The organism is Myxococcales bacterium (assembly GCA_016703425.1).
In the GTDB taxonomy this organism is placed as follows: Bacteria; Myxococcota_A; Polyangia; order Polyangiales; family Polyangiaceae; genus JADJCA01.
Genome location: JADJCA010000023.1, coordinates 1 through 106862, shown reverse-complemented (window position 1 = coordinate 106862; position 106862 = coordinate 1). Strand labels below are relative to the sequence as shown.

Sequence of the window (106862 nt, the reverse complement as noted above, 5' to 3'; positions counted from 1 at the left end):
GATCGCGACATCGAACGCACGCCGGACCAGCGCTCCTTTGCTGAGGGTCCAGGGGCGGCGTCAGCACAGGATCTGCCCAGGAAAGGCACGGCCGTGGCGGTGAACGCGCGAAGCGTATCGACGCACTGCTCGCGCAGAGGTGTTGGTGCCTCGCCGGAGAGGGCGAGCGCCGCGGAGCCGTTTGAGCTCGAGGCCACCGCCAAGATGATTTGGAGCCCCGACGCCGCGACGCGGCGAACTCCGGCGCGCCTCGCGTCGATGTGAGAGGCGAACGAGCAACGCCTCGCGTGCTCCCTTCCGCGTCCACAACGCCCTGGAGCGTGCGGCCGCGGATGGAAGGGACCTCCTCGTCGCCCAGGGAGCGTGCCCTCGACGCGCGCACCACATCACCGCCATCACGCACGCAGAGACGAGGCTCAAGGCGTGGAGCGCGGGTACGAAGAGGGTCGTTGCGGCCCTCGACGGCGTCGAGAAGTGCGTCGTCCCCCGAACCTCGCGTCGAGGCTCGGCCTCGAGGTGCGGCGCCACGGTGGCGAGCGCGCACGCGGCGGCCTTCTGCTCCCGATGCGGCTGGCTTGGATCTCGGAGCGCGCCGACTAGAAACGCAACGTCCGCCACGAGAGCGTCGGCCGGGCGAAGCTCATCCTCTGACCAGAGCCCGTCGACGATCAGCGCATCGGGAATCTTTGCCTCATCGTCGCTAAGGGCGCGATCGCGAATGGTCTGGTGCAGTCGCCGGAGGAAGGACACGCCGAGGTTCGATAGGACGCGGCGTTTCTCGCGGCCGGGGACGAGCGCCACGGCAGGTCAAGATGCCGTAGGCCGCGCTAACCTCGCGAACGGCTCGGCGACGCGACCCGCTGTTGACGGCCCCGCGTCGGTGGCGTGATTCTCAAGCGTGCCCACGGTTTGCACGCTCCGTTACGACCGACTTCGCGAGCTCTGGCCTGACGTCGACCCCCACGACGTGTGCAGGGTGCTGGCTCATCTCGACGCCGTCGGTGGCGTCGACACGAAGGCGCGCGTCGATGAGGCACTCTCGCGCCCGGGGCGCGAGGCCGCGAGCCTTGATGGCACCCTAGCATCCGCCTTGAACACGATCGAACGCGCAGAGAAGATCAGCGTCCTTCACGCCCTCGATGCCTTGATCCGCGCCGGTGGGGACCCGAGCGCCGCGCTCGTGGCGCTGGCCGCGACGCTGGACGATAGCCGAACGGTCCAAGCAGCCAGCGCGGCACTGCACCGCGCCGCCTCGCGGGCTATCCGCTCGCGCCGATCCGCCAAGCTCTCTCGAAGGCTGCGGCTCACCACCGCTCCGTTCGCGACGTGGAGCGGCTCGATGCACTGCAGCGACGGGGCCAACACGTCGATCTTCGCCGCCTCAGCGCTGTCTACGAGCAGCAGCGGCCCATCGGAAACCTTCGTGGCGCTTTGGGCCTCCTAGAAGACTCCTTGCTCTCGGACGTGGATGCCGAGCTCTCCGAGGCAAGGCGCGCGCTAGCGGAGGCGGAGCGCGCGGGGTCAGACGTCTACCGCGTTTGGGTCTCGTTCCTGCCCATCATGACGCGCCAGCTGGGTGCGGCCGACCACGAACGTCGCGAGCGTGCTGCAGCGGCGCTGGCGCACGTGAAGTTTGCCGTCGGTCGGTCCCCCGAGCGGAGCGAGCGGGAGAAGAGCAGCCGCTCCCACCGGGCCGCAGCCACCGGAGAACCTACGCCTCCTCCGACACGCCGCTCGAGGCGGACGAAAGACCCACTGCCCGAATTGCGGTGCCTCGAGGCCTTCAGTGATCTACGAGTCGCTGCGATCGGGGCAACACGTGGGACGACACCACGGTCGAGCGCGTGCGGCTCGTGCCAGCTCTACCTCCTCGAACACTTCGGGATCTGCGGCGCGACACTCCCTTGCGCGCCGCGAATCGTCGCGCTATTCACTGAACCGCATGGTTCAGTATTCGAGTCCCCGCCTCGATGCCTCGTTCGCCGCCCTCTCGGACGCGACGCGACGCGGCGTTCTGGAGCAGCTCGGCCGTGGCGATGCGTCGATCACGGCCCTCGCCGACAGGTTCCACATGACCCTCACGGGCATGAAGAAGCACGTCGGCGTCTTGGAGCAGGCCGGCCTCGTCACCACCGAGAAGGTCGGACGCATCCGGACATGCAAGCTCGGCGCGCGCCACCTGGCGGACGAGATGGCGTGGATGGAGAGATACCGTCAGCTGTGGGCCGCACGATTCGACGACTTGGACAACGTTCTCGAGGAACTGCAGGAGAGAGAAGATCAATGGACGCACAGAACGAGAGTGAGCCGATGAAGAACCCCACGACGGTGGAACGAAAGTCCGATCGTGAGCTCGTCGCCACGCGGACCTTCGACGCGCCGCGGCGAATCGTGTTCGACGCCTGGACCAAGGCCGAGCTCTTCAAGCGATGGTGGGTGCCCAAGTCGTGCCCCATCGTTCTCCTCGCTTGCGACATGGACGCGCGCGTGGGCGGCAAGTACCGCTTGGTGTTCGGCCACGGCGACTCACCGCCGATGGAAGTTTTTGGTCGGTACCTCGAGGTGACGCCGCCCGCACGCCTCTCGTGGACGAACGAGGAAGCCGGCGACGGCGGCGCCGTCACCACGATCACCTTCGAGGAGAACGACGGCAGGACGCTGCTCGTCATGCACGATCTCTATCCCTCGAAGGAAGCGCTCGACGAAGCCATCGCCTCCGGCAGCACGAGCGGCACCGGCGAGACGTTCGAGCAGCTGCACGAGGTCCTCGGCATGTTCACCGAACGCGGTACCTCGACCCATCGATTCTGATGGGTCGATTGCGGCAAATGAGAACGAACCCCCACCGGAGCGACCGGGGCCTTTCGCGCTCGACGAGCCGTCAAGCGTAACGTGGCCGGAGGTCCCAGCGTCGCCGCCCATCATCGCGACTGAGCGAGCGCCAGCGCGTCGGCACCCGCCGGGAATCGAAGTTGCCCGGTCGTGTCGTTGGCAGCGCGCCACACGACCTCGGCCACGTCGGACTCCTTCGTCACCGACGTCGTCTTCGCAAAGGCCTCGAAGATCGGCTTCGCAAAGGGCAGGTAGGCGTCTGGGATCAGTCCTTCCATGCGCCGTCCGCCGTTGCTCGTGAAGCTTGTCGTCGGGCCGTAACCCGGCTCGACCAGCTTCGCGCGAATGTTGAAGGCCTCGAGCTCGAACGCGAGCGATCCCGTGAACCCTTCGATGGCCGCCTTGCTCGCAGTGTACGCCGCTGCCAACGGCATCCGCGCCAGCGTCACGCTCGAGGTCACGTTCACCACCACGCCCGACTGACGCGCGCGAAACGCCGGCAGCACCGCTTGCGTCATCGCCATCACGCCGAAGGTGTTTGTCTCGAACACCTCGCGCACGGTGGTCATGGGCGTGGCCTCGAAGGCGCCGACGACGCCGATACCAGCGTTGTTGACGAGCACGTCAATGGGGCCCGCCGAGTCGAGCGCGGCCGCGATGCTCTCGGGCTTCGTCACGTCGAGCGCCAGCACGCGCAGCCGCTCAGACCGCGGCAGAATGCCCTCGCGGGGCGTTCGCATCGTGGCGATTACGTTCCAGCCCTGAGCGTGGAAGTGGCGGGCGGTCTCGAGGCCATACCCAGAGGAGCAACCAGTCACGAGCGCTGTTTTCATGCTCTTGACGGTAGTGTCCGCACACTGGACTATCTACCGTTTCTAGTCCACTTTTCCTTTGCGAGCGTCCAAACATGAACGATCCGCTCTCTGAAGTCATCGCGCTGCTGCAGCCACGCACCGTCTTCTCGAAGCGCATCAGCGGCGCGGGCCTTTGGGGTGTGCGCTACTCGGAGTTCGGCCAGCCGAGCTTCTGCGCCGTTCTCGAAGGGAGCTGCCGCCTCGCCGTCGACGGGCACCAGGCGCTCACGCTCGAGGCCGGCGACTTCAGTGCTGCCAGCGACTCCGGGCTTCACCATGTCGAGCTTCGAGCAGGTGCAGCCCAAGCTCGTCGACCCGAAGATGATGGCCAAGCATGCGGGTGAGGTCCGCCACGGCACGCGCGGTGGGCGCCCCGACGTCCGGCTCCTTGGTGGCTACTTCGACTTCGACTCGCCGGACGCGTCGTTGCTGGTGTCGCTGCTGCCGGCGGTGGTGCACGTGCGCGGCGCCCCGCGGCTCTCGCTCCTCGTGCGGCTCGTTGGTGAGGAGTCGCTCGAACGGAGATCAGGCCGCAACCTCGTGCTCACGCGTCTCGTAGAGGTGCTGCTCATCGAAGCGCTGCGATCGCCGTCGGGTGACGACACGCCGCCGGGGCTGCTGCGCGGGCTGCCGGACGCGCGACTCGCGCCGGCGATGCGACAGATGCACGCCAAGGTCGCGCGGCCGTGGACGATGGCCGAGCTTGCGAAGACGGCGGCGCTCTCCCGTTCGGCGTTCTTTGAGCGCTTCACGCGAACCGTGGGGCTGCCGCCGATGGAGTATCTGCTCGCGTGGCGCATGGCGCTCGCGAAGGATCTCTTGCGCCGCCACGACCTCGGGCTCGCCGAGGTCGCCGAACGGGTCGGTTACGCCTCAGCGAGCACGTTCAGCACCGCGTTCAGCCGGCACGTAGGGCAGCCGCCGGGAGTCGATTTGCAAGAGAGAGCGCGCCGACACGACAGATACTCACCGCGCGATGAGGCCCCCTGAGGGCTCCGCGAAGCCCCTCCGGCATCGGCCTCCGCGGGAGCGTGGAAGCGTGACAGCACCGGCACGACCGACCGCGGCGCTAGTAGAGACCGGAGAACCCCAGCGCGACCTGCAGCGTCCGGCCGGTCATGAACAAATGATGAGCGAGCCCGGCGTCCAGAGGGCGGCGCGCATGTCGTGGACTTGCCCCGTGAAGTAGGCGGCGAAGTGCAGAAGCCGCGTCACCACGTAGCCGTAGAGAAGAGCGCGCGCGAGCAGCAAGGACGGGTCCGTCAGGATGAAGAGGAAGCCCGCGGCGAGGAAGAAGGGAATGTTCTCCAGATCGTTCAGGTGGATGCGGCGCGTCCGTTCGACGGCCTCGTTGGGCTCCAACTGCTTCGGATCGGGGTTGGGATTGAGCGGCGTCTTCTTGATGTCCTCGGGCGCTCGGTAGCCACCTTGGCCTGCATCATGCGAACAACCGTCAACCACGACATGCTCGCTGCTTTGAGCACCATGATCGCCGCCGCGACGGCGTAAGTGGCGAAGAGCGGGTTCTGTAGGCTTAGCCTGTCCATGGATCCTCCCCCTCAGGCGTGGCCGAGCTTCGCTTCGTAGGCGTCCGCGAGACGCAAGAGCGCGTCCGTGCAGCGGGTCTGCGTGGACGAGCCGTGCATCACCGCCAGCGTCCGGGGTTCGAGCGTCGCCAGGCGGCGGATCGTCGGCGCGGTCACGATCGAGAGGGCCGTCGCGCCGAAGATCTCTTCCCCGGCGAGCGCGGGGCCGACGATGTCGTCGGTCGTGAGCGGGGGGCCGTCTCCCGTGTGGGTGAAGAGATCGCCGCAGAAGAGCGTTTTCGTCGTCTCCTCGAACAGCACCCGCGCCTCCCAGTTGTGCGGAACGTGAGGCGTGTCGATGTGGCGCACCCGCTTGCCGCCGAGATCGATGATCTCGCCGTCTGCGAGCTTCCGCGGGGGCCGATCGCAGAGGTCGTCGAGCGAGACCATGCAAACCGAGAGCGCCGTGCGCGACCTCGGCGCGACTTGCGACCGCGAGCAGCTCATTCATCGCCCCGCACCATCGGACTCGACGTGACCGAATGCGATCCAGCGGAGGCTCGAGAGTGGAGCGACGCGCGCAATGGCCTCCGACACGAGCGGGAACATCCGCCGCGGCCCCGTGTGAAAGAGGAGCGGCTCGTCGGCCTTGATGAGGAACTGGTTGAAGGTGAAGCCGCCCGGCGCCGCGGCGGGGACACACGTGGAAAACCGGTAGATGCCGTCGGCGATCCGTGGGTGAGCGTTTTCATGGGCTTCTGTTCCTTCTGGGCGGGGCGCCGAGCGATGTCGCTCGGGCTCGTTCAAGATCGATAGCACCGAAAATGTGACCGATGGTCCAATAATTCGACCGATGGTCAATTTGTAGATACGCGGATAGAATTGCCGCGTGCCGTCGCCGAAGAAGCCAACCAAGTCGCCCCCCAAGAAACGCCGCAAGGCCGCTCATGCCGACGAGGTGCCGCCGCGCATCGCGCGGCGTGAGCGGCGCAGGGAACGCTCCCGCGAAGAGATCGTCGAAGCCGCCCGGCGCGTGCTCCTTCGCGACGGCATCGCCGCCACCACGCTCGACGCCGTCGCCAAGGAGGTCGGGCTGACGAAGGCTGCGCTCTACTACTACTACCCGTCGAAGGACGCGCTCCTCTTCGAGATCATCTTCGGCGTCCTCGAGGCCCAATCGCGCGGTCCACGACGCGGTCCTCGAGGCCAAGAGCGGCGGCGATGCCCTGCGCGCCATCGTCCGCGAGACGGTGCACATCTATGCCTCGCGCATGGACGACTTCCGCCTCGCGTTCCTTCACGGTCAGGTCGCGAGACCGGGCTCCGTGAGCCTCGGCGCCGAACAGTTCGCGCGGCTCCGCCCGCTCAACGACCTCACCTACGCCGGCGCCGCGAAGAGGCTCTCCGAAGACTGGAAGCACGGGCGTGGCCGGGCGAACGTCGAGCCCCGTCTCATGGCCTTCCTCGCCAACATCGCGGCCATCGGCGCCCTCACGCTGAAGGGGATCGTCGAGAGCGTCGGTGATCCGCTGCTGTACTCGGACGAACAGTTGATCGAGGGCCTCGCGCGGATCTTCGGGGCCGCGGCCGCTCCTTGAGCGGAAGCACGCCGACCTTCGCGTCCACACCGTCTACACGTGGGTGGCTTCGGAAGGAGCCTCCGTGACGCCGTTCGTCGCATCGACGCGGGAAAAGACAGTTCGGGGCGTCGCACGGTCGCCACGCCTGTGCTGCCACCCGTGGCGATAGGCGTCGCCGACGTGCATCGTCCCGTGGATAGAGACGCTGGCCTCTGCCTCGGCGAGCGCTGCGTTGCGGCACGCAACCTTCTGATGACAAGCGAGAGCTGCTAACCTCGCGCTCTTGGGTGCGGAACAAGCGGTCCATGATGCTCGCGCTTCGCCGCGGGGAGCGCCGCCAGCGCATGTCGGGCGCTGCTCAACTTTGGCGACCGCGATGATGGAGCGAGGTCTCCCGATGAAGTGCGCGACGCCAGCACTCCCGAGGCGGGCGCCGAGGAGGCGTCGGGCGGCGGCGCTGATGGAGGCGCTGCTGACGCGGCGATCGACGCAGACCGCGCCGATGACGCCACCGATGCGAGCTACCGCGCCACCGTCCCTTGCCGACAACCCGATCGCGTATTTCCCCTTCGACGATTCGTTCGTCGACGTGGTTTCAAAACAGAAGCGTCGCAGACTTCGGGCACCGTCTCGCTCGTCGCCGGTGCCGTCGCCAAGGCGGTCGCGCGGGACCCGGGATACCTGACCTTTGCTAGCCCCATCAGAGCTCTTCGACCGCAAGCCCTTCAGCGTCGAGTTTTGGATCCGCCCCATGACCACCGGGCTGCTCTTCGACCGGCGCTCGAAGGCCCAAACCGGGTTCTTCAACGGTTACGATTGCGCCCTCCGCGACAAACTGAACGGCGTCGGCTTCGACCTCTGGTATCCGCCGGACAGCGCCGACGCGGTGACCTCTGAAAGCCGTCGGCGCCGAGGGATACGTGGCGTTCGGCACGGGAAAGCTCACTCCTGACGCTGGCACAAATGCCTTCGTTCACGTCGTCTTCACCTACGCCGGTGGCGCCGACGGCGGGTTTGCCGCGGCCCCTGTTCCGTGGGTCAACGGCGTCCTCTACCTATTTCGTCATACCCGGCGGTGACAAGCGTCCAGCTCTACGATGGGGCCCCCTCGTGCCGCGCCTCTCGGTGACTCGGGGCACGCTTGCGCAACCATCGTTACCCCTGCTGATCGGAAGGATGCAGATGCGGACCTCGACGAGCTGGCGTTCTACGACCAGGTGCTGCCCCAAGCGCGCATCCAAGAGCACTACAAGCGGGGCCGCTGACTCTGGACGCCGTTTGACGATGTCACGCAGACGAGGCAGTTGAGACCGGTACCGCCACCGCCACACCACCGAAGCCATCATCGTCGAAGCCCCCAAACGGATCGTTGCCGCGGAAGTCGAGCTCGAAGTCGTAGCGGCCGAAGTCGCCCACGCTGCTCTCGACGTCCCCGATGCCCTTGACGCAACCCCGTCGTACATCGCGTCCGCCTCGCTACCAGCCCAGCGAATGACCATGCGCGGCGGATCTTGACCAAACTCCCAGTGCGAGATGGCCTGCGCAATCTGACCGACCTCACCGCTACAAGCGTGGGTCAGCTCCCAAGGCCTCCCCGCAGCCTCGCTGCGACGGCATCGTCAACGTCGGTTCTATCTTCTCTTTCTTCTTTTTTTCTGTCCGAATCGGCCGCCCGAGATCGTCGGTGGGGGGTCGAACGGGGACGCCTCGTCGCCCGGCCGACGTCACCTCAAAGGAGAAATCATGACCAAGTACTTGTTCTTGTACCGCAATCCTCCCGGTCCCGAGCGCCAGCCGTCGCCCGCCGAAATGCAGGAGATGTTCAAGCAATGGGGCGCGTGGAAGGAGAAGTTCAAGGCCCACGTGATCGACATGGGCGACGGCCTCAAGCCAGGCGGGAAGCTGCTCGCCGGCGGCAAGGTGACCGACGGTCCGTTTACCGAGGGCAAGGAAATCATCGGTGGATTTTCGATCGTTCAAGCGGAAACCTACGAGCAGGCTCTGGAAGTGGCCCGCGAATGTCCGATCGTGTTCATGCCAAACGCCGTGATCGAGATTCGCGAGATGATGGGCTTCTGACGCCGCCGGGAAACGATCGTGGGCCGCCGGAGGTTCGTGCGGCCCACGATCTCGTAGAAGGATTCTTTCGCCACGAGGCGGGTCGACTGATCGCGACCCTAGGCCGTCGCTACGGCTCGCACGGAATCGAGCTGGTGGAAGACGCGGTGCAGAGCGCGCTCGAGCGCGCGCTCGGCACTTGGGCGCGTCGCGGGCTGCCCGACAACCCGGCCGCCTGGCTCACCCGCGTCGCCACCCACCAGGTCATCGACCGACTGCGCAAGCTAGGGCGAGAGGTCGACGCCGACCTCGACCGGCTGGAGGCTGTGTCCGGCGCGGAAGGTCCGAGCGCTGATCCCGACGTCGCCGACGAGGTCGCGCTCCTGTTCGCCTGCGCAGATGAAGCGCTGCCGGAGCGAACGCGGCTGGTGCTCTGCCTGAAGCTCGTGTGCGGGTTCAGTACGCGCGAGATCGCGACGCGCCTGTTCACGAGCGACGCGAACGTACAAAAAATGGTCGAACGTGGGCGGCTTTGCCTCCGCGAGGCGTGGAGCGATGGCGGACTCCCACCGCTCGCGCGCGACGATCTCGAGCGCCGCCTGGGCATCGTGCAGCAGGTCCTGTATCTGCAGTTCAACGAAGGCTACGCATCGTGCCGGGAGAGCGAGCCGCTGCGCCCCGAGCTCTGCGACGACGCGATCCGCCTCTGCCAGCTGCTGCTCGCGCACGACGCGCTCGCGCGACCATCCACTTGGGCGTTGCTCGCCCTCATGCACTTTCACCGCGGCCGACTCGGCGCACGCCTCGACGGCGGCGGCGGCATTCTTCTCTTGCACGAACAGGACCGAAGTCTCTGGGACCGGCACCAGTTCGCGCTCGCGCTCGAGTGCATCGCGCGCGCGATGAGCGAATCGGAGTTCTCCACGTACCACGGAGAGGCCCTGATCCTCGCCGAGCACTGCTTGGCTCCGTCGTATGCGGAGACCCGTTGGGCCGAGATCGTGGACTTGTACGAGCTCCTCGAGCGGCTCTCGCCTTCGCCGTACTACGTTCTCCAGCGTGCCATCGCCCTCGCCGAGTGGCGCGGGCCTGAACACGGCCTCGCGCTGCTCCGGCAGGAACGTCCTCCTTCGTGGCTCGCGGGCCACTACCTGTGGCGCGCCACGATGGGCGAGCTCTTGCGCCGGACTTCGGACTTCGAGGGCGCCGTCTTCCACCTGTGCTCCGCGCTCGAGATCACGCCGACGCGCGCGGAGCGGGCGGTCTTCGAGCGCTACCTGGAGCGCGCGAAGGCCCACGACCCAGGCCCTGACGTCCGGTCGCGGTAAACACCGTCTGCCGTCTGCGCCGTGGTGTGCCACCGCCGTGCCACGCCCCGCTCGACGGAGCGCTGAAATCCCGCACAATTCGCGGCCTCCTATCAGGCACGCACCTCGCACGGTGGTGGCCATGAAGCGTGGGCGTGCCTGGGTTGGCGGGTGCGTCACGTGCGATCACGGCCACGGTGGCTTCAACTCCGCGGGGCCCGTCCCCGTCCACAGCCGGGGCCGATATGGCCAGCCGTTCACTCTGGGGCCGTGGCCGACGCACAACCGCTACACGGCGCGCTGGTACGAATGCGGCGTGTCGATCCCGTGAAGGGGTCAGCTGCCTCGCCGTTGACGGGCGCTCACGCCGAGCCGAGACCGCTCATGGGGGCACCGGGCCGGGGCCCCCCCCCCCGCTTGCCGGGCCCCCTCCGGGCTGCCGCCCGGGCGGCCCCGGGCGGCCCGGGCGGCGGCCCGCCCGGGGGGCCGGCGGCGCCGTCCCGCCCGCTCTTTCCCCCCCCTGGGCCGGGGGGAGGAGTGGGGGGCCGGCCGGGGCGCGCCGGGGCCGGGGCGGCTGACCGGCAGCGTCGGTCGTCGGCCTCTTGAAGCGAGAGCGCGGCGAAGTGTTCGCGCTAGGGAGCCAGTCCGTCGCGTCCAGTGAAATTTCGACCCGCATCCTGGATCGACCACCCCCTTCCGCTGGTGCGGGACGGCCGCGAATTCGGCCCTGTTACGCTTGTTGTGCAAGGGGCCCACACGTGGATTGCACGCGCCCAAGGGGCCTCGGCGCGGCACGACTGCTGCAGCGTGGCTCGGCATGCGCCATCGAGTGCTTTCCTTGCTCCTCTCCAGCGCCCTCGTTGCGTTGGTCGCCTGTTCCCCTTCCATCGAGAAGCCCGAATACGACGGCTGCAGCGGGAAGAAGAAAGCCGCGTGTGCCGCGGCGAGCGCCTCCGGCTCCGACGACGGAGGAACGACGCTCTACGCAGCGCCCGTTCCGGACGCGGCGCGCATCGTCGTCGACGCCGGGAGTGACGCTTCACTCCGCAAGCCCGACGGTGGCCGGCCGAGCCTTCCGCCCCCCAACTTTGCGTGCCGCGATCTCTCGCGCTGCTGCCGAGCCATCCGGAGCTCTATCGAGCGCGCCGCGTGCATCGCTGTCGTCTACAAGGCCAAGCCGAGCGTGTGCTCCACGGCGCTCATCGGCTACCAGCTCTTTGGCTGCGGTCACCAACCCTTCGACATCGGCGGAATCCTGCCGGGCGGATTCGGCAGCGGTTACGACAACGACGGCGACGGCACCCCGGACTTCGTCGACGACAACACTCCGCCGCCCTACACATTGGACGACTACTGCGCCGAGTACCCCGAGGAGTGCCCCGCGGCCGGTGCTGCGACCTACGACACGGGTTGGACCGACCCGGGCGCTCCCCCGCCCATCGACGATCCGAGCTATCTGGACTTCGGCCCGCCCGTCGATCCGAACGCGAACCCCGATCCCTCGAGCTTTCCCGACCTCGGCTCGGGCGGCGGCTCGTACGATCCGTTCGGAACGCCCGACCCGGGGTCCGGCGGCGGTTCGTACGATCCCTTCGGAACGCCTACCCCTGATCCTGGGTCCGGTAGCGACGGCGACAGCGGCGACTTCGGCGACTGGTGGTGGTGACCCGCCGTCGAGTGCGGAGCGTTCGTTCGCGGCAAAGTGCGACGCCGCATGCGACCGTTGACGTGGGAGCGGCCGCGCGATGCGCGCGACGCGAAACATCGAGAGGGTGAGCGCATCATCGACGAAGCATGCGGCGTCACGTCGACTGCCCCCCCTACGCGAGCGCATCGACGTTCCTCGTTCGGCTGCCGCGCCGCCAAGGAGCAGCTAGAGTCGACCGATGCGTTCTTCCCTTTGGCTCATCCTTCCGCTACTCGCTCCCGCCGCGTCCGCTGCCGTTGCGTGCACGTCGAGCGATCCGCCCGCGCAATTGCCAGCAGCGGACGCCTCGATCGGGGACGTTTCGACCGCGGAAGGCTCGGTCCCCGACGGGATGTCGCCTCCAAGCGGGAGTGATTCGGGGCCATCGGATGGTGGAGCCAGCTTGACGGACGGGCCATCCGACGACGGGGGGCAGGACTTCTGCAAGAGCGCGGCGGCCGCCGGCGCCGCGTTCTGCGCAGACTTCGAGCAGTCCACGGCCGTCGATGATGGCTGGAACGACCTAACGACGGCCGGCGGCGCAACGATGACGCTCGAGACGACCATCGCCAAGCAGAAGAAGTCTGCGCTCGCCAGGTTCATCAGCGGCGACGGCGGCAGCGCGAACGGCGTGGCAGCCTTCTCCACCGTCGTGAACGCGGCCGGAACCAAGAGCAAGATGGCCATCGAGTTCGACGCCCGCGTCTCGTTTCCAAACGGGCCGCCTTCGACCAACACGCTCTTTCTCACCATCGCGCTGCGCACAGGCACCGGACCGAGCGGACACTACTTCATCGACATCGAGCGGGGCTCGGGGGGCTGGGAGCTCCTCGCGACGGGGACGTCGGGAGAACCCTTCCCCGCCGTCGGTGAAGATTTCTGGCACCACTTCCGCCTCAGCTACGACGGAAGCGGCGCCCAAGGCGAGATCAACCTCTTCATCGACAACCTCGGCGTCGCATCCATCTTGCGCACCAAGGGGCCGCCGCCGGGCGGCGCGCCCGCGACGTTCGACAACGTCCTCATCGAGCATCTCGGACTCGAGGCCGACAAGTCGACGTCCTTCTACATCGACAACGTCGTCGTTACGTATCCCTAACGGCGCCGCGAAGCGGCCCGCCGGATCGCGCGATCAGGCGGTCGAGGCGCGCGACCAGATCGCCTTCGGTGCGGTCGTCGTTCTTGCGCTTCGTCTCGAGCACCGAAGTGTCGAGCTGGGCTTTCAAAGGCTTGGAAGACAGCGGCACCGCCTGAAGCCGAAACGGCTCGGGTCGAAGCGGAGTTCATCGCGGGCCTTTCCGCGAGCTTTCGCCGCGTGCTCGCGGAGCGCGGCTCCTACGCTCCGGTGCGTTCGCGATGGCTGCAACCGGGCCAGCAGCACGGCCTCCGCATGCCTTCCTCTAGCTCCTCCTGGGTTCGTCGAATGCGGCGCTCGCGGGTCTTGGCTTGCTTTGCATCCTCGACCCAACAGATGAACTCGTTGCGGGCGAGAGGCGTGATGTCGTTCCAGGCAGCGAGCGCGGCGGGATTCGCGACGAGCGCCTTGCGCAGGTCGTCGGGGAGCTTGTGCACGACCCCACCGGGCACTCGTTGGCGGCTCACGAGACACGTATCTAGCACGTGGCGACGCTCGCACGCGATCGGGCCCGCGGCCTCCTCCGGGGCGGTCACGGCGGAGCCCCGTTCCGCAGCACCTCGGACTGGAGCCCCTCGAGGTGGCGACCGAAGCGCCGCATCACCAAGAGGTGCACGAGCGCCTGCGTCATGACGTAGATGAACCAGGGCAGTCGAGGCACAAAATCGTGGATAGCGGCGAGAACGAACTTGCCGTCGAGAACGCTGCGAAACTCGAGACGAGGCCGTGTTCCGTCGACGACGCGCGCGAGGGCTCCTCCGGTCACGTAGAAGAGCTGGCGGTCGTCGGCGCTCCGATCCGACGCGAACAGCAGCACGAGGAGTGGTTGCTCGATGGGCCAGAGGAAGAAGCGGCAGGTTCCGGAGGGGTCGACATCCACGCGCAAGAAGGGAGCCATGAACTGGGGAAGCCAACGCGTGTATTCGCTTGCGACCCACCGGGCGCTGCGGCCGGCGGGAAGCGGCAGCCTCTGCACCGACCGAACCCGTGACACCGCGGCGCGACGCGTCGACCTTGGCTTCGGCGTGCTCGCGCGAGCCGCTTCGATTGCCTTCTCGTCGGCGACCGCAAGCTCGATGGCGGCGCGAAGCGACATCGCCTCGACTCCGGCCATCGACTGCAGGACGAGGCCATCGCGGGCCACGAGGTCGTGGCGAAGGCTATCCATGAGCGGCCGCACAAGCTCTCGCGGCGCACCGGTGATCACGCTTACCCAGAGCAGCGAGAGCCTCGCCGTTCGCACCGGAAGCGTCAGCACGCGCGTCCGTTTGCCGAGGACGGAGCCTACGACCCGCAGGGTCTCCGCGTAAGAGACGACGTCGGGGCACCCCACGTCGTAGGCGCGACCCGCGAGCTCAGGGTGCTCGAGCGCGTATCGCAAGAGCGGCACGACGTCCGCGAGCGCGATGGATTGCGAAATGGAGCGCGTCCACGAGGGGCCCACCATGAACGGCAACCTTCCCACGAGGCGCGTCATCATCTCGAACGACGAGCCCCCTGCCCCCACCACGAGTCCAGCGCGTAGCGTGGTCACGGGGACGCCGTGAGCACCAAGGGTGCGCTCGACCTCGCGCCGACTCTGCAGGTGACGTGAGAGGTCTCCCTCGTCAGCCCCTGGGAGCAGACCGCCGAGGTAGGTGATGTGAGCGACGCCGTTCGCGTTGGCGGCGCGCGCGAAGTTGTCGGCGCAGATGAGGTCCATGTCGTCGAAGCGACCTTGCGTCAGGCGGGCCGAAGGCATCATGGAGTGAACCAGATAGAACGCGGCGTCCGCGCCCGCGAGCGCTCGTTCGGCGTCGCGCAAGTTGAAGAGATCGCAGGCGCGCGTCTCTACCCCATCGCTCCGCGGTGCGGACGGCAACGTTCTGGTCAGCGCGACGATGTCGTAGTCGACTCGCAGGGCCTCGATGAGCGCGCGGCCCACGAAGCCCGTCGCACCAGCGATGGCGAGCCGCTTCCTCGTACCCGTTGGCTCTTCGCTCATCGCATCGGCCCGGGGCCTGCGCGCTGGACCAAAGCGGGGCTCACCCGACGATCCTGCAGCGCATCTCGCGCAAGATGCCTCGAAGCTTCGTCGCTTGCTTCACGACCTCCGTCTTGCGTGTCTCGCTGTCGTCGAGCTCGGCGAGAGTCTCGAGGAGCGGCGTCTCGGCGAGTTCGAGCAACCCGAGGCTCCCGAGGTGCCGAATGTCCGGGGAGAGCCTCCCGATCGAGGTCCAGTTCAGCTTCAGGGCGCGGAGCCTCTTCAGTCGGTAGAGCTCCGGCGGCACCGACGTGAGGTCGCTCCATGAGAAGTTCAGCATCACCGCGTTCGTGAGCCGTCCAATGCTGGCAGGCAGCGTCTTTCGCTGGAGCGCGATGAGATGGATGCCTTCGAAGCGATTGAGCCGCTCGAAGTCCGGCGCGCCGAGGCGAGCGAGGGGGTTGTACCCGAGGTTGATCTCTCGATACGGAATCGGAGACCTCACCGAGCCGATGTTCGTTGGCTCGACGTGGACGACCTCGATCTCTTGGGGGATCCGCGTCAGCTCTTGCCGGCTAAGGTCCAACACCGGATACCGTTCGCGGTTCTCCGGACGGACGAACTGGGTAAGGAGCTGCACCCTCGCGTCCCGAGTGAACGCGAACTTCTCAAGGAGCGCGCCGAGCGGCGGCGCCCACACACCCGTCAGCGCGTAAAGCGAGGCCGCGAAGGGCGAGACCCCGTCCGTGACGAGGGCGTCGATGAGCGTGAGCATGCGCGCGCTGATCTCCGGCGGAGCCTTGACCGCGTCGCTCTTTCGCACGCCGAGCGCATCAAGGGCGGTGAGCCGCTGCGTGACCTTGCGCGCGGCATCGGGAAAGAACTTCGCACGGACTTGGCGCTTGTTCAGCGGCTTGGCGAAAGGCGGAGGCACGGGGAGCATCCTACGCGTTCGCCGAGCTGGAGAGGTGCCCCGTGGCCCCATCGGCGCCGCCGACTGAAGTACCATCGCCGCCCATGCCGTCCACCATCGCCGCGTACAACAACGCCCAGCCGGCCAATGAGAAGAAGACCTGCGCTGCGCTCGCGAAGCTCCTCGACAAGGGGCTTCCGAAGGCCGAGAAGAAGATCTGGCACGCCCACCCGGTGTGGTTCGACGACGGCAATCCGCTCGTTGGCTACGCGGTGCGCAAGGCGGGCGTGCAGCTCCTCTTCTGGAGCGGTCGGTCCTTCGACGAGCCCGACCTTCTGCCCGAAGGGACGTTCAAGGCCGCGCACGTCCTCTATACGAGCGCCGACGACATCCAGGTCACCAAGCTTGCACGCTGGCTGCGCAAGGCGAAGAAGATTCAGTGGGACTACAAGAACATCGTCAAGCGACGAGGCGTCCTCGTGAAGCTTGGTGAGTGGTAGCCACTCTGCTGCGGGGCGCGATGGACCTGCGCCTGTGACGGAGCTACGGTCCGAGCGTGCGCAGGATGCTGCGAATCGGTGGGCGCCTGACCCTTGCGTTGGCGGTGGCCCTCACCCTGCTCGTGACGGCGTTCACGCTCGCCTATTGGGAGCCAGACCGGAGCGTCGTCCAGCTCACAGCGCGGTGGGCGGCCCCGCCGTCGACGTTCATTGACGTTGCGGGGCTCCCCGTTCACCTGCGCGATCAAGGCCCGACCGGCGGCGCCATCGATGCCGAGCCCATCGTTCTCCTTCACGGAACGTCGGCGAGCCTCCACACCTGGGACGGCTGGGCGCCGTCACTCGCGCGCACCAGGCGGGTCATTCGGATGGATCTCCCGGGCTTCGGGCTCACGGGGCCGACACCGACTCACGACTACTCGCTCGACGGCTACACGCGGTTCGTCATCGCCGTACTGGACGCGCTCTCGGTTCGGCGCTGCGTGCTCGCCGGCAACTCGCTGGGTGGTGCCGTCGCCATCAGCGTCGCGCGGCAAGCGCCGGCGCGCGTGAGCAAGCTCGTGTTGGTCGACTCGGGTGGTTACGCGCCGCGGGCGACGTCGATGCCCATCGGCTTCCGCATCGCGCAGACCCCGGGACTGAACAAGCTCATGCTGTTCACGCTGCCGCGCTCCGTCGTGGCGTCGAGCCTTCGCGACGTGTACGGAGACCCGAGCCGCGTGACACCGGAGCTCATCGACCGGTACTTCGAGCTCACCTTGCGGGCGGGCAATCGGGCTGCGGTCACGGAGCGACTTCGAACTCGAGACTTCGGCGCGCTCGAGGCCGAGATCCCCAAACTCACGCAGCCGACGCTGATCCTCTGGGGAGGCCGCGATCGGTTGATCCTTCCCGAGAACGCTGCGCGCTTTCAGCGCGAAATTCGTGGGAGCGAGCTCGTCGTCTTCGACGACCTCGGTCACGTCCCGCACGAAGAGAGTCCGGAGCGGTCCGTCGCACCGGTGGCAGCGTTCGTCTCGCGCTGACGAAAGGCCGTTGAGGAAAGGCCGTCACGACGCGGGAATCGTGAATCGCAGCGCAGCGCCGCGCGGCTCGTGGCTCTCTGCCCAGAGCGTACCGCCGTGCGCCTCGACGATGCACTTGGAGATGTAGAGACCGAGCCCCAGGCCACGGCCGTCCTTCGTGACCTGCTGAAAGCGTTCGAAGATGGTCGTGCGGCGAGCCGCAGGAATGCCGGGGCCCGTGTCGGTCACCGAGAAGCGCGCGTCGGCTCCGACGCGCGCGAGCGAGAGTGTGACCTTGCCGCCTGGCTCGGTGAACTTGAAGGAGTTGCTGAGGAGGTTCGCTAGCACCTGCAGGAGCCGATCGTGATCGAACGCGAGCACGATTGAGGTCGCCGGGGGCTCCAGCGTCAACGTGAGACCCTTGGCAGCAAAGGAAGGGAGGAACGCCGCCATCGCCTCCTTCACGAGGTCCGCGGCCTCGTGCGGTTCCGGGACGACACGCAGCGCTCCGGACTCGAGACTCACCACGTCGAGCAAATCGCCCACGAGCCGGTTCATGCGCGCCGTGGAGCGCTGAATGCGCTCTGCGTGGCGTGCGCCCTCGGCATCGACGCCACCGTCAGGTCGCGCCCGGCAGCGCGTCGCGATCGTCGCCGCGCTCATGGCGATCGTGCCGAGCATGTTCCGGAGGTCGTGGCTCACCATGGCCAAGAACTCGTCGCGGGTAGCGACGGTCTCGTCCGCTCGTGCCCGCTCGACGAGGAGCCCGTCGTCGGTGGCTTCGCGCTCCAGCAAGAGCAGCGCCGAGAGGGCACGTTGCCGCTCCCCGCGCTCGGCCCGTAGGCGCTCGTCGGCGACGTCCTGTTCAAGAGCCACGGTCTTGTCCTCGGCCCTGCGCTCGCGCTCAACCCCAAGGGCGACACCGCCAGCGACGCCAGCGACCGCCATGTTCCGGTCGTCTCGGTCGCGCGCCTCGGAGAGCGTCGCTTCGGCTCGCTCGCGCGCGACTTCGACGACGCGGTCGGCGTCGGCATCGACGTCGCTCCGTGCCTTTGCGAGCTCGGTGTCAGCCTTCTCTCGCTCCGCCTGAAGGCTCGCATCCGTCTCGTCGCGCTCGTTGCGGGGCTTGGCGTCGGGCAGGTCCATGGGCCGCTCAACGTGCGCATCAACGCGCCGAGGCGCTCGCTGCGCGGTCAACTGTGACAGAGAGATGACCGTCGTTGACTGCGAGGCAGCCAAAACGAGCGATGCCGTGTGTTCGCCGCCTACCGCCGCAGCAGTCGGAAGGCGATATCGCGGGTGCGGCACGACTTGGCGCACGCGATCCACAGCAGCATCATGGGCTCGAGGAGTCGCGCGTTCTTGAGGGGCCCCGCGTCGACGGCGTCGAAGCCTACATCTTCGACGAGCTGCTTCACCACGCTCTTTCCGGCTTCGTCATCGCCGCAGAAGAAGTTCGTCGCGCGCACGTCGCCGTAGCCCGGCCGGGCGAGGTTCTCCGCGCCTTGAGCGTTGAACGACTTGAACACGTGGGCTCTCGGCAGCCTCTTCTGAAGCTCCTCCGCGGCCGAGCATCGCGACCTTCATGCGTCCCCCCTGAGACTGTGAACCCGCCGATTCATCGCCCCACCGTTTCAATGATCAGGTTTGCCGTCTCCCCGCCCGAGAAGTTCTGCTGTCCCGTGATCAGGTTGCCGTCGCGAATCGCGAACGGCCGCCACAGGCCCGCCTGCACGTAGTTGGCGCCCAGCTTCTTGAGTTCGTCCTCGATGCGCCACGGCATGAGGTGCTTGTCCCTCGAGAGCGCGCCCATGCCCCACACGGCGTTGTCCGCGAAGTCCTCCTCGGCGTTGGCGAAACCGGTGACGGTCTTGCCCTTCGCGAGGTACTCGCCGTTCGACAGCTTGGCGTACTTGAGGACCGCGACGCCGTGGCACAGCGCGCTCGCGATCTTGCCGGCCTCGTAGAACTCGACGAACTTCTTGTGGAGCTCGGTCGCCTTGTCGAACGAGAACATCGGCGCCTGTCCACCTGCGACGACGAGCGCATCAAACCGGGCGACGCTGATCTCCGACGCGGGCTTCGTCCTCTCGATGAGGGCCGCGAGGCTTGGCGTTGAGAGGAAACCCATGCTGATGAGATCGCTCGCCGAGTAGCCGCTGGCATCGCGCGGGTCGCTCATTCCGTCAGCCTCGCACTTGCCACCGGCAGGACTGAAGACCTCCACCTCGTAGCCCGCATCGTGGAACGCGAGGTACGGATGGGTGAGCTCGGACCACCAAAAGCCAACGGGCCAACCTGTCGTGGTCGACGTCGTCGGGTTGGCGATCACGATGGCCACGCGCTTGGGCTTGCTCTTGTTGACGGTGTTCGGATCTCTGAGGCTCATGGTGCGCTCCGTTGCGACGCGGAATGCGTCTCTCGGGATACGACTATTGAGCGCCCGAGAGGCACGGACAACAGAACCTCATGAAAGTCATCGTTTCGCCGCGTGCAACTACGACTTGAGCGTTCTCCGCTGCCGCTTTCGCCGCTGGCCGGACGTTGCGCCAATGTCGAGTCGAGTCCGGGGCTCGTCGTGGTGGTCGCCGGCCGTCTCGCGCGCGGCCCGCGCGAACACCTCGCGCAGGAAGCGATGTCCGGCGTCACCGTCGAACCGCGGATGCCACACCAGGCTGAGGGCGTACGGCCGAAGCTTGAGCGGCGCTTCAAGCACCTTCAGGCCAAAGCCGGGCGCGAGCCTTGCCGCGATGCGTTCGGAGATCGTCACGACGTAGTCGGTCTCCATGGCGAGCTGAAGAGCCGTCACGAAGTAGGGTACGGCGCGAACGACTCTCCGGTAGAGGCCCCTCTCCCGGAGAACGTCGTCGATGTAGCCGCCCGGCTTTCCCCTCGGTGCGACCTGGACATGAGAGAGCCGCACGAACTGCTCAAGGGAGAGGCGCCTCGCCGCGAGCGGATGGCCCTTCCGGACTGCGCAAACGAAGCGATCCGTGAGGAGCTGCCGGCTTCGCATCTCTTGTGGCAGTTCGCCGTAGATGCCCACCGCGAGGTCCGACCCGCCGTCCCGGAGCTGGGCCGCGTCGTCAGGCGTGTTCGGGACAAACCGTAGGCACAAGAGCGGTGCCTCCTCGCGCAGGATCCGGTCGACCGCGAGCCCGAGCACCGTGAGCACGTAGTCCGTGGCATGCACGACGAACGTTCGAGACAGTTCGCGCGCGACGAAAGGCCCCTCCGCCTCGAGGGTGAGGCGCGCCTCACGAACCACCGCGTGAACGCGCGGCTTTAGCGCCTCGGCACGGGGGGTGAGGACCATGCCGCGCCCCGAGCGTACGAGCACCGGATCGCCGATGCGCTCTCGGATACGCGCGAGGGCGTGGCTCATGGCGGGCGTCGACAAGCCCACTCGCCGGGCCGCACCGGTGACGCTGCCCTCTTGCAGGAGGGCGTCGAGGTTCACGAGGAGGTTCAGGTCTGATGGTTCCACTCGGTGCAACTATGTTGCGGCGCAGTTGCACCGGTCAAGGTTGTCTGAGGCCCGGCGAGCGCCGGAATTGACGCGGTCGGCCCCGCGCTATAGTCGGGGGATGCCCCGCATCGCCGTCGTGCAGAGCCCGCCCGTTCTCCTCGACAAGCGCGCCTCCATGGCGCGCGCGGCGGCTCTCGTCGACGAAGCCGCACGCGGCGGCGCGCGCTTCGTCGCGTTCCCCGAGACGTTCCTTCCCGGCTACCCCACGTGGATCTGGCGCCTGCGACCCGGTCGCGACATGACCCTCATCGGCGAGATCCACACCGAGCTGCTCGAGAACGCGATCGACCTCGCCCGCGACGACCTCGCGCCGCTCCGTGAGGCAGCGCGGCGCAACGACACGACCGTGCTCTGCGGGATCAACGAGCTCGACGGTGAGTTCAGCCGCGGCACCCTCTACAACACCGTCGTGCTCATCGGCGCCGACGGAGAGGTGAAGAACCGCCACCGTAAGCTGATGCCGACCAACCCTGAGCGAATGGTCTGGGGCACAGGCGACGCGCAGGGCCTGCGCGCGATCGAGACACCGATCGGGCGCGTCGGCGCGCTCATCTGCTGGGAGAACTTCATGCCGCTCGCGCGGTACGCGCTCTACGCAGACGGAATGGAGATCTTGTTCGCCCCCACGTGGGACAGCGGTGACGGCTGGATCGGAACGATGCAGCACATCGCCCGCGAGGGGCGCTGCTTCGTCGTCGGATGCGGCACCGCGCTCGAGGCGAGCGATATCCCCGCCGACTTCCCGGGGCGCTCCGAGCTTTTCCCGGACCCGAACGAGTGGGTGAACGACGGCGACTCCGTCGTTGTGGCGCCCGGTGGAAAGCTCATCGCCGGACCGATGCGCCGCGAGAAGGGCCTCCTCTTCGCGGACATCGATCGCGCCGCCGTGGCGCCCGCACGTCGGGTTCTCGACGTCACCGGTCACTACGCTCGCGCGGACGTGTTCCAGCTTCACGTCCGACGCTCGGCCATGCCACCCGTCGTCGACACTTGAAGCGCGGCGCGTCGGGCCACGCCAGGAGCGCCTTCCTCACCCCGCAGCCCCACCCCAGACGCTCGGTTGAGCGGACGTCGGCGCCTACGTGCCGCCTCGCCGTCGTCGCCTCGCGGCCGCGCCGCCACTGCTCCCGTGCAGACACGCGGCGCCTATCACGAAGCCTAGGTTGTAGGTCCACCCGCTATTGCGCACCTCGTAGACCGCAACGGAAGGGTCGAACAGCGAGACCACGAACGTTATCCAGATGATCACGCCGTGCCAGAGCCCAAGGAAGAAGCCGGCGGGCGGACCATTCGTCGCGGTATGCACGAGCGGGTTGGGTCCAGGCGCGCAGCCGAGGAGCAGAGCGCCAAGGAGAACGCTCCCGACGGCGCCTTTGAGGGAGTACCGCATCGTGACGGGCGCGTTGCTAGCCGCGTGCCAGGCCTGTAGGACCAAGCGCGCCGAGTCTTCGTGTCACGGCCACGCAGCTCTCGCAGCGAAGCGCAGCGTCTGCGTTCGCGACGGCGGCCATCGTAGCGCCGGCGAAGTGCTCGACGACGCGAGACTCGGCGCCGTCCGCGGCGCTCAAGAGGTACGTCGCCGATCGCTTGGCGCTGTACGCTTGCGCGCCGAGCATCATGACCCCGTTCGGGTCGAGAAATCGGGTCGAGAAAGGGGGTGCCGCCGAACAGCAACCCGGGGCCGTCCCCCAATGTCCGAACGATGGATCCCGGAACAGGACGTCGCCCTGTAGTCTTTGCTGCAAGATGCACATCGGCACCGTCTCAACGAAACTGACGCACACTCGAACCATCCCGCTTCTCGTGTGCCTCCTTGGCTGCAGTGGTGAAGGCGACGCCAACAACAAGCTCTCGCTCGCGTGGAAGTTCGGGAGCGGCGATTGCGCCTCGAACAAGGTCGAGAAGGTGAAGGTCACCGTAACTCCGCCGGGCGGAGCATCGGCCGCCAGTGAGTTCGCCTGCGCGGCCGGGGCCGGCGACCTCGGCGACATCACGACGGGCAGCTATGGGATCAAGGCTGAGGGGCTCGACGGCGCGGGAACGCCCCGCTTCGAGGCCTCGATGACCGCGTCGTTCCCTGACGGGAAGGTGAGCGGCCCGCTCGATCTCACATTGCGGCCCAAGGCATCGAACGTGAACGTCACGTGGAACGGCTGCCCCCCGGGAGTCGTTCAGCCTTACTTCGTCGCCCTCTATCGACCGCCGACGTCGGGGACCGCGCTCACGAACAAGGTGAAGGAAGTCCAAGAGTCGTGTCAGGCGAAGCGAGCGACGCTCGAGAGCATCGCGCCCGGCGACTACGTCGTCGAGGTCAACAGTCGAGCGGTGACTCCCGCCGTGCGAGGGACGAAGCCCGTGACCGTCGTGGCGGGTCAGGACGTCGAAGTGGCCTTGTCGGTTCCGTAAGCGGGAGGCGCGTTGCGGAAAGATCCTCGACGGTGGCCGTGCTCCTAGTCGGCGACGCGCGTGACCAGGAGAGGCGGAACGGACGCATCGCCCTCCACGCGGGGCGCGCCCGAGCCCGCGCCAGCAGACGAGCCACCAGACGAGCCACCAGACGAGCCACCAGACGCGCCACCAGACCGCAGTTCGTGGCGGTGGGCCTTCCACCAGTCGGCGGCGCGCGCGTTCGTCCACCGACCCGCCATGACGCAGGCCTGAAGGCGTTCGCGCAAGACGTGCGCTGAAGCGGGCCGATCTTCCGGTCGCTTCGCCAAGCACGCGAGGAGCACGGCCTCAAGATCGACCGACACGGGCTTGCCGAGCCGCGCCGACGGGGCGTCGGGTACCGAATGCAGGTGATGCGCGCAAACCTCAAGGATCGAGCGTCCGCCGAAGACGTGCGTGCCCGTGAGCAGCCAATAGCCGACAGCGCCGACGGAGTAGATGTCCGTCCTCGCGTCGACCGTGACTGGCGCCGTGACGCTCTCAGGCGCGATGTAGAGTGGCGTCCCGGTGATCGCGTTCGTCATCGTAAGCGCCGGCTCCGACGCGGCCACGTCGGACGCCTTGTAGCCGACATCTTTCACGAGACCGAAGTCGACGACCTTGACCAAGTCCGAGATGCCGCCGCGATCGACGACGAGGATGTTGCCAGGCTTGATGTCGCGATGAATGAGCCCAGCGTCGTGCGCCTCGGCGAGCGATCCCGCAACCTGCTCGAGCAAGTGAATGACGCGCTCCTCCGGCAGGGGACCTGCCACTTCGACGAGCTCGTCGAGCGCTGCGCCCTCGAGGAGCTCCATCGCGTAGTAGAAGACGCCGTCGGTCGTGCGTCCGTAGTCGAAGACGGTCACGGTGTTGGGATGCGTGAGCATCGCGGTGCGCCGCACCTCGCGCTCGAAGCGCGTGAGCGCGTCTTTGCCGGCACGGTCGGGCGAGAGGAGTTTGATGGCGGTGGGGCGACGCAGCATCGCGTGGGACGCGCGGTAGACCACGCCCATCCCGCCTTCGCCGAGCCTCTTCTCGAGCGTGTATTGTCCGAGCCGCTGGACGTCTTTCACCGCCTTGCGGAGGCCATGAACGAGCTGCGAGAAGGCCACGGCGATCGCCGCGGCGATGCCCCAAATGACGAACGAAACGAACGTCGCGATGAAGGCGATGTCGCCGACCTGGCCTTTGGGCCAGATGGCCGCGGGCGGATCGTGGAGCGCGGGATCCCACGAACGGAACGCGACGAAGATGCAGCCGAGCAGCGGCACCGTCATGAGCGCGGCGACGATCAGGGTGTGCCGTGCCGTCGACGGGACGTAGACGGCGTAGACGAGGAGGATGTACGTGAGGCCCGTGCGCACGATCATGTCGGGCGACGCCGTGAGGTCTAAGACGAGCGCCATCGATGAGAACGCGGTCGTGCCGACGAACAGCGCCGAGAATTCGACGACGCGAACGAATCGTCGGGAGCGCGGCGCGCCGCGTAAGAGGAGCCACATCGCAGCGAACGCAACGATGACGACGAGGAGTGGGACGCTGGCGCGACTGAAAGGGGCGCGCCCCACGAAAAGCGCTGTGGCGGTGATCACCGCGACATATCCGAGGTTCACGAAGGAGAGGTCGCGACCGAAGCGGGCGAGCCGGGCTTGCCGCAGCTCTTGGTCGACTGCGCCTCCGGTGGAATCCAAGGACCAGTCATACACGTGCCTCGCGCGCGGCGTACGGCTCGTTCCCCGGCCCTACCAATCGGCCTTACCAAAACGCTCGAGGACGCAAACGACGCGCCTCCCGCGGTGCGTCGCCGCCTTGACCGCTGGCCGCGAGGTGTCGCCCGCGCTAAGCCTCCTCGGCGCGGCCTGTGGTCGGCGCCCGGAGTACCGATGCACGCTTGCACCGTCGTCTGCCTCGTTCGCCTGGTTCGCGCCATGCCCGTCCTTGGCCTCGCCGCGTTCGCGACCGCGTCGTGCGGCGCCATCGCCGAATCCGCCCCCACCGGTAGCGACGCAGGCGCTCCTGGCGTGTCCGCCCCCGTGGTCGCCGCGCCCGACGCGTCGACGACGCGGGAAGCCGGCGTTCCACCTTCGGGGCTCTGCACGGGCACGGCGCCGCGCCTCTTCGTCAACGGCGACGAGGTGCCGGTCCTCGAAGCGCGCGGCAAGGCCATCGCCATGAACTGCTGCGACGCAGGCGAGCTCATCATCGTCGCGGGGACCTTCGCCGCGCCCGTCTTCTTTTGGTGGCGCGTCGCCGCGACAACCGGCGGCCACATCGACTTCAACGGCGGCGCGATGCCCGGCGCAGAGCTCGCCATCGGGTGCGATCCGCTCTCCTCCGATTGTGAGAAGCTCGGCGCCGAGCGCTTTGCGTCCGGGTTCAAGGGCACCATCGATTTCTCGGCAACGCCAACCGGTCAAACCGCGAGCTACTGCGTCAGCGTGACCGAAGCGCCTGGAGCGCCGAACACGCGCTTTCACTCCATGACGATTTACGCGCCTAAGGTCGACGCGACCTTCTGACGCAAGCGGCGCGAAAGCGACGGCGAACGTCTCAGCCGGCGCGCTTGAGCGTTTGGTTTCGGAGCACGGAATGAAGTCCTCGGGGCGCTTTCGCGAGCTTCGAGATCTCGGGCTCAAGCCCACGGCGGGCGCACTTGTCGCCGCCGGCCGGCGTCAGGGCTGGTCTGCTCGCGAGACGCGTAGCCCGAGGTGGCGGCGTTACGGGCCGCGCAGTGACTCGAGGACGTCGTACGCGTCGATGATGCCCGGGGCCGCCCGGTAGTTGTAACAGTTGATGTTGTACGCGCTGTACTTGACCTCACCGCCCGCGCCGAACGTCGTCATGAAGTGCTCGCGCCCGTCATAGCCTCCGCACGGCGGGTTTGGGGTGTAGGTGATCGCTTGGAGAGCCTGCTCCACGCGAATCGCCTCACCGTCGTCGAGGACGCGCTCCACCGTCGGGTAGTCCTGGCTAGGCCCGCTCGGCTTCTGACCGCCCGCGAAGGCGCAGCCCGGCCACTTCATCGTCTGGGTCGCACGTTCGTAGTCCACGGACCGGTATTGGCTGTCGCATCCGGACGGCGCTCCGAGGCGCACGCGCGCGAGCGTCACGCGAAGGACCGCCGCATCAACGGCGAGCGGCACCGACGGCGGCCGCCCGGGCATGGCGTCCGGGGCCACGCTCGGTCCGCCCCCAGGTGACACGCCGGGTGACGCGCCGGGGGTTCCCCCGCCGCCTGCCGGCGCAGCCGTGCGAGTGGCGTCCGACTCTGGCTCGCTGATCGCGCCACCACACGCCGCAAGGCTGATCGAGCCGATCGATAGAAGCGCCACGAGAAGGAAATCGCTGTGCGGTCGCATGCGCTTGCCGCTGCAAGGGACAGACCGCTCAAGAAACCCCGCGAGAGTAGCGCGAAGGAGCGACGGTCCTCTGGCCGCCGGCCATGGCGTGGCACACGTTGCTACATCTGCGATGACGTTGGCGGCGATGTGACGCGCCCGACCGAACTTGGGGACTCAGTGCTTGTCGTCGAAGGCGATGCCTTTTTGGACCTGCTCGATGGCGTCTTTGGTATGGCCGAGAGCCTTCACGCGGTGCCCGCCCTTGTCGTGACTCGCCTTCTCGAGTTGCTCTTTCGCCACCTTGAGCGCCGAGAGTGCGGCTTGCATGTGGGGCTGCGGCTCGGCTTGTGCCAGGCTGACGTGACCGAAACCGATGGTTGTCGCGAGTGCGCCCGCAAGGGCAACGGTGCTGAGCTTCCAGACGTTCATGAGGCCTCCGAGGCGAAGAGAGACGGATTAGCGAGCAAGACTATTCGCAGCGCCCTGGCCGCGCGCGCCCTTGGTTCACTTGCGGGCGTCGATCGGTCGCAGCTCGTAGGTCGACATGCGCCGGCAAGCCCTTCGAGTTCGTGCGCGTCGCTGCGCTCACTTCCTCTTCGACCGCGGCTCCGCTTTGGACGCCTTCCGCACTGCGGCGGCCGCGTCGACCGCGAGCCCGCCCGCCGATGGCGAGCCAGCGTCCGCCGGCGCGTGAGCCTGCGGCGGGCCGACCTCCGCCGACGCCGCGAGTGGCGCTTGTGCACGGGCCTCCGCGGAAGCGTCGGAGGCCGCGGCCGCCGGGGCTCTCGCGAGCACCTGGCCGGGAGCGGCGAGGAGCGCCGCCGAGGCCGTTCCTTGCTGCGGTCGCGTGAACACGAGCGCCACGCCGGCGAGGACCGCGAGCGCGACAACCGCCATCGCGGCCACCGCGCGTCGGCGCGTCGGACCCGGGACGACGAGCACCTCCGCAAGGGTCGCTTGCTCCGATCGCGGCAGCTCGACGGAGATGTCGAGGCTGCTCTTTCCCGCGGGACGCCCAGCGCGAGCGGCGTCGCCGGGTACCGATGAACGAGACGTCGGCGACGGCTCCCGCTGAGACGGAGGGGAAAGCGGCAAGAACGGGCCCGAGGACGGCGTCGACGCGGCGATGGCCTCGATGTGCTTCGCGATCCCTGCGTGCTTCGCCGCGCCAAATGCCTCGAGCCGCTGCACGAGCTCGAGGATGGTCCCGAAGCGCTCTTGCGGCTCCTTCTGGAGGCACTTGTCGATGATGCGGGCCAAGACGTGCGTCACGTCCGGTCGCTTCGATCGAACCGAGGGCGCTGGCTCCTTCAGCACGAGCGCGCAGACCTCAGCGACCGACGGAGCTTCGAAGGGCGGCGCGCCCGTGAGAAGCTCATACAGCGTGGCGCCGAGGGCCCAGATGTCCGCGCGGGCATCGACGTCTTTCGCGGAGCGCATCTGCTCCGGCGCCATGTACGCGGGGGAGCCGAAGATGTCTTGCGTGCGCGTGATGCTCGCGTCGAGCGGCCCGGCCTTCGCGAGACCGAAGTCGAGCACCTTGAGGATCGTTACGCCGCCGACCTTGCGGGCCAGAAACATGTTCTTGGGCTTGATGTCTCGGTGGACGATGCCGTTGGCGTGAGCCTCGGCGAGCGCCTCGCAGGCGGCGAGGATGTAGCCGACCGCTTCCTCGATGGGCAGCGGTCCCCGAGCCTTGAGCTCCTCTTCGAGGTCGCGACCTTCGAGGTAGTCCATCACCGCGTAGGGCGCGCCGCTCGCGAGCAAGCCGAAGTCCGTCACCCGCGCGACGTGCTCCGTTTGGAGCCGCGCGACCAGCTGGGCCTCGCGACGAAAGCGTTCGATCTGAAAGGCCGAGCGGTGCTCGCCCAGCACCTTGACGGCCACCCGATGCCCAAGCTCCAGATGGACTGCCGCGAGGACGACGCCCACGCCGCCTTCGCCAACCACGCTTTCGATGCAATAGCGCCCGGCGATCACCTCGCCGGGCGCGGGAACCGAGCTGTCTCCCATGCGAACCCAAAATGTTAGCGATCCGCCGGCAGGGCGCCCAACACGAAGATGGCATTCTTCCGATGGCCAGCACGGTGACCACGTCCTCGTCGCAATCCGCATTTCGAGAACGAGGCCGTGCGACTTGGCGACTCGGAGTCGAAGAGCCGACGCCCAACGCGGCTCGCCCACGTGACTTTCCCCAAAAAGTCGCCGGCGAGCCGGCGAGTGCGAATCTTGCAACGTGGTGCGCTACCCCACAGCAAGGACGCCATCATGAAAGCACTCGTCTACGGCGGACCGGGCCAACGCGCCCTCGAAGACAAACCGAAGCCGACGATCCAAAAGCCGACGGATGCCGTGGTCCACGTGAAGAAGACGACGATCTGCGGAACGGACCTCCACATCTTGAAGGGCGACGTCCCGAGCGTTGCGAAGGGACGCACGCTCGGCCATGAAGGGGTCGGCGTCGTGGACCAGATCGGCGAGAGCGTCTCGAGCTTCAAGGTGGGCGACCGCGTCATCATTTCGTGCATCAGCGCCTGCGGCAAGTGCGCCAACTGCAAGAGGGCGATGTACTCGCACTGCCTGAGCGGCGGAGGCTGGATCCTCGGAAACGAGATCGACGGCACGCAGGCCGAGTACGTGCGCATCCCATTTGCCGACGGAAGCCTCCACACCATTCCCGACGGAGCCGACGAGGAAGCGCTCGTCATGCTCAGCGACATCCTGCCGACGGCCTTCGAGTGTGGCGTCATGAACGGGCGCGTGAAGCCGGGCGACACAGTGGCCATCGTCGGCGCGGGTCCCATCGGCATGTCGGCCATTCTGACGGCGAGGTTCTATTCGCCCGCGGAGATCATCGTGGTCGACACCGACAATAGCCGCCTCGAGATCGCGAAGGCGCTCGGCGCGACGAGCGTCATCAACAACAGCGATAGGCAAGCGCTGATGAAGATCATGGCGCTGACGTCGGGCCGCGGGGTCGACGTCGCGATCGAGGCGGTCGGCGTGGTCGCAACGTTCGACCTCTGTCAGCGCGCGGTTACGGCCGGCGGCCACATCGCGAACATTGGAGTTCATGGCAAGCCGGTGCAGCTCGAACTTGACCGCCTCTGGTCGCACAACGTGACGTTGACGACCGGCCTCGTCGATACGAAGGCGATCCCGATGCTCCTTCGGACCGTGCTCTCGGGCAAGATCGACCCGAGGAAGCTCATCACGCACCGCTTCGCCCTCGCCGACGCGATGAAGGCGTACGACACGTTCGGCGATGCGATGCAGCAGCGAGCCATGAAGGTCGTCATCACCAACTGACGGCGCCGCCCCCTTGAGCGTCTCAGCTGGGCCTTCGCCGTAGCTGCGCGCATCACTCCCGCGCTCCCGCGCGGCGCAGAATCTTCTAGAGTGTCGCCGAGTTGCAAAAAGATCGACCCCCGTGTCGATAGGGCCCCGGCTCGTCCGTCGCGTCTTCAGACGTGACCGGCAATCGCCGGCCCAGCGAGGAGTCCGACATGCGCTTTCTGATCATGCACAAGAACGATCCGCGAACCGAAGCCGGCGAGCCGCCCCCGAAGGAGGTCGTCATGAAGATGGGCGCGTTCATCGGTGAGTATGCAAAGTCGGGACGCTTCAGGGATGGAGCCGGGCTCCGCGGCAGCGACACGCGCACGCGTCTCGTGTTTCGCGACGGCCGCTGCACGGTGAAGCACGGTCCTTACCGAGGCGAGCACGAGCTGCCTCACGCGCTTTGGCTGCTGAAGGTGCGCACGCGCGAAGAGGCCATCGGCTGGGCCGAGCGCTACGGCAAGATCCTCGGCGACGGCGAGATCGAGCTGGGCAAAGTCAGCGAGCCTTGGGACATCGGCCTCGCGCCACCGCCCGAGAACCCGCCGCTTCAACTCCTGCTCATCGAAAAGGCCGATGCGACTACCGAGGCAGGCCCGCGCAGCCCGAAGCAAAAGGCTGAGCTCACGCGCCTCGCGACGGAGATGACCAAAGCCGGGGTCTTGCTTCGCACGCTCGAGCTAAAGCCCAGCGCCACAGCCAAGCGACTCGTGTTCACCAACAACGATCTGCGGGTGCTCGATGGCCCGTTCACCGAGTCGAAGGAGCTCCTCGGGGGCTTCGCGGTGCTGGAGCTGATCGACACCGACGAAGCGATCGCCATGTGCCGCCCTTACGCAGAGATCCTGGGCGGCACGCTCGAGATCGACGTTCGTCAGGTGGACCAAGACGACAACGACTGAGTCGTCGCTGCCCGCCGTGACGCAGGGAGTAAAGCGCGTTCACCCGGTTCGTTCGGGTAGAAGCGGCCGACCAAGACGTAATGCACGGCGACGCAGGCTGCCGGGTCAGGCGTCTTGGGAGGTAGTGATGCGAAAGCTCGACGTGGGTATTGGCGCGCTCTTGGTTCTCGTGGCTGCTGCGTGCAGCAGCGGTGGCGGGAGCACCGGCTCGGGTGGCTCAGGCCTTGGGGGTTCAAACGGGAACTGCGGCTCGTCGAGCGACAAGACCACGGGTTCGACGACCGACGGGACCGGCAAGACCGGTGATCCGAAGAAGCCGACCGGGTCGGGCACCGGCGGAGGCACGGGTGGCGGCACGGGCGGTGATCTCGATCCGTTGGCCGACAAGCCATGCACGGAGTCGTCTAGCACCGGTTCGTCGAGCTCTTCGAGTTCCTCTAGCTCGTCGAGCTCGTCGTCGGCCGACAAGCCGAAGGGCAACACGAAGTTCGGAGACAACTGCACCGCGTCGAGCGAATGCGCCGACGGCAAGTGCGTCCAGTTCAAGGGCAACGACGGGCAGACGCACGGATTCTGTTCGCGTCAGTGCACGAAGTCCGCCGATTGCCCCGAGAGCGGATGGGAGTGCAACCTCGCGCCCTACACGGCCTGCGTGCCGGCGAAGTAGAACCCGGCGCCGGCGAAGCGGCACCTCCGCCCGTCACTGGCACTTGTCGCGAACTGCGGAGAGTGCGAGAGGCTGCCCATGTCTCCTCCTGCGTCGCTGCGCGCGTGGTTCGTGGTGCACTTCATGGCGGATGTCGTCTTCGCTGCGCCGCTCTTCCTGGCGCCTCGCTCGTTCCTCGGCCTGCTCGGATGGGCCTCCGTCGACCCTGTCGCGACGAGGCTCGTCGCGGCGGCGCTTTTTGGAATTGGGATCCAGTCACTCCTCGGGAGAAACGAAGGCGCTGAAGCCTTCCGCGCGATGCTGAACGTGAAGATCATTTGGTCGGCGACGGCCACGCTCGGGCTGGTGTGGTCGGCGCTCGATGGCGGTCCGCCGTTCGCCTGGGCCTTCGTCGCGGTCTTCGCGACGTTCAACGCCGTGTGGACCTACTACCGCGTTCGCCTCGGCAGCGCGGCCTCCTCGGCACCGGCCCAGCTTGCGAGGGTCCAATGAGCCTCTCTCATCGCCTCCGCGCGTCGTTCACGTCGCTCGGGTTCCTCACGCAACGGGAAGCGCTGGTCGGAGCCCTGTGCACGTTGTTACTGGCGTGCTCGACCGCGCCCAGCACGACCGGCACGCCTGCCTCGTCGCTTGATGCCGCGGCCGCGGACGACGCAGCCTCCGACGATGCCGGCACGGCGGACGCGGCGCCCAAAACGGCCTTCGGCTCGCCGTGCAAGGTTGGCGACGACACGAGCTGCGGCGCGGGCCTCTTCTGCCTCGCAGGTCCAGCCGGAGGAAAGACCGGGTTCTGCACCAAGAGCTGCCCGAAGACCTCGAGCGCGGCCTGCGCCGACGCACCTCCAGGCACCAGTGCCTTTTGCCTGGTCACCGACGCCAACGCAGCGGGCGACAAGGGCTGCGCCTTCTTGTGCAAGAAGGCCGCGGCAACGTTCACGTGCCCGGGCGCGCTCAAGTGCCAGACCACGGACGAGCCGGCCGGCAGCGGCCAGTTTCTCTGTCTTCCCTAAGATCACTTCGGTCGCGCCGGATCAAGGTTACCGACGGCGTTCGAGGATCAACGTGGCGATCGGCAGGAGCATGATGACCGGAAATACGTAGAAGCGTGGGTCGGAGAGCTCGAGGCCGCGCGGGCGATACACCCCGCCTTCGACCGCGCATGCCACGCCGTAGACGACCAGCATCGCGAGCCCGCAACGTTGCCACCGCTGAAGGTCCACGCCGGGGCATGGCGGAGACGGCCGCGGACGAAGGGCGATGGCGCGCGGGTCGACATCCCACAAGAGCATTCCAACCAAGGCGAACCAAATCAGCGTGATCACGATCGCGGTGGGAGTGACGCCCGTGCTCCAGCAAAGCGCCATGATCGCCGTCGCGATGGGAAGCGCGAGCACGACACCAGCGAAGGCGAAGCGCTGCGTCACGAGGAGAGCGGCTGCGACGAGCTGCAAGACGCCGACGAATCGATAGAACGCGCCGGTTGCGTAGAACGCGTGCAGAAACTCGTGGAAGGCGCCACCGTTCGCGGGGTCGGTGAAGCGTTGACCGAGCACCTTCTTGAGGCCCGCCGGCACGAAGGCGAAGCCGACGACGAGCCGAAGGACAATGATCGCCGTCGTTGGCCCCGCGGCGGAGCGCGCGCGGCGCAGCCAACTTTCAAGCGCGACGAGCATCGAGACGGCAGGTTACGCGCTCGCCGCGAGCGGAGCGAACTCAGCTCCGCTCGGGTCACGGCCCGACGTAGCGTGCGCGCCGCCAAGGGACGGCTCTCATGGTCGAGAGGGCCTTTGCCGAGTGGCCGATGCCGTGCGTTAGATCTGCTGGTATAGGGGCGAGAGGCCGCAGTGGCGGGAATGCGCCACGACGCGCCCGTCGTTGACGTTGCGAGGAGCCATGATGATGGAAGCCACAGTGAAGGTCGTCGCGGTCGCTTTGCTATGCGCGCTCGGCTGTTCGAAGACGGAGGCGCCCCCTGGCGGGACGCCATCTTCGGCGGTGGCGGCGCCGGCGCCGGCGACGTCGGGCGCAAAGCCAGCGGTGGTCAGCGCGATGCGCGTACTCCCAGCGGCGGACATGCCGAGCGGCGTGGTCGCCGCGGGCAAGATCGACAAGATCGTCGCTTGGAGCGACAAAAACGGTGAGAACCTCGCCGTCTTCTCCCGAACCGAGCGCGCGAAGAAGGCCGCGAACGGCGAGACGAGCGGAAGCCTGGAGGCTCTTCACGTCGTCGCCGGGAGCCCGCCCAAGGTTTTGCGTCAGGTGAAGGACCGCGTCGACAACTGCGAGAACGAGCTGGTCGTCGAGTGGAGAGACGCGGCTCTGGCGGTCACCGACCTAGACAAGGACGGCATTGGCGAGCTGACGTTTGCGTACGCGCTCAACTGCGCGAGCGACATCACTCCCGCGACGCTCAAGCTCCTCACGGTGGAGGACGGTCAGAAGTACATCTTGCGGGGCTCGACGTTCCGCGCGGCGGAAGGGATCCAGGAATCGATGGGGGGCGAGTTCGTCGTCGACGCATCCTTCAAGAAGGCGCCGCCCGAGTTCTTGGAGAATGCGAAGAAGGTCTGGGCGAAGGTTCGACCGCATACGGCAGAAGACGCGGCGAAGGCCAAGCGGCCCGGTGCCTCCAAGAAGGCGGCGAGCGCGTGCGTTCGGCTCGCGTGGGAGGAGGTCCCCAAGACGGACCCCCAAGCGCCGATCAAGGGAGTGAGCGGCCGCGTGGCCAGCGGCGAGGGAGCCGACTTCCAGGGCAAGATGGAGAAGTTTCTCACGCTGGAGCTCGACAAGCCCCTCTGCGACTTTGGTGGGCAATCTGTCTCCGAGATCCAGCTAGCGCCCCAGTCGATGACAGAAGCGGAAAAGAAGAAGCTTCGGACGTTCGTCGGCAAGCGCGTGACGATCTCCGGGTCGGGTTCGGAGGCGGCGACGGTCCACGACCATCGACCGATCAAGGTCTGGGTCGAGACCATCACCGCGCTTTGAGCTCACGCCGCGTGCCCGCGCGGCTACCTCTTCGTCATCAAGAAGAACACCGCCGCGCCGAGCGCGAGCACGACGGCGACAAGGACCGCCATGGTGCGCCAGCCCCTGTCCATCGCCCGCGGTGTCACGTCGCCTTCGGGGCTGGCATCGTCACGTGTGTCGATGCGAGGCTCCGCGGCACGCGACTTCTTCGCGGCGGCTTTGACCTCCGCGTCGCTCTGCGTCGGCTTCTTTGAGGGCGCCATCCCATTCGCTCGAGCCGGCTCCGCTTCAGGCGACTTTCCCTTCCGCTTCTTCGGCTTCTGCTTCTGCTGCGAGGCTGTGGCCCGCGCCTTCTGTCGCTCGCTGCGGCGCTCGGCCTTCCGCTTGCGCGCGGCCGCCTTCTCCGCCGCGCTCTTTCGACGCTCGCGCACGACAGGCGAGCGCGGCTCCGATTGCGATTCGGACGGCGCCGCCTGCTCGTCGTCGTCTTTCCGCGTCGTCGTCGTCATCGTCTGCGTCCCAACCCGCATCGAGGGCGCTCATGTCGGGCTCACTCGACGCAGGCGCCCGAATCGCAGGAGCGGCAGGTGGGGGTGCCACAGCAGGCGTAGGCGCTGGCGCAGCAACCGGTTGCGGCGCGGCCGCAACCGGCGGCGTAGCGGCGACCGCGGGTGCGGCTACCACCGGCGGCTTCACGGCGACCGCAGGTGCGGCCACCGCCGGCGGCTTCACGGCGACCGCGGGTGCGGGTGCGGCCACCGCCGGCGGCTTCAGGGCCGCAGGCCCCCGCGGCTTCACGGCGACCGCGGGTGCGGGTGCGGCCACGACCGGGGGCGCGACGACGACCGCGGGTGCGGGCGCGGCCGCCACCGTTGGTGCAACGACCGCGGCGGCAGGCGCAACGGTGATCGGCTTGCTCTCTAGTGGCTTGGCAGGGAGCGGCGCAGGCGCCGTCGCAGCAGCGGGCGCGGCAGGTGCGGGCGCGACGACGGGGATCGGCGCCGCGACGGGGGTCGGCGCGGCGGCCACTGCTGATGTGGCTGGCGCTGGTGTGGCCGGCCGTGGTGCGGGCGCGGCCGCAGGTGGCGCGGCCGACTTCGCAACGGGCTTCGCGACCGCGGGCGCGGGCGCGGGCGGCGCAGATGGCACCGGGCGCGGAGCCGCTCCGCCGAAGAGCGCGGCCAATCGCGCCGCGCCCTCAGCGCCACCACGCGGAGGCATCGGACGAGGCGCCGCCGGGCGGGGCGCCGCTGCCGGTGCGACCGCTGGCGCTGCGGGAGCTGTTGCCGGGCGCGCCTCGCTGGCCGCAGGCGACTTGGGCGCAAGGCCAGGCCGACGGGACGACGCGGGCGCGGGCTTCTCCACGAACAGCGACTCGATGTGTTTCGCTAGCGCGTCGACGGGCTCTTCATCAGGCGGATCGCCCATCGCTATGACGTAGAGGCTTTTTGAGCTGCGGTGAAGAAAAGCGACTGTCTTGGCCCGCGTCCTGGCAGATCGTCTCAGCGGCGGACGGGCTCTCTCGTTGGCTCTAGGGCTGATTCAGGCGAACGAGGGGGCGGCCGTCGTCGGGAGGGCAAGGCGTAAACGACTCGGTGTCTCCAACGGGGAGCTTCGCGCGACCTTGCCGCCACTCGGCCTTCGCGGCCTCGATGCGCTCGAGCGACGAGTGCAGGTAGTTCCACCAGAGGTACCGCGGTCCGACGCCCGCGCCGCCGAACGCCAAGAGGCGCGCGGCCCTCGTCTGAGTCAGGGGGAGCGCGCGAACCGACACCTCGCCCGCTCCGAGGACAGCGACCTGCCCCGCGCGTAGGCGCGAGGCGCCGATCTCGACTTCGCCTTCGAGCACGTAGAGAGCGCGCTCCGGAACCTCGGGCACTGACCATAACGCGCCGAGCTCGAGCGCAACGTCAGCGAGGAGGATCGGCGTGGTCGGCATCCCGTCCGCGGAGGTCGGCGCTCCTGGGGGAGCCTCAAGGAGCCAGCACGCGCTCGCCCCCTCCCCTTTCGAGGTCGCCAGCTCTTCGCGGGCTCGGAAAAAGAAGCTGGGCTCGATGTCTTCAGAACCATCGGGGAGGGCGAACAGGATCTGGAACATCTCGAAGCGGCCACCGTGCAACCGGATGCGCTCAAAACGCTCCGAGTGCGCCACGCCAAGGCCCGAGACCGTTCCGCCCACGCCGCCGGCGCCGAGCTCGCGGCGGTTGCCGAGTGAGTCACGGTGCGTGATGGCGCCTTCGATGACGTACGAAATGGCCGTCAGCCCGATGTGCGGATGCGGCCGAACGTCCGCGTCGACGGGCAATGCGCCGGGAGCGAGCGTCGGCATCTTGATGTGCGCGACCATCGCAAACGGTCCAACGGTACGCGGCGCACCGTCGGAATCGAGCGGAGCCACCAGGATGTTTGAGCCGCCCGGCGGGCCGGGAAGCGTCTTCGCGTCGACGACGGTGACCACGAGTTCAGCGTACCTGACGTTCAAGGTCGCCTCGCCCGATTGATTCGCCTTCCGCGTGACCGGCGAGAGTCCGAGGGAGCTCCACGAGAGAGAGGGCGTCGGCGCAGTCGCTCGAACGGGTGCCCGCGTGCCACGTCAGCGCAGCTCACCGCCCTAACCTCAAGACGGCGTGGGCGACGAGGATGAAGCCCTCGCGCTTTACGTCGAGAAGGTCGGCTTCAAGGTGCACACCAACGTGAAGAACGGCGACTACCGCTGGCTGACGGTGCAACACCCGGAGCAGCCGTCGTTCCAGCTCGGACTGTTCGCACCGGGACCGCCGACGCTCGGCGGGGACAGCCTGTCGCTACGCGAGATCGTCGCCAGCGCCAGCGGCCCCCCAAACCCGGGGGGCGAGAAAGAATTCCCCCCCCCCCCCCCCCCACCCCCCCCGGGGGAAAACCACAAACCCGCCCCCCCCCCCCGGCCCCCCCCCCCCCCCCCCCCCCCCCCCCCACCCCCCCCAAAACCGCGCGCCGCTGAAGCTCCTCAGCCATCGCGGCCGCTACTGCGAGACCGACGGGGTTGGCACTCCTTGGCTGGTGGGGAGCAAGGTCCTTGAGCATCGCCCCGCGCGACGCAAGTCGCGGGCCACGTAGCGACCGCGCGCGGCTCCGGCAACGCGCGGGTCTCGCCGTCGCGCAGCCAACGAACTCACGCAGCGGCTGCGTGACGACGCTGAGCCTTCGCAGCGCGAGGGCGCTACGGCGCGACGGCCACAATCCTACCGTTGGCCGCCCGCGATGCGTTCAGCGCACGCCACGATGGCGCTGCCATCCCGCCCCTTGCAGAGGCTGCGCGCTGCCTCGACACACTGGGAGAAAGGCGGCGAAGGCGACTCAAGCCCACCAAGAGCGCAGCCCCGGCCGAGGAGCGCATCGCGCGCGCCTTCGATGTTCTCGCGATGGCTGTTGGCCTGGCAGGCGGCGAGGCCCTGCAGTGATGAGAGCGCCAGACACACAACGAGGCTGGACCGTGCGCTACCGCGGGCGCTCATTCCGCTGACTTCGCGGCGACCGGATAGACGAACCTAGCGTCAAGCCAGCCCGCTGGGCACGTCGTGCGTTGGACGTAGAAGAGCGTGCGCGCGACGCCGCCTTCCGTCTTCGTCTTGACGTCGGTCAGCTTGAGCGAAGCGTTGCCTCCCGGGATCTCGCAGCCGCTTTCCATCGTCGACATGACCAAGCTGCCGGGCTTCGTTTGGGCAACACCCGGCACGTCGAACGTCCCGTTTGGTGTCGTCGTGACCTTTGTCTGCTCGCTGCACGCGAGGAACAACGCTCCGCGAACGCCAAGTGGACCAGGGACGAAGGCAGGTCGAGCATGAGCGCGATGCTGCACGCTCGGCGTGGCGCCCGTCAACACGCAGCGCCTCGTCGAGCCAGCTCCCTCATCTGCGCGCGAGGTCGAAGCGATCAAGGTTCATCACCTTGCTCCAAGCCGCGACGAAGTCCCGGATGAGCATGGGCTGCGCGTCGTCGGTCGCATACACCTCGGCAATGGCGCGGAGCTGCGAGTTCGAACCGAAGACGAGGTCCACGACGGTAGCGGTCCACTTGGTCGCGCCGGTCGCCCGATCGCGACCCTCGAGCACGCCTTCGGTGGCGGACTTCTGCCACGTCGTGTTCATGTCGAGGAGGTTCTTGAAGAAGTCGTTCGTTAGGGTTTCGGGTCGCTGGGTGAAGACGCCGTGTGGCGCCTTCGCGGCGTTCGCGTTGAGGGCGCGCATGCCGCCAACGAGCACCGTCATCTCGGGAGCGGTCAGGGCGAGCAAGCTCGCTCGCTCCACAAGTAGCTCCGCCGCTGCGCCCTCGTGCCCCTTCCGAAGGTAGTTGCGGAACCCGTCGGCCGTCGGCTCGAGCACGGCGAACGACGTCGCATCGGTCTCCTCCGCCGACGCATCCATGCGCCCCGGCGAAAATGGCACCGACACGTCGTGCCCAGCCTTCTTGGCGGCCGCCTCGACGGCGGCAGCGCCGCCGAGGACGATGAGATCCGCGAGCGAGACCTTCTTCGTGCCGGTCTGCGCGGCGTTGAAGTCCTTCTGGATCGACTCGAGCACCGAGAGCACCTTGGCGAGCTCGGAGGGCTCGTTGACCTCCCAATCCTTCTGCGGCGCGAGACGAATGCGCGCGCCGTTGGCGCCGCCGCGCTTGTCGCTGCCACGGAAGGTCGCCGCCGACGCCCAGGCCGTCGTGACCAGTTGAGCGATGGAGAGGCCCGAAGCGAGGACCTTGCCCTTCAACTCGGCGACGTCCGCGTCGTCAATCAACGCGTGATCGACCGCGGGAATCGGGTCCTGCCAGATGAGGCTCTCTTTGGGGACGAGCTTGCCCAGATACCGGGTGCTGGGCCCCATGTCGCGGTGCGTGAGCTTGTACCAGGCCCTCGCAAAGGCGTCGGCGAAGGCCTGCGGGTTCTCGTGGAAGCGCTTTGCGATCTTCGCGTAGCTCGGGTCCACCTTCAGCGAGAGATCGGTCGTGAGCATCATGGGCGCGTGGCGCTTCGACGGATCATGGGCATCCGGCACGGTTCCCTTGGCCGACGCCTCCTTCGGCGTCCACTGGTGCGCCCCCGCGGGACTCTTCGTGAGCTCCCATTCGTAACCGAACAGGTTGTCGAAGAAGTTGTTGTCCCACTTCACCGGGTCCTTGGTCCACGCGCCCTCCAAGCCGCTCGTGATGGTGTCGATGCCCTTGCCGCTGCGGAAGGAGTTCTTCCAGCCGAAGCCCTGCTCTTCGACGCTGGCCCCTTCGGGCTCGGGCCCCACGTACTTGGCGGGCTCGGCAGCGCCATGAGCCTTGCCGAACGTGTGCCCGCCGGCGATGAGCGCCACCGTCTCTTCGTCGTTCATCGCCATGCGCGCGAACGTCTCGCGAATGTCGCGCGCCGCGGCGAGCGGATCGGGCTTGCCGTTCGGGCCCTCGGGGTTCACGTAGATGAGGCCCATCTGAACGGCGCCGAGCGGATTTTCTAGCTCACGGTCGCCGCTGTAGCGCTCGTCTCCGAGCCACGTGCGCTCGGGCCCCCAGTAGGTGTCCTCTTCTGGCTCCCAAACGTCTTCGCGGCCCCCGGCGAAGCCGAAGGTCTGAAGGCCCATGGTCTCCAGCGCGACGTTGCCCGCAAGGACCATCAGGTCGGCCCACGAGAGCTTCTGGCCGTACTTCTGCTTGCGCGGCCAGAGCAAGCGGCGCGCCTTGTCGAGGTTCGCGTTGTCGGGCCAGCTGTTGAGCGGCGCGAAGCGTTGCAGGCCGGAGCCCGCACCGCCGCGGCCGTCGGCGATTCGGTAGGTGCCTGCGCTGTGCCAGGCCATGCGAATGAAGAAGGGCCCGTAGTGCCCGTAGTCCGCGGGCCACCAGGTCTGCGAGGTGGTCATCAGGGCGCGGAGATCCTCGATGACGGCATCCAGATCGAGGCTCTTGAACGCCTCGCGGTAGCTGAACGCGTCGCCCAGCGGATTGGACCGGGGCTCGTGCTGATGCAGGTTCTTGAGGTTGAGTTGCTTGGGCCACCAACCTGCGTTGGCCGTGGCCGCGGCCGCCGTGTGCTTGGAAGCTGCGAAAGGGCACTTGGGTTCGGTGGACAAGGTTCTCTCCGTGGTCGGGTTGAGATGAGTGGAGTGGCTGGACTGGCTGGACTGGGCAGAACGAGCGCTCTGGAGTCGCCAGGATGCGGCGGGCGCGCCAATCACTCCAGTCGTTTCTTTTTCCCAATTTGATAGCTGGTAGCTATCAATCGCGCACCGCCATCGGAGGCGACGACATCCGGCACGGGCGCAAGACGCGCGGCACCGGCTGCCCAAACGGTTGTCCATCGGGAGCGCCCCCCTTAGGCTAGGCCCTCCTGGTCGAGGCAGCGGCGAGGCAGGCGGGAAGCGAGCCACCCATGAAGTCAGGCGGATGTTTGTGCGGGGCGGTGCGGTATGAGCTGCGCGGAGCGTCGACCAGCGTGACGTATTGCCACTGCGCGATGTGCCGGCGGTGGCACGGGCATGTCGGCGCCTACGCGGCCGTCGACCGCACGGACCTCGTGATCGTCCAACCGCTCTCGCTCAAGTGGCACGCGTCGTCGCCCAACGTGCGGCGCGGGTTCTGCGCCGAGTGCGGCTCCAGCCTCTTCTTCGACGACGCGACCGATGGCAAGGTCGGCTTCTGCGCCGGCACGCTCGACGAGCCCACTGACCTCCGGTCGAAGGCCCACATCTTCGTCGCGAGCAAGGGCGACTACTACGAGCTTGGCGACGACGGGCTCCTCCGGCTCGACGGCTCACCCTAAACGGCAGGGGCGTCGCGAAGTCGATCGAGCTCGAAGACATCGTGCTCGGCGTCGTCAGTAGCCCGAGCGAGTCCATCGAGCGGCGCGACGGAGTCGAACCAGTCTCCGTGCCGACGGAGGCAACGGTCAACGGCGTACCCTTTCTCACGGCCGTGCGCACGCCGCGATGTTTGCCGACATGCCCGGCATCAGCGCTCCCCCCCTTAAGCGGACCGCGTCCGTACTGATTTCGCACCGTCGGAACTGGTGTACTCTCCGCCGGTGCTCGTTGAAGACGAGCGGGGGGGGGTCGAATGTTCATCGGTGGTGCGTCCCTGCGGGGGCGCAGGTTGGCGTGTGCCCGTGACACGGCGCATGACGTAGCCGGAGTCAGGTTGTGACCGGCCTCTCGCCGGTCCCCTTGGACTTCCGCGCCATCTTCGAGGCGACGCCTGGGCTGTATCTCGTGTTGGCGCCCGATCTGACCATCGTCGCGGCGAGCAACCGCTACCTCGAAGCCACGATGACGACCCGCGAGGGCATCGTGGGGCGTGGGATCTTCGACGTCTTCCCCGACAACCCGAACGATCCCGCCTCCCAAGGCGTCGCCAACCTTCGCGCGTCCCTGGTGCGCGTCCTCGCGACCCGTCGCCCCGACGCGATGGTGCTGCAGAAGTACGACGTCCGGCGCCCCGACGGCGGCCCCTTCGAGGAGCGGTATTGGAGCCCGATCAACAGCCCCGTCCTTGGTGAGAGCGGCGAGGTCACTCACATCATCCATCGCGTCGAGGACGTCACCGAGTACGTGCGCTTGAAGCTTCGAACCGACGAGCTGTCCGCCGTGGCCACCGACGATCGCCTGTCGCTCGAGGAAAAGGGCGCGGAGATCTTCCGTCGCGTGCAGGAGGTGCGCGAGTCGAACCGACAACTGCGCGAGGTCCAGGACCGACTCGAATCGAGCCTCGGCGAACGCACGGAAGCGCTTCGTCGAAGCGAGACCCGCCTTGCGAAGCTCAGCGCCTCGGGCGTCATCGGCATCGTGATCGGCGACGTGCATCGACAAGAAATACGCGAGGCCAACGACGAGTACCTGCGCATCCTCGGCTATTCGCGCGCCGAAATGGAGGCGGGCCTCATCGATGTCTCGAAGCTGACGCCACCAGAGTGGGCAGAAAGCGACGTGGCGGCACGGGAGCAACTGAAGACGGAGGGGCTCGCGCGCCCTTGGGAGAAGGAGTTCTTCCGAAAGGATGGAACCCGCGTGCCTGTGTTGGTCGCAGTGACACTCGCCGATCCGCCGCACTGCATCGCCGTCGTGGCCGATCTAACGGAGCGCAAGGCCGCCGAGGCGGCGCTTCGAAGAGCCGAGGAGCAGCGGCGCACGGACGCCGTCTTCCGCGGGCTGCTCGAGGCGGCCCCCGACGCGATGGTCGTCGTTGACGCCGCCGGTCGCATCGTGGTGACGAACGCGCAGACGGAGCGGTTGTTCGGCTACACAGCCGCCGAGCTCGTTGGCGAGAGCGTGGACGTGCTTGTGCCTGATGGCGACCGGCCGAAGCACGCTACGCACCGAAGGACCTTCACCTCACGCCCCCGGGCCCGCGCGATGGGCGCGTACCTCGATCTCCACGCGAGGCGAAAAGACGGCTCCGCGTTTCCCGTCGAGATCAGCTTGAGCCCGCTCGAGACGCCGGACGGACTGCTTACGTCGGCCGCGATCCGCGACGTCACGGAGCGACGACGCGTCGACACCGCCCTAAGGCGCGCGCACGAAGATCTCGAGCAGCGCGTGGCCGAGCGCACGGCCCAGCTCTCCAGGTCCCTGGAGAATTTGCGCGCCAGCGAGTCTCGCTTCCAAAGGCTCTCCAGCTCGGGGATCGTCGGCATCGTCGTCATTGACGTGATCGGAAACGTTCACGACGCCAACGACGCGTCGCTGGCGATGTTCGGCTACTCGCGCGAAGAGATGAGTCGCGTGAGCTGGTTGAGCCTGATCCCCCCGGCCTCGCGCACGCAGGGGGCCCAAACGGTGGAACAGCTCCTGAGCGACGGCGTGTCCCGTCCGCGCGAGACGGAGCTCTTTCGCAAAGACGGGAGCCGCCTCCCCGTTCTCCTCGGCGCTGCGATGCTGGAGCCACCGCTCTGCATCGTCTTCGTCGCCGACCTGACGGAGCGCAAGAGTGCGGAAGAAGCGTTGCAGCGCGCCGAGGCTCAGCTTCGCCAAGCCCAGAAGATGGAGGCCGTAGGGCGCCTCGCCGGGGGCGTGGCTCACGACTTCAACAACTTACTCTCCGTCGTTCTGAGCTACAGCGCGATGATCGCGGCGACGCTCCCCGTGGCCGATCCCATCCGCGAAGACGTGCTGGAGATCGAGAAGGCGGGCAAGCGCGCTACGGAGCTGACTCGGCAACTGCTCATGTTCAGTCGCCACGAGGTCGCGGAGCCACGGGTCATCGACCTGAACGACTTGCTCGAGAACATGGACAAGATGCTCCAGCGAATCCTCGGCGAAGACGTGGATCTCGTCTCGCTTCGCGCCGAGTCGCTCGGGCGGATCCGCGTCGACCCCGGCCACATGGAGCAGGTGATCATGAACCTCGTGATCAACTCGCGGGACGCCATGCCCACCGGCGGCAAGCTCACCATCGAGACGAAGAACGTCGTGCTCAACGAAGCGCACGCCGAAGAGCACCTCGGCGTTCGCCCTGGTCCGTACGTCATGCTCGCCGTGACCGACACGGGAATGGGCATGGACCAGGCCACTCAACTTCGCATGTTCGAACCCTTCTTCACGACCAAGGAGACCGGCAAAGGAACGGGCCTCGGCTTGTCGACGGTTTTTGGCATCGTTCAACGATGCGGCGGGAGCATCTGGGTCTACAGCGAGCCGGGCAATGGAACGACCTTCAAGGTCTACATTCCGCTCATCGATGCCGACGCCGACGTCGTCGCGCCTTCGCTAGCGCCGGCTACGCTCGCGGGCACCGAAACGATCCTGCTCGTCGAAGACGAAGACCAGATTCGCGCTGTCGCGCGCGGTATTCTGCGCAAACACGGCTACAAGGTCATCGAAGCGCGGGACGCGGACGAGGCGCTCCGTCTCTGCGAGAGCCACCCGGGCACCATTCACCTCTTGGTGACCGACGTGGTGATGCCGCACATGGGCGGACCGGAGCTGGCGAAGCGCGTGGCGCAAGCGCGGCCGGACGTCAAAGTGCTGTGCATGTCGGGGTACACGGACGACGCGCTCATTCGCCACGGCGCCATCGACGCGGGCATCGCGTACCTGCAGAAGCCGATCACGCCCGACAGGCTGGCGCAGAAGGTCCGGGCGGTGCTTGATGCCCGCTGAGCGACGAAGGCGCATGTGAGCAGGCGGCAAGGGTGGGTGTCCGTGGACCACTTGATACGTCGCGCGTAGGCTACCGCGATGGCTCCCCAACAAGTGCACGGCAAGTTCAAGTTGTTCGTCGGTCCCGTCGCAGCGGATGGTTCCATCGGCACCATCGCAGACGACCTGGCGGCGTTCGTTAAGACCACAGGCGTCGCGGCGAAGAGCATCGGCGTCGAGTACCTTGAGAGCGCTCGCAAGCTCATCGTCTCCCTCGGCTATCGGGACGACGAACCTTCCTACGGTGTGCGCGTGTCGACTGTCTCTCTGGGCAAGCTCGGCGCCCTTGAGACCGGCGACGTCGCTCGCCTTGAGGCCGCCATGCTCAAGGCGACGGCCACGCAGGCGGGCATCATCTGCCACGAGCTCTTCGTCACAGAGAGCGGCGACTGCCAGATGGTCTTGATGAGCCGCGCCTAGGGCCGGGCAATCCCTCGCGATAACCTTGCATCGATGTGCGGCCCCGCACGTCGTTCAACTGTGCGGTTCTTGGCGAGCGCGCTCGTGTTGCTTGGCGGGTGCGGCGCATCCATTCCGGGAGCGTTGGGCCCCGCGGACCGCATAGCGCTCTCCGCGAACGTGTGCACCTACGGCGGCTTGCGCCCCGTCGCTTTCGTCGGCGAGCGTCCTTCGGCCCTCGTCCTCGCCGACGTCGACGTCGACGGCCGCGTCGACGCGGTTGTGGCCCGTCGATGCCCACGCCATCGCGGTGGCGCGCGGTCGCGGCGATGGGACCTTCACGGACGGTGCGTCCATTCGCGTGGAGGGGTTACCAGTCGCCCTCGCCACCGGTGACATCAACGGCGATCGCGTCCCCGATGTCGCCGTCCTCGAAGGGGCTGCCGCGCGTCTCGGTCTTCGCGAGTGGGCCCGGCGGCTTGCGCCTCGTCGGCGGGGCGACGCTCCTGGGTCCCCCGCCCCCGAGGCACGCGCTCGCCGTCGGCGACCTCGACGGCGACGGCTTGGCCGACGTCGTCGTCGGCGACGCGAACGCGCGCGTCGTCGCGGTGCTCCGCGCAATCGGAGGTGGAGCCCTCGCGCCGCCGCGCGCCGTTTTCGTCGGACCCGACGTTCCGAGGGCCATCACGCTTGGCGACTACAACGGCGATCGCACGCTCGATATTGCCGTCGCATTCAACCAAGAGGTCACCATCCTCTCCGGCGATGGCCGCGGCGCCTTCACCCCAACAACGCGGCACCGCACGTTCGAACCGCTGGCACTCGCGTCCTTTCCCGCGGCTGGTCGGCACGGGCTCGTCATCTCGCAAGACGGCGGTGACCTTCGAATCGTCGGCCTCGGAACGTTCGCCGGGGTCGCAAGAGAGGTGACGGCCGGTGGCGCTCCGCTTCACTCCTCGTCGCCGACATCGACGGCGACGGCGCGGGCGATCTGCTCGAGGCCTCACCCGCCGGACAGGAGCTCGCGGTGGTGCGGGTCGATCCGAGCAAGCTCGCGCCGCCGCCCGCCGTCGTTCCACGCGCGGGCAAGCGGCCTGACCTGGACGCCCCCGGGACTTCGCTCAGCACATCGAGCCCTCCCGAGGTCCCGATCGCGCGCGACGAGGTCCGACTCGGCGCCGGCGAGGTTCCCATCGCGGTAGCCGCCGCGGATCTCAACGCCGACGGCGCCGTCGACGCCGTGACCGTTGACCGCGACGGCATGCTGGGTGCCACGATGAACGCGAACTTGCTCCGGCGCGACGGGCCCGCCGCCCTGCCGCGGACCGTTCCCATTGCCCGATACGCGCAAGGCGCGTTCGTGGCCGACGTCGACGGCGACGCCGACCCCGACGTCGTCGTGCTCTCCACCAACACGCCCGGGGAGCAGATCAGCGCGCTGCTACGCCGCGGTGAAGGCCTCATGCCCGTACGCACTCCCGTCCGGGGTCGCCACGTCGCATTCTCCGTCTTCGACGCCGACGGCGACGGACGGCAAGACTTTGTGTCGCTCCTGCGCGGGAAGACCGACTCGCTCGTCTTGCATCGCGGCAGCGGAGACGGCCGCTTCGACGCCGCCGGTGTCACGTTTTCCCTGGGGACGAGCGCATGGATTGCGAAATACGCCGACCTCGACGGCGACGGCGCCATCGACGCTGTATTCGGAACGCAGAGCGGCGACGTCTTCATGATGAAGAACCTGCGCTCCGCGTTCGCCGCACCACTTCGGCTCGGTCATGCGGGCCATGAGATCGAGTCGATTGCCATCGACGACCTTGACGGTGATCGACGTCCCGACGTGGTTGCTACGGGACCCGATGCGTCGCGAACTGGGCGAGCGGCGATCTTTTGGGCCGGACTGCCCGGTACCCCGACACTCGTTCCCGCCCCGAAGTCCGTCACCACGGGCCACCTGGGCCGCCGGCCGTTCGTCGATCTCGTCGCGACGAGCGGATCGCCGTCCATCGTGCGCAACGAAGGCGGTCGCGTATTGCGCCCCGTTGACGACGCCGCCGCCTGGTCCGTGCCCGACGGCCTCGCGGTCGACGATGCCGACGGCGACGGGAGCGGCGACGTGCTCTTCGGCAAGGCCGGCGATCTTCTCGTACGAAGAGGCCGGGACGACGGGAGCCTCGAGCCGGCGCTGCGCTATCGCGTTCTTCCAACGCTCGACGTTGACTACCGCCCCTTCGTCATGACGACGACAACAGGAACCCAGCTCAGCGCCATCCACGTCCTCCGCGGCGCCCGAGGACAGGCGCCGGCGCTGGTGATCACCTCGAACGCGAGCGTCTCGATCCTGCCGCGGGCGTGCTGGCGCGTCGGCCCATGAGGCGCGCGCGCCTTGCATCACGGGCTGTGGCGTTCGGCTCCGTTGGGCTCGCCTTGTGCGGGGTCGCGTGCGGGGCGCGTGCCCCGGCGAGGCCCCAAGCGGCGCCTGTCGACCTCGACGCCGAGTCCCGCTTCATCGCACGCGTCGCCGGCTGCGCCCACCGCTCGGCGAAGTGGGTCGACGCGACACTGCGCAGCGATCCGTTGGTCGAGGGACGTTGGCCTCGCCTCCTCGCGTGCGCGAGCGCGCCTACGTGCACGGCACTCGCCAAGTGTGCGGGGATCGACGGCGCGGACAGCGCACAACGCGTTTGCGACGCGCCACTACTGGCGTCGCCTTCGCCGCTCGACGCCGACAGCAAGGCTGCGAGCGAGGCCCTCGCGCAGTGCCGCGGTGAGGGCCCCGCCTGCGGATGGTCCGTGCGCGGCGCATTCACCCGAGACGGTGACGCGATTCAGTGCGACGGCGACGCCCTCGTATCGTGCGTCGGTGGCCGGCTCCATCACACCGACTGCTCGCGCCTCGTGCCCGGCAGCCGCTGCCGCGCCGCCGGTGATGCGAACCGGCCCCGGTTCGCGTGCCTGCGTGCGCTGGAGTGTGATCCAGAGGATAAATCGGGGACCGTTTGCGATGGCAAAGTCGCGGTCTTCTGCAACGCGGGACGCGTGGTCCGCGTGGACTGCACCGCTATCGGATTTCTCGCTTGCTTTGGGCGGGGCTGCACGCTCGAGCGCGACCGGGGGCTGGGGGAGCGTTAGCCGTTCAGACGGAGCGACGCCGCGCTACTTCGTGGCGCTCCACACGCTCGAGCCGTCGGCCCAGAAGACGCGCCCCTCATCCACCGTGAGCGCGTGCGGCGTGCCGCTGTAGATCTCGCTGGCGGCGCCGCCGGCGAGGGCCACGCGCATCATGCCGCGCGACGCGCCAAAGAAGACCGACTGGCCGTCGACGCCAACGCCGCCGCTGCCGAGGAGCGTCAACTCCGAGGCCAGCTCTTTCACATCGGCGCCGCTCACGGCGACAGACCACACGCGGCGGTTCGCCTTCCAGTAGAGCCGCCCGTCCCACATCACGAGGCCGTCGGGCGACTTCTGGTTCCCCGCCACGACGGCGACGGCGCCGCCGTCCTTGGGCACCTTCTTAATGGCGCCGGTGCCGAGCGTGGAGTCGCCCTGCTCGACGAAGTAGACGAAGGCGTTGTCGTGCACCACGCCGTGCGGCCTCGTCAGGCCTTCGGCGAGGACCACCGTTTGGCCGCGCCCTCGCGCCACGGCGACAACCTTGCCGCCTTCGTGGTCGGTGACGTAGATCGTCTCCGCGGCGAGCGAGAGCGACGATGGAGTCTTCAAGCCGTCGCCGAAGAGGCTCATGTTGCCGCCGACGTGCCACTCCCCGTTGGAGGCCAACGAGAGGCTCACAAGCTTGCCGAGCTGATAGGCCGTCGTGATGAGCTCGTCGCCGTCGATGGCGATTCCGCAGAGGGCGTTGCTGGCGAGCGGCGTCTTGGTCGACGAAACCTCGAGCCTGGGGGCGCCCTTCACGCTTCCGACCACGAGGCCGTCCGCGTTCTGCCAGTAAACGTGCTCGCGGTCGGTCGCGAAACACCGCGCCGATTGCGCCGTCGCGAGCTCGACGGGGTTCTTGGTCGCCTGCAGCCCACCGAGGCCACCGTCACCGGCCGATGTGCCGATCTGACCGAGACCACCGAGACCGTCGCCGCAGGTCGCGCCGGGCGCGACACACATGTTGCGAGAGGCGCAGCAGCTCCAGCCTTCCGCACAGGGGCAAGGGCGGTCGTCGAGCGAGACCTCACCGGCGCACGCCGAAGCGAGGCTAAGGACGCCGACGACGACCGCGAAGGTAGCGAAGGAAGATGTTCTCATGACCTTCGAACGAACGAGCCCCGGCCCATGGACGAAAGGTTTCTCACGAGGCCTCAAAATCGGTCACCGATGCTGAGAAGAGCGCCGCCGGGAAGGGCGCGCGCCTCGATGCGCTCGACGGGCCGCTCCTTGGGCCAAAAGAGGAGCAGCGCGCCGGTCACGAGTGCAGCGCCGCCGCCCACGTAGCTGACCGTCGCCCACGTGTTGCGCGACGCGATCCGCTCGTTGGCAGCGCTCACCTCGACGTGCGACGCGTCGGGGGGAACCTGTCGCGCGAGCGACGCGGCTGACACTGAAAAGCCCACGCCCATGGTCGCGGCGACCGCACCAACCCCCATCACCCCCAAGCCGACTGCGCGACGCGCCCCTAGGCCCGCGTCGGGCGCGGCCGGCATCGCGGGGACGGAGCGCTCGCGGTATGCCGCCACGACGCTCGTATCGAAGGGCAACGCGAAGAGCTTGCTGAAAGACTCGTGGGCCGCACCTCGCGCCGCGACGCGCCCGTCCTCCGCGGTGAGGTCGTCCACCGTGAGGACCGGCAGGTCGGCCGGCAGGAGCATCTCCTTGTCGTCGCCGGCGCGGCGCAAGAAGGCCGGCTGGGTCGGCGCCGGCCGGACGATGACCATCGTCTGGTTCGGTGCGTTGTGCATGTCCATCAGTCGCACGCCGCGAGCGTCCTCGAGCGTGTAGTGGCCGGCGTGTTTCCCGCCGATCTCCAGGCGTCGCGCGCTGGCCCTGCGCAAGTCGAGGAGCGCGTCGCCGCCGCGCGGAGCGCGCGAGTGGACCTCGGGGCGATACCGCTCGTTGGGAACCGACTCGTTGGCCCGCGCCACGAAGGCTGCGATCTCGCGGTACGTGACGATCCCGTCGCGATCGGCGTCAGCGGCGCCGTAGAGGCCCGAGCGGACCTCGTGGCTAAAGACGCCCGCCTGGAAGGCCTCCCACTCGTGGCTCTCTTTCGCCGATGAGCTCGAGAGCAAGAGGCCCACGCGCGGGTCGGCGGAGAGCTCGGCGGCCGCCGGCAGCGCGTCGACGGCGCGGCGCGTGCCTCCAGGACCGCGGCTGTAGGCGACGAAATAGGAGGCGCAGGCGTCGGCGATGAGGTGGATGCGCGTCGCTGGGAGCGCTGCGAAGGTGCGCGCCAAGTCGCTGCCGGTGATCCGCGCGTCTTCGAGCGAGAGGTATCCCTGCCCGTCCTTCACGTTGCCGTGGCCGGCGTAGACGACGTAGACGGTCGTCTCGACGTTGCGAGCCGCCGCTTGAGCCACGTCGCGCGTGAGCTGCGCGACGGCGGCGTCATAAGGAGCGCGCTTCGGCTCCTGCGCCTCGGCGGCAGCCTGCGGATGAAGGGCGCGCGTGTTGTCGTCGAGGCGCGCGAGCAGGTACGTCCGTGCGCCGAGGAGACGAAAGAGATCGAGGTACCGGGCCGCGTCGTCGTCGGCGTATTTGAGCGGCGCGAGGTCCGCGTCGACGGAGCGGTTGGCGCCGATCACGAGCGCGAAGGTCGCGTGAGCGCGCGCTTCGGCAGCGGCCGCCGGAGCCGGCGACGCGATGACGTGGAAGGCGGCGAGCGTCAGGGCGAAACGGAGCGTCTTCATGGCGTGACCGAGAGCGAAACCACGTAGTCCGTAGCACCGCTCAGCCGGAGCGCACCGAGCGGCGCGGTCCGACCCGCCAGGGCGCCCTCGATCTCCTTGACGGTCATGGCACGTTCCGAGAAAAGCCCGTGAAGCTCCAGCCGCTGACCGTCGAGGGTATGGCGCACGGCTTCCCGCAGCTCTTGCCGCTCGCTGCCGGCGAGCGCTGGCGCTGGGATCGACTCGGGGTTGGCCTTCGGGTCGGTCCACGCGGGATGGAACCAAAAGACGTGGCCGTGTTCGTCGACGCCAAACACCGCCAGGTGGGGCTTGCCCGGCTGGCCGACGTAGGCAAAGGCAAGCTCGTCGCTCGCGCGCATCGCGTCCTCCGTGCGCACTGGCTCGTGCCCGGGGCGGGCGCGAAAGACCTCGAGGTGTGGCCTCATCGCGGCGTCGTGCGTAAGCGCGCCGCGGGCCGTAAATTCGCTGTCGCGACCGGCTGGCCGCGCGATAAAGAGCGCCACGGCGGCGGCGGCCGCGAGGCCCGTGGCCAAGAAGGCGACGACGCGGCGTCTTGGCTCCGCTTCGGCGGGCTGCGGAGCCGAGACCTTCGGCTCGACGAGGCCCAATGCGCGCCCAATGCGCGCTTCTGGCGATAGGGCGGCCGGGTCGAGTTTCGCGAGGAGAGCTCGCCGCTCGTAACGGCGACGACATCGCTCGCAGTCGGCGAGATGCCGGCGCAGCTCCGTCTCCTTTTCAGTCGTGATCGTGCCACCGAAGTGCGCGTCGACGACCGTCTCCATGATGCACTTCGTCATGGCTCATCTCCGAGCAGGAAGTCCTCGAGCATGCGGCGAATCACCTGCTCCTGATAAGCGAGCGTCGAGCGCTGCATCGCCAGCTTGGCGGCGGCGTCGCGTTGCGAGAACTGCTGGATGAAGCGAAGCTCAAAGAGGGTGCGGTACTTCTCGGGCAACACCGAGCTCACGAATCGTTCCACGAGCTGAGACGCCTCGGCGCCCTCCGCGTCGCGCGCCGGCGTGGCGATCGACGCTTCGTCCAGCCGCGCGCCGGCTTCTTCTAGGTCCACCTCTTTGCGACGCCGCCGAAAGAGATCGATGGCGGCGCGCTGCGCGACGACAGAGAGCCAACCGCCGAGGTTGCCTCCTTTGAAGGTCGCCCGCATACCGTCGTCGGTCAGGAGGCGAAGAAAGACGTCGTGGGTAACTGTCTCCGCGTCGACCGTCGGCAGCACCCGAGTCGCCGCCGCGAGCACTGCACCCACGTGCTCTCGGTAACAGCCCTCAAGCGTGGCCCGCTCGCCGGCGTGAAACGCGGCGAGCCACGGCGCACCACGCGCCTCTGACGATGGGTGACTGGGGTTCATCCAAGCAACGGACAGGACAAAGCACGGGCCCCGGCGACCCACCTCGGGCCTCCCTCTGCGCCCACGCAGGGTAACGAACGAGCGGGGACGAATGGACGAAACGTCGCGTCGACATCGCTTGCGACGATCTCCCGCCCTGACGGGTGATGCGGGCCCGACGCTCGGGTCGCCCGCCAAAGCGGCGAACAACTCTTGCCCGATCAGCTCAGCTTCGCTTGGTTGAGTCGAAAAATACCTTGAGGGCGCGGGGCGACACGTTGAAGCGAGCGTGGTGGTTCGATGCCTCACCGGCGTGGCCACGATGGCTCCGTCGTTCGATGCGAACGGCCAGCGAGGGCGACGCAATCTTCAAGCCTTACGCGCCACGACCTCATCGCGACGTCCTGGCGCGAGCGTTGCTGCTAGGGACCCAACAACACCGCTTCCGAGGAGCACACCATGCAGCTCGCACCGCTCTCACGTCTCTCTCAGTTCGCTAAAATCGCGCCCCGCCTCGTCGCTGGCTTGAGCATCGTCGGCCTCGTCGGCTGCGCGAGCGCATCAACCGAGTTGAGCGAAACGGCGAGCGGTGAGCTCCGCAACGGAGCGCAGACGGGCCGCACCTTTACCCTCGACGCGCCGTGGACCTGCTCGGTGCAGGACATGACCACACTGGCGTTTTCACCCGCGCCGTCGCAGGGCCACGTGAAGCTCGCGATCCATTTCGAGGGTGATCCCACCGTCTCGAGCCAGGTCGACGCCATCGTCGCGAGCCGCTCACCGAATGAGTACCGCAAGCACGGCAAGGTGCAGGCCGGCCGGGTCACCGTCGAGGTCAAGCGTGACTCGATCGACGGAGAGCGCCGCACGCTGACCTCCGACCTAGTCGTCGACAATCTTGAAGGCGGCGTCAACGCAGACAAGGAGGGACCGGAGGCCCCTTACCGCCTGCGTTATGAAGTGAACAGCGACCTGCCGGCCCGCCCGGCGGCTTCATCGCCCGCGACCGATGCGTTCACGGAGGAGTTCTGGTTCACGCTGTACAACCTCGGCAAGGCCGGCAAGTCCTTCACGCTCGCTGCGAGCGCGATGCGCGAGCTCGACGACGGGGCGAAGCGCTTCTATTGCACCGCGCGCGTGACGTTCGCCGATCCGGTGACCGGCCAGACGCCTTGAGCGTGGGCGGCGCTCGCGATGAGTCAAACTCGCGAGGGCGGGAACCTTGCAGTGAGGCGGTCACGGATAAGGGCATCCGCGCGTCGTCGTTGCAGTCGAGCGCCAAAGGTAATGCCAGCGCACGCTTGAGTTCGCGTGATCCTTGCTCTCGACAGGCTTTCTACGCTCCCGTGGGGAGGCTCTCGCCCTGAAGCGAAGCGCTACCTTACAATCGAGACCCCGGCGAAGCGCCACTTGTCGGACGCGGCCTGGCGCACGCGCTCGACGACGGAATCGGGGAGCTCGTCGCTCGTGACCGTTCCGTCACGGTTCTTATCCCACCGAACATCGTTCGATAGCTCAACCGCCAGGGGGCGCCATGTCGAGCGTGGCATAAACCTCCGACATTCCTCCGCGCGGCGCCGGCACACCGTTCGCTTGGACGGCGGCGCCGGTGAGCCCGTGAAGGACCAGGTCGAAGCGACGCTCGACACGCAGCGATTCGCCCGCGGCCGACGGCACGCGGTAGAGGACTGCCACCACATGCAGGCTGCCAACAGAGCCGACGCCTTCCGGCATGAGGAGGTCTCGCTCCGCGGGATCGATGCCGTCGGTCGCCCAGGCGTTCACGTTCTGAGGGTTGCTGTACCCGGCAAGCACGCCGCACGTCTCGTCGGTGAGGCTGCGATGCTCAAACACGTACGGCTGAAGCAAGCTGACGAGAGTCACCGAGGGCTTAGGCCGGTCCACGTAGTAGAGCGAGTGGCAGCTCAGGGTGTCGCCGTTCACGATCACGTTGAGCTTCTCGAAGGCGAGCACACGGGCGTCGTCGAGCGATTGTCTCAACGGGGCCGCGCTTAGGCGTACGTAGATGGCGCCGCGCTCGATCGATTCGTCCGACGGCAAACACGCCGTGGCGGCGGTCATGACGAACGCACAGACCGGCGTGAACTGGAGCCAACGGCGCATCACGCTCACATCCCCCCTTCGATGCCGACGCTCGGGAGTGTGAGCGGCCCGATGTTGCGCGCCTTGCAACCTGCGTCGTCGCACCGGAGCGCCACCGTTTCGCGACTGGCCGTGACGTTCAAGCCTTCTGCGACGAGCCCCACATAACCGGCCTTTCCCCACTTCCATCGCTTGGCGAGCCGCACGTCGAGCCTCATGAAGGCGGGCAGCCGGTCTGTCGAACCGCTCTCCGGATCGCGGAGGAGCCCCGAGTAGACGAGCGAGCGCGCTCCGGCGGTCCAGCCGCGACCGAGATCAAAGAGCAGCGCCACGTTGACGACATGCCTTCGGTCGTAGCTGCTTAGCCGCCGTGACTCGCGCTCTCCGTCCCGCGTGGAGCGCGACAGGGTGTACGAGACCTGCGCGCCAAAGCGGCCCTTGAGCGCGCGGCGAAGCGAGAGTTCGAGGCCGTCGGCGGCGCCGCGGAGCGGCGGGCTGCGCTTCAGGGGAAAGTCGTTCTGCAAGAGAACGAAGTCACTGACGTTGCTGAAGACGCCGCGAAACACCGTGGCGGTCCCGACGAGGTCGTGCGAGCCGGTGACTTCGCCCGTCACGCTCGACTGCAGCGACTCCTGGAGCCCGCCAGCCAACGCGGGGATGGAGACGGCCGGGACCGGAAGCGAATACGCCGGAGCCTGGTGCGCGAGCCCGTGCGACGTGAGCAGGCGAACACGCGACGCGGGAGCGAGGACGAGTGACATCCGTGGATCGACCGCCGGCAAGGTGCGGCCCTCCGACGAGTAGACGGCGGTGCGGACGCCGCTCGTGAGCTCAAGCGTGGGCGGCGTTACTCGCGACTCGCGCGGTCCGCGCGTGGTGAGCGGCCGCCACGTCAGCGAGCCGTAGCTCCCTGCGACCGTGTCGGTGTGTGCCCCGAAGAGACGGGCCGTCTCCTCGTAGTCCGCTCGCGTGAGCGAGTGCACCGACGGCAGGTCCGCGTCGAAAGAGTCGATGCGAGCGTCGGCGCCAACCTCCATCTCCCACCGCGGCCCGAAGGGCTGCACGAGAGCGGTTCGCGCCGCGATCGACTGGTCGCTCGCGAACCGGTGCCCGGCGAGCCGTGAGCGGTCGTACCCCCAGGTCACCGCCGTGCGGAGCGCGCCTTCCCCCGTGAGTGAGCGCTGCCACTTCAGGTCGACGCGGTAGACCTCGGAGCCGAAGAGGACCTGCCGTTGACCACTCTCCACGTCGCGTTGGCCGGCAAAGTCGTAAGCCCCGAGCGAGAAGATGGAAATGCGATCGCGAGGCCCGACGTCGTAGCTGACGCGAGCGGCGAAGTCTCGATAGTCGATGGTGTAGTCGGGCGCGAAGACGCCGAGCAGAAGGCCCGCATACGAGAGCGTCGTCCCAACAGCCGCGTGACCCTTTCCGTTCGCGAACGGAGCGGCCACAAACGCGGAAGAGTCGATGACACGGATGCGTCCTTCCCACGCGAGCTCCTCGGTCGGCGGATTGGTCGTCGCGACAACGAAGGCGCCCGTGAAACGCCCATAACGCGCGTGGCCGCCGGCGGACTCCAGCCCGACGGTGCGCACAAAGCCGGGGTGGATGATCGACGGACCGAGCCCCACGTGAAAGAGGTACGGGAGCGGCAGGTCGTCAAGGTAGTAGCCCGTCGCGCTCGGCGGAGCGCCCCGCGTGTAGAAGTAGGGCAGGCCCGAGAGCGTCGGAAGAACGCCGGGAAGGACGTCGATGGCGCGCAGCGGGTCGCCCATCGCGCCAGGCATCTGCCGAATGTCGGCACGGCCGAGGTTCACCGACGCGGGGGGCGCGACCCGTGTGCCTCGCACCACGATCTCCTCGAGCGGCTGCGGCGGAAGCGGATGCGACGAACTCGGGGGGCCGGGCGACATCGGCGGCGGCGCGAAGTCGATGGCGATGCGCACCGTGGCGGCGATGGCCTTCGCGCCGCGGCGCGCCGGCTCGAACTGCCATCGCAAGGCGGCTCCGCGCGCTGCCTCAAGGAAGGCCGCGTGCCCATCGAGGGCGCGAACCTCGCGGACGGAGCCGTCCGGGGCAACGACCACGGTAATGACGACGGTCACCGCCTCCGTTCGCTCGGGCGGGTAGGCCGGCGGCGAGCCCGCGACGAGCCGCGGCGGAACGAGAGGCTCCTCCGGCGGCGCGGCCTCGGCCGCGGCCGCGGGGACGGCCGCCGGCGTTTGCGCGCGCGCCGGCGGAGCGCCGAGCGGCAGGCCGGCGACGAGAGCGACCACGCTCACAAATGTTCGATGAGAAGCCAAGCGACGACCGGCGAGTCCGCCATCGTGGCGCCGCGGAGCCGATCCGCAAACGGAATCTTACGCCGCGGGGTGCCCCGTCCTTGTGTCAGCGCCCCCGGAAGCGCGCCTCCACGGTCCCCAAGGGACCCTGGCATCGCGAAGTCACGCAGGACAGCCTCGTCTCGTGCGCCCACCACCGTCGTCGTTCCCGAATTGACACCCTCACGCCGATCCACCGCGGCTTCTTCGCGCTCGCGCTCTTGCGCAAGGCGACGTCGCGGAAGCGTCCGCCCATTTCATGGCGGTCGTTGAGCGCCAGGTCGCAGCCAGCCTGAAGCTCAAGCCTACGACCGACCCCGCGGCGGAGCGGCAAGCGCGCCTCGCGGCGGTTCGCACCAAGGTCGACGCGTACGCCGACCTCCACGACCTCCACGACCTCCGCGCCGACGCGGCTCGCCTGCCGGCAGCGCTGACGTAGAGACCAGCGGCAGTCTCGTGGTGCCTGCTTGAGCCGCGCCAGCCGAACGCGCGGCTTCGCGCTCCGCTCGCCCTGGAAACAGAGCGCACCGCCCGCGACCACGTCCGTCGACAGGCACTCGACGCCGCCGGAACGCAGCTTGCCATCGGCCGACCTAAGTCGCGGCCAGCGGGCGGTCGCCCCGAAGTGGCAAGCGCTCAGCGCGGCATGCAGCCGCCGGTGTACCGCTCGCGGCGGTAGCACGTCCCGCCACAGGCAGCGGTGCAGGTCGTGTTGACGCTGTAGTAGCCTCCGGTCCGCTGGCAGTACCACATAATGGGGCACACGGCGGTCGGCTCCACGGTCGCGGATTCCAGCGTCGGAACGCTCTCGTCGACATTTTCTGAGTCCGGCGGCGGGTCCCCCGAACAGGCGACGGCGCCGAGGGCCAAGACGGATGCGAGCAGAAGCGTGAGTCGGTTCATTGCGGAGTTCCTTGGCGGTCGACCGCTCCCTGCGGCGCCGCACATGGATTTGTCCGGCGCGGCGGAGGTTGATCGCCCTCCCCAAAGAATTCTCGTTCGGGTTGGCGTCTCTCTACACCCTGCATCGCTCACGAAGGATCGACGACGCGCCCCGCGAAGAGCGCCGCGCCGGAGGTCTTGTCGACGATGAAGAACATGAAGGGGTGATCGGCCTTGAAGGCGAGCGCCTTCGGCGGCATGCCGCCGCCTTCCGCCATCACGACCGCTGTCGCCGCGGCCGCCTCGGTGCCCTTCTCGTCAACCTTCACGAAGGCCTTGTGGAAGACCTCCGAGATGTAGAGTCGATTTTTGGCGTTGGGCGGCACGCCGATGCCCGTGAAGTCGGCTCGTTCGGCGTCGAACGCGAGCGGCATGCCGAGCCGCTTGAGCTCCTCGGAGAGCAAGACCGGCGCCGCCGGCTCAACCTTGAACTTCGGGAGGGCGACGTCGACCTCTTGCGGTGCCGCGCTGGCGAGCGCCTTCTGCCACTCGTCGAGCTTCGCCCCCGCGAGCTTACCCTCGAGCGCGGCGAGCCCGTCGACGGCGTCCGGCAAAGCGAGAATCATCGCGGCTTCGCCGCCCTTGTACGCGAGCTTGAGCACCTTCGCGCCATCGACCGACACGATGGCGCTCGTGAGGCGCTGGTGCATCATCGGCACCGCCTTGTCGGTGGTCCCAAACGCCTTGAAGGGCCGCGGCGCTGTCGACTCCTTCTTGAACGGCGACTGCCACTCGGCGAGGAAGTAGAGCGCGTTCACGAGGACCATGCGCGTCGAGCCGTTGATGGCCGGCGGAGGCAGGAGATCGCTGATGCGGCGGGCGGTCACCTCGGCAACCCACCCGTTGATGTGCACGCGAGCTGCATCGGACGAGCCGACGAAATCGACCGGTTCAAGCGGTGCGCCGAAGGCGGCCCGCGTCTTTTCGAGAAACGGCTTCTCGAACGCGAAGCTCTTCTCGCCAAACAGTCGGTTGGCGACGTTCAGCGTGAGCGAGCGGCCCGGCGACTCGAGGGCCCGGAGCAGCGCGCCAACGAGCACTCCGTCGTCGCCCGTGAGACGAAGCACCTGCCCCATCTCTTTCGCCGTCTCGCCCTTCGCGCCACCGAGCGTCATGGCCAACGCGGCTTCGACGCTCGTGGGAGAAAAGGCGAGGTTGCCGGGTCGCTTCGCGAGCCCGCCATAGAGGCTTGCGCCGAAGGCGTTGATGCTCGCGCCGGCACGCGTGACCTCGCTCTTGTCGGGCATGGCGATCTTCTCCTTGGGTGGGGCCGGGCTGGGCCCCGTCGACGGCGCGCTCGGTCCCGCCTTCGAAGTGAGCACGTCGCAGCCGCCGGTGAGCGCGGCGAGAGCGAGACCCAATGCGGCGGTGGCAAGCGTGAGGCAGCAGCGGTGCGTCATGGAGCTCGTGGGTAGAAGAACGCGCCCCTGCGGCGCGCGATTCCACCGTATCCGAGCGCGCCCGCACTCGCGATGATCCTGAGCGGCGCGAGGCGCCGAGACACCCTATAGTGCGCGCGCCATGCGCAAGCTCTCCGCCCTCCCCGCCCTCGTTCTGTCGCTCGTTCCCGTTCTCGCGGCTTGTGCCGCGGCGCCGAGTGCGCCGTCTGAAGCGCCAGCCGCTGCAGCCACGGCGGCGTCACCTAAGCCTGCCTCAACAACCGCTCCCACCTCGGCGCCTCGCGCCGTGGGAAAGGACAACATGTTGCTCAACGCTTGGACCGGCCCGCACGGCGGCGTCCCCCCGTTCGACACGGTCAAGGTCGCGCACCTCGCGCCAGCGCTCGACGCCGCCATGAACGAGATGCGCCGCGACATCTCGGCCATCACGGACAACGCCGCGCCGGCCTCCTTCGAGAACACCCTCGTCGCCTTCGAAGACGCGGGGCGCGCTTTTGATCGTGTCATGACGCTCTACGGAATCTGGTCGTCGGCGATGGCCGACGCAGCGTTTCAAGCCATCGAACGCGAGATGGCCCCCAAGCTCGCGGCCTTCACCGACGAGATCACGCAGAACGAAAAGCTCTTCGCGCGCATCGAAGCGGTCTACAACGCTCCCGAGAAGGCGAAGCTCACGCCGGAGCAGCAGCGCCTGACGTGGAAGCGCTACACGAACTTCGTCCGCGCCGGCGCGAAGCTCGACCTCGCGGCGAAGACGCGCGTGCGCGCCATCAACGGACGCCTGGCGTCGCTCTACACAGACTTCAGCCAAAAGGTCCTTGCCGACGAAGAAGGCTTCATCACCTGGCTCGAGAGCGAGGCCGACCTCGCAGGCCTCTCGCCTTCGGTACGCGCCGGCGCTGCCGCCGCGGCCGAAGCGCGCAGTCAGAAGGGCAAGTGGGCCATCACCAATACGCGCTCGTCGGTCGAGCCGTTCCTCACGACATCGACACGCGGCGAGCTCCGCGAGAAGGTTTGGAAGAACTTCATCAAGCGCGGCGACAACGGCGACGCCCACGACACGAAGAAGAACATCGCCGAGATCCTGAAGCTCCGCGCGGAGCGGGCCAAGCTCCTCGGCTACAAGACGCACGCCCACTGGCGCCTCGAAAACACGATGGCGGCGACGCCGGAGCGCGCCATGGCCCTGATGCAAGACGTGTGGCCCGCGGCCACGGGCCGCGTGCGCGAAGAGGTCGCGGCGATGCAGGCCATCGCCGACAAGGAGGGCTTGAAGCGCAAGATCGCCCCCTGGGACTACCGCTTCTACGCGGAGAAGGTGCGCAAAGCGAAGTACGCCCTCGATGGCGACGAGGTGAAGGCGTACCTGCAGATGGACAAGCTCCGCGAAGGCATGTTCTGGGTCGCCGGCGAGCTCTTCGGCATCGTCTTTTCGCCGATCAGTGACGTGCCGGTGTACCACCCCGACGTGCGCGTCTGGGAGGTGAAGACGCGCGCCGGCAAACACGTCGGCCTTTGGTATTTCGACCCCTACGCGCGTCCCGGCAAGAAATCCGGCGCGTGGATGAACGCCTACCGCGCGCAAGAGCGGATGAAGGGCGACGTCACCACCATCGTGAGCAACAACGCAAACTTCGTGAAGGGCAAGCCCGGCGAACCGGTGCTCGTGAGCTGGGACGACGCGCAGACGCTCTTCCACGAGTTCGGCCACGCCGTGCACGGGCTCATGTCAAACGTCACCTATCCGTCGCTCGCCGGCACGCGCGTCGCGCGCGACTACGTCGAGTTTCCTTCGCAGCTCCTCGAGCACTGGCTCTCGACGCCCGAGGTGCTCTCGAAGTTCGCGCTGCACCATGAGACGGGCAAGGCCATGCCCAAGGAGCTCTCCGCCAAGCTCGAGAGGAGCAAGACGTTCAACCAGGGCTTTTCCACCGTCGAATACCTGAGCGCGGCGCTCATCGACATGAAGCTCCACCTCGAAGGCGACAGGGACGTCGACGCCGACGCCTTCGAGAAGAAGACCCTCACCGAGCTCGGCATGCCCAAGGAGATCGTGATGCGTCACAGGACGCCGCAGTTCAACCACGTCTTCGCCGGCGACAGCTACTCGGCGGGCTACTACAGCTACCTCTGGTCGGACGCGATCACGGCCGACGCCTTTGAGGCTTTCACGGAAGGCAAAGGTCCCTACGACGCTGCCGTCGCGGAGCGACTCGTCAAGCACGTGCTCTCGGTCGGCGACACGGTCGATCCTGCAGTAGGGTACCGCTCGTTTCGCGGGCGCGACGTCGACACCAAGGCGCTCATGCGCAAGCGCGGCTTCGCCAAGGCGGCCGCGCCCCCGAAGAAGAACTAGGCGCGCGTTCGTTCGCCGTTGGCCTCGTTGGCGTCGCCGGCCCGTTACCCTCGGGTCACGTCTGACGCCGCCGAGCGTTACGCGGTGCGCTCAAGGACTGGAGTTTTACGTACCGGATCCCACGTCCCCCCGAACGCGATCGATAGAAGCCCTCCGCGGGACACAGGCGCGCTCGCCGGCGCGCGAAATTTCGGGCCCCTGCCGCGGCACATCACGTGCACCCGCGGACGCCATGATCCGAGCCATGGTCTTTACGGTTGCCCTCGGGGCGTTCGCGTGTGCCCCGGCGTCCTCGAGCGACGACGAAAACGCGCAGGGGGCCCTAACGGGCGAGAGCGCCGCGACCGCAAAGGTTCGCTTCGGGACCTTCGAATACCGGTACCCGGGTCGCGACGGCCTCGTGAAGCGCCTCGTCTTGAAGGAAGGCGCTGAAGGCGCCGTAGGCACCTTCGAGCGCACCGAGTGGAAGAAGGAAGGGCGCCGCCTCGCGACGCGAAAGACCACCGGCACGTTCACGACCTCCACCAAGCCGATGCCCGAGTTCACGCGCACGCTCCTCCACTTCAAGACCGGCGACGGCCAGGTGGAGACCTATCGCTACCGGAACGACGACGACGGCAGACTCCAGCTCCAGATCGATCGCGAAGGAGCGCCGCGCACGGAGGTTCGCCTGGTGGAGGCCGCGGACGGCACGAAGGCCCTCGTCGGAGACTGCAAGGCGACGGCGGTCGACGACATGACGATCTTCGAGGAGAGCTTCTCGGTGGATGAGTACCCCTCCGTCGATTTCTATCGTGCACCCGACAACGGCTTCATGGAGTTGTGGATTGGTTCGTCAGCCTTCAGCACGAAGGACGGCGACGCCGTCACCATCACGCCATCGGCCGAGGGCCTCGACGCCCGCGTCGTGCGCGACGGCGACCTCACGCACGTCGTGCGCGTTCGTGGAACGACCGGTGAGGTGGTCTCGACGGAGAATGGGCAGGAGATTCACGTCGCGACGCTCCGCTGCAAGGCGCGCTGAGCGGCCAGCCGATCTCCCGCGAGGCTCGCACGCCTTCGCCGGCCTTCGCTCAGCGCCGAAAGACGCCCGGAAACGGCTTGAGGATGATGACGCAGTCTTTCGAGTCTGCCGTGGCGCAGCACTCGAGGCCACTCACGGTCCCCGGAACCGTCGTGCCGTCGGGGTTTGTCCGCACGGTGCACGAGTCGCCGTCGGCGCTGAGACCGCCAGAGGCCCGAAGCGCGGACTTCGCCTGCCCAATCTCAGCGCCCTCGCTCTCGTGCGCCGCGCCCTCAGTGGGCGAGTCTTCTGACGGGCTTTCGGCGGAGCCGGCGCAGCCGGCGCCGAGGGTCAACAGCAGGGCAATGAGGGAGGCGGAGGAGACGCGGATGGTCGACATTTGAGGGAGTCCTTTCAGGTGGTGAGCCCTCCTACGCAACCGCAATGCCACCGGGCGGCAGGGCGCGCGCCTGCGGATTTCAGTGAACCTCCCAGGGTCGCGCGCGGGCTGTGTGCGCGCGCGCGCGGGCTGGGGAGAGTCGCCGGCTCGCGGGTGCGGGCGCTCCCTCGACGGGGCAGGCTGAATTGGCCCTCCAACAGGGCCACTGCGGGTCATCCGCGGGGGCAAAACGGCCCGCGACACGGGAGCGGGGAAGCCAGTCGCCTCTCGCGCCGTAAGCGCCGACATGAAGGTTCCGCCGCTGCTGCTTGTCTCGTCGTTCGCGCTCGGCACCGTGGCTTGTTCCGCCGATGCGGGGGACGAGGGCGGCACGACGGAGGACGAGTACCGGGTCAAGCCTGGCGGGACCGACACGACCCCGGGCAAATTGATCATCACATCGCCGGTGGACCTTAAGGGCTACGACAACGCGCGGGTCACCCTGCCGTGGGAGCAGGGGCGCGGCGAGGTTTCGATGCCGATGGTCTTGAATCAGTCCTTCGCGACGAAGGAAGGCATCGTGCGCCTGGAGCTCACCAACCGATGGGGCAACGTCGCCGCCGGCCCGCTGGTGAAAGCGGGAACGACGGTCACCTTCGCGCTCGGCGCCGTCAAGGTTGGCGCCGCACCGGACTTCTCAAAGGTCGCGTGGGGCACCGAGGTGGGCGTTTGGAATCCCGCTTGGGCGGGTGGCTCGACGTTCCGCGACAAGCTCGAGTGGAAGTTCCCGACGCCGCTGCCGTCGGGTCGCCTCTATCCCCAAAACGAGCTCGGGGTAACCATCCCGACGGTCCCCGGCACGTATCACCTGACCTACGGCGTCTTCGACGGACAAGACGTCGTGGTGAGCGGCGGCCAAGTCACCGACGTTCGGCTGGGCGCTCCCGCGCAGCGTCGCCTGGGTGTGCTCCGCGCTCCCGTGCGTGAGCTTCCCGAATGCCCCGTCGTGGTCCGAGACTCGAGCTCGCCCTACGTCCAATACTCCGGCGGGCTCTCCGGCTCTGGCTGGGTCACGATCAAGGGGCTATCGCAGGGCGGACGCCAAGTCACCGGTCAGCAACTCATGCGACTCGCGTCCGGGGAAGAAAAGCTCTTCGGCGAGTACGTGGGCGATCCGTCGATCTCGCTGACGAAGACGGCCTACACCTTCTTCCTACCGAACGGCCTCACCGTGCCGGTCGCCATCGCCGCCAAGCCCGGCGACGCACCGGCCGTCACGACCTGGGGACGCCTCGACGTCGACGACGTCGACGTCACGACGGATGACGGCTCGACACGCAAGGTTCGCGGCACGTGGAGCCTCACGAAGACTGACGGCACTCCGATCGTGAGCTGGCCCACGACGGCGGGCCAATTCAAGGTGCCTGGCTGCTCGACGGGCACGGGGATCGACCTGCCCTTTGGCCAGTACAAGCTGTTCGTGCGCTACACGCGCCAAGGCTTCACGCAACCCGCCACCGAGACCTACGCCATCGACCTCAAGCCGTGACTGGCTCTCGGACACGCGATGCGATCTCCAATAGAGAGGCGACGCGCGCCCGGCACCCGGGCGTGACTCGACGCGGCGCGCAAATCTTGGCGGAGCCGGTCCGGTAAGCGGCGGCACCGGTCGTGCATGGCTGGGGCCACCGTCTTCCTTGGAGGCCCCCAATGAACGTCCGCATTGCCTTGCTCGCTGGTCTTGCGTCCTTTGCCGTCGCATGTTCCGGAAACGCCCCGACGGAGCAGGAGGAAGAGACCGACGAGGGCGCGCTTGTCGCCGGCGAGGTCGAATCGAAGCGCTACGCCTCTGACGTGACCTCTGTGGACTCCACGGTGTCTGGCGTCGACGTTTGGGACTACAGCCTGGTGAACAAGGACGGCGCGTCGTACTTCGTCGCGTCCGGCTACCGACTGGCGTCCGGCAAGACTCGCGTGCCGGCGCTCGACATCGTGAGCACCGGTAGCAACGTCTGGTTCCGCTCGCCGAAGGCCAACGAGCCCGTCGTCCTCACGCCGGAGCGCCTGGCCGCTATGACCACCGACTTCGCGGCGCTCCACGCTAGGGTGGAACGCTCGGTGTCGACCGGTACGCAGTCCCTTCGGCCGCTGAGCGCGACGGGGAAGGATTGTGCGAAGTCCCTCGGCATCACCCTCATAGCCGGAACGGTTGCAGCGCTCACGGCTGCCGCCGCCTCGGGTCTCGCCGCCCTGCCGGCGTGCGCCGTCAGCCAAGTCTTGACGCTGGGCGCTTCCTCTCTCGTTTGCGTTCCCCTCGCGGCCGTTACCGGCATAACCGCCGTCGCGGCCATCAGCCTGACGTCGATGGCCACCTGGGGCACGGGAATGGTCTGCGCCGAGGCGGCCGGGTCGGCCCTCAGTCGCTGACAGATGCGTGCGCACGCACTCTGAGCCGGGGCGCGGCTCAGCCCCGCCTCAACTCAGCCGCTCGTTCGCTCGACAGCCGAAGTCGTAGGGAGAGGCGCTTCTTCGTGTGCCGCACCGACACCGACCCGTCGGCCAGCCCTTGCACGCGACAATATGCACTGATATGCATATGCACACTGATGCACCCCGACCCCTTTGAGGTTTTGGCAGACCCCACGCGGCGCAGCGTCGTCGAGGCGCTCCGCGGCGGCGAACGAACCGTGAACGACATCGTCCGCGCCCTCTCGATCCACCAGTCAGGGGTCTCGCGCCACCTGCGCATCCTTCACGAGGCGGGCTTCGTCAGCGTGCGGCCCGAGGGCCCCTATCGGTACTACACGTTGCGTGCCGAGCCCTTCCGCGAGCTCGACGCTTGGCTCGCCGGCTACCGCACGTTGTGGGAAGCCCGGCTCGATCGATTCGCGGCAGCCCTCGCTCAGAAGCAGAAGGCCCGCATGGCCGCCAAAGCCAAAGACACGGAAGACAACGCCAAGGAGAAGAAGCGATGACGAGGACCATCCAACTCGAACGCACCTACGACGCCTCGATGGACGACGTGTGGGACCTGTGGACCACGAAGGACGGCATCGAGTCGTGGTGGGGGCCCGATGGCTTTCGCGTCGACGTCATCGAGCTCGACCTGCGGGCCGGCGGGCAGCTCCACTACGCCATGACGGCGGTAGGCGCCCCGCAGATCGCGTTCATGAAGCAAGCGGGCATGCCGCTCGTCACCAAGACGCGCATCTCGTACACGGAGGTCACCCGCCACAAGCGCCTCGCGTACATGAACCACGTCGACTTCGTCCCCAACCAAGCGCCCTACGAAAACGCGATGAGCGTCGACTTCGGGCCGGCTCCGAGCGGGGTTCGCATCGTCCTCACACTCTCCGCGATGCACGACGACGATTGGACGGGCCGCATGGTTGCGGGCTGGGAGAGCGAGCTCGGCAAGCTCGAGCGCCTCGTCGCCACGCGCCGGGGAGCAGCTCACAAGGGCGGTTGAACGGTGCGGGGTCGCGGGGCACCTGCCCCGACCCCCGCGCACGGGGCGCGCCGCGAGCGCGCATTTGCGATGGCTTCGTGCGAGCCGTCGACGGCACATCGACTACGCTGCCACGATGATACGTGCGTCCCTCGGTGCCTCGCTCCTCGTGCTACTCCCGGTCGCGTGCAGCAGCAGCGAGGCCTCCTCCGCGAACGCCCCCTCCCCCGACGGTGGCGCGCTGGAAGCCGACGCCTCTGGAGACGCTTCGCTTCCGATCGCGGCGCCCGCGTTCAAGAGCGGCAGTCGGCTCAAGCTCCTCGTGCGGCGCGCCGGTGACGCGTTCCAGGTCACGGGCCTCAAGGACGCGCAGCGCGACGAGTTCTGCAACGTGCGCAAGGCGACCGACGGCGAGATGCGGTGCCTCCCGACCAACACGACGCAGGAGATCGTGTTCACCGACGCGTCATGCAAGTCGCCGGTCGCGCGCACGCAGTACATCCCGCCCAAGTGCAACCTCGGAGCGCTTGCGCCCTCGATCGTGTCGACCGTCGCCCTCCGCGCCGACCCCGGCAGCGACGTGTGTGGGACCAGGGCCACGACCGTCTTCGCGGTCGGCTCGCCCATCGCCACACCGGCTTCGGTCTTCTTCCTCTCGGAGGAGGGCGTGTGCACGGCCGTTGCCCCCGGCAGCGGAACCTTCTCAGCCCTCGGCGCCGAGATCCCACCAGCATCGTTCGTGAAGGTGACGACGGCGGACGAAGCGCGCGGGACAGAGCTCAAGGCGCGCTTCGTGGTGAGCGACGATGGGCTACGCCAACTTCAGTCGGTACGCGACAACAAGCACGACGTCGCCTGCCGCCCCGATCGGACTGCCTCGGGGACGCGTTGCTTGCCCACCGAGCGCGCCGACGTGTTGCCCAACATCTTCGCCGACGCCACATGCACCACCAACGCCGCCGTGACGTTCGCTTGCACGGCAAAATACGTGGCCGCGAGGAAGCTGCGCGACACGTGCGATCTCCAGGGTGAGACCTCCCTCTTCACCGTCGGAGCGGTCGTCGCGAGCCCGTTCAGCGGTGGCGGCGGCAGCGCGTGCACAGCCTACGCGTCCCCGACGCCCGTCGTGGGCATCGGCGCGCCGGTCTCGGAGCAGGAATTCCCGAGCGTGGACCGTGTGCTCGCAGGAACCGGCCCCGTGCGCACCGTCGAGTGGCAGAGCGGCGGGCAGACCGTCGCGCGAGACGAGTCGTTCGTCACCGCAGAGGGTGAGCTGTGCTTTCCGCAGCTGCTCGGGGGCTCGGCGCGTTGCGCGCCGCCCACGCGGCTATTCCTCGATGACACGGGGCGGGCGGGCGATGCCTTCGCCGACGCCGCCTGTACCGTGCGGCTGGCCACGGCGGAGGCGTGCGAGACGCTCGCGTTCATCACCATGGCGTCAGGCGTGGAGTGCAGTGGGACGCGGGTCTTTGCGCGCGGCGCAAAACATACGGGGCCCATCTACACCCTCGACGCCGGCAAGGCCTGCGTCGGTGCAGCTGCCGAGGCGACCAAGGCCTACTACGCCCTCGGTGCGGAGCTACCGGCGTCGACCTTTGCTGAAGTCACCAGCGGCGAGCTGTAGCCCACGGCCCCTTCGAACAAGGCACGACCCCGTTCGCTGCGCCTCCGGAGACCCGGCGTGGAACTTGTGGGTCAGTCTGGAACAGCGGCACCTCACCGCTCGGAACGAAACGTCGCCTCGAGCGCTTCAAACTCCTCCGGATCGAGCCATACGCCTCGACACTCGGCGCACACGTCGACGAAGACGAGCGTCGCCGTGCGCCACTCGCGCTCGTTCATTTCGCCATCGCACGCGGGGCACCGGATGGCAGCGCGCGATGGCCTCGTGGGCGCAAATGCGCGCCGCACCATCTCGCCGTCGGGAACGCGCACGCGCGCCAGGTCCCGCGCATGGCTCTCCACGAGTTCGAGGCTCCCGTGCGGCGCAAAGACCGCGAAGCAGCTCTTGCAGCGGTGGAGCGTGGCGCCCGAGGCGTGGCGCTCGTCCAGGAGGGCCACCGGCTGGCTCGGCGCTTCACGGTAGGCCGAAGAGAGCGTTCGATGACGGCAGCGCGGGCAATTCATGAAGGCCGATGGTCCCACGAAAACGCGACACGCGACGCGCTCACCGATGAAGCTGGTATGCGAAGAACAGGTACGTGAGCGCGAGATACGCCGGAAGGGTCACGAGTGATAGCCTGCGCAGGCCGGCCCGCCAGCAAGCCACCGCGAAGGGGACGAGTGGCAGCGCCATGAGACACGGCTCGACCCAGATCATGCGGTCGAAAGCCCAAGCCATCGAGCGCGCGTGGACGTAGCCGAGCGGTGCCATGACAAGGGCCGCGACGAGCATGGCCTTCCGACCTCCGCGGTCCCAGATGGCGAACAGCACCGGCAGCGACGCGACGAAGAGTGCGACGACGTCAGGGACCCAGCGCGACATCACGTGCGCCGCAACGATGGCGCCGAGATAGAGCGCCACAAAGAGTCGTCGGTGCTCTTTGGCCACGAGCAGTAGACCTAGGCCGAGGAACCCAAAGAAGTACGCGACGAGCGCCGGTAGCGCGAGGTACACGAGGATCAAGGCCCCCTGCCCGCTCGCGTAGGCCGCGCCAACCCATGAAGTGATGGCGCAGCATGTGAGCAGAGCGAGGAAGACGCGTCCCATCGGCGAAGGGTACCTCACCCCTCCTCCGTTGGCGCCTCAGCGCGCCCTCAGCATTCCGCTGACGCCTCGCAGCGCGAACGACGGCTCCGCTCGCGCGACGCGCGCCACTACCTCTGGCGTCGACGTGGGCCACCTGGCGGGCGCGCGCGGGAGCTTCGCGAAGGCATCGATGGAATACGAGCCCCAGCCGGTGGAAAATGCATAGGGCGCGCCCGCGACGAACCGCGCGTACGCGGAGAGGGCGCCGGCCCGATCGTAGTGAGGCCGGAGCTCGACGAATTGCGCCGCGATCGCATCGCTCTCGCCGCCCCACTCGGCCCGCAGACCTTGAAGCGATCGCTCGGCTTCCGGCCGCGAGGCATCGAGGTCGCCCGGGGCGAGCTCCGCGACCGGCTCAACGTCCACGGCGAGGCCCGGCCGCGACAGATCGAAGACGTGCGCCGACTGCCCCCCGCTGCCATGGGCGCCGCATCCGTAGCTCCACGAAAACGTCGTCATGAACGCGTGCGCGCCCAAGGTGGCCTCGAGCGACGCGGAAAATGCGAAGTCGTTGGTCGCGTCGCCCGGGGCGAAGTCCGCCACGACGATGCGCTCCCCCGTCGTCACGTCGACGAAGCTCGCGCGATCAACGACGCGCATGGGCTCGGCAGCAAGGTCTTTGCGCTCGCGCTCCGACTCCTCCACGAGCGCCTTTGCGATGTCTCGTTCGACGGTCACATCGTCGTCTACGAAGGTGGCGCAGGGCACGCGACCCACGGCGACTTCCTCGACGTCGAACCGCACCACGCGCCCGCCCACGACGAAATGCGGGCGAGATGCGCGGCCGAGCACGTTGCCTTCGGCGTCGAAGGCCAACGTCAGGTAGCGTTTAGGCTCTCGGGTTGGGTCGTCGGGCGCGTCGCTGGCGCCGCGCGCGTCGTGAAGGCCCCAGGCGAGGTAGGCGCTGCGCGCGAGCGTTTCCGCGTCGAGCGTGGTCGGTGGCTCGGCGTCGGGGCGCGCGTCGGTGTTCACCGAATAGCGCGCGAGCGAGGGGGCGCTCCCCTCGTTGTGCGGTCCCGCGTCGGCGACCTCCACAAGCGCGGGCTCTGGCGCCGCACCGCGCGAGGGATAGGTGTCGGTGTCCGCCGACGCGCAGGACACGAGCAGGAGCGTCAGAAACGGTAACTTCCGCATGCAGCACGTCGTTCAAGGCCCGTGCCGACGACGTTCGCGCCGATTTCGCCGCGCGTTCAAGGCGACCGGTGGCCCCCAGGCCACGTCCGCGGCCCTTGGGACACGCCTACTGCCGCACGAACACGAACGGGATCTGGACCTGCTTCACCTCGCCGGGCGCCGGGAACGACCAGTTGCGGAGCTGCTGCTCGATGCACTTCGCAACCACCGGCTCGTCGCCCGTCGACGTCACGCTCTGCACGGCGCCCGAGGGCGCGATGGTCAGCATCGCCGTCACCTTTGTCGTGGAGGCGGTGCTCGCGCTCCGCTCAAGGCAAGTGCGCTTGACGCCAGCCTTGCGGCTGTTCACGACGCGCTCGATGGACGCTTGATCGAACCCGCCACCACCAGCCGACGGTCCCGCGGGGCCGCCCGGCCCGGGGCCCGCGAGGCCCATCGGCAGCGGCACCATCTGGTTTTGCGCGGGTCCCTTCGACGAGAGATCGGCGGTCGCCTTCTGCGCGCTGCCGAGGTTGGTCGCGGTCGCCACCTTCTTGAGCGTCGCCTCGACGTTGGCTCCGAACGACGCGCGCTCGTCGGCCATCTTCTTCTGCAGATCGTGCAGCAGGCCTGCCGTTGCCGCCGCTTCCATGCCGTTCTCCTCGGCCAGGCGCTTCAAAACCTTCACCTCCGCGAGGGCCGCCGCCAGCGCGTCGGCCGCCTTCTGCGCTTGAACGGCGCGTTCGCTGCTCTCCTTCGCATAGACGAGCGAGCCGCCCACGACGAGCGCGACCACGAGGAAAATCAGGCCGCGAAACGCGTAGACGAGCTTTCGCTCCTCGCGGTAGCTCTTCATCAAGAAATCGCGCGCCGCGCCGCTGAGGGACAACGTCGCGCGCCGCCACAACTCGATGGCGGCCGCGAGGCGGCTCTTGCGCCACAGCTCGGCGACGTCCTTGGAGACGTTCCAGCGTGCCGCGTCGCGCTCGAGTTGCGCCACGAGCATCCGATCGTCACGAGCGTCGGTGATCCAGCCGCGAAGCAGCCCCCATTCTTGCAGCAGCGAGTCGTGCACGAGCGTGAGCCCTGCCCTCTCCTCGATGACGAGTCGCGCGTTCATGAGCGCGCGAACCGCCTCCTTGGCGGCGTCGCCGAAGCGCTTCTCGAGTTCATCGCGCCCCACGTGCGCGCGCGTCCCCTCGGGTGTCGTCATGGCCAACAGGAGCTCGCGCATCTTGTCTTGCGGCATTTTGATGGACGTCAGCGTCGTCGCCGCGTGGTGCTCGAGGGCGCCGCGCATGCCGTCCTTCGCGCTGAAGGCGGCGCGCGTGACGGTCTTCTTCTTCTCGTCGCGGGCGGCCCAAAGGCGGGCCAGACCGAACTGCGCGAGCGGCATAGCGGCCTCCCGATTCGCGAGGTCGGCGAGGATCTCGCGACGCAGGTCGTCGTCTTCGAAGCGGTAGCCATACGCCTCGAGCGATTGGTCGAGCACCTCTTCCCACCCGGCGTTCGAGAGGGGGAGCCAGCGGCTGAATGCCGCGCGAGAGGGCGCGCGCGAAATGGGATCGACGGCGAGCGTGGTGTCGAGCAAGTCCCGACGGGCCACGACAATGACACGCACGCCCACGTGCCCCTCGCCGAGCCGCGACAACAGTTCGAGGGCGCGAAGTCGCGCCTTGTCGCGCTTCGCATCATGGAGCGTCACGATCTCCTCGAGCTGATCCACCAAGAGCACGATGCCCTCGCCCTTCGCGTCGACATCGGCCGCGAGCTGCTCCGCGATGGCCTCGGGGTGCTCCGCGAGCTCTTCGCCGAGAACCTTCGAGAGCGACTCGGTGAGCGTCGCCATGAGATCGGGCCCCGGCGTCACGACGACGCTTCGGTACTTGGTGGGCCACCCTTCGAGGGCGCCCTCTTCGATAGCCGGCACGACGCCCGCGCGCGTGAGGCTGCTCTTGCCCGTCCCCGACATGCCAACGATGCCCACGAGGCCGCGCGTCCGCGAAAGCTCGAGCACGCCGGCCATCTCGGCGGCGCGCCCGAAGAAGACGTCCCGATCGGTGGCCTCGTACCGGTCAAGCCCAGGAAACGGCCCCCTGCCCTCCGGCGGCAGCGCGCGCTCGCGCCCCGCGAGGGCGCTGCGAATGCGCTCGAAGCTGCGGCGCACCGCGTCGGCCGAGCGGGGCCGCGCCTCGCGCGTCGGTGCCACCAGCGAGTCGATGAGCTTGGCCAATTCCGCCGGCACAAAGGGCGCGACGTCGGCGAGCGGCGTGGCGGGTCCGTCTCCGACAATGACCTTCGCGTCAACGCCGCTGTCCCCCTTGTGCTTCGACGCCGCCACCGCGGGGACGTCGCCGGCGAGGCATTGGTAGAGCGTGGCGCCAAGGGAGTAGAGGTCGCTCGACGCCGTGGGCAGCGACATCGTCTGCACGCAGACCGGGTCTACGTAACCGATGGTCCCCGCGATGGGCGAGCCTCCATCGCTTTCTTCGCCGATGAGCGTCGACGCCTTGCGACCGATGGTCTCGGCCGGGAGGTCCTGCTCGAGGCGCGCCCGCCGCTCTTCGTTCTTTTCGGTGTTCGTCCTGAGCGACGCAGCGATGCCGAAGTTGATGAGCTTATGCGTCCCGCCGCTGAACATGATGTTCGACGGCTTCACGTTGCAATGAACGACCTCGGCCGCGTGCGCCGCAGCCAACGCCGACGAGATGTTGATGCCTATTTCGACGGCCAGCGCCACCCTGCGGGCATCGCCGCGCGGCAGGTCCTCGAGCTGCCTGTCCACGCTTATGCCTTCCGCGAACTCCATGACGAGGCCCATGAGGCCGCGCTTCGGGTCCGTCGCGAGCGTGTGGAAGCGAATGACGTTGGGGTGCTGCACGCGGCAGAGCGAGCGGGCTTCGTCGATGACGCGGGCCTGCCACCCCTCGGCCGCCTTCGCCTTGCCGATGTCGAAGACCTTGACGGCGACTTCTCGGAGGTTGAGCCCCGCGTGCTCCTCGACGGCCTTGAAGACCGGCGCCGAGCCCGCCTTGTCGAGCGGCTCCTTGCACAGGTACGGCCCAAGGCGGCGCGCTGCGTCGGGAGCGGCGAGAAATTCGCGGATTGCGGGGCTAAAAGAGGCGGACATCGCGCGACGCTACGTGACCGAGCGGGAGCTGTCCACGGCGGGTCACGCGGGGCGCCGAACGGGAAGATCGCTCGCTGCGGGGCCAGCTCCGCCGGCCGCGCGGGGAGCGGGCACACCCTGGCACACGGGCGGGTCCGAAATCCCCGCGAGGAGCGTTGGCATCGGCGGGCCCGGATGTTGCTCGCCGCCGCGCATGACGCACCGCCCCGTGGACCTTGCATCGCTCCTCCTCCGCATCGCCAGCACGACCGCGATGGTCCCGCTCTTGGGTTTGGCCTGTGGCGGAAGCGTGCAGCTCGATGATGTCGCTCCTGGCGGCGGCAGCGACGGCGGGACGTCGTCCGCGGACGACACGACAACGCGAACGGACGCAGGACGCACCATGCGGGACGGCGGTCGCGAGGCGTCGACGCCAAAACCACCCGTGACGGATCCGCCAGACGTGCCCATCATCAACGTCGACGCGGGCCCCATCGACTTCTCCAGTTGCGGTGAGCAAGGCAAGCGCCCCTCCGCGAGCACCTGCGACTACTACGAGCGTCAGGTACCGTGCGAGATTGCAGGCGACTTGCCAACGGGATCACTGAGCCCGCAGCAATGCGCCACCTACTGCGACGCACCGCCCAACCAGGCGGCCTATTGCTTCGTATCCGGCTCCGGCGTTGCCCGGCTGCTTTGCAACGCTTGTCCCGGAGGCCGTCGGCCCGCCGTCTACGCGCCGGGCGCTCTCGACGACGTCACGACGCTCGAGGGCGCCTTCTTCGCGCGGCTCGCCGAGCTGGAGGCCGTATCCATCGAAGCCTTTCGCGGCCTCGCCGACGAGCTAATCGCGCACGGCGCCGGAAGCGATCTCCTCTCGCGCGTCGAAGCGGCGCGCTCCGACGAAGTCCGGCACGCAGCGCTCGTCGGCGAATTGGCTCACGAGGCCGGCTGCGAGGTTCCCGGGGGGCATCACGCAAGCCCCGAAGTGCCGCGCGAGCTCGCCGTCATCGCGCTGGAGAATGCCGTCGAGGGGTGCGTCCGCGAGACCTACGGCGCGCTCGTGGCGATGTTCATCGCAAGGCGAGCGACGGCGCCGCGCGTGCGAGAGATCTTCTCGGGCATCGCCCGAGACGAAGCCAACCACGCGGCCCTCTCTTGGGATCTCCACCGCTGGCTCGACGCGCGACTCGATGCGTCCTCGCAAGCCGCCGTGCGGGCGGCGATGCTAGAGGCCGCCCGCGAGCTCCGGCGCGAGGTCGCCCTCGGGACGTCACCGCGCTCGCTGGGGGTACCCGGCGGCCAAGAAGCCGAACGACTCGTCGACGAGCTCGCGCGCGAGCTGTGGGCGGCGTAGGTCGGCACCGGACCGACGGCGCGGCGGAGGTGAAGCGCTACGCGAGCCCGACGTAGATGTTCTGAACGTCGTCGTCTTCGTCGAGGCCTTCCAAGAACGCTTCGACCTCGGCGCGTTTGGCGTCGTCGACGGCGACGGGGTTCTTTGCCTTCCAAATGAGCTGCGCCGAGGTGACGGTCCACTTCCGATCGGCGAGCGCCTTGCTCACGAGATCGACGTCACCGGGCTCAGTAAAGAATCGCGTCGTGCCGTCGTCGTCGCTCTCGAGATCTTGCGCGCCGCTCTCGATGGCCGCCTCTTCGGCGTCGACACCGACGGCCGGCGGCGTCGCCTCCACTTGCCCTACGCGGTTGAAATCCCACGACACGGAGCCCGACGCGCCGAGCTGGCCCTTCCGGAAGAGGACGCGCACGTTCGCGGAGGTGCGGTTGCGGTTGTCGGTAAGGCACTCGACGATGACCGGCACCTGATTGGGCGCGAAACCTTCGTACGTCACCGTCTCGTATTGAACCGGCTCATCGGTGAGCCCGGCGCCCTTCTTGATGGCGCGCTCGAGCGTGTCTTTCGTCATCGACGCCTTCTTCGCGGCCTCAACGGCCATGCGAAGGCGCGCGTTGGAGTTCGGGTCCGCGCCGCCGCGCGCCGCCACCATGATCTCCTTGGCGAGCTTCGAGAACATACGGCCCTTCGCGTTGGCCGAAGCCTCGCGGTTCTTTTGCTTCCACTGTGCGCCCATGGCGAAAGCCCATAACCCAGCGGCGGCCAGCGGTCACGGGCCCTTCGCCGAGAGACGGTCTCGTACGATGGCGAGGTTCTGAAGCGCGGCCCCGTAGCCGGGGTTCACGGCAAGCTCAGCCAGGAGCGCCGCCTCCGCCCGCGCCCAGTCACCGCGACGCATGTGAACGACCGCGATGTTGTTGCGAACGATGGGCTCGCGGGGGTCGATGGCAAGCGCCGTCGCGTAGTCGCCCATCGCCGCGTCGAGGTCGCCGCGCAGTTGGCGCGCTTGCCCCAAGGTAAAGCGCGCCAACGCGGACCGCGGCGCGGCCGCCACGGCGGCTTTCCCGAACGACAAGGGATCGCGGTAGGCGCTCGCACCGCCAAACGTCAGCGCCGCGAGCGCCGCCGCCGTCACACACGCAAACGCTAGGAAGAGCGCGCGTTCGATGCGCGCGTGGTCGAGCAACTCCGCAACGACGAGGAGCGCGCCTGCGGTGGGCAAGTACAGTCGGTTCTCGAGGGCGAGCGAGCCGCCCACGAAGAGCGTCGGAACGAGGGGAAGAACGTAGAGCGCGCCGCCGAAGATGAGCACCGCCGTCCGCGGTTTGCCGCCGCGGCGAACGACGAGGGCGATAAGGCTAGCGGCGAGCGCAAGCGAGAGCGCGCCGGGCCACAAGGTCGTGTCTTCGAGCGTGGCGATGGGGGCGAGGTTCACGGGAAAAAGCAGCTTGCCCGCGCTAGCCACGAGCAAAGGCGCGCGACGGAGCGCCGCGGCGACGTCGAGCGGTGGCGGCCCAGCTCCCGGCAGTGCCCGAGTTCGCGCGGCGAAGAAGAGCGCGATAACCGACGCCCACCCGATCGAGTGCGCCGCGACGCGCCAGCATCGTTGACGTGCGCTGGACTCATCTTGTGGGACGCAGCGGCCCCACGCCAAACAGAGGAGCGGCACGACCACCGCCGTCTCCTTCGTGAACATCGCGAGCGCGAAGGTCACGATGTGCAGCGCACGCCACCGGACCGCGCGGGCGCCGACACGGGCTTCGCCATAGGCCAGGACGGAAGCGAGCGAGAACACCGCCAAGAGCGAGTCGTTGCGACCGGGAATCCACGCCACCGCCGGCACGACCACGGGGTGGACAGCGAAGAGCACGGACGCGACCGTCGCGACGGCACCGCTCAGCTTTGCACGACAGAAGAGGACCCAGACGAGCCACGACGCGCCGAGGTGAAGGAGGACGTTCGTCGCGTGATAGCCACCGGCGGCCGCCCCAAAGAGACGCGCGTCGAGCGCATAGGACAGCGTCACGACGGGCCGGACGTAGGTGTGGGCCGCTTCGGCGGCGTGAAAGTAGCTCCGCGCGAAGGCGCGCCACAACACGCCGGCGCTCGTCAGAAACGCTTGGTCGTTGGCAATGAGCGTGAGGTCATCGAGCGAAGTGAAGCCGAAGCCGACATACCGTCCGTGCACGAGGAGCACGATCACCGGCAGCAGCAAGCGGCGCGCGATGCGCATCATCCAGCGCGGGAGGTCGCCTTCTTCTTGGGCTTCGCGCCAGCGGCCTTGGACTTCGGCGCCTTCGGTGACGCTTTCTCCGCGCTTCCCTTGGCCTTCGTCGCCGCCGACGGAGCCTTCTTCGAGGCGGCCTTCACTTTGGGCGCTTTGGGCGCGGCTGCCTTCTTTACCGCGGGCGCTTTCTTCAGGGCGCTCTTCTTCGCCGAGACCTTCTTCACCGCGGGCGCTTTCCTTAGGGCGTTCTTCTCGGCGCTCTTCTCGCCGACCACGAGCGCGGGCATCGACGGGGCCGAGGCCGCTGCCGGCGGCGCGACGCTCGATGGCACGGCGGGCACGCCGATGGCGTCCTCGATGGCGCGGCGCGTACGACCGTCCTTCATCTCGACCTTGCGGTACGCGATCAAGGCCACCTGCCGCGTGGTGCCGGCTTCGAAGACGATGCCCGCGTCGTCGGCAAAGAGGAGCACGTCAAAGAGCGGGGTGTTGCGCTTCGCGTCGGCGTCGGCGAGCACGCGGCGCTCGAGCGTCCCCGCGAAGGAGCCTTCGAGCTCACCGTCGAGGCGGTCTTCCGGCGCTAGGTCCTGTCCGTCCCAGCTCTTGCCCGCGAGGCGCAGTTGCTCCTCGGCGATGGGCCCGAGGTCGAGCACGTCGGCGTCGGTGGCCACGGAAACGGCGGTGAGGCGAAGCGGCCTGAGCGGGAGCCCCTGCGCGCGCCGCTCGCGATTGTCCATGGCGTCGAGGTTCGGGACCGGCCCCAGCCATGCGCCGAGCTCGCTTTGGACGAGCTCCTCCGAGAGCGCGTCCAGCTCCGCGAAGGCACCGAAGATCTCTGTGACGTCGACCTTGCCGGTGTTGAAGGGAGCCACGATCGCTTGCGGGCGCTTTGCCGTGGTCACGGTGTCTCTGGACATGGGTTGCGGGTCTCGGGTCGGCCAAAGCGTGACGCCGCACGATCGCGGGACCACTCCGAAGCTGACGCTCGCCGTCCTACCACACGCCTGGCGCGTGCGCGATCGACGGGGATGTCTATCGCGCGAGGGCGCCCCACCGGCGCCTCACCGCCGCTTGCTGCGCGGGCCTTCGATGAGCTGCTCGGTGCCCGTCTCGACGTACGCGCCGTCCCGGAAGGAGTAGCGGACGCGCTTGCGATCGCCGTGGTAGAGCCACGTGTCGACGGCGATGTCGCGCTTCGTCTCGCCCTTCTCCGACGCCTTCTCCGACACGTAGAGGAAGGCGAAACGACCGGCGAGCGGAACGCGAGCGACGACGGCGTGGCAGCGCCCGCGCGCCGCGTAGAAGACGAGCTCTCGTCCCTCGGGAACCACGAGCTCGTCTGCGCCGTCGCCGTCGATGTCATGGGGGCGCGCCGTAGAGCGCTCCGGTGCGGCGACGCAGTCGGCTCCCGTTCCGGGTTCCGTTCCGCCCTCCGTTCCGGCTTCCCTTCCCGCTTGCCCCACCGCCGACGCTTGCGCCGCGATCGCGCCGGCACCGGCATCTTGCGCGATGCTGGGAGCCATCGGTGGCTTGCTCGGCTCCTCTAGCGCGGGCGGCGGGGAGCGTCCGCATGAGGCGATGAGCGCGCCTAGCGCGCAGGCCCGCGCGAGGACCTCGCCAGCCCTCACCCGCGGCTCACGCGAAGCGCGCGGCCCGACGGGAGCCGCGGGCGCGAGGTGGGCCTCAGCCGCCGCTCGTCGCGTCGTGGGGGCCGTCGCTCGCGGCGTCGGTGCCGCCGTCGCCGGCCGGACTCGCGCAGAAGAAGTCGACGTAGGTGCGGATGATGACGCCAAAGTCTGTGGTGTTTGGATAACACGCCGCGCCCGGGCCCGTACCCTTGCGGAAGTCGTCCGCGCAGCTCGTCGCCGACGAGAAGCTGCCGCAAACGTCCGTCCAGGCGTCGTCGAGGCACTTCGTGTAGGCCTTGAACTGGGCGTCGTTGCCCGCGGCGACGGGGCACACCTTCTCACAGGCCGCGCGCTGACACTGCTCAGCCGCCTGGATCTTGGCGCCGCACCCGGCTGTCGACTTGTCGCCCGTCAGATGGGCGACGCAGCCGCCGTAGTTCACGTTCGTCGATCCCGCCGTTGCCACGGTGGCTCCACCCGCGCAGGCGATGCAGTCGGCATTCGCCGGAGCCGCGTTGAAGGCGTCGCACTTGGCTTGATCGTAGCCAGCATGCCCGTAGGAGCACTCCGAGAAGGCTGCGGCTTGCGATGGCGAGCACCGTCCCGCGCGCATCGGCGCCGGGGGCTGCCAATTCGGCTCGAAGGCGCTGACGTCTTGCGGCTCGCACGTCACCGCCGCATCGACGGCCCCTGCCGCATCGGGCGTCGTCGTGACCTTTCGATCGGCGGCCGTCGCCTCGACGTTGCCCGCGTCGGAAGGCGCCGTCGCCTCGTCGTCGCTCGAGCATCCGTAGGAAAGCGCGAGGGAGAGCGAGAGCGTGCCGAAGGAAGCGAGAAGTACTTTGGGGGAGCGGTGCATCGGCGCTGTCGATAGCCGAAGTTCAGGCCCAAAAAAAGCGCGCGCGCAGCGGCGGAACGGATTCGACCGCCACCGGGCAGACTCGATGGCGTTTATCGAGGCGACGAGGCTCGCCTAGAGTCCTGAGTCAGAAGTTCGCTCGCCGAATGTCGCGCCCCCTCGTCGAGCGAGGGGCGCGAATTCGTCGGCCAAAGTCACGGGTGTACTCGGCTCCTGTCCTGCGACGTTGGTCCCCGATTCACCACCGGCTGGCAGTCCGAGGACTCTGCCGGCCGCGAGGCCGAGCCGCTGGACGCGGACCGGAGGGGTCGCCTGGACGCCTCGGTCCATCGGCGAGCTTGTTGAGCGCGCTTGACGGCCGAGATCGCGCTGGAGGCGCTCGGGCGGGGTGCCAGCTCGAGCGCCGGACCAACCCTTGGTCGCGCGCTTCCAGCAACATCGCCTCAGAGACGGCGTCGCATGCGCCGCTGGCGACGAAGGTTGGCTCTGTCGGCCGCGAGGGCGCGGACGTCGTTCAGTGAACGGTCTCGCGCGAGCTCGAAAGTCGAGCGCGTCCACGTCGTCTGGAGCGAACGTCGGCCGTCGGAGAAGAACACGCGCCAGTGGCGCTCCAAGCCTGTGGTGCCTCGGCGAGGCGCCCGTGGAGATCGGGCGTCGGACGGGCTATCGAGCCCCCCCTTTCCTTCCGCCCTCCCCGTGGTCGATCGAGCACGGAGACTGCGGGATCGCTCGGGTGGCCCAGCTCTGCCCGTTGCAAGTCTGGGTGCCGACCTGCGGGAGAAAACGGAGAGCCCATGAGTCCGGCAGCGGAGTCGTCGGGCCGTTGGCACCGATGAGGACCGTGGGTGTCTGCTGCGGAACGTGAAGCGGACTGGCCGTATGCGCGTGGGTCGCGCCGTTGAAGGTGCCGGTGATGCCATCTTGGCCACCGAGCGACGGAGCGCCCGGCGTAGAGGCGACGGCGCCGTCGGGCGCGGTGACGCTGGTACCGGAGTCCGAACCGGCGGCGCCCCCTTCCCCGTTCGCCACTACGCCACCGTCTGCCGTCGTCGTCCCCCCATCCGCGGTGGCGGGACTGCCATCGGTGCCGCTGCTACTGCACGCTGCGAGGGATGCGCCCAACGAGAGGGATGCGAGAACGAACGTCGACGCGAGGAGGGAGCGGGGAACTGCGGCGGAACGAAGGAGGCCCATGGGAGCCATGTCAGACGATTCCGTGGGCTGGCACAAGCGCTAGCCCTTGCGAGCGCATGGACATGCGGCGCGGCTGGCGGCGGTGATAGTTTTCGGCCATGGGGAAAGCTGCCCTTATCCTCGCGGCCATCGTCTTGACCGCGTCTGCGTGCAAGAAGCCCAACGCCAACGACTGGGCGCTCGAGCGCTACGGCAACGTGGGCGAAACGTTGCGTCACGACACCGAGAACATGTTCGCGCTCGCCGAAGGCGTCGCGGGCGGCCTCAACCCGTCCGCCACGGCGGCGCTGCCCCGCCCCTACCTCGTGTTCAAAGTCGCCTACGGTCCCGACACCAACCGACTCGACTTCCACCGCATCAACAAGGCGCTCGACCCCTCACCCCCCATCGCCAGCGTGCGGAGCGTGGCCGTTGTCCGATACGTCACAGACTTCACCTACCAGGGCACGGTCCGCGTGCGCGGCGGCGGTCACGTGGTGCAGGGAACCTACAAGGACATGATGCTCGTCACCTTGATCGATCGAGAGACCAAGGCGGCGCGCAAAATCGCCGTGACAGGCCAGGAGGACGCCGACCTGACGGCGGCCCTCGAAGGTTTGCCATCGGCCCCGTGAGGCGGCCAGGGCGGCCGCGAGTCGACCAAAGCCGCGGGAAAGCGCGTCCTGAACCCCTCGTTCGCCCGCGCTTTTCCCTTGAGTCTCCAGAATGACGGCCAAATCGGCGGCTTTTGCCCTCCGCGGCTCAAACGTTGGGATCGCTACAAAATCGCCGGCCGACGTGGTAACTGCCGGTACGCATTTTCTGGCACTTGCAGACCCCCTCCCCTTCGAGAAGAGAGAGAGAATCCCGTGGCCGCTCGCATCCCCCTAGACCGCATCCGTAACATCGGCATCTCGGCTCACATCGACTCCGGCAAGACGACGCTCACCGAGCGCATCCTGTTCTACACGGGTCGAATCCACAAGATCCACGAGGTGCGCGGCAAGGACGGCGTCGGCGCCAAGATGGACTCGATGGATCTCGAGCGCGAGAAGGGCATCACGATCCAGTCGGCCGCGACCTACTGCGTGTGGAACGGCTCGCAGGATCAAATCCAGCCCCACAACATCAACATCATCGACACGCCAGGCCACGTCGACTTCACCATCGAGGTCGAGCGCGCCCTCCGCGTCCTAGACGGCGCCATCCTCGTGCTCGACTCCGGCAAGGGCGTGCAGAGTCAGTCGATCACCGTCGACAAGCAGATGAAGCGGTACCACGTCCCGCGCATCGCCTTCGTCAACAAGATGGACAACCCCGGCGCCAACTACGAGCGCGTCGCGGAGATGCTCAAAGAGAAGCTCAATCACCACCCGGTGACCATCCAGGTGCCCATCGGCGCCGAAGCCGACTTCAAGGGCATCATCGACCCGATCATCGGCAAGGCCTTCTTCTTCGAAGGGAACGACGGCGAAGTTATCCGCGAGGTCGACGTCCCCGAGGAGTTCGCCGCCGCCACCAAGGCCGCTCGCGAGAAGATCATCCAAGACGTCGCCGACGTCGACGACATCCTCGCCGAGAAGTTCATCAACGAAGAACCCATCTCCGTCGAAGAGCTCCGCGCCGCCATTCGCCGCGCCACGCTCGCCCTCAAGATGACGCCCGTCATGTGCGGGTCGGCCATCAAGAACAAGGGCGTCCAGCTCTTGCTCGACGACGTCGTGCACTACCTCCCGAATCCGACAGAGATTAAGAACGAGGCCCACAACCAGGACAAGGGCGAAGAGAAGGTCGTCGTCGACTCCGATCCGACGAAGCCCTTCGTCGGTCTCGCGTTCAAGCTCCAGCAAGACAAGTACGGCCAGCTCACCTACTTCCGCGTCTACCAAGGCACGGTCTCGGCCGGCGACACGATCTTCAACGTCTCAAACGAGATGCGAAAGGTCCGCGTTCCCCGCATGTTCCGCATGCACTCGGAAGATCGCGAAGAGATTCCGTCGGCGGAAGCCGGCGACATCGTCGCCTTCTACGGCGTCGAGGCGAGCTCCGGCGAAACCTTCACCGACGGCAAGGTCAACGTGACCCTCACGTCGATGCACGTGCCGGCGGCCGTCATCTCGCTCGCGGTCGCGCCGAAGGATCGCTCGACGGAGGTCAACTTCTCCAAGGCGCTCAACCGCTTCACGAAGGAAGACCCGACCTTCCGCGTCCACCAAGACGAAGAGTCGCAGCAGACGATCATCAGCGGCATGGGCGAGCTCCACCTCGACATCTACATGGAGCGCATGCGCCGCGAGTACAACTGCGACGTCATCGCGGGCAAGCCGCAGGTCGCGTACCGCGAGACGATCACGCGCCGCGCCGAGATCAACTACACGCACAAGAAGCAGACCGGCGGCTCCGGGCAGTACGCCAAGGTCATGGGGTACATCGAGCCGCTCCCGGCCGACGCCGTGGAGAGCTACGAGTTCGTCGACGACGTCACCGGCGGCTCCATCCCGCGCGAGTTCATCAGCTCCTGCGACAAGGGCTTCAAGGAAGGCGTCCGCAAGGGCACGATGATCGGCTTCCCCGTCGTCGGCATTCGCTGCGCCGTGAACGACGGCGCGTCGCACGCCGTCGACTCGTCCGAAATGGCCTTCAAGACGGCGGCCCTCATGGGCTTCCGCGAGGCCTATCAAGCGGCGGCGCCCACGATCCTCGAGCCCATCATGAAGGTCGAGATCGACGCACCGACGGAGTTCCAAGGCTCCGTCGTCGGTCAGGTCAACCAGCGGCGCGGCGTCATTCTCGAGACCGTCGCTGGCGACAGCGTCAGCATCACCTGCGAAGTCCCGCTGAACGCCATGTTCGGCTACTCGACGGACCTCCGCTCGGCGACGCAAGGCAAGGGGACCTTCACCATGGAGTTTGCTCGCTACGCCATCGTGCCGAAGCAAGAGCAAGAAGAGATGACGAAGAAGTACCGCGAGAAGCTCGCGCTCGAAGCCAAGAAGTAGGCCGCTCGGCTTGCTTGCGCGCCGGAAGGCCGAGTCCTCGCGGGCTCGGCCTTCTGTCTTTGTGGGTCCAAGCGAGGCGCGACTCGGCGCGTGCGGAACGAGGTGGCGCGCTCCACCCCCTTCGGCGATGCTCCAGCGCATGGGGCGTGCATGGTGCGCATGGTGAAGGGAGCGTCGCTCGTCATCACGGCTGCGCTGTTCTTGGTGAGCTGCCGACGTGACTCCGCGACGGCGCCTGCGAGTCGCGACGCCGGCGTCCCCGCAGAGGTCCGAACAGCTGACGGCCGCATCGTAGGTCCCGCGCTCGGCGCCGGCTGGACATGGGCTGCGAATCGCAAGGCCGAGGGCGGCATCGCCATGCAAGAGCTCAAGTGGCAGCGCGCCACCGCAAACGGCTCGGTCGTCCTCTACGCGAAGGAGTACACGGCCGAGGGCGAGACGCTCGAGTCGCTCAAGCGCCGCGACTGGCGCGCCACCTATGGCGCGACGTTCAAGGCGATTCGCACGCTCGAGACCCGCTCGGCGGTCCTGAGAAATGAGCTCGCCCTTGAGGTGACCGTGGAGGGGGATGACCCGAACGGCCGCGCGCTCATGATCCATGAGCTCTACGCCCCGGTGCGGGGGCGCCTGCTCATCGTCACCGATGCGGGGCCCACGAACGAGCTTCAGGGGCGCGCTCAAGAGGTCGCCGCGTGGCGAGGTGCCGTGCGCTTCGCGGTCATGCGCTGAGGTCGCCACCCACGACAAGGCCCAGTTCCCTAAAACGGGCGAGGGCGGAACTTGCGCGTTCGCCCAGCGGCCCCGCAAGGAGCGCCGCGAGCGCGGCATCGCTCGAGTCCACCGCTTGAAGGACGCGCAACCCGGTGGCGGAGAGGCGGAGCGTGCGCCGAACACCGTCGGTGGAGCGCCAGATGGCGATCACCGTCGCGTGGGCGGCGGGCGCGACCGTCGTCGGATCTTCGGCGCGGCGCACCGCCGAGACGTCGCTTCCGTATCGACGCAGACCGAAGGGGGTAACGAGCCGAAGCGCTCCGCGCGCTTGCGCCGGCAGCACGGCGGGCGCTGGCGCGGCGCCAATGCGGCGCTCCGCGAGCTCGAGATCCGCCAGGTCGACCACCCAGGTCGGCAGCGTGAGGGCTTCGCAGTTCGCGCGAAGGATGTCGACGAGCCCCGACGCGGCGAATCGTGTCTCCACCGGCGGCCGCTCGCGGCCGACGCGGGCGACGAGCTGGGTCCACGCGTCTTCGCCCAAACGACCGACGACAACCTTGTGGGTCGTCGGGAAGAGCGCTGCGGCGCTCTCCCGCAGCGTGTGGACGTAGGCTCGACGCCACACCGATAGCCGCTCGGCGGCGGGCGACGCTTCCTCGAGGCCGAGCTCGCGAGCTGTCTCGGCGTGAGATTTTCGGCCGAGCACGTAGTCGAACATCGTGTGCTGAATGGACGCGAGGTTCATGCCGCCTTCTCCGCCGCCTTGTTTCCGTTCACGTCCGTGAGAGCGCGGTCCGCTTCGCGCCGGGCGCGCTCGATCTCACCCACCAGGACCTCGAGTTTGGGCAGCTCCGAGTCCCATTCGAGCAGCGTCGGGATGAGGCGCCGGGCTCGCGCCAACGTGTAGCGGTAGAGGTCCCACACAGCGTCCACGACGTGCCCTCGATGCGTGTCCACGATGACCGAACCGGCGACCGTGTGACCAGCGACGTGGATCTGCTTCACGGCATCGAGCGGGAGAGCGTCGATGTAGCGCTTGGCGTCGAAGCCGTGGTTCTGACTGTTGACGTAGACGTTGTTGACGTCGAGAAGAAAGCCCGCGCCCGACTCACGAAACACGTGGGTCAGAAACTCCGGCTCGGACATCGTCGCGCCGGGCATCTTCACGTAGTAGGTCGGATTCTCGAAGACGAGCGGCACGTCCGTCATAGCGCGCGCCTCTGCGATCCTCCGCAGCACATGCTCCAGGGCCTCGTCGGAGCACGGCAACGGCAAGAGATCGTGGACGTGTTTGCCGTCGAGGACGGCATAACAAATGTGGTCGCTCCAGAACGGAGCGTCGATGGCGCGGCACAGCGCGCCAACATCGCGAAAGAGCTTCCGATCGAGCGGGTCGAGCCCGCCGATGGACATCGACACGGAGTGCGGAACGAGAGTCCAACGTTCCGCGCAGCGCTCGAGGTCACGACCTCGGTTGCCACCGAGGTCGATCCAGTTCTCGGGAATGATCTCGAGCCAATCGATGGCGTGCTCGTGCTTCTCCAGGAGCTCGGCCATGAACTCCGTGCGCAAACCCAAACCAAATCCTGCGACCTTCATGCGACCTTCACCTGCTGCGGATGTGTCCTCATCAGCAGGTGCTGTGCCGCAACACGGGCGCGCGGAGACCGGCGTCACCCGGGAGCGACAGCCAAAGCGCGCGCGATTTCGTCTGGGCGAGCGCCCCCACGCGGCAGACGCACGCGGGAGACATGATGGGCCGTTGCCCAAAGCGGTGAGGGCGGGCAGTGCGCCCCTCCCGGCGCGGTGGTGTGAAGCGCGCGCGGGGGTCCTCAGAACTCGCCGACGAGGGCCACGCCCGAACTGCCCTTCGCGACTTGCGGCACGACCCGAACGGAGCCGAGGTCGTTGCGAACCAGGACCGTCTTCGGCGACGCGAGCCCGTAGATGAACATCGCGGCGCCAGCGGCCTGCGCGGCGCCGTCGATGGCGAGGAACATTCGGCCCGTCGACGAGTCGGTGCTCGCCATCTGGATGAACGGGCCCACGACGGGGGCGTAGAGCGCAGCGAGGGGATTCGAGGCGCGACGGCAGTTCGCCGTCGAACCGTAGGGATACGAGCCGTCGGCACACTGGTAGCTTGTTGTGTCGGCGGCGATCGCGGCCGACATCGCGGAGATCAAGTAGAGCGTCCCGAACGTGACGGCGCCCCCGATCACAAGTCCACGACGCGTGCGACGCTCGGGGTGATAGCCGGCCGGCATGGGCGCGCCTTCCTCGTAGTCGCCGATCGTGGCGGGCCCTGAGAGCGCAACGCTCTGGGGAACGTAGCTCGGCTGCGTCTGCTGCTGGAGCGGCGCCACAAACTCGCCGTTGGCAGCGGGCGCGCTCGAGGCCGGCTGTGTAGGCGCGGCGGCCGCTGGCGCCTGTTGGGCGGACGCCGAGCTGGCGAGGAAGAGGGAAGCAACGAGCGTGAGGGAGGACGTGATCGAGCGCGACATGCTCGCGTCATGAGCAAGGGCCACGCCATGCGGATATTCACCGCAAAAGTGGGGGGCCCGAAAAATGTGTGAACGGCAGCTCTCGGTCGTCGGTGACGCCGTGTCAGCCCAGTCGCCTCGCGTCGCCTCGCGAGGAAGTGATTCGACGCCCGCCGACGCGGTCGGCACCGTCCGAATAGGCCTCGCCACGCCGCACTCGCTGGGCGACAAGGCCTCGCTCGTCAAGCTAGGGGCACGACTGGCCCGTCACGTGGCTGTAGCAGTCGCCGCCTTCGTGAACCCAGCTGGTCGGGTCGGAATACAGCGGCGGATGGCAGCCGCAGATGCGCTGACGCTCTTGGCCCGCGTCGCAGCTGAAGGTCCCCATGGTGGCCCAGTTGGGACCGCAGTCCCCCTCTTGCGGGGCGCCGCAGAGGTTGCCGCCACCGCCCCCGCAGAAGTCGGGCCAGGCGCAGGAGCCGCACCACTCGCTGCGCCCGCAGTTGTCGTAGACCGAGCCGCAGCTGTTGCCGCCGCACGCGGAGACCGACGTGCAGCCGCAGCCGTTGGGTCCAGCGCTACCGCCGCCGCAGGTGTCGTAACCCGAGCAACGATCGGGGCAGTTGACGGTCTGGCCGCAGTTGTTCTTCGCAGACCCGCACGCCTTGCCGGCGCAGGTGGTCTTGGCGAGCTCCGGCACGCAGGTGCACACCGTCGCTCCGGCGGTGCCGCCGCAGACGTTGCCCGTCGCGCACGGCGCGCACCGCGCGGGGTCTTGGCAGCCGTTCTGGGCGTCCGTCGGGACACACTTCTGGTTGCAGTTCTTCGTGCCGGGCGAGCACGCGCCCACGACGCAGGCACCACCCACGCAGGCGATCGTCCCCGCTCCGGGGTTGGGGCACGACGCCGCGCTGCACTGCGTTGGCGAGCACCCGTAGGTCGGATCGTTGACGTTCACGCACTTTCCGCCGCACAGCTTGAAGCCCGGCTTGCAGGCCAAAACGCACGCGCCCGAAGCCGTGCAACTCGCGGTGCCGTTGGCCGCGTCGCACGGCGCACACGACGTGCCTCCGCACCCGTGCTGCGCGTCGGCCTCTACGCAAGCGTCGCCGCAGCGCTTGTAGCCGGCCTTGCACCGCAGGACGGTGCAGAGGCCGAGCTCGCACACGTAGTCGCCGTCGTCGAGATCGGGGCACGGCGTGCAGCCGGTGGGGCGACAACCGAAATACGGATCACCGGCGCTCACGCACCGCCCGTTGCAGAGCTTCTCACTGGCGCCGCAAGACGGCGAGCCACCGTCGGTCGCGAGCGCTGCGCCGGCGTCGAGGCGCGGCGTCACCCCCGCGTCGCTGCCCGGCGCCACGGGCTTCAGCGAACCTTCGCCGCACGTCGCTCCCGAACATGCGGCGGCATCGTCGATGAGGGCGGCGCGGCACTGGCCCGCGACGCAGGTCGTCGCGTCGTCGCAGGCGATGCCTTTGCATTCGCGGCGCAACACCACGGGAAGGTCGAGCTCGCGATTGGGTGCAAAACGCAAGATTCGACGCGCCACGATGCAGCCGGCGTACGCCGTGTCGGGGCCGCACTCGCTCGCCGGCCGATCGACACCGAGAAGGATACGAACGTTGATCTTTGCGTCGCGCGAGGCGCCGGGCACGATGGACAAGCTGCCGATGCGCGCTTCGCCTTGCCTGCCTTGCGTTCCTTCGCAGCGCGTCGTTTCGATGACGCGTTCGCCGGAAGCGCCGTCGGTCACGACCTTGACGACGAGGCCCTTTGTCTTGGCGCACGGCACCGATGTGGAGAGCTCGAGCAAGATGCTCGTCGGGGCCTCCTGACAAGCGGAGACCGCGCAAGCCACCAACGCGGCCGCGCCCAGCGCGAAACTGCCTCGCCCCCGCATGAGCGCAGTCTTACGCGTCTTCGCGAGACGGTTGCCCCCGAGGCCGCAAATCGTGCCGTAATTTTCGCGCGGAGCGCCGATCGGTAGCCCCCGAAGTCGCCCCCACTGGATTGTTACGACACGCGAAGCTCTTGGACGACAGCGCCGCTCGGCAAGGACACAACCAAGAGGCGTCCCTTCGCGTCAAAGAGGACCGCGCGATCCTGTTGGAAGCGGAGGCCCACGCCGGCCGACGCGGCGTCCTGCGATGAAAGCGCGCCATCGAGCTGCACCACGACCGAGGGCGTCTGGGAGGCGACGGCGAAGACGTAGACCGCGGTTCCCTCGGCCGACGCCGTGGGGAAGGCGACCCAATGCGAGCTGAGCCAAGGCGGAACGCTCGCCACGGCTGCCGTCACGGGCAACTGACGCGCGATACCGCCGCCACGTTGGATGAGCGCTCGCAGCGGACCCTGCTCGACGTCAGATCGCCACCAGCCCGCGAGAACCCCGTCGCCAGAGCACGCCGAGAGCGCCCGTCGCTCCGCCGCGCCAGCGAGCTCGGTCCGGCCTCGCAGCGTCAGCGCCAACGGGTCGAAGGTCCAAAGCTCGGCCCCCTCACCTTTCGTGCGTTCGAAGTACGCCGAGACCGCCCCCTCCTCGCGCGCCACGAAGCGAATGGCCGTCGCAGGCTCGTCCACGGTCCACAGATGCTCCCATCCGTCCTGCAAGGCATCGATGGCGAGGAGGCGTCCCCCCTGCGCGACGAACCAGCTTCCTCCGTCAAAGGTCGTGGCGAACGCTTGCGCCGGCGCGTCGCACCACGGGCGCACCCGACAACCAAGAACGTCAAGCTTGGCTAGTCGAAGCATCTCCCCGCGAAAGGCGACGAGGATGGCGCGATCGCCGTGATCCGACATGATCAGGCGATGGGCCGGCTCACCGAAGCGCGCGAGCGTCTTCCCGTGACGAGACAAGAGCCGCACCCCGAGCTCGCCGAGCGCGACGAGGACGCGCCCGTCGGGCAGCAGCGCCGCGTCGTGGATGGCCAACGCGCCCGAGTCTGCGCGCCGTCGCTTCACGACGGCCGGGTGCGCCGAAGGCGACTCGTAGCTAGGCCCGACGATAGGACCGACGTCGATCGGCAGCGTGGGCTCCGGCAACGTATCCCCGTCGAAGCGGGCCACCACGACGGCGATGTTGTCCGGTGCACCGGCGGCGATGGCCGCGCGCACGAGCGCGACGCACGCATGCTCCGGCTCCTCATGCGCCTGAAGAAGGTCACGCACGCCAGCGTCGCTCACCACCGACGTTAGTCCGTCGGAGCACAGGAGCACGACATCGCCCCGACAGAGCTCGACGCGAACGAGGTCCGCCTCGATGGATGCGGCCATCCCCATGGCGCGTGTGATGACGTTCTTGTGAGGGAACTCTTCTATCGCCTCTGGCGTCATCAGGTGCCCCGCAGCGATGTACTCGTTCAAGAGCGAGTGGTCCCGAGTCACCTGCACGAGCGAGCCGCCCCGGAGAATGTAGCCGCGCGTATCACCGACCTGCCCCACGAGCAGCGTCGAGCCGAAGGTGGTGGCCGCTGTCGCCGCGCAGCCCATGCCTCGCCGCGCGGGATCTTTCGTTGCCTCGGAAAAGATGGCGCCGTTGGCTGCCTCAAAGGTCGCCGCCAAGCGCTCGGCCGCCTCGCGTAGCGACGATGCGGCGCGCGGAGTCTGCAACCTCTCGAAGAGCTCGCGGCGCGCCATGTCAGCCGCCGCGTCGCCAGAGGACACCCCGCCCATCGCGTCGATGGCGCCGAGCAGGAGGCCCAGCGCGGTCGCGTCGGCGTGGACCTCGCGTCCGCGCTCACTCGGGGCCGGCGCAGCCCGACCGCCGCGCGCCTCTCGAAGCGTCGTGGCGATTGCCGTGTCTTCGTTGACGTCGCGGCACGTGCCGATGTCCGTCAACGCGTACGCGCGAACATGTACAGCGACCAAGGGTGTAAGGGGAGCCTCCCTCCCCTTGCAAGCGAGCACGTCGGCGCGAAAGGCCCCGTCACCCGCAGCGTCCAGGAGACGTCGCACGAGCGGTTCGTCGGGCCGTCGCGCGTCCGCGCCGCCGCCGTCCGATGCGCCCAGCGCGACGAGCCTCCGCGCCGCCAGCTTCGCGAAGACGCGCACACCGCCCGTCGCCTTCTCGCTGAGCACCTCGCGACCTACGGCCCGCGCCAACGCGCCACCTTCTTCGGCAGCGAGGAGCGATAACATGCGATCACGCGTCACCTCAAGCGCCTCGGGCTGCGCGCGGACCGTTCGAACGAGCATCCGAGCGCCTGTCTCACCGCCCACGGCAACGGCGCGCTCGAGCCACACGCGGAGCGTCGGTCGCGCCGCCGCGATGGCCCACGCCACATCGACGGCCGCTGCATAATCCCCGCAATCGGCGAGGTGGTCCGCCCACACAAGGCGCAGCGCCTGCCCGAGGCTCTTGTCCGTCGCCTCGAGCCTGAGGACTGCGTCGGCAAACGCGCCGGTGCGGCGCGCCACCGCCACGGCACGCTCGCGGTGGCCCGCTAGAAACCACTGCCGAACCACGAGGCCGGGCGGTAGGTCGCGCGCCTCTGCGACCTCGGCGGCGAGAACGCGGCGCCCGTGCCGCTCGAGAAACGAGACCGCCTCCTCGCTCGCGTTGAGCAACTCGGCGAGAATGAACGCCGCCTTCTCGAACTCTCCGAGCGCGACCAAGCGATCGAAGGCGCGCCGATAGGTCGCCCGCAAGAGTTCGAACAGCCCCTCACCAACACCCAAAGAGCTCGCGCCGCCGCGCGCGCGGTGCGGAACGATGGCGAGCCTTTCGCGGGGCGAGGGCACTCCCAGCGCCGGCAGCGCCGGCGGCGCCAGCGCGCCCTCGAGCTCCTTCGAGAGCGGAATCGCGTGGCGGAGGGCTTCGTCGAGATCGCGCTGCTCGAAGAGCTCGAGCATGCGCGCGAGGTACGCGGCTTGGCGTCGACCGATGAGGCCTGCAAGGCGTGACGAAATCACCAGACGCGTGAAGACACCCCAAAGGCGCCCCCAAAGCGACGGCGCGAGCGGCTCGGAGGCCGGTGGGCCCGCTGCGGGGTCGTGTGCCTGTCCGGCGGAACCTCGGAGGCGGCGGCCCAGCTCGCTCACGAAGGTCCACGCGGCGGCCACGGCCGTGCGCACTCGATTCGCGAGCGAGCCCGCGTCGCGAAGGACCGGTCGCTCGGCGCCAACCGCCGCCAAGAACGAGGCGCCTTCGTGGGAGAGCGGAGCGACGCCCAACTGCTTTCGAGCGTCGGAGACAGGCGGCGCGAGCCTCGTCGTCGATGGGGCGACGCTCGCGCCAAGGGAGAGGGCGCTCGGGCACACCTCAAAGTCCGTCACGTCGAGCCAATCGGCGAGGTCTTCGCGCGCTTGGTCGGCAACGGGCCACACGGAGGCGACGCCGCCATGAACCGTCACGACGGCCTCGACGCCGGCGTCGAGCGCCGTGACCTCATCGTCATCAAGCGGCGCTGCCGCGTGAAGGTTGCCCTGCCGGACAACGGGCGCACCGCCAACGGCGCCCGTGGACACGCGCATGGGGAACGCGAAGCGCACGAAGAGGGCTCCCTCCATGCGGAAGACGGCCGCGTTGTGGACCGAGAGCCGCAAGACGCGCGCGCGCGCGGTGGCGAATCCGAGGCGCGCCACATCGAGCACCAGCCCCGAGGCCAGCACCGAACCTCGGTGAAAGGCGCGCCGCGGACGCAGACTCATGGCCGGCCACCGAGAGCGAGCCGAAGCACCACGGAGTCTTCCATGCACGAGTAGATCACGAGCGCGCCGCTCGAGGTGACGTAGGCCAGCTCGCGCCCCGCGTCGCTCGCAGCAGCGAACACGATGGGGTCATGGGCCGTCGTCCAGGCAACGGTCTCTGACTCGGAGTCGTTCGACAGCGCAATGCGCGTACGCGACGCGTCCAGCGTCACGAGGTAGTCCTTGGTTGGCGAGAAGCCCCGTTCGACCACCCCAACGACGGTGGCGCCCCCATCAACGGCAACAGGCGCGACGCGGCCGTTTCGGACGAGCGCCCATGAGCCCGTCGGGCTGCAAGTGGCCACGAGGTCAGCGATGCCCGAGGCGCCGAAGAACAGAGACTCCGCCTGCACCTCAACACCGGTTGGGCGACTCGTGATCGGTGAAGGCACCTGGCCGGGAGCGAATAGCCGCCCGGTCGCTCTGAGCACCATGACGTGGACGCTTCCCTCGAGCCGCTCCGCGTACGCGAGGCCGTCTCGCAGCGCCTTGACCGCGAAGGCGTCGCGCCTCTCGACGACGACGTCATTCCTCGCGCCGAAGAGGTGAACCAAGCTCCCGTCGCCATCGACGAAGACGGCGTAGTCTGCGCGAACGACGCCGAGCGCGGCCAACGGAGCCGCCTCGTTTGGTCCAGCGTAGTCGGACGCCGCGTAACGCTCCGTTCGAAAGGCGGCGGTCGCTCGCTTCGTGAGCACGTGCAGGAACGCGTCGCCTTCATGCCACGTCACGACGGCCGTTCGCTTCTTCGAGCGGAGCTGCCCGACGGCCACGATGCGATGGCCTTCCGGGGGCGCAAAGACGCCGGGAGCCCTCGTCACCGCGTGCTTTGAGTTGGGAATGGCGACCGTGATCAACGTTCCGCCGGCCCCGCGCACATGGAGGAGGCGGCCGTCGGGCGAGAAGACGATGTTCGATGTCGGATCGATGCGCGCGCTACCAGCGTGCGGCACGCGAGGCGCAGCGGCGACGCCGAAGGGATCGCGCAGCAGGCGTACGCAGGCCCGCTCGGCTGGGAGCTCGAGCGTTGCGGACCGCCGCGCTCGCCCGCCTTCCGGTCGCATCGCGACGACGACGCGCGTCGAGGGCGACGCGTCGAGCGCCTCCTCGATGCTCAAGTGGGAGGCTCCCAGGTGTGGCGTGATGGTTGCGAGGCCTTCGCCGCCAACGAGCCAGCGCTCTGACGTGGCCGATCCCTTGAGCCTCGAGGCCCACCGCTCGACATCGGCGGCCGACGGCGGTCGCGCTGAGCGCCCCTCGAGAAACGCGAGCACGGCCCCAGCGGTGACTGCGCCACAGAGTTCGTCGTCGCTCGAGAGGATGCCCCACTCGAACGACGCCCCAAGTCGCTCCGCGCGTTGCGACAAGACGAGGAGCGCCGCGAGCTGAACGATGCGCGGCGCCCCCAGTTGGTGCACACCGGCGTCGAAGAGGGCGATCACACGCCGCGTGGCGCCTTCCTGCCGGTACGCGCGCTCAAGAAAGGCGTGTTCACCAGCGACCACGCGCCGCATGAACTCGTCGGGCAGCTCCTCATGAAGGAGCCACTCGCTGAGCAGCAGTCGCTCGTAGGTGCCGCGCCGCGCGAGCCCCGCAAGGCCGTCGGGCGCGCCTTCGTGGGAGCGAGCCTTTTGCCCGGGTCCCATGACGGTGGCGAGGCGTGCTGTCAGCTCGCCGAGGACGAGCGCGAGATCGTCGGGGAAGAGCGAGAGCTCCTTTCGCCACGGTTCGAGCGCGCGCGGCAACGTACGAGTGCTCATGGCGAGGTCTCGGGCCGCGCGGCGAGCCACTCCGCGAGCCTCGCGCGCTCGACGGGACGCGCCGCAGCGACCGACACGAGGCGGCGAGGCGCGGGGAGCACCGCGATGGGCGGCACCAACACGCCGGCGTGGCGCACGATGGCGCGTTCAAAGACGTCGGCGGGAACGTCCGGCGCCGCGTTCGTCGGCGTGAGCAGCAACGGCGCCGCATCGTCGCGCCCCAGATACAAGGCGCCGTCAACCCACGGAAGCGCCTCGCTCGCTCCCAAGAGGAAGAGGGCGTCACCCGACGTGACGCCGCGAAGCGTCGCGAGCCAAGCGTCGTCGCGGGCGAGCGCCCGCGTCGCGAGCGCACGGGCGACGGGCCCCACGCCGGCGACACAGAGCGCTTCGAGCGCGATGGCGCGCGGACGGAACGTCAGCATGACCTACGACGCCGCGGCCACGATGCGCGCCCGAAGGTCGGCGAGCTCCTTCGGCAGCGTCTCTCTCGTGAACGTCGCGTCGAGCTCGCGCGCGAGTCCCTCGACCTTCAGTCGCCACGCCTCTTGCGCCTCGCTCGGCTCACCCGCGGCAGGGCGCTCCGCGAGAATGGCCTCCCCTTCTTCGCGGAGCTTGCCGCCGCGCGCGAGGGCGCCGAGCGAGCCCTCGGCGGCCGCCGTCACCAGGCTTCCGTTTTCCGACTCGCGAAGCAGCTCACGAAGGGCATCGCGTCCGGCGCGCTGGGCCTCTTCCGTTGGCAAGGCAAACACGATCGGCCACAGGTCGGCCATCGTTGGTTGCTCTCGTCCCGCGAGCGCCGCCGCCGCCGCCACGAGCCGCTGAACGCGAACGATGCGCCGATCGGTCCAATCGATGCCGGCGGCGCGCAAGAGACGAACGGCGTGCGCGATGGCGGGACGCACCGGCGCCAGATCCATCGCGTGTGCCTTCTTCGCCAGCGCATCGAGGTGGCCCAGCGACGCGGCCGGCGACGGCGCATCAGCGCCGAGCGACCAGCCCGCGGCCAAGAGCTCTTCGAGGCCCGCGTCGCGGACCGGCTCGACGAAGATGCGCGCGAGGAAGCGGTCCGCGAAGGCGGCGAGCTGCTCGTCCTCAGGCAAGCGGTTCGAGGCGCCGACGCACACGCGGAGCGGACACCTGAGGCTCGTGTGCCCGCGGCGAAAGGTCCGCTCGTTGAGGATGCCGAGGAGCGTGTTCAGGATCGCCGTCGAGCCTAGGAACACCTCGTCGAGGAACGCGACGTCGGCCTCGGGGAGCATCCCTGCCGTCTCCGTCTCGACGATGCCTTCCTTGAGCTTCTTCAGGCTCACGGGGCCGAACAGCTCCGTCGGCTCTGTGAAGCGCCCCACGAGGTATTCGAAGTAGCGGCCGCCGAGGCCACGCGCGATGCGCCGGACCGCTTCGCTCTTGGCCGTGCCCGGCGGTCCGACGACGAGCAAGTGTTCGCCAGCGACGGCGCAGAGCACCACGAGCTCGACCAACGCCTCGCGCTCCACGAGCCCACGGCGAGCGTGAGCGATGGCGGCCTGAACCTCGGTAGCCGAAGCGTTCATGGGTGACACGCCCTTCGTCGTACCACGCCTCGCCGACCACGATCGACCGCGCGCTACTCCAACCCTCGAGTCACGCGTCCCGTGGCGAAGCGCGCCTCCATTTGGCCGATGTCGTGCGACACGACCACGTCGATCGACGGGTTCGCCTTCTTGAAGTCGAGGATGGCGCGGAGCTGGTGCGCGACCGCGAGCGAGTCTTCGCCGAGGATCCACGTGGGGAGCTTCGGACGATTTCGCACCCGTTCGAGCGCCGTCCCTTGCCACGCGATGTCGCCGATCAGGAGGAACTCTCGTCCGCTCTTGAGGCGCACGTAGAGCATCTGCGTGCCGGGCGTGTGCCCTGGCGCGGAGATCGCGACGACGCCCGGGGCCACTTTGTGCAGCGATCCTTCAGGGCCCGACTCGAGGGTCGCTTCTCCCTTTAGATCGCGCGCCACACCGCCGGCACGGGGACGCCCGCGCTGCGCGGCGTTCAACTTCAGCTTCGCACCGAGCCGCTCGAAATGCGTCGACTCGGTGAACCCGCCGAGGTGATCGTTGTGCTCGTGCGTGACGACCATGACGCTCGCGGCGCCGACGGCGCGCTCTTGCCGTTGCCACGCGTCGTCGTGGTACGCGCCCGTCAGCGTTGGGTGCGACGCCTTCGAGTGGACCGCGTCGATGATCGCGTGCGTGCCGTCGCTGTAGACGAACTGCCAGACGTAGAAGCCGAGGGGCATGCGCGCGGCGCCGCCGCCAGCGATGCCGATGAACTCGGGGAAGAAGCTCTGACCGACCAGATCCGCGCGAGCGCGCTCGGGCAACGCGTCCTCGGGCCCGGCGAGCGCGCGCAAGGCGCCGAGGTCGATGGCGAACCGCGCACGCTCAGGAACGGGCACCTCGCGCAAGCCGATGAGCAAGAGGACACCAAGCGCGAGGGCGAGCACACCCAGCGTGAGGACGGCGCGGCGAAGAAATCGCTTCAACTTGGTGCTCGCGTGTTAATTGACTCGGTGCGGCTCGACATCGCGGAAGCCAACGAATTTGCGCAGAGAAACGCTGGCGCTCTCAACGCCGGCCGGTAGAGACAAACCTGGGCGGGCCTTCGAAGCAGGGACTTTACCGGCAAACGCTCCCGGCGCGTGGCGCATCGCGGAAGTGAGCCTATTTTGCGCCCCCGATGCGACCCCTCAGCGCGTGCGGAGCCTCTCTCCTTTCAGTCGTTGCCCTGAAGTTCGCGGTCGGTTGCTCGTCGAACAGCGCCGCGCCGAGCGCCGAAGCGAGCGTCGATGCGGGCGCCGCCGACGGGGGCGGAAGCTCGAAAATCGCCGCGCAGTCGTTCGAGGAGTTCGCGCCGTGGGCCTCCCCCATCGACGACTACCTGGCCGTCGGGCGCAAGCACCAGCCGGGCAAGTTCAACGCGTCCATCAACGAGCTCATGGCCGCTGGCGACCGCCTCTTTTTCGGCTACGGCGACGCCGACTACAACCTCGGCGAGAAGATCCCCATCGAGATGCGGGCCTTCCGCTCCGCCGACGATCCGGCGTCCGTGGAGGCCGTGGTTGTCCTTGGCGACGGGCAAGGCGCGCCTCAGAAGACGCCGCGTCAAAGCGGCGAGGAGCAGATCGATCGCTACCGCATGCTCGACGGCGAGCTTTGGCAAGCGGGCATCGACTCGACCGATCCCGACGAGCTGTGGACGCAAGAGAACACCACGCCGAAGGGCATCCAAGGCAACGTCTATCGATTGGAAGGCGAGACCTTCAAGAAGCACCGCACCGTCAACGGCGGTGAGCACGTCCACGATCTCGCAAGCTACAAGGGCGCCATCTATTCCGTCGGCTCCGGCGCCGACTTTCGCACCGAGTTCGAGGCGGGCCAGGTCTTCCGCTACCTGTGGCGCTCGAACGATCGCGGGCAGTCGTTTCAAACGGTCACACGCGTCCAGGTCACGACGCCCGGCGAGGGCGACACGCGCTTCATCCACCTCTTGCCGACGAGCGGCCCGCTCTTCGCCTTCGGTTACGAGAGCGTCTATTCGAGCGGCCGGCTCATCGTGAAGAACATCTCCTTCGACGGCACCGCAGTGACCGAGCTCGGCGCGGGGCATCCGCTCCAGAAGATCCTGCCGCGCGGCACGTTGCCGCTGCCCGACGGGACGGGCGTTCTTTGGGGCACGGTAGCGGGTCGCGAGACCTTCGCGCGCGTCGCGCCCGACGGCGCCCTCACGCCGGTGACTGCGCTCAGCGGCCTCGCCGTCGTGGACGTGTCCCTCACGGGGACCTCCGAGGTGCTCGTCCTTACGGCGGCGTCGGTGCCGGGCGCCAAGCCCGCGGCGTGGAACGTCCGACTTTTCGTCGCTGACCTCGCGTCGCTCGAGGCAGCGACGGAGCTCGTGCAGCTCACGCTCGACGTCGCGCCCACAGCGATCGCGCACTTCAAGAACGCGCTGTTCCTCGGCGTCGGCGACGGCCGAATCTTCAAGGCTGGGCGCCGCTGAGCGAAGGCCCACTCAGTCGAAGCGCTCGCGGAGCGACTCGGGCAGCGGCGCCCAAGGGTGCCGCCGAGTTTCGTAGACCGACATCGTCGGCGCTTGAAAGCTCGGGTCCGCGAAGGCGCCTACGGCCACCGCCAAGAACGCGGGCAGGCCATCCAGCTCCCAATACACGGTCGCGCCGCATTCACCGCAGAAGTGGAACGTCACCCGTCCGCCGCTGTCACCGACGCGCTCGTAGACCTTTGAGGTCCCTTCCACCGCGACGGCCTCGCGCGGAAAGCGAGCCTGAACGCCGAACGCGCTTCCGGTTCGCTTTTGGCAAGCAAGGCAAAAACACATCGAGACACGCACCGGCTCGCCTTCGCAAGCCAGCGCGAACTTTCCACATGAGCACGAGGCTCGCCGCGTCGTCATGCGTGGGAGTCTACGCCGCCCAGAGCGCCTCTTGCATGCCGCTGACCATGCGTGACGCCTCCGCGGCCGTAGGCAGGCCCGCGATGTCGCGCAAGATCGCCGGCTGCTCGGCGGCCACCTCGCCGGCGAGCTCGTCAGCCGCGAGGCGCATGGCCTCTTGAAGACGAGCCTTGGCGGCGTCATCGAGGCGCGTGTCGAGCCATGCCTTCACGGCCCACGCGAGCCCGGCGTGAGCCGTTTCGTCGGTCGCGATGCGACGCATCGCGGCGCGCACCCGCGGATCTTGCGCGCGCTCGGCTTGCAACGTGGCGCTGAGCGCGCCGAAGGTCTCGCGAACGCAGCCCTCAACGGCGTTCTCGAGGGCCATCGCCTCGAGCGAGCGCACGCCAAGCGTCGGCTCTTCCGCGCACGTCGGCTCGGCACCAAAGCGGACCGCCAAGGCGCCCGCCACGCGCGCGTGTCGCCGCTCGTCTTCCGCGGCTCGACGTGCCCGCGCGCGCAGCGACGCCGGTGCACCGTGCGCGTCGAGCTCTCGCTCGAGTCGCTCGAAAGACCAAACGCTCGCGGCTTCGAGCTCGGTCATGGCCGCGAAGTATTGGCCGGTGATGGTGTCGCGACCGCCCTCGCGCCAGGACGACACGAAGCCCTCGGGGCGGCGCCCGATGGCGCAGCCGGGATCGCAGCGGAGCGTCGACTCCGTCTCTTTGGAGCAGAAGTTCGCGTTCGGGCCGCAGTAGGTCTGACACGTTGCAGGGTTCGACACGAAGCCCGCGTCGGCGGGGAACGCGCACGGCAAGGGCACGGTCCACGACATGCAGCTGAAGCCAGCGTCGGCAACGGGCGCCGGCACGGCGACGCACCCCGCGTCGACGGGTAGCCCGGTGTCGAGGGTGGGCCCAGCGTCGATGGGCGGCTTGGTGTTGCACGAGTCGCCCTCCTGGAGGCCACTCCCGGGACCGCCCGGCAGGATCGTGTAGGGCTCGTCGAAGGAACCGCAGCCGCCGACGACCTTTCCGGAGCAGCTGCACACGAGCGTGTAGCACCCAGGCCGCGGCGCATCGGGCGACAAGCAGCTATTGGCGGGGATGCCGCAACCGGGCTTGCTCCAGACCTTCACGTTCGGGGGCTCGCAGCCGCCGTCGCGCCATCGGAGAGCTGCCACCATCCTTCGCGCTGCCATCGGTGGCGGCGGCGTCCTCGGTTCCGTTGCCCTCGAGGCCGACGACGCCGCCTCCGCAGGCGCCGAGCGCGAGGACGGCAGGGGCCGGCAGGAGGCTCAGCGAAAGGACGTGGCGGAAAACGCGGCGCAGGTCGTTGGAACGCATTGGGGCAGCGTAGTGCAAGCGCCGGGCCCGATGAACGCCGGCATTTTCCACACTTTCGTGTGCCGACGTGCGCCAGCGGGCACGGGCGCCGCCATGGGGAGTCCACGAATCAGGGGAGCGACCCTCGCGAGGCGTGTCGACCACAGACGACACCCTCACACGCTCGGCAAATCCTCCTCATCCGGCGCTCCCCGCCAAAACCGCGGCCTTTCTCCGCGCACAGAACCGAAGCGTTGCGGCGATCGTCCACGGCGCGGTTGCTGCATCCCACACACATGTCACCCCCGAACCTGACCAAAGAGGCCTGCCATGAAACTCCTGAAGCTCGTCGCACTGTCCTTCGTCACGTCGATGAGCGCGCTCGGCTGCTCCGCGGGGTCCGAGGGCGATCCCGCCGACACCGACGAGGCAGAAGGCGAGCTCGCGGTCGGCAACCAGAACCTCGTCGGCGCCTTCGTCTTCCCTGGGGGTGGCGCGTTTCAGGCGCTCGTCCTCCGCAGCGACGGCACGTTCATGGCCGACGTCGACAGCGGAGTCCGCTGCGCCTCTGCACCATGCACGTCGACCCAGCGCCTGACGGGCAACGCGAGGGTGACCAAGAAGACCATCACGCTGAAGGCCGCGGAGGAGGTCACCCCGATCAACGCGGCGTACCTGGGTCGCTTCTCGTACACGTTCATGGGGTCGACGCTCACGCTCAAGCGTGGTCTCACGACCTACGACTTTGAGACCCGAGACTCGTACTGCTCGCAGCCGAGCGACTGCCCCGGACAGTCGAGCGTTGCACCGATGTGTTTCCCGCTCAACTACGCGTGCGTGAACAGCGCTTGCTCCGCGCAATGCGGACTCTCGCCAGAAGACCTCTGCTCCGAGCTCGACCAAGCCGAGTGCCAACAGCGCTCGACGCAGTGCCGCGCGAAGTTTGGTCCCTCGAGCTGCACGCCAGGCCCGAACCCGCGGTGCACCCGCGACATGGTCTGGAAGAGCTGCGAGAACCGAGGTAGGCGCGAAGGGGAGGCGGCAGGGAGAGCCTCGAGGACGGCGGTCTCTGACGCAGGCTACGCGTTCGACTGCAACCTCGTGCCGGCCATCTGGGTGCAAGGCCGTGGCGCGGCCGTGAAGCCAGTGCGGGGGACCGTCGATGCATCGGGTCGCGATCGGCTAGGCTGACAGGACGCCATGACCGAACGACTCGAGAGCGCCTTCGTGCATCACCGACTCGGGGAGGCCCCGCACCTTGCGGGGCACGAGTACCTCGGGACCGGCGCGCACGCCCATCGCGTGGAGATCGCGGCCGACGACGGCAGCTTCTTTCTCCTGCGTTTCAGCGAAGCCGGCGAGCTGGTGGGGGAGAGCTGGCACGCGTCGCTCGAGGACGCGAAGCGGCAGGCCGCCCTCGAATACAGCCTGAGCGACTGGAAGAGTGTCCCGCCAGCGTAGCGCTCGAGCCGTCAACGCTCGGCGCGCACGTGCTAGAACCAACGCTTCCGCGGTCCGGTGGCACGTTCGCGCGCCCGGGTTGCCTTGGGGAGACACGACACGATGACCACAAGCTCGCTCCGCGATCTGCCGACTCGTTTTGCGTTGCCGCTCATCGGCGACACGCTGGCCTTCGCCAGCGACCCCAGCGGCTTTCTCGGCAAGCGGGCCGCCGAGCTCGGGCCCGTCTTCAAGGTCGAGCTCTTCGGCCACCCGACGGCTTGTTTCGTCGGCCCCGAGGCCTTCGCGCTCTTGCTCGACGACAACAACGTCGAACGCGCCGGCGCCAACCCGCCCCACGTTCAGGCGATCTTCAACCCGCAGGCGGTCCCCTTCCTCGACGGCGCCGCGCAGAAGCGTCGCAAGCGACTCTTGATGCACGCCTTCCGCGAGGAGGCGCTCGCCGGCTACCTGCCCGTGCTCGAACAGGTCATCGAGCGCTATGCACGGCGCTGGTCCTCGCTCGGCCCGTTCTCGTGGGTGCCGGAGCTCGACGCCTTGGGCTTCGGCGTCGCCGGTGCGCTCTTCGTCGGCGCCGATCCATCGAAGGACGATCCGACCATCGCCGAAGCGTTCGGCAAGACCGCCGCGGGCCTCTTGTCGGTCCCTATTCCCCTCCCCTTCACCACGTACGGCAAGGCGCTCAAGGCCCGCGACTTCCTCCTCACGGTGGTCGACTCGGCCATCGATGCCCACGAGAAGCCCACGGCCTCGAAGACCAACGTGCTGGCCCAGCTCATGGGCGCGCGCGACGGCGATGGCGACAAGCTCTCGCGCGACGAGCTTCGCATCGAGACCTTCCACTTCTTCGGCGCCTACGCCGCCGTCATCGGCGGGCTCTCGTTCCTCGCGTCGTGCCTTGGGCAGCGCCGCGACATCGCCGATCGCGCACGCGATGAGATCCGCCGCGAGGTCGGCAAGGGGCCGCTCGACCTCGCGACGCTGAAGAAGCTCGAGTACGTCGACCGCGTCACCAAAGAGGTGCGGCGCGCGCTACCGATCTTGCCCCTCACGTTCTTCGGAACCGTCAAGCGCGACCTCACCTTCGACGGCATGCGCATCCCGGCGGGCCACCGGTCCATCGGTTGCCTCGGCGCCACGATGCTCGACGAGAAGGTCTTCCGGGACGCGAGCAAGCTCGATCCGGACCGGTGGCTCAACGCCGACGAACGGCAAGAACAAGCCTGGGTCCCTCACGGCGGCGGCATTCACGAGCAAGGCCACCGCTGCGCGGGCGAGCGCCTCGCGGCGCTCATGATGAAGGTCTTCGCCGTGAAGATGCTCCAGGGCTACACGTGGACCTTCGCGGAGGGGCAGGACTTCTCGCCCACGCGTGACAAGCTCTTCGCGACGCCGGTGGACGGGCTCAAGGTTCAGACGTTCAAGAACGCGTGATGCCGCGGCGGATGACTCGTAGGCCGCCGCGGCTCTTGCGAGTTCGCGCCCTCAGTTGAACGAGAAGAGCGTCAGCGTCCAGTTGGCCGAGCTGGCGGCGCTGTTCATGCGGAAGACCATCGTCCGATAGAGCGCGCCGCCGGCGTCGCCGCTGTCGGGGCCCGCGTCGAAGGCGTTGCGACGGAACACGAGCGTGATCGTCGCGTCAGGCGCAAAGGCGTTACCGCTAGCCGCGCCGGCGTCGAAGGCCACGACACCGCCATCGGCGGTGGTCTTCACCGCGGAGGTGCTCACCATCTCGTACTCACCCCGACGAAGATGTTGAAGGTCGGGCTGCCGGGGTCGAAGTTGATGACCATCTTCACCGACGAGTCGTCGGGCATGACGGAGGGCTTGATGGCGCAGGTGCCCGCCGGCGCCGTGACGTCGACGTCAAAGCTGAAGTACGGAGCGCCCGAGTCGAAGAAGGCAGGCGACCGCGTGCAGATGGGCCCGCCGGCGTCGGCCACGTCGGCCACGTTCGCGTCGGTGACGGTGCTGTCGGGCACGGAGACGTCGCTCGTGGTGGAGTCGGGCGCGGACGTGTCCGGCAGAGACGAATCGGGGAGCGTGGCGTCGGGGGTGCCGGAGTCGAAGGTGCTCGCAGCGTCGACGTCTTCGTCGCCACCGGTACCCGTGTCTCCGCCGCCGTCGTCGCCGCAGGCGAGCTGCGCGAGGAGACTGGCCGTAAGCACCGGGACCGCAAGAACCAACCAACGCTTCGTCATGAACGACTCCTACCGCCGCGCCGGCACGGGTCTGCGCGGGCGCAAAAAAGGAGCGCACCCTATCACGAGCCGCCGGGTCTCGTGGGCCCCATTCGTGGGATACTCGCCCGCGTTTTGGACCCCGACACGGAAGACGACGCGGACGCCGAGGCGGAGCGTGAGGGCGCCGCGCAGCGCACGCCTGCGTCGCGACCGCGCCGCTACGGCCTCGCCACGGTGAACGTCGTCGAGGCCGTTGTCTTCATCGCGGCCGCGGTGCGCGTTCCGGCGGAGCGCGCGTGGCTCTTTCGCGGCGCCGTCCTGGCGCTCGCGGCGCTGCACGTCGTGACCGCCTTCGCGGCCCTCCGCGGCGCGCGTTGGCTAAGACGCGCGTGGCTCGCTCTTGCGTGGGCGTCTCTCCTCACGCTTGGCGCAGCGACCTGGGCTCTTGGCACCACAGCGTGGTACTTGAGCGAGCTCTTTCATCATCTTGGCCCCGTGGTGGTGGGCGCGGCCATCGCCGCCTTCGGCCTCGTGCTGCTGATGACGCTCCCCGTGGCTGCGTGGGGCCTCGCATCCTGTCGGCCCCTCCGCTCGTGGCGAGACCTCTTGCCTTGGACCGCGGTCGCCATGCTGGGTGTCCTCTCGAGCGGCTATTGCGCGCGCGGCGCGCACGCCCAACCGACCGCCGCTCACGACAGCGACCTCGCGAACACGCTCTCGGCGGCGCTTCGAGGCGCGCCGAGGGCGCCCTCGCGCGTGACGCTCGCAGACGTGCGTGCGCCCGACTGCGCGGCGCCCCCGCGCGAGGCGAACGCGACGCTCCTCGTGACGTTCCTCCAGAGGGACATGGAGGTGCCCAGCGCGGCGTGCCTCCAAGCGAAGACCCTCGCCGAGCTGGGCACCGCGCTTTCCGCGCTCGTGCGCTCGCGCGCGTACGCGGCGCCGCTCGCAATCGACGTCGTCACGACCACTCAGCCGCTGGGCGCGGCGCTGCCTTGGCTCGCGCCGCTGACACTAAGGCCGGGCCTTGACGGCGCGTGTTACCAGGCGCGCTGCGCCGCGCCGTGGCAGCTCGTCGCGCGCGATCGCTTCATGGCGGTAGGCTTCTCCATCGACGCCGACGCTCGCCTCGGAGTGTCGCCATCGGCCTTGGGACCCGATCTCAACGCCGTCGGCGACGACCTCGCAGGCATGACGCGCATCGAGACGGCGGCCTTCCACGTGGGCGCCGATGGCGTGCTCACGCCGCGCGAACGTCTGCGCGCGCTCCGTCGCGGGCCGCGCCCGCGAGTCGACGAAGCCGCCCTCACGCACGCCACCGATGCGGCGCGCGCTCATGTGCTCCGCGCTGCGCGACGACGGTCACTTCCGCTATTCGATCGAGCCCCTTCGCGGGTGCGGCCCAGGAAGCCCGCCTCCACGTACCGCGGCAAGCGGGTACGACCCTCGCCTTGTGCGAACTTGGTGGCGGGGCCGACGAAGTACGAGGCGCGGCCCGACTCGCGCTCGGGCACTTGGCCGCGCTGGAGCGGCCCCTCGGCGAGAGCCGGGCGCTTCTCTTGCCGGGGCAAACGAGCGCCGCGCTCGGCGACATCGCGTTGCCGCTCGCAGCGCTCTTGTCGTGTCGTCCCCTCGTCGGCGGCGACTTTGACGCGCTCGCGGGACGGCTTACGGCGCTTGTCTTGCGCATGCAGCAGCCGGACGGCAGCTTCGCGTCGACCTTCACGGGACGCCCCGACACGAGCCGCGGCGGGCGCCTCTATGGCGACGGCCAGGCGCTCCTCGCGCTCGTTCTCGCGGAGCGCTTCCTGGCGGAGCCTTCGCGCACCGAGGGCGAGAGGAACGCCTTTCCGCCCATCGCCGAGGTGCGCTCCGCGACGACGGCGGCCATGGACTACGTGACCGAACGCTATTGGCAACACCCCCTACGAAACTTCTTCTACGTAGAGGAAAACTGGCACTGCTTGGCGGCGCGGGCCGCACTCGCCATGCACCGGCACGATGGCTACGAGCGGTTCTGCCTCGACTACGTCGCCTTCAAGGCGCGGTTCATCTTGCGCGCGGCCGAAGGCGGTGACGCGGCGTTGGCCGGAGGCTACGCACCGCTCGGCCTCTTGACGGTGCCGCAGACCACGCCCACGGCAGGCTTCGGCGAGGCGCTGGCGGCGGCCGTTCTGCTCAAGCGCGCGCGCGGCATGCCCACGGACGCCGAGCTCGAGCTATTGCGTGAAGTGCTGGCGTTCCTCGTGCAGGCTCAGTGGGATGCGGCCGCCTGTGTCGCTTGCTCGGCAGCAGGCGAGGCCGTCGGCGGATTTTCCCGACACCTGGCCTCTCCGCCGATTCGCATCGATTACGTGCAACACGCATGGAGTGCGCTCGGCCACGGCGGCCGCGCGCTCGGGTTGCTCGGGGACTCCTGAGGTGTCGCGCGCGCTGGCGTATGGGCTCGGATTGAGCCTGACGGTCGCCACCCTGGCGGCGGCGCTGTCGAACGCCGCCGCCGACGCGTATCCGTTCTCGACCTATCCGATGTTCACCGCACGCCGCGAGACGGCGTGGGTGCATCAGGCGCTCGCCGTTCGCGGCAGTGCGCGTAGGGTGCTGTCGCCCAGCGTCGTCACCGGCGGCTCGGAGGTCATGCAGGCGGCTGCGACGCTAAAGCGCGCCGCCGAGATGCGCCCCGACGCGCGCCTCCGCTTGTGCCGAGACGTCGCACGACGCGCCGCCGAAGCGACGAGCGCCGGAGACGCGCCGCCCGAGGGCGTCGAGCTCGTGGCCAGCGAGTTCGACACCGTGAGTTATTTCACCGGACGCCGCGAGCCCATGTCGCGTCGCGTCCTCGTCGCATGCACCGCCGCGGGCAAGCCGTGAGTATCCTCGGCCGACGCATCGACACCTTTTGGTACATGCCGGCAACGGCGTCGCGCCTCGCGCATGTGCGCCTTCTCGTGGGCGCGTATTCGGTGGTGTACCTGCTCATCACGGCGAAGAACTTCCTTGCGGCAACAACGTTCGGTGCGGAGCGCTTCGCACCGGTGGGGCCCATGACGGCGCTCACGGCACCGCCTCCCGCGCTCCTCGTGCACCTCGCCTTCGCCGCCGCCATCGCCACCGGCTGCGCCTTCACGGCCGGCTTCCGTTATCGCGTGAGCGGCCCGCTTCACGCGCTCTTGGTGCTCGCCCTCACGAGCTACCGCAGCTCGTGGGGCATGCTCTTTCACACGGAGAACCTGCTGGCGCTGCACCTCGTGCTCCTCGGCGTCGCGCCGGCTGCGGACGCGCTTTCGATGGATGCCTTGAGGCGCGCGCGCACGCGTGCCAGTGGTGCTCGGGCCCACGCGGAGGAGGTCGCCGACGGCCGCTACGGTTGGTGCTTGCGCGCCGCGTC

Annotated in this window: 99 protein-coding genes and 3 pseudogenes; 47 read left to right on the top strand and 55 right to left on the bottom strand. The window is 68.3% G+C overall.

All coding sequences use genetic code 11. The features are described 5' to 3' along the window. The first annotated feature begins 898 nt into the window (after positions 1 to 898). From IPG50_32000 to IPG50_31990, 3 genes are all read left to right on the top strand, one after another. On the top strand, positions 899 to 1444 hold the full coding sequence (locus tag IPG50_32000; protein MBK6696779.1) for a hypothetical protein: 546 nt from the start codon (positions 899 to 901) through the stop codon (positions 1442 to 1444). Between the two features lie 498 nt (positions 1445 to 1942). Then, complete coding sequence (locus tag IPG50_31995) at positions 1943 to 2314, top strand: helix-turn-helix transcriptional regulator (protein MBK6696778.1); 372 nt, start codon at positions 1943 to 1945, stop codon at positions 2312 to 2314. Continuing rightward, positions 2311 to 2811, top strand: a complete 501-nt coding sequence (locus IPG50_31990) for an SRPBCC family protein (protein ID MBK6696777.1) — start codon at positions 2311 to 2313, stop codon at positions 2809 to 2811. The genes IPG50_31995 and IPG50_31990 overlap by 4 nt, the downstream gene beginning before the upstream one ends. A gap of 110 nt (positions 2812 to 2921) precedes the next feature. Here IPG50_31990 and IPG50_31985 read toward each other — a convergent pair whose 3' ends face one another. Further along, a complete protein-coding gene (locus IPG50_31985; protein MBK6696776.1) occupies positions 2922 to 3665 on the bottom strand; it encodes an SDR family NAD(P)-dependent oxidoreductase in 744 nt (247 codons plus the stop codon). Between the two features lie 74 nt (positions 3666 to 3739). Between IPG50_31985 and IPG50_31980 the strand changes: the two are divergent. Beyond that, a pseudogene (locus IPG50_31980) lies at positions 3740 to 4676 on the top strand (AraC family transcriptional regulator). Between the two features lie 79 nt (positions 4677 to 4755). On the opposite strand, the pseudogene IPG50_31975 reads toward IPG50_31980, so the two are convergent. Together IPG50_31975 and IPG50_31970 are read right to left on the bottom strand one after the other, a co-directional pair. Then, positions 4756 to 5233: pseudogene (locus IPG50_31975) on the bottom strand (MAPEG family protein). 12 nt (positions 5234 to 5245) lie between these two features. Further along, positions 5246 to 5944 (bottom strand): annotated as a pseudogene (locus IPG50_31970) (MBL fold metallo-hydrolase). A 238-nt stretch (positions 5945 to 6182) separates the two neighbouring features. On the opposite strand from IPG50_31970, the gene IPG50_31965 reads away from it, so the two are divergent. The 7 genes from IPG50_31965 (at position 6183) to IPG50_31935 (ending at position 12943) form a co-directional block, all read left to right on the top strand. Further along, positions 6183 to 6737, top strand: coding sequence for a helix-turn-helix transcriptional regulator (locus IPG50_31965; protein ID MBK6696775.1), 555 nt, complete (start codon positions 6183 to 6185; stop codon positions 6735 to 6737). Between the two features lie 806 nt (positions 6738 to 7543). Continuing rightward, positions 7544 to 7744, top strand: a complete 201-nt coding sequence (locus IPG50_31960) for a hypothetical protein (GenBank protein MBK6696774.1) — start codon at positions 7544 to 7546, stop codon at positions 7742 to 7744. Positions 7745 to 7889: 145 nt separating this feature from the next. After that, positions 7890 to 8057 carry a hypothetical protein gene (locus tag IPG50_31955; GenBank protein MBK6696773.1) on the top strand — a complete coding sequence of 56 codons (168 nt, stop codon included), beginning with the start codon at positions 7890 to 7892 and terminating at the stop codon, positions 8055 to 8057. A gap of 478 nt (positions 8058 to 8535) precedes the next feature. After that, a complete protein-coding gene (locus tag IPG50_31950; protein MBK6696772.1) occupies positions 8536 to 8871 on the top strand; it encodes a hypothetical protein in 336 nt (111 codons plus the stop codon). Further along, positions 8811 to 10178: a sigma-70 family RNA polymerase sigma factor gene (locus IPG50_31945; GenBank protein MBK6696771.1), complete on the top strand. Its 1368-nt coding sequence runs from the start codon at positions 8811 to 8813 to the stop codon at positions 10176 to 10178. Before IPG50_31950 ends, IPG50_31945 begins: the two co-directional genes overlap by 61 nt. A 796-nt stretch (positions 10179 to 10974) precedes the next feature. Further along, a complete protein-coding gene (locus IPG50_31940; protein MBK6696770.1) occupies positions 10975 to 11823 on the top strand; it encodes a hypothetical protein in 849 nt (282 codons plus the stop codon). A 220-nt stretch (positions 11824 to 12043) separates the two neighbouring features. Beyond that, complete coding sequence (locus IPG50_31935; protein ID MBK6696769.1) at positions 12044 to 12943, top strand: hypothetical protein; 900 nt, start codon at positions 12044 to 12046, stop codon at positions 12941 to 12943. A gap of 236 nt (positions 12944 to 13179) precedes the next feature. Here IPG50_31935 and IPG50_31930 read toward each other — a convergent pair whose 3' ends face one another. From IPG50_31930 to IPG50_31920, 3 genes are all read right to left on the bottom strand, one after another. Then, entirely contained in the window at positions 13180 to 13446 is a 267-nt protein-coding gene (locus IPG50_31930; protein MBK6696768.1) for a YdeI/OmpD-associated family protein, read from the bottom strand. 65 nt (positions 13447 to 13511) lie between these two features. Further along, on the bottom strand, positions 13512 to 14963 hold the full coding sequence (locus tag IPG50_31925) for an NAD(P)H-binding protein (protein ID MBK6696767.1): 1452 nt from the start codon (positions 14961 to 14963) through the stop codon (positions 13512 to 13514). 40 nt (positions 14964 to 15003) lie between these two features. Next, a complete protein-coding gene (locus IPG50_31920; protein ID MBK6696766.1) occupies positions 15004 to 15876 on the bottom strand; it encodes a hypothetical protein in 873 nt (290 codons plus the stop codon). Between the two features lie 83 nt (positions 15877 to 15959). On the opposite strand from IPG50_31920, the gene IPG50_31915 reads away from it, so the two are divergent. Both IPG50_31915 and IPG50_31910 read left to right on the top strand, forming a co-directional pair. Further along, positions 15960 to 16355 (top strand): DUF1801 domain-containing protein, encoded by a 396-nt coding sequence (locus IPG50_31915; GenBank protein MBK6696765.1) that lies wholly within the window; start codon positions 15960 to 15962, stop codon positions 16353 to 16355. Positions 16356 to 16420: 65 nt separating this feature from the next. After that, the gene (locus tag IPG50_31910; protein MBK6696764.1) at positions 16421 to 17380 is read left to right on the top strand and encodes an alpha/beta hydrolase; all 960 of its coding nucleotides are present in this window, start codon (positions 16421 to 16423) and stop codon (positions 17378 to 17380) included. 24 nt (positions 17381 to 17404) lie between these two features. On the opposite strand, the gene IPG50_31905 is transcribed toward IPG50_31910, so the two are convergent. From IPG50_31905 to IPG50_31890, 4 genes are all read right to left on the bottom strand, one after another. Continuing rightward, positions 17405 to 18505, bottom strand: coding sequence for a HAMP domain-containing histidine kinase (locus IPG50_31905; protein ID MBK6696763.1), 1101 nt, complete (start codon positions 18503 to 18505; stop codon positions 17405 to 17407). A gap of 119 nt (positions 18506 to 18624) precedes the next feature. Continuing rightward, a complete protein-coding gene (locus IPG50_31900) occupies positions 18625 to 18888 on the bottom strand; it encodes a hypothetical protein (protein ID MBK6696762.1) in 264 nt (87 codons plus the stop codon). A gap of 89 nt (positions 18889 to 18977) precedes the next feature. Beyond that, entirely contained in the window at positions 18978 to 19748 is a 771-nt protein-coding gene (locus IPG50_31895; GenBank protein ID MBK6696761.1) for a type 1 glutamine amidotransferase domain-containing protein, read from the bottom strand. Positions 19749 to 19856: 108 nt separating this feature from the next. Next, the gene (locus IPG50_31890; GenBank protein ID MBK6696760.1) at positions 19857 to 20846 is read right to left on the bottom strand and encodes a LysR family transcriptional regulator; all 990 of its coding nucleotides are present in this window, start codon (positions 20844 to 20846) and stop codon (positions 19857 to 19859) included. A gap of 100 nt (positions 20847 to 20946) precedes the next feature. Between IPG50_31890 and IPG50_31885 the strand changes: the two genes are divergently transcribed. Then, on the top strand, positions 20947 to 21882 hold the full coding sequence (locus IPG50_31885; GenBank protein ID MBK6696759.1) for a carbon-nitrogen hydrolase family protein: 936 nt from the start codon (positions 20947 to 20949) through the stop codon (positions 21880 to 21882). An 84-nt stretch (positions 21883 to 21966) separates the two neighbouring features. Here the strand turns inward: IPG50_31885 and IPG50_31880 are convergent, their stop codons facing one another. Together IPG50_31880 and IPG50_31875 are read right to left on the bottom strand one after the other, a co-directional pair. After that, positions 21967 to 22278: a hypothetical protein gene (locus IPG50_31880; GenBank protein ID MBK6696758.1), complete on the bottom strand. Its 312-nt coding sequence runs from the start codon at positions 22276 to 22278 to the stop codon at positions 21967 to 21969. 16 nt (positions 22279 to 22294) lie between these two features. Continuing rightward, complete coding sequence (locus IPG50_31875; protein MBK6696757.1) at positions 22295 to 22507, bottom strand: hypothetical protein; 213 nt, start codon at positions 22505 to 22507, stop codon at positions 22295 to 22297. 127 nt (positions 22508 to 22634) lie between these two features. On the opposite strand from IPG50_31875, the gene IPG50_31870 reads away from it, so the two are divergent. Continuing rightward, positions 22635 to 23294, top strand: coding sequence for a hypothetical protein (locus tag IPG50_31870; protein ID MBK6696756.1), 660 nt, complete (start codon positions 22635 to 22637; stop codon positions 23292 to 23294). Between the two features lie 44 nt (positions 23295 to 23338). On the opposite strand, the gene IPG50_31865 is transcribed toward IPG50_31870, so the two are convergent. After that, positions 23339 to 25009, bottom strand: a complete 1671-nt coding sequence (locus tag IPG50_31865; protein ID MBK6696755.1) for a serine/threonine protein kinase — start codon at positions 25007 to 25009, stop codon at positions 23339 to 23341. 192 nt (positions 25010 to 25201) lie between these two features. Between IPG50_31865 and IPG50_31860 the strand changes: the two genes are divergently transcribed. Beyond that, the gene (locus IPG50_31860; GenBank protein MBK6696754.1) at positions 25202 to 25837 is read left to right on the top strand and encodes a hypothetical protein; all 636 of its coding nucleotides are present in this window, start codon (positions 25202 to 25204) and stop codon (positions 25835 to 25837) included. 198 nt (positions 25838 to 26035) lie between these two features. On the opposite strand, the gene IPG50_31855 is transcribed toward IPG50_31860, so the two are convergent. From IPG50_31855 to IPG50_31845, 3 genes are all read right to left on the bottom strand, one after another. Further along, entirely contained in the window at positions 26036 to 26482 is a 447-nt protein-coding gene (locus IPG50_31855) for a hypothetical protein (protein ID MBK6696753.1), read from the bottom strand. Positions 26483 to 26833: 351 nt separating this feature from the next. After that, on the bottom strand, positions 26834 to 27088 hold the full coding sequence (locus tag IPG50_31850) for a hypothetical protein (protein ID MBK6696752.1): 255 nt from the start codon (positions 27086 to 27088) through the stop codon (positions 26834 to 26836). A gap of 156 nt (positions 27089 to 27244) precedes the next feature. Further along, positions 27245 to 28672, bottom strand: a complete 1428-nt coding sequence (locus tag IPG50_31845; GenBank protein MBK6696751.1) for a serine/threonine protein kinase — start codon at positions 28670 to 28672, stop codon at positions 27245 to 27247. 255 nt (positions 28673 to 28927) lie between these two features. On the opposite strand from IPG50_31845, the gene IPG50_31840 reads away from it, so the two are divergent. The 5 genes from IPG50_31840 to IPG50_31820 all read left to right on the top strand — a co-directional run bounded on the left by IPG50_31840 (position 28928) and on the right by IPG50_31820 (position 32577). Beyond that, positions 28928 to 29968, top strand: coding sequence for a zinc-dependent alcohol dehydrogenase family protein (locus tag IPG50_31840; GenBank protein MBK6696750.1), 1041 nt, complete (start codon positions 28928 to 28930; stop codon positions 29966 to 29968). 197 nt (positions 29969 to 30165) lie between these two features. Then, positions 30166 to 30900 (top strand): hypothetical protein, encoded by a 735-nt coding sequence (locus tag IPG50_31835; GenBank protein MBK6696749.1) that lies wholly within the window; start codon positions 30166 to 30168, stop codon positions 30898 to 30900. Between the two features lie 127 nt (positions 30901 to 31027). Beyond that, on the top strand, positions 31028 to 31567 hold the full coding sequence (locus IPG50_31830; GenBank protein MBK6696748.1) for a hypothetical protein: 540 nt from the start codon (positions 31028 to 31030) through the stop codon (positions 31565 to 31567). A gap of 78 nt (positions 31568 to 31645) precedes the next feature. After that, positions 31646 to 32059 (top strand): hypothetical protein, encoded by a 414-nt coding sequence (locus IPG50_31825; GenBank protein MBK6696747.1) that lies wholly within the window; start codon positions 31646 to 31648, stop codon positions 32057 to 32059. After that, positions 32056 to 32577, top strand: coding sequence for a hypothetical protein (locus tag IPG50_31820; GenBank protein ID MBK6696746.1), 522 nt, complete (start codon positions 32056 to 32058; stop codon positions 32575 to 32577). The genes IPG50_31825 and IPG50_31820 overlap by 4 nt, the downstream gene beginning before the upstream one ends. A 27-nt stretch (positions 32578 to 32604) precedes the next feature. Here IPG50_31820 and IPG50_31815 read toward each other — a convergent pair whose 3' ends face one another. After that, complete coding sequence (locus tag IPG50_31815) at positions 32605 to 33240, bottom strand: hypothetical protein (GenBank protein ID MBK6696745.1); 636 nt, start codon at positions 33238 to 33240, stop codon at positions 32605 to 32607. A gap of 220 nt (positions 33241 to 33460) precedes the next feature. Here IPG50_31815 and IPG50_31810 point away from each other — a divergent pair, with 220 nt between their 5' ends. Continuing rightward, entirely contained in the window at positions 33461 to 34552 is a 1092-nt protein-coding gene (locus IPG50_31810) for a hypothetical protein (GenBank protein MBK6696744.1), read from the top strand. A gap of 23 nt (positions 34553 to 34575) precedes the next feature. Here IPG50_31810 and IPG50_31805 read toward each other — a convergent pair whose 3' ends face one another. From IPG50_31805 to katG, 4 genes are all read right to left on the bottom strand, one after another. Further along, complete coding sequence (locus IPG50_31805) at positions 34576 to 35043, bottom strand: hypothetical protein (protein ID MBK6696743.1); 468 nt, start codon at positions 35041 to 35043, stop codon at positions 34576 to 34578. A 1022-nt stretch (positions 35044 to 36065) separates the two neighbouring features. Beyond that, positions 36066 to 36992: a pirin family protein gene (locus IPG50_31800; protein MBK6696742.1), complete on the bottom strand. Its 927-nt coding sequence runs from the start codon at positions 36990 to 36992 to the stop codon at positions 36066 to 36068. Positions 36993 to 38024: 1032 nt separating this feature from the next. After that, a complete protein-coding gene (locus IPG50_31795) occupies positions 38025 to 38396 on the bottom strand; it encodes a hypothetical protein (protein MBK6696741.1) in 372 nt (123 codons plus the stop codon). A gap of 25 nt (positions 38397 to 38421) precedes the next feature. Then, complete coding sequence (gene katG, locus IPG50_31790; protein ID MBK6696740.1) at positions 38422 to 40845, bottom strand: catalase/peroxidase HPI; 2424 nt, start codon at positions 40843 to 40845, stop codon at positions 38422 to 38424. A 71-nt stretch (positions 40846 to 40916) separates the two neighbouring features. Here katG and IPG50_31785 point away from each other — a divergent pair, with 71 nt between their 5' ends. From IPG50_31785 to IPG50_31765, 5 genes are all read left to right on the top strand, one after another. Beyond that, the gene (locus IPG50_31785) at positions 40917 to 41306 is read left to right on the top strand and encodes a GFA family protein (protein ID MBK6696739.1); all 390 of its coding nucleotides are present in this window, start codon (positions 40917 to 40919) and stop codon (positions 41304 to 41306) included. A gap of 376 nt (positions 41307 to 41682) precedes the next feature. Next, positions 41683 to 44637: a PAS domain S-box protein gene (locus IPG50_31780; GenBank protein MBK6696738.1), complete on the top strand. Its 2955-nt coding sequence runs from the start codon at positions 41683 to 41685 to the stop codon at positions 44635 to 44637. 78 nt (positions 44638 to 44715) lie between these two features. Further along, positions 44716 to 45096 (top strand): hypothetical protein, encoded by a 381-nt coding sequence (locus IPG50_31775; protein ID MBK6696737.1) that lies wholly within the window; start codon positions 44716 to 44718, stop codon positions 45094 to 45096. A gap of 1006 nt (positions 45097 to 46102) precedes the next feature. Further along, positions 46103 to 47446, top strand: coding sequence for a VCBS repeat-containing protein (locus tag IPG50_31770; protein ID MBK6696736.1), 1344 nt, complete (start codon positions 46103 to 46105; stop codon positions 47444 to 47446). Continuing rightward, the gene (locus tag IPG50_31765) at positions 47443 to 48204 is read left to right on the top strand and encodes a hypothetical protein (protein MBK6696735.1); all 762 of its coding nucleotides are present in this window, start codon (positions 47443 to 47445) and stop codon (positions 48202 to 48204) included. Before IPG50_31770 ends, IPG50_31765 begins: the two co-directional genes overlap by 4 nt. Positions 48205 to 48228: 24 nt before the next feature. Here the strand turns inward: IPG50_31765 and IPG50_31760 are convergent, their stop codons facing one another. From IPG50_31760 to IPG50_31745, 4 genes are read right to left on the bottom strand one after another with little or no spacing between them, the layout of a single operon-like run. Continuing rightward, the gene (locus IPG50_31760) at positions 48229 to 49329 is read right to left on the bottom strand and encodes a hypothetical protein (protein ID MBK6696734.1); all 1101 of its coding nucleotides are present in this window, start codon (positions 49327 to 49329) and stop codon (positions 48229 to 48231) included. 53 nt (positions 49330 to 49382) lie between these two features. Continuing rightward, complete coding sequence (locus IPG50_31755) at positions 49383 to 50927, bottom strand: caspase family protein (GenBank protein ID MBK6696733.1); 1545 nt, start codon at positions 50925 to 50927, stop codon at positions 49383 to 49385. Beyond that, positions 50924 to 51724, bottom strand: coding sequence for a hypothetical protein (locus IPG50_31750; GenBank protein MBK6696732.1), 801 nt, complete (start codon positions 51722 to 51724; stop codon positions 50924 to 50926). The genes IPG50_31755 and IPG50_31750 overlap by 4 nt, the downstream gene beginning before the upstream one ends. After that, positions 51721 to 52293, bottom strand: coding sequence for a sigma-70 family RNA polymerase sigma factor (locus IPG50_31745; GenBank protein ID MBK6696731.1), 573 nt, complete (start codon positions 52291 to 52293; stop codon positions 51721 to 51723). The genes IPG50_31750 and IPG50_31745 overlap by 4 nt, the downstream gene beginning before the upstream one ends. A gap of 438 nt (positions 52294 to 52731) precedes the next feature. Here IPG50_31745 and IPG50_31740 point away from each other — a divergent pair, with 438 nt between their 5' ends. Beyond that, on the top strand, positions 52732 to 53448 hold the full coding sequence (locus IPG50_31740; protein MBK6696730.1) for a hypothetical protein: 717 nt from the start codon (positions 52732 to 52734) through the stop codon (positions 53446 to 53448). Positions 53449 to 53787: 339 nt separating this feature from the next. On the opposite strand, the gene IPG50_31735 is transcribed toward IPG50_31740, so the two are convergent. Together IPG50_31735 and IPG50_31730 are read right to left on the bottom strand one after the other, a co-directional pair. Then, entirely contained in the window at positions 53788 to 54396 is a 609-nt protein-coding gene (locus IPG50_31735) for a hypothetical protein (GenBank protein MBK6696729.1), read from the bottom strand. Between the two features lie 5 nt (positions 54397 to 54401). Next, entirely contained in the window at positions 54402 to 56651 is a 2250-nt protein-coding gene (locus tag IPG50_31730; GenBank protein MBK6696728.1) for a TonB family protein, read from the bottom strand. Positions 56652 to 56955: 304 nt separating this feature from the next. On the opposite strand from IPG50_31730, the gene IPG50_31725 reads away from it, so the two are divergent. Continuing rightward, a complete protein-coding gene (locus tag IPG50_31725) occupies positions 56956 to 57135 on the top strand; it encodes a hypothetical protein (protein ID MBK6696727.1) in 180 nt (59 codons plus the stop codon). Between the two features lie 197 nt (positions 57136 to 57332). On the opposite strand, the gene IPG50_31720 is transcribed toward IPG50_31725, so the two are convergent. Both IPG50_31720 and IPG50_31715 read right to left on the bottom strand, forming a co-directional pair. Next, positions 57333 to 57599, bottom strand: a complete 267-nt coding sequence (locus tag IPG50_31720; protein ID MBK6696726.1) for a hypothetical protein — start codon at positions 57597 to 57599, stop codon at positions 57333 to 57335. 128 nt (positions 57600 to 57727) lie between these two features. Further along, positions 57728 to 59038 (bottom strand): serpin family protein, encoded by a 1311-nt coding sequence (locus IPG50_31715; protein MBK6696725.1) that lies wholly within the window; start codon positions 59036 to 59038, stop codon positions 57728 to 57730. 121 nt (positions 59039 to 59159) lie between these two features. Between IPG50_31715 and IPG50_31710 the strand changes: the two genes are divergently transcribed. Next, entirely contained in the window at positions 59160 to 61394 is a 2235-nt protein-coding gene (locus IPG50_31710) for a M3 family metallopeptidase (protein ID MBK6696724.1), read from the top strand. Between the two features lie 232 nt (positions 61395 to 61626). Beyond that, complete coding sequence (locus tag IPG50_31705; protein ID MBK6696723.1) at positions 61627 to 62418, top strand: hypothetical protein; 792 nt, start codon at positions 61627 to 61629, stop codon at positions 62416 to 62418. 49 nt (positions 62419 to 62467) lie between these two features. Here the strand turns inward: IPG50_31705 and IPG50_31700 are convergent, their stop codons facing one another. Next, positions 62468 to 62797, bottom strand: a complete 330-nt coding sequence (locus IPG50_31700) for a hypothetical protein (GenBank protein ID MBK6696722.1) — start codon at positions 62795 to 62797, stop codon at positions 62468 to 62470. Positions 62798 to 63083: 286 nt separating this feature from the next. Between IPG50_31700 and IPG50_31695 the strand changes: the two genes are divergently transcribed. The 5 genes from IPG50_31695 to IPG50_31675 all read left to right on the top strand — a co-directional run bounded on the left by IPG50_31695 (position 63084) and on the right by IPG50_31675 (position 67848). Further along, positions 63084 to 64325, top strand: coding sequence for a hypothetical protein (locus tag IPG50_31695; protein MBK6696721.1), 1242 nt, complete (start codon positions 63084 to 63086; stop codon positions 64323 to 64325). 161 nt (positions 64326 to 64486) lie between these two features. Next, positions 64487 to 65203 (top strand): hypothetical protein, encoded by a 717-nt coding sequence (locus IPG50_31690; protein ID MBK6696720.1) that lies wholly within the window; start codon positions 64487 to 64489, stop codon positions 65201 to 65203. A 179-nt stretch (positions 65204 to 65382) separates the two neighbouring features. Continuing rightward, positions 65383 to 65751, top strand: a complete 369-nt coding sequence (locus IPG50_31685; GenBank protein MBK6696719.1) for a winged helix-turn-helix transcriptional regulator — start codon at positions 65383 to 65385, stop codon at positions 65749 to 65751. Further along, positions 65748 to 66245, top strand: coding sequence for an SRPBCC domain-containing protein (locus IPG50_31680; GenBank protein MBK6696718.1), 498 nt, complete (start codon positions 65748 to 65750; stop codon positions 66243 to 66245). The genes IPG50_31685 and IPG50_31680 overlap by 4 nt, the downstream gene beginning before the upstream one ends. 115 nt (positions 66246 to 66360) lie before the next feature. Then, the gene (locus IPG50_31675; GenBank protein ID MBK6696717.1) at positions 66361 to 67848 is read left to right on the top strand and encodes a hypothetical protein; all 1488 of its coding nucleotides are present in this window, start codon (positions 66361 to 66363) and stop codon (positions 67846 to 67848) included. Between the two features lie 92 nt (positions 67849 to 67940). Here the strand turns inward: IPG50_31675 and IPG50_31670 are convergent, their stop codons facing one another. From IPG50_31670 to IPG50_31655, 4 genes are all read right to left on the bottom strand, one after another. Further along, on the bottom strand, positions 67941 to 68351 hold the full coding sequence (locus IPG50_31670; protein MBK6696716.1) for a zf-TFIIB domain-containing protein: 411 nt from the start codon (positions 68349 to 68351) through the stop codon (positions 67941 to 67943). Between the two features lie 40 nt (positions 68352 to 68391). Then, entirely contained in the window at positions 68392 to 68934 is a 543-nt protein-coding gene (locus tag IPG50_31665) for a hypothetical protein (protein ID MBK6696715.1), read from the bottom strand. A 36-nt stretch (positions 68935 to 68970) separates the two neighbouring features. Next, positions 68971 to 70107, bottom strand: a complete 1137-nt coding sequence (locus IPG50_31660; GenBank protein MBK6696714.1) for a hypothetical protein — start codon at positions 70105 to 70107, stop codon at positions 68971 to 68973. Between the two features lie 106 nt (positions 70108 to 70213). Next, complete coding sequence (locus tag IPG50_31655; GenBank protein MBK6696713.1) at positions 70214 to 73216, bottom strand: AgmX/PglI C-terminal domain-containing protein; 3003 nt, start codon at positions 73214 to 73216, stop codon at positions 70214 to 70216. A gap of 193 nt (positions 73217 to 73409) precedes the next feature. Here IPG50_31655 and IPG50_31650 point away from each other — a divergent pair, with 193 nt between their 5' ends. Then, entirely contained in the window at positions 73410 to 74552 is a 1143-nt protein-coding gene (locus IPG50_31650; protein MBK6696712.1) for a hypothetical protein, read from the top strand. 37 nt (positions 74553 to 74589) lie between these two features. Here IPG50_31650 and IPG50_31645 read toward each other — a convergent pair whose 3' ends face one another. The 6 genes from IPG50_31645 to IPG50_31620 form a co-directional block, all read right to left on the bottom strand. Next, entirely contained in the window at positions 74590 to 75288 is a 699-nt protein-coding gene (locus IPG50_31645) for a YebC/PmpR family DNA-binding transcriptional regulator (GenBank protein MBK6696711.1), read from the bottom strand. Positions 75289 to 75321: 33 nt separating this feature from the next. Then, complete coding sequence (locus IPG50_31640; GenBank protein ID MBK6696710.1) at positions 75322 to 76788, bottom strand: hypothetical protein; 1467 nt, start codon at positions 76786 to 76788, stop codon at positions 75322 to 75324. After that, positions 76785 to 77696 (bottom strand): hypothetical protein, encoded by a 912-nt coding sequence (locus IPG50_31635; protein MBK6696709.1) that lies wholly within the window; start codon positions 77694 to 77696, stop codon positions 76785 to 76787. Before IPG50_31635 ends, IPG50_31640 begins: the two co-directional genes overlap by 4 nt. Before the next feature lie 144 nt (positions 77697 to 77840). Continuing rightward, positions 77841 to 78302 (bottom strand): hypothetical protein, encoded by a 462-nt coding sequence (locus tag IPG50_31630; GenBank protein MBK6696708.1) that lies wholly within the window; start codon positions 78300 to 78302, stop codon positions 77841 to 77843. Between the two features lie 160 nt (positions 78303 to 78462). Then, on the bottom strand, positions 78463 to 79266 hold the full coding sequence (locus IPG50_31625; GenBank protein MBK6696707.1) for a hypothetical protein: 804 nt from the start codon (positions 79264 to 79266) through the stop codon (positions 78463 to 78465). Between the two features lie 663 nt (positions 79267 to 79929). Further along, positions 79930 to 80460 carry a hypothetical protein gene (locus tag IPG50_31620; GenBank protein ID MBK6696706.1) on the bottom strand — a complete coding sequence of 177 codons (531 nt, stop codon included), beginning with the start codon at positions 80458 to 80460 and terminating at the stop codon, positions 79930 to 79932. 98 nt (positions 80461 to 80558) lie between these two features. On the opposite strand from IPG50_31620, the gene IPG50_31615 reads away from it, so the two are divergent. The 3 genes from IPG50_31615 (at position 80559) to IPG50_31605 (ending at position 84167) form a co-directional block, all read left to right on the top strand. Then, on the top strand, positions 80559 to 81074 hold the full coding sequence (locus tag IPG50_31615) for a hypothetical protein (GenBank protein ID MBK6696705.1): 516 nt from the start codon (positions 80559 to 80561) through the stop codon (positions 81072 to 81074). A 234-nt stretch (positions 81075 to 81308) separates the two neighbouring features. Further along, the gene (locus IPG50_31610; protein ID MBK6696704.1) at positions 81309 to 83438 is read left to right on the top strand and encodes an elongation factor G; all 2130 of its coding nucleotides are present in this window, start codon (positions 81309 to 81311) and stop codon (positions 83436 to 83438) included. Between the two features lie 159 nt (positions 83439 to 83597). Next, positions 83598 to 84167, top strand: coding sequence for a hypothetical protein (locus IPG50_31605; GenBank protein MBK6696703.1), 570 nt, complete (start codon positions 83598 to 83600; stop codon positions 84165 to 84167). On the opposite strand, the gene IPG50_31600 is transcribed toward IPG50_31605, so the two are convergent. From IPG50_31600 to IPG50_31560, 9 genes are all read right to left on the bottom strand, one after another. Beyond that, the gene (locus tag IPG50_31600; GenBank protein ID MBK6696702.1) at positions 84157 to 84894 is read right to left on the bottom strand and encodes a putative DNA-binding domain-containing protein; all 738 of its coding nucleotides are present in this window, start codon (positions 84892 to 84894) and stop codon (positions 84157 to 84159) included. The genes IPG50_31605 and IPG50_31600 overlap by 11 nt on opposite strands. Beyond that, a complete protein-coding gene (locus IPG50_31595) occupies positions 84891 to 85748 on the bottom strand; it encodes a DUF692 domain-containing protein (protein ID MBK6696701.1) in 858 nt (285 codons plus the stop codon). The genes IPG50_31600 and IPG50_31595 overlap by 4 nt, the downstream gene beginning before the upstream one ends. 233 nt (positions 85749 to 85981) lie before the next feature. After that, a complete protein-coding gene (locus IPG50_31590; GenBank protein MBK6696700.1) occupies positions 85982 to 86650 on the bottom strand; it encodes a hypothetical protein in 669 nt (222 codons plus the stop codon). A gap of 226 nt (positions 86651 to 86876) precedes the next feature. Further along, positions 86877 to 88532, bottom strand: coding sequence for a hypothetical protein (locus IPG50_31585; protein MBK6696699.1), 1656 nt, complete (start codon positions 88530 to 88532; stop codon positions 86877 to 86879). Between the two features lie 113 nt (positions 88533 to 88645). Beyond that, entirely contained in the window at positions 88646 to 92281 is a 3636-nt protein-coding gene (locus IPG50_31580; protein ID MBK6696698.1) for a serine/threonine-protein phosphatase, read from the bottom strand. After that, complete coding sequence (locus tag IPG50_31575; GenBank protein MBK6696697.1) at positions 92278 to 94080, bottom strand: hypothetical protein; 1803 nt, start codon at positions 94078 to 94080, stop codon at positions 92278 to 92280. The genes IPG50_31580 and IPG50_31575 overlap by 4 nt, the downstream gene beginning before the upstream one ends. After that, positions 94077 to 94505 carry a hypothetical protein gene (locus IPG50_31570; GenBank protein ID MBK6696696.1) on the bottom strand — a complete coding sequence of 143 codons (429 nt, stop codon included), beginning with the start codon at positions 94503 to 94505 and terminating at the stop codon, positions 94077 to 94079. Before IPG50_31570 ends, IPG50_31575 begins: the two co-directional genes overlap by 4 nt. 3 nt (positions 94506 to 94508) lie before the next feature. Beyond that, positions 94509 to 95636, bottom strand: coding sequence for an AAA family ATPase (locus tag IPG50_31565; protein ID MBK6696695.1), 1128 nt, complete (start codon positions 95634 to 95636; stop codon positions 94509 to 94511). Positions 95637 to 95689: 53 nt separating this feature from the next. Then, the gene (locus tag IPG50_31560; protein MBK6696694.1) at positions 95690 to 96601 is read right to left on the bottom strand and encodes a hypothetical protein; all 912 of its coding nucleotides are present in this window, start codon (positions 96599 to 96601) and stop codon (positions 95690 to 95692) included. 194 nt (positions 96602 to 96795) lie between these two features. Between IPG50_31560 and IPG50_31555 the strand changes: the two genes are divergently transcribed. After that, a complete protein-coding gene (locus IPG50_31555; protein MBK6696693.1) occupies positions 96796 to 98115 on the top strand; it encodes a hypothetical protein in 1320 nt (439 codons plus the stop codon). A gap of 12 nt (positions 98116 to 98127) precedes the next feature. On the opposite strand, the gene IPG50_31550 is transcribed toward IPG50_31555, so the two are convergent. Genes IPG50_31550 through IPG50_31540 form a run of 3 tightly spaced genes read right to left on the bottom strand, consistent with a single transcriptional unit; the run spans position 98128 to position 99851 of the window. Beyond that, positions 98128 to 98526, bottom strand: a complete 399-nt coding sequence (locus IPG50_31550; protein MBK6696692.1) for a GFA family protein — start codon at positions 98524 to 98526, stop codon at positions 98128 to 98130. Positions 98527 to 98536: 10 nt separating this feature from the next. Next, positions 98537 to 99643 (bottom strand): ferritin-like domain-containing protein, encoded by a 1107-nt coding sequence (locus tag IPG50_31545; GenBank protein MBK6696691.1) that lies wholly within the window; start codon positions 99641 to 99643, stop codon positions 98537 to 98539. Beyond that, positions 99600 to 99851: a hypothetical protein gene (locus tag IPG50_31540; protein MBK6696690.1), complete on the bottom strand. Its 252-nt coding sequence runs from the start codon at positions 99849 to 99851 to the stop codon at positions 99600 to 99602. Before IPG50_31540 ends, IPG50_31545 begins: the two co-directional genes overlap by 44 nt. Positions 99852 to 100160: 309 nt before the next feature. Here IPG50_31540 and IPG50_31535 point away from each other — a divergent pair, with 309 nt between their 5' ends. From IPG50_31535 to IPG50_31525, 3 genes are all read left to right on the top strand, one after another. Further along, positions 100161 to 101021: a hypothetical protein gene (locus IPG50_31535; GenBank protein MBK6696689.1), complete on the top strand. Its 861-nt coding sequence runs from the start codon at positions 100161 to 100163 to the stop codon at positions 101019 to 101021. A gap of 9 nt (positions 101022 to 101030) precedes the next feature. Then, positions 101031 to 101291, top strand: coding sequence for a hypothetical protein (locus tag IPG50_31530; protein MBK6696688.1), 261 nt, complete (start codon positions 101031 to 101033; stop codon positions 101289 to 101291). A 102-nt stretch (positions 101292 to 101393) separates the two neighbouring features. Then, positions 101394 to 102725, top strand: coding sequence for a cytochrome P450 (locus IPG50_31525; protein ID MBK6696687.1), 1332 nt, complete (start codon positions 101394 to 101396; stop codon positions 102723 to 102725). 51 nt (positions 102726 to 102776) lie between these two features. Here the strand turns inward: IPG50_31525 and IPG50_31520 are convergent, their stop codons facing one another. From IPG50_31520 to IPG50_31510, 3 genes are all read right to left on the bottom strand, one after another. Next, a complete protein-coding gene (locus IPG50_31520) occupies positions 102777 to 103022 on the bottom strand; it encodes a hypothetical protein (GenBank protein ID MBK6696686.1) in 246 nt (81 codons plus the stop codon). Further along, positions 103016 to 103492, bottom strand: a complete 477-nt coding sequence (locus IPG50_31515) for a hypothetical protein (GenBank protein ID MBK6696685.1) — start codon at positions 103490 to 103492, stop codon at positions 103016 to 103018. Before IPG50_31515 ends, IPG50_31520 begins: the two co-directional genes overlap by 7 nt. 996 nt (positions 103493 to 104488) lie before the next feature. After that, positions 104489 to 104812: a hypothetical protein gene (locus tag IPG50_31510; GenBank protein MBK6696684.1), complete on the bottom strand. Its 324-nt coding sequence runs from the start codon at positions 104810 to 104812 to the stop codon at positions 104489 to 104491. Between the two features lie 113 nt (positions 104813 to 104925). Here IPG50_31510 and IPG50_31505 point away from each other — a divergent pair, with 113 nt between their 5' ends. The 3 genes from IPG50_31505 to IPG50_31495 all read left to right on the top strand — a co-directional run. Further along, a complete protein-coding gene (locus tag IPG50_31505; protein ID MBK6696683.1) occupies positions 104926 to 105894 on the top strand; it encodes a hypothetical protein in 969 nt (322 codons plus the stop codon). Between the two features lie 31 nt (positions 105895 to 105925). Continuing rightward, the gene (locus IPG50_31500) at positions 105926 to 106345 is read left to right on the top strand and encodes a hypothetical protein (protein MBK6696682.1); all 420 of its coding nucleotides are present in this window, start codon (positions 105926 to 105928) and stop codon (positions 106343 to 106345) included. After that, a partial coding sequence (locus IPG50_31495; GenBank protein ID MBK6696681.1) for a hypothetical protein occupies positions 106342 to 106862 on the top strand: 521 nt, incomplete at its 3' end. The genes IPG50_31500 and IPG50_31495, both read left to right, overlap by 4 nt.

What these genes read in the sequence shown, in the direction of transcription:
- IPG50_31995 (MBK6696778.1), top strand. Translation starts at nt 1,943, where the DNA reads ATGGTTCAGTATTCGAGTCCCCGCCTCGATGCCTCGTTCGCCGCCCTC.
- IPG50_31990 (MBK6696777.1), top strand. Translation starts at nt 2,311, where the DNA reads ATGAAGAACCCCACGACGGTGGAACGAAAGTCCGATCGTGAGCTCGTC.
- IPG50_31985 (MBK6696776.1), bottom strand. Translation starts at nt 3,665, where the DNA reads ATGAAAACAGCGCTCGTGACTGGTTGCTCCTCTGGGTATGGCCTCGAG.
- IPG50_31960 (MBK6696774.1), top strand. Translation starts at nt 7,544, where the DNA reads ATGACCACCGGGCTGCTCTTCGACCGGCGCTCGAAGGCCCAAACCGGG.
- IPG50_31955 (MBK6696773.1), top strand. Translation starts at nt 7,890, where the DNA reads ATGGGGCCCCCTCGTGCCGCGCCTCTCGGTGACTCGGGGCACGCTTGC.
- IPG50_31950 (MBK6696772.1), top strand. Translation starts at nt 8,536, where the DNA reads ATGACCAAGTACTTGTTCTTGTACCGCAATCCTCCCGGTCCCGAGCGC.
- IPG50_31945 (MBK6696771.1), top strand. Translation starts at nt 8,811, where the DNA reads ATGTCCGATCGTGTTCATGCCAAACGCCGTGATCGAGATTCGCGAGAT.
- IPG50_31940 (MBK6696770.1), top strand. Translation starts at nt 10,975, where the DNA reads ATGCGCCATCGAGTGCTTTCCTTGCTCCTCTCCAGCGCCCTCGTTGCG.
- IPG50_31935 (MBK6696769.1), top strand. Translation starts at nt 12,044, where the DNA reads ATGCGTTCTTCCCTTTGGCTCATCCTTCCGCTACTCGCTCCCGCCGCG.
- IPG50_31925 (MBK6696767.1), bottom strand. Translation starts at nt 14,963, where the DNA reads ATGAGCGAAGAGCCAACGGGTACGAGGAAGCGGCTCGCCATCGCTGGT.
- IPG50_31915 (MBK6696765.1), top strand. Translation starts at nt 15,960, where the DNA reads ATGCCGTCCACCATCGCCGCGTACAACAACGCCCAGCCGGCCAATGAG.
- IPG50_31910 (MBK6696764.1), top strand. Translation starts at nt 16,421, where the DNA reads ATGCTGCGAATCGGTGGGCGCCTGACCCTTGCGTTGGCGGTGGCCCTC.
- IPG50_31905 (MBK6696763.1), bottom strand. Translation starts at nt 18,505, where the DNA reads ATGGACCTGCCCGACGCCAAGCCCCGCAACGAGCGCGACGAGACGGAT.
- IPG50_31895 (MBK6696761.1), bottom strand. Translation starts at nt 19,748, where the DNA reads ATGAGCCTCAGAGATCCGAACACCGTCAACAAGAGCAAGCCCAAGCGC.
- IPG50_31885 (MBK6696759.1), top strand. Translation starts at nt 20,947, where the DNA reads ATGCCCCGCATCGCCGTCGTGCAGAGCCCGCCCGTTCTCCTCGACAAG.
- IPG50_31880 (MBK6696758.1), bottom strand. Translation starts at nt 22,278, where the DNA reads ATGCGGTACTCCCTCAAAGGCGCCGTCGGGAGCGTTCTCCTTGGCGCT.
- IPG50_31875 (MBK6696757.1), bottom strand. Translation starts at nt 22,507, where the DNA reads ATGATGCTCGGCGCGCAAGCGTACAGCGCCAAGCGATCGGCGACGTAC.
- IPG50_31870 (MBK6696756.1), top strand. Translation starts at nt 22,635, where the DNA reads ATGCACATCGGCACCGTCTCAACGAAACTGACGCACACTCGAACCATC.
- IPG50_31860 (MBK6696754.1), top strand. Translation starts at nt 25,202, where the DNA reads ATGCACGCTTGCACCGTCGTCTGCCTCGTTCGCCTGGTTCGCGCCATG.
- IPG50_31855 (MBK6696753.1), bottom strand. Translation starts at nt 26,482, where the DNA reads ATGCCCGGGCGGCCGCCGTCGGTGCCGCTCGCCGTTGATGCGGCGGTC.
- IPG50_31850 (MBK6696752.1), bottom strand. Translation starts at nt 27,088, where the DNA reads ATGAACGTCTGGAAGCTCAGCACCGTTGCCCTTGCGGGCGCACTCGCG.
- IPG50_31845 (MBK6696751.1), bottom strand. Translation starts at nt 28,672, where the DNA reads ATGGGAGACAGCTCGGTTCCCGCGCCCGGCGAGGTGATCGCCGGGCGC.
- IPG50_31840 (MBK6696750.1), top strand. Translation starts at nt 28,928, where the DNA reads ATGAAAGCACTCGTCTACGGCGGACCGGGCCAACGCGCCCTCGAAGAC.
- IPG50_31835 (MBK6696749.1), top strand. Translation starts at nt 30,166, where the DNA reads ATGCGCTTTCTGATCATGCACAAGAACGATCCGCGAACCGAAGCCGGC.
- IPG50_31830 (MBK6696748.1), top strand. Translation starts at nt 31,028, where the DNA reads ATGCGAAAGCTCGACGTGGGTATTGGCGCGCTCTTGGTTCTCGTGGCT.
- IPG50_31825 (MBK6696747.1), top strand. Translation starts at nt 31,646, where the DNA reads ATGTCTCCTCCTGCGTCGCTGCGCGCGTGGTTCGTGGTGCACTTCATG.
- IPG50_31820 (MBK6696746.1), top strand. Translation starts at nt 32,056, where the DNA reads ATGAGCCTCTCTCATCGCCTCCGCGCGTCGTTCACGTCGCTCGGGTTC.
- IPG50_31815 (MBK6696745.1), bottom strand. Translation starts at nt 33,240, where the DNA reads ATGCTCGTCGCGCTTGAAAGTTGGCTGCGCCGCGCGCGCTCCGCCGCG.
- IPG50_31810 (MBK6696744.1), top strand. Translation starts at nt 33,461, where the DNA reads ATGATGATGGAAGCCACAGTGAAGGTCGTCGCGGTCGCTTTGCTATGC.
- IPG50_31805 (MBK6696743.1), bottom strand. Translation starts at nt 35,043, where the DNA reads ATGACGACGACGACGCGGAAAGACGACGACGAGCAGGCGGCGCCGTCC.
- katG (MBK6696740.1), bottom strand. Translation starts at nt 40,845, where the DNA reads ATGGACAACCGTTTGGGCAGCCGGTGCCGCGCGTCTTGCGCCCGTGCC.
- IPG50_31785 (MBK6696739.1), top strand. Translation starts at nt 40,917, where the DNA reads ATGAAGTCAGGCGGATGTTTGTGCGGGGCGGTGCGGTATGAGCTGCGC.
- IPG50_31775 (MBK6696737.1), top strand. Translation starts at nt 44,716, where the DNA reads ATGGCTCCCCAACAAGTGCACGGCAAGTTCAAGTTGTTCGTCGGTCCC.
- IPG50_31765 (MBK6696735.1), top strand. Translation starts at nt 47,443, where the DNA reads ATGAGGCGCGCGCGCCTTGCATCACGGGCTGTGGCGTTCGGCTCCGTT.
- IPG50_31760 (MBK6696734.1), bottom strand. Translation starts at nt 49,329, where the DNA reads ATGAGAACATCTTCCTTCGCTACCTTCGCGGTCGTCGTCGGCGTCCTT.
- IPG50_31755 (MBK6696733.1), bottom strand. Translation starts at nt 50,927, where the DNA reads ATGAAGACGCTCCGTTTCGCCCTGACGCTCGCCGCCTTCCACGTCATC.
- IPG50_31750 (MBK6696732.1), bottom strand. Translation starts at nt 51,724, where the DNA reads ATGACGAAGTGCATCATGGAGACGGTCGTCGACGCGCACTTCGGTGGC.
- IPG50_31745 (MBK6696731.1), bottom strand. Translation starts at nt 52,293, where the DNA reads ATGAACCCCAGTCACCCATCGTCAGAGGCGCGTGGTGCGCCGTGGCTC.
- IPG50_31740 (MBK6696730.1), top strand. Translation starts at nt 52,732, where the DNA reads ATGCAGCTCGCACCGCTCTCACGTCTCTCTCAGTTCGCTAAAATCGCG.
- IPG50_31735 (MBK6696729.1), bottom strand. Translation starts at nt 54,396, where the DNA reads ATGCGCCGTTGGCTCCAGTTCACGCCGGTCTGTGCGTTCGTCATGACC.
- IPG50_31725 (MBK6696727.1), top strand. Translation starts at nt 56,956, where the DNA reads ATGGCGGTCGTTGAGCGCCAGGTCGCAGCCAGCCTGAAGCTCAAGCCT.
- IPG50_31720 (MBK6696726.1), bottom strand. Translation starts at nt 57,599, where the DNA reads ATGAACCGACTCACGCTTCTGCTCGCATCCGTCTTGGCCCTCGGCGCC.
- IPG50_31715 (MBK6696725.1), bottom strand. Translation starts at nt 59,038, where the DNA reads ATGACGCACCGCTGCTGCCTCACGCTTGCCACCGCCGCATTGGGTCTC.
- IPG50_31710 (MBK6696724.1), top strand. Translation starts at nt 59,160, where the DNA reads ATGCGCAAGCTCTCCGCCCTCCCCGCCCTCGTTCTGTCGCTCGTTCCC.
- IPG50_31705 (MBK6696723.1), top strand. Translation starts at nt 61,627, where the DNA reads ATGATCCGAGCCATGGTCTTTACGGTTGCCCTCGGGGCGTTCGCGTGT.
- IPG50_31700 (MBK6696722.1), bottom strand. Translation starts at nt 62,797, where the DNA reads ATGTCGACCATCCGCGTCTCCTCCGCCTCCCTCATTGCCCTGCTGTTG.
- IPG50_31695 (MBK6696721.1), top strand. Translation starts at nt 63,084, where the DNA reads ATGAAGGTTCCGCCGCTGCTGCTTGTCTCGTCGTTCGCGCTCGGCACC.
- IPG50_31690 (MBK6696720.1), top strand. Translation starts at nt 64,487, where the DNA reads ATGAACGTCCGCATTGCCTTGCTCGCTGGTCTTGCGTCCTTTGCCGTC.
- IPG50_31685 (MBK6696719.1), top strand. Translation starts at nt 65,383, where the DNA reads ATGCACCCCGACCCCTTTGAGGTTTTGGCAGACCCCACGCGGCGCAGC.
- IPG50_31680 (MBK6696718.1), top strand. Translation starts at nt 65,748, where the DNA reads ATGACGAGGACCATCCAACTCGAACGCACCTACGACGCCTCGATGGAC.
- IPG50_31675 (MBK6696717.1), top strand. Translation starts at nt 66,361, where the DNA reads ATGATACGTGCGTCCCTCGGTGCCTCGCTCCTCGTGCTACTCCCGGTC.
- IPG50_31670 (MBK6696716.1), bottom strand. Translation starts at nt 68,351, where the DNA reads ATGAATTGCCCGCGCTGCCGTCATCGAACGCTCTCTTCGGCCTACCGT.
- IPG50_31665 (MBK6696715.1), bottom strand. Translation starts at nt 68,934, where the DNA reads ATGGGACGCGTCTTCCTCGCTCTGCTCACATGCTGCGCCATCACTTCA.
- IPG50_31660 (MBK6696714.1), bottom strand. Translation starts at nt 70,107, where the DNA reads ATGCGGAAGTTACCGTTTCTGACGCTCCTGCTCGTGTCCTGCGCGTCG.
- IPG50_31655 (MBK6696713.1), bottom strand. Translation starts at nt 73,216, where the DNA reads ATGTCCGCCTCTTTTAGCCCCGCAATCCGCGAATTTCTCGCCGCTCCC.
- IPG50_31650 (MBK6696712.1), top strand. Translation starts at nt 73,410, where the DNA reads ATGACGCACCGCCCCGTGGACCTTGCATCGCTCCTCCTCCGCATCGCC.
- IPG50_31645 (MBK6696711.1), bottom strand. Translation starts at nt 75,288, where the DNA reads ATGGGCGCACAGTGGAAGCAAAAGAACCGCGAGGCTTCGGCCAACGCG.
- IPG50_31640 (MBK6696710.1), bottom strand. Translation starts at nt 76,788, where the DNA reads ATGATGCGCATCGCGCGCCGCTTGCTGCTGCCGGTGATCGTGCTCCTC.
- IPG50_31635 (MBK6696709.1), bottom strand. Translation starts at nt 77,696, where the DNA reads ATGTCCAGAGACACCGTGACCACGGCAAAGCGCCCGCAAGCGATCGTG.
- IPG50_31630 (MBK6696708.1), bottom strand. Translation starts at nt 78,302, where the DNA reads ATGGCTCCCAGCATCGCGCAAGATGCCGGTGCCGGCGCGATCGCGGCG.
- IPG50_31625 (MBK6696707.1), bottom strand. Translation starts at nt 79,266, where the DNA reads ATGCACCGCTCCCCCAAAGTACTTCTCGCTTCCTTCGGCACGCTCTCG.
- IPG50_31620 (MBK6696706.1), bottom strand. Translation starts at nt 80,460, where the DNA reads ATGGGCCTCCTTCGTTCCGCCGCAGTTCCCCGCTCCCTCCTCGCGTCG.
- IPG50_31615 (MBK6696705.1), top strand. Translation starts at nt 80,559, where the DNA reads ATGGGGAAAGCTGCCCTTATCCTCGCGGCCATCGTCTTGACCGCGTCT.
- IPG50_31605 (MBK6696703.1), top strand. Translation starts at nt 83,598, where the DNA reads ATGGTGAAGGGAGCGTCGCTCGTCATCACGGCTGCGCTGTTCTTGGTG.
- IPG50_31600 (MBK6696702.1), bottom strand. Translation starts at nt 84,894, where the DNA reads ATGAACCTCGCGTCCATTCAGCACACGATGTTCGACTACGTGCTCGGC.
- IPG50_31595 (MBK6696701.1), bottom strand. Translation starts at nt 85,748, where the DNA reads ATGAAGGTCGCAGGATTTGGTTTGGGTTTGCGCACGGAGTTCATGGCC.
- IPG50_31590 (MBK6696700.1), bottom strand. Translation starts at nt 86,650, where the DNA reads ATGTCGCGCTCGATCACGTCCTCCCTCACGCTCGTTGCTTCCCTCTTC.
- IPG50_31585 (MBK6696699.1), bottom strand. Translation starts at nt 88,532, where the DNA reads ATGCGGGGGCGAGGCAGTTTCGCGCTGGGCGCGGCCGCGTTGGTGGCT.
- IPG50_31580 (MBK6696698.1), bottom strand. Translation starts at nt 92,281, where the DNA reads ATGAGTCTGCGTCCGCGGCGCGCCTTTCACCGAGGTTCGGTGCTGGCC.
- IPG50_31575 (MBK6696697.1), bottom strand. Translation starts at nt 94,080, where the DNA reads ATGAGCACTCGTACGTTGCCGCGCGCGCTCGAACCGTGGCGAAAGGAG.
- IPG50_31570 (MBK6696696.1), bottom strand. Translation starts at nt 94,505, where the DNA reads ATGCTGACGTTCCGTCCGCGCGCCATCGCGCTCGAAGCGCTCTGTGTC.
- IPG50_31565 (MBK6696695.1), bottom strand. Translation starts at nt 95,636, where the DNA reads ATGAACGCTTCGGCTACCGAGGTTCAGGCCGCCATCGCTCACGCTCGC.
- IPG50_31555 (MBK6696693.1), top strand. Translation starts at nt 96,796, where the DNA reads ATGCGACCCCTCAGCGCGTGCGGAGCCTCTCTCCTTTCAGTCGTTGCC.
- IPG50_31550 (MBK6696692.1), bottom strand. Translation starts at nt 98,526, where the DNA reads ATGACGACGCGGCGAGCCTCGTGCTCATGTGGAAAGTTCGCGCTGGCT.
- IPG50_31540 (MBK6696690.1), bottom strand. Translation starts at nt 99,851, where the DNA reads ATGCGTTCCAACGACCTGCGCCGCGTTTTCCGCCACGTCCTTTCGCTG.
- IPG50_31535 (MBK6696689.1), top strand. Translation starts at nt 100,161, where the DNA reads ATGAAACTCCTGAAGCTCGTCGCACTGTCCTTCGTCACGTCGATGAGC.
- IPG50_31530 (MBK6696688.1), top strand. Translation starts at nt 101,031, where the DNA reads ATGACCGAACGACTCGAGAGCGCCTTCGTGCATCACCGACTCGGGGAG.
- IPG50_31525 (MBK6696687.1), top strand. Translation starts at nt 101,394, where the DNA reads ATGACCACAAGCTCGCTCCGCGATCTGCCGACTCGTTTTGCGTTGCCG.
- IPG50_31520 (MBK6696686.1), bottom strand. Translation starts at nt 103,022, where the DNA reads ATGGTGAGCACCTCCGCGGTGAAGACCACCGCCGATGGCGGTGTCGTG.
- IPG50_31515 (MBK6696685.1), bottom strand. Translation starts at nt 103,492, where the DNA reads ATGACGAAGCGTTGGTTGGTTCTTGCGGTCCCGGTGCTTACGGCCAGT.
- IPG50_31510 (MBK6696684.1), bottom strand. Translation starts at nt 104,812, where the DNA reads ATGAGCGCGCGCCGCATCGGTGGCGTGCGTGAGGGCGGCTTCGTCGAC.